General features: G+C 75.8%; 84 protein-coding genes. 41 read left to right on the forward strand and 43 right to left on the reverse strand.

Annotation, left to right across the window (positions count from 1 at the left end; genetic code table 11):
* Window positions 1-124: 124 nt before the first annotated feature.
* Window positions 125-502, reverse strand: a complete 378-nt coding sequence (locus ACI79D_RS18055; RefSeq protein WP_456919847.1) for a DUF4267 domain-containing protein — start codon at window positions 500-502, stop codon at window positions 125-127.
* 105 nt (window positions 503-607) lie between these two features.
* Here ACI79D_RS18055 and ACI79D_RS18060 point away from each other — a divergent pair, with 105 nt between their 5' ends.
* On the forward strand, window positions 608-1,372 hold the full coding sequence (locus ACI79D_RS18060) for an alpha/beta fold hydrolase (protein WP_456919848.1): 765 nt from the start codon (window positions 608-610) through the stop codon (window positions 1,370-1,372).
* Between the two features lie 14 nt (window positions 1,373-1,386).
* Here ACI79D_RS18060 and ACI79D_RS18065 read toward each other — a convergent pair whose 3' ends face one another.
* On the reverse strand, window positions 1,387-1,767 hold the full coding sequence (locus ACI79D_RS18065; protein ID WP_456919849.1) for a YybH family protein: 381 nt from the start codon (window positions 1,765-1,767) through the stop codon (window positions 1,387-1,389).
* Between the two features lie 148 nt (window positions 1,768-1,915).
* Between ACI79D_RS18065 and ACI79D_RS18070 the strand changes: the two genes are divergently transcribed.
* Window positions 1,916-2,797 (forward strand): SAM-dependent methyltransferase, encoded by an 882-nt coding sequence (locus ACI79D_RS18070; protein ID WP_456919850.1) that lies wholly within the window; start codon window positions 1,916-1,918, stop codon window positions 2,795-2,797.
* 87 nt (window positions 2,798-2,884) lie between these two features.
* On the opposite strand, the gene ACI79D_RS18075 is transcribed toward ACI79D_RS18070, so the two are convergent.
* Complete coding sequence (locus ACI79D_RS18075; protein WP_456919851.1) at window positions 2,885-3,361, reverse strand: hypothetical protein; 477 nt, start codon at window positions 3,359-3,361, stop codon at window positions 2,885-2,887.
* Between the two features lie 97 nt (window positions 3,362-3,458).
* A complete protein-coding gene (locus tag ACI79D_RS18080; protein ID WP_456919852.1) occupies window positions 3,459-4,916 on the reverse strand; it encodes an AAA family ATPase in 1,458 nt (485 codons plus the stop codon).
* 132 nt (window positions 4,917-5,048) lie between these two features.
* On the opposite strand from ACI79D_RS18080, the gene ACI79D_RS18085 reads away from it, so the two are divergent.
* The 3 genes from ACI79D_RS18085 to ACI79D_RS18095 are packed head-to-tail and all read left to right on the forward strand — an operon-like array spanning window position 5,049 to window position 11,313.
* The gene (locus ACI79D_RS18085) at window positions 5,049-7,604 is read left to right on the forward strand and encodes a glutamate--cysteine ligase (RefSeq protein ID WP_456919853.1); all 2,556 of its coding nucleotides are present in this window, start codon (window positions 5,049-5,051) and stop codon (window positions 7,602-7,604) included.
* The gene (locus tag ACI79D_RS18090; RefSeq protein WP_456919854.1) at window positions 7,604-9,394 is read left to right on the forward strand and encodes an N-acetylglutaminylglutamine amidotransferase; all 1,791 of its coding nucleotides are present in this window, start codon (window positions 7,604-7,606) and stop codon (window positions 9,392-9,394) included. The genes ACI79D_RS18085 and ACI79D_RS18090 overlap by 1 nt, the downstream gene beginning before the upstream one ends.
* A complete protein-coding gene (locus tag ACI79D_RS18095; RefSeq protein ID WP_456919855.1) occupies window positions 9,391-11,313 on the forward strand; it encodes a S9 family peptidase in 1,923 nt (640 codons plus the stop codon). The genes ACI79D_RS18090 and ACI79D_RS18095 overlap by 4 nt, the downstream gene beginning before the upstream one ends.
* 85 nt (window positions 11,314-11,398) lie before the next feature.
* Here ACI79D_RS18095 and ACI79D_RS18100 read toward each other — a convergent pair whose 3' ends face one another.
* Entirely contained in the window at window positions 11,399-12,478 is a 1,080-nt protein-coding gene (locus ACI79D_RS18100; RefSeq protein ID WP_456919856.1) for a DUF3048 domain-containing protein, read from the reverse strand.
* Window positions 12,479-12,557: 79 nt separating this feature from the next.
* Here ACI79D_RS18100 and ACI79D_RS18105 point away from each other — a divergent pair, with 79 nt between their 5' ends.
* Genes ACI79D_RS18105 through ACI79D_RS18115 form a run of 3 tightly spaced genes read left to right on the forward strand, consistent with a single transcriptional unit; the run spans window position 12,558 to window position 15,278 of the window.
* Window positions 12,558-12,980, forward strand: a complete 423-nt coding sequence (locus tag ACI79D_RS18105) for a DUF1810 domain-containing protein (protein ID WP_456919857.1) — start codon at window positions 12,558-12,560, stop codon at window positions 12,978-12,980.
* A 37-nt stretch (window positions 12,981-13,017) separates the two neighbouring features.
* The gene (locus ACI79D_RS18110) at window positions 13,018-14,055 is read left to right on the forward strand and encodes a glutathione S-transferase family protein (RefSeq protein ID WP_456919858.1); all 1,038 of its coding nucleotides are present in this window, start codon (window positions 13,018-13,020) and stop codon (window positions 14,053-14,055) included.
* A gap of 56 nt (window positions 14,056-14,111) precedes the next feature.
* Window positions 14,112-15,278: an alkaline phosphatase gene (locus ACI79D_RS18115; protein ID WP_456919859.1), complete on the forward strand. Its 1,167-nt coding sequence runs from the start codon at window positions 14,112-14,114 to the stop codon at window positions 15,276-15,278.
* Here the strand turns inward: ACI79D_RS18115 and ACI79D_RS18120 are convergent.
* Window positions 15,253-17,070 (reverse strand): ExeM/NucH family extracellular endonuclease, encoded by a 1,818-nt coding sequence (locus ACI79D_RS18120; RefSeq protein ID WP_456919860.1) that lies wholly within the window; start codon window positions 17,068-17,070, stop codon window positions 15,253-15,255. The two genes, ACI79D_RS18115 and ACI79D_RS18120, sit on opposite strands and share 26 nt — an antisense overlap.
* Before the next feature lie 117 nt (window positions 17,071-17,187).
* On the opposite strand from ACI79D_RS18120, the gene ACI79D_RS18125 reads away from it, so the two are divergent.
* On the forward strand, window positions 17,188-17,958 hold the full coding sequence (locus ACI79D_RS18125; protein ID WP_456919861.1) for a DUF6308 family protein: 771 nt from the start codon (window positions 17,188-17,190) through the stop codon (window positions 17,956-17,958).
* 3 nt (window positions 17,959-17,961) lie between these two features.
* Here the strand turns inward: ACI79D_RS18125 and ACI79D_RS18130 are convergent, their stop codons facing one another.
* The gene (locus ACI79D_RS18130) at window positions 17,962-18,702 is read right to left on the reverse strand and encodes an alanyl-tRNA editing protein (protein ID WP_456919862.1); all 741 of its coding nucleotides are present in this window, start codon (window positions 18,700-18,702) and stop codon (window positions 17,962-17,964) included.
* Window positions 18,703-18,898: 196 nt separating this feature from the next.
* On the opposite strand from ACI79D_RS18130, the gene ACI79D_RS18135 reads away from it, so the two are divergent.
* The 5 genes from ACI79D_RS18135 (at window position 18,899) to ACI79D_RS18155 (ending at window position 23,410) form a co-directional block, all read left to right on the forward strand.
* Window positions 18,899-20,467 carry an HNH endonuclease signature motif containing protein gene (locus tag ACI79D_RS18135; protein WP_456919863.1) on the forward strand — a complete coding sequence of 523 codons (1,569 nt, stop codon included), beginning with the start codon at window positions 18,899-18,901 and terminating at the stop codon, window positions 20,465-20,467.
* Between the two features lie 154 nt (window positions 20,468-20,621).
* A complete protein-coding gene (locus ACI79D_RS18140) occupies window positions 20,622-21,245 on the forward strand; it encodes an antibiotic biosynthesis monooxygenase (RefSeq protein ID WP_456919864.1) in 624 nt (207 codons plus the stop codon).
* A 79-nt stretch (window positions 21,246-21,324) separates the two neighbouring features.
* Window positions 21,325-21,945, forward strand: a complete 621-nt coding sequence (locus ACI79D_RS18145; RefSeq protein WP_456919865.1) for a hypothetical protein — start codon at window positions 21,325-21,327, stop codon at window positions 21,943-21,945.
* Window positions 21,946-22,043: 98 nt separating this feature from the next.
* Complete coding sequence (locus ACI79D_RS18150; RefSeq protein WP_456919866.1) at window positions 22,044-22,664, forward strand: antibiotic biosynthesis monooxygenase; 621 nt, start codon at window positions 22,044-22,046, stop codon at window positions 22,662-22,664.
* Between the two features lie 125 nt (window positions 22,665-22,789).
* Complete coding sequence (locus ACI79D_RS18155; RefSeq protein WP_456919867.1) at window positions 22,790-23,410, forward strand: antibiotic biosynthesis monooxygenase family protein; 621 nt, start codon at window positions 22,790-22,792, stop codon at window positions 23,408-23,410.
* 96 nt (window positions 23,411-23,506) lie between these two features.
* On the opposite strand, the gene ACI79D_RS18160 is transcribed toward ACI79D_RS18155, so the two are convergent.
* From ACI79D_RS18160 to ACI79D_RS18185, 6 genes are all read right to left on the reverse strand, one after another.
* Window positions 23,507-24,574: an acyl-CoA dehydrogenase family protein gene (locus ACI79D_RS18160; RefSeq protein ID WP_456919868.1), complete on the reverse strand. Its 1,068-nt coding sequence runs from the start codon at window positions 24,572-24,574 to the stop codon at window positions 23,507-23,509.
* Window positions 24,571-25,731, reverse strand: a complete 1,161-nt coding sequence (locus ACI79D_RS18165) for an acyl-CoA dehydrogenase family protein (RefSeq protein WP_456919869.1) — start codon at window positions 25,729-25,731, stop codon at window positions 24,571-24,573. Before ACI79D_RS18165 ends, ACI79D_RS18160 begins: the two co-directional genes overlap by 4 nt.
* 76 nt (window positions 25,732-25,807) lie before the next feature.
* A complete protein-coding gene (locus tag ACI79D_RS18170; RefSeq protein ID WP_456919870.1) occupies window positions 25,808-26,128 on the reverse strand; it encodes a hypothetical protein in 321 nt (106 codons plus the stop codon).
* Window positions 26,129-26,190: 62 nt separating this feature from the next.
* Window positions 26,191-28,482, reverse strand: a complete 2,292-nt coding sequence (locus tag ACI79D_RS18175) for a SpoIIE family protein phosphatase (protein ID WP_456919871.1) — start codon at window positions 28,480-28,482, stop codon at window positions 26,191-26,193.
* An 8-nt stretch (window positions 28,483-28,490) separates the two neighbouring features.
* Complete coding sequence (locus ACI79D_RS18180) at window positions 28,491-29,297, reverse strand: alpha/beta fold hydrolase (protein ID WP_456919872.1); 807 nt, start codon at window positions 29,295-29,297, stop codon at window positions 28,491-28,493.
* 150 nt (window positions 29,298-29,447) lie between these two features.
* Entirely contained in the window at window positions 29,448-29,603 is a 156-nt protein-coding gene (locus ACI79D_RS18185) for a hypothetical protein (protein WP_456919873.1), read from the reverse strand.
* Window positions 29,604-29,824: 221 nt separating this feature from the next.
* Between ACI79D_RS18185 and ACI79D_RS18190 the strand changes: the two genes are divergently transcribed.
* Entirely contained in the window at window positions 29,825-30,829 is a 1,005-nt protein-coding gene (locus tag ACI79D_RS18190; RefSeq protein WP_456919874.1) for an alpha/beta hydrolase, read from the forward strand.
* A gap of 132 nt (window positions 30,830-30,961) precedes the next feature.
* Complete coding sequence (locus tag ACI79D_RS18195; RefSeq protein WP_456919875.1) at window positions 30,962-33,259, forward strand: HelD family protein; 2,298 nt, start codon at window positions 30,962-30,964, stop codon at window positions 33,257-33,259.
* A 51-nt stretch (window positions 33,260-33,310) separates the two neighbouring features.
* Here ACI79D_RS18195 and ACI79D_RS18200 read toward each other — a convergent pair whose 3' ends face one another.
* The 4 genes from ACI79D_RS18200 to ACI79D_RS18215 form a co-directional block, all read right to left on the reverse strand.
* On the reverse strand, window positions 33,311-33,520 hold the full coding sequence (locus tag ACI79D_RS18200) for a hypothetical protein (protein ID WP_456919876.1): 210 nt from the start codon (window positions 33,518-33,520) through the stop codon (window positions 33,311-33,313).
* A gap of 104 nt (window positions 33,521-33,624) precedes the next feature.
* A complete protein-coding gene (locus ACI79D_RS18205) occupies window positions 33,625-34,860 on the reverse strand; it encodes a cytochrome P450 (RefSeq protein ID WP_456919877.1) in 1,236 nt (411 codons plus the stop codon).
* A 102-nt stretch (window positions 34,861-34,962) separates the two neighbouring features.
* Entirely contained in the window at window positions 34,963-36,576 is a 1,614-nt protein-coding gene (locus ACI79D_RS18210) for an SIR2 family protein (RefSeq protein WP_456919878.1), read from the reverse strand.
* A gap of 57 nt (window positions 36,577-36,633) precedes the next feature.
* Window positions 36,634-37,260: a hypothetical protein gene (locus ACI79D_RS18215; protein ID WP_456919879.1), complete on the reverse strand. Its 627-nt coding sequence runs from the start codon at window positions 37,258-37,260 to the stop codon at window positions 36,634-36,636.
* Window positions 37,261-37,378: 118 nt separating this feature from the next.
* On the opposite strand from ACI79D_RS18215, the gene ACI79D_RS18220 reads away from it, so the two are divergent.
* Both ACI79D_RS18220 and ACI79D_RS18225 read left to right on the forward strand, forming a co-directional pair.
* Window positions 37,379-38,242 carry a DUF1206 domain-containing protein gene (locus tag ACI79D_RS18220; RefSeq protein WP_456919880.1) on the forward strand — a complete coding sequence of 288 codons (864 nt, stop codon included), beginning with the start codon at window positions 37,379-37,381 and terminating at the stop codon, window positions 38,240-38,242.
* Window positions 38,243-38,381: 139 nt separating this feature from the next.
* Window positions 38,382-39,233, forward strand: a complete 852-nt coding sequence (locus tag ACI79D_RS18225) for a DUF1206 domain-containing protein (protein WP_456919881.1) — start codon at window positions 38,382-38,384, stop codon at window positions 39,231-39,233.
* A gap of 55 nt (window positions 39,234-39,288) precedes the next feature.
* Here ACI79D_RS18225 and ACI79D_RS18230 read toward each other — a convergent pair whose 3' ends face one another.
* Complete coding sequence (locus ACI79D_RS18230; protein ID WP_456919882.1) at window positions 39,289-40,500, reverse strand: acetyl-CoA C-acetyltransferase; 1,212 nt, start codon at window positions 40,498-40,500, stop codon at window positions 39,289-39,291.
* A 129-nt stretch (window positions 40,501-40,629) separates the two neighbouring features.
* A complete protein-coding gene (locus ACI79D_RS18235; RefSeq protein WP_456919883.1) occupies window positions 40,630-40,998 on the reverse strand; it encodes an STAS domain-containing protein in 369 nt (122 codons plus the stop codon).
* A 214-nt stretch (window positions 40,999-41,212) separates the two neighbouring features.
* Here ACI79D_RS18235 and ACI79D_RS18240 point away from each other — a divergent pair, with 214 nt between their 5' ends.
* Complete coding sequence (locus tag ACI79D_RS18240; protein WP_456919884.1) at window positions 41,213-41,503, forward strand: hypothetical protein; 291 nt, start codon at window positions 41,213-41,215, stop codon at window positions 41,501-41,503.
* Window positions 41,504-41,718: 215 nt separating this feature from the next.
* Window positions 41,719-42,084 carry a hypothetical protein gene (locus tag ACI79D_RS18245; protein WP_456919885.1) on the forward strand — a complete coding sequence of 122 codons (366 nt, stop codon included), beginning with the start codon at window positions 41,719-41,721 and terminating at the stop codon, window positions 42,082-42,084.
* 33 nt (window positions 42,085-42,117) lie between these two features.
* Here the strand turns inward: ACI79D_RS18245 and ACI79D_RS18250 are convergent, their stop codons facing one another.
* Window positions 42,118-45,138, reverse strand: coding sequence for a sacsin N-terminal ATP-binding-like domain-containing protein (locus ACI79D_RS18250; RefSeq protein ID WP_456919886.1), 3,021 nt, complete (start codon window positions 45,136-45,138; stop codon window positions 42,118-42,120).
* Between the two features lie 57 nt (window positions 45,139-45,195).
* Between ACI79D_RS18250 and ppk2 the strand changes: the two genes are divergently transcribed.
* The 4 genes from ppk2 to ACI79D_RS18270 all read left to right on the forward strand — a co-directional run bounded on the left by ppk2 (window position 45,196) and on the right by ACI79D_RS18270 (window position 49,631).
* Window positions 45,196-46,128 carry a polyphosphate kinase 2 gene (gene ppk2 / locus ACI79D_RS18255; protein WP_456919887.1) on the forward strand — a complete coding sequence of 311 codons (933 nt, stop codon included), beginning with the start codon at window positions 45,196-45,198 and terminating at the stop codon, window positions 46,126-46,128.
* Between the two features lie 67 nt (window positions 46,129-46,195).
* Window positions 46,196-46,936, forward strand: a complete 741-nt coding sequence (locus ACI79D_RS18260; protein ID WP_456919888.1) for an SDR family NAD(P)-dependent oxidoreductase — start codon at window positions 46,196-46,198, stop codon at window positions 46,934-46,936.
* A gap of 128 nt (window positions 46,937-47,064) precedes the next feature.
* Window positions 47,065-48,039, forward strand: a complete 975-nt coding sequence (locus tag ACI79D_RS18265; RefSeq protein ID WP_456919889.1) for an ABC transporter substrate-binding protein — start codon at window positions 47,065-47,067, stop codon at window positions 48,037-48,039.
* Entirely contained in the window at window positions 48,036-49,631 is a 1,596-nt protein-coding gene (locus tag ACI79D_RS18270) for an FAD-dependent monooxygenase (RefSeq protein ID WP_456919890.1), read from the forward strand. Before ACI79D_RS18265 ends, ACI79D_RS18270 begins: the two co-directional genes overlap by 4 nt.
* Window positions 49,632-49,710: 79 nt before the next feature.
* Here the strand turns inward: ACI79D_RS18270 and ACI79D_RS18275 are convergent, their stop codons facing one another.
* The 5 genes from ACI79D_RS18275 to ACI79D_RS18295 all read right to left on the reverse strand — a co-directional run bounded on the left by ACI79D_RS18275 (window position 49,711) and on the right by ACI79D_RS18295 (window position 54,654).
* Window positions 49,711-50,178, reverse strand: coding sequence for a MaoC family dehydratase (locus ACI79D_RS18275; RefSeq protein WP_456919891.1), 468 nt, complete (start codon window positions 50,176-50,178; stop codon window positions 49,711-49,713).
* Between the two features lie 33 nt (window positions 50,179-50,211).
* The gene (locus tag ACI79D_RS18280; protein WP_456919892.1) at window positions 50,212-51,825 is read right to left on the reverse strand and encodes an AMP-binding protein; all 1,614 of its coding nucleotides are present in this window, start codon (window positions 51,823-51,825) and stop codon (window positions 50,212-50,214) included.
* On the reverse strand, window positions 51,822-52,703 hold the full coding sequence (locus tag ACI79D_RS18285) for an amidohydrolase family protein (RefSeq protein ID WP_456919893.1): 882 nt from the start codon (window positions 52,701-52,703) through the stop codon (window positions 51,822-51,824). The genes ACI79D_RS18280 and ACI79D_RS18285 overlap by 4 nt, the downstream gene beginning before the upstream one ends.
* An 8-nt stretch (window positions 52,704-52,711) precedes the next feature.
* Window positions 52,712-53,623 carry an SDR family NAD(P)-dependent oxidoreductase gene (locus tag ACI79D_RS18290; protein WP_456919894.1) on the reverse strand — a complete coding sequence of 304 codons (912 nt, stop codon included), beginning with the start codon at window positions 53,621-53,623 and terminating at the stop codon, window positions 52,712-52,714.
* 140 nt (window positions 53,624-53,763) lie between these two features.
* On the reverse strand, window positions 53,764-54,654 hold the full coding sequence (locus tag ACI79D_RS18295; protein ID WP_456919895.1) for a PaaX family transcriptional regulator: 891 nt from the start codon (window positions 54,652-54,654) through the stop codon (window positions 53,764-53,766).
* Window positions 54,655-54,785: 131 nt separating this feature from the next.
* Between ACI79D_RS18295 and ACI79D_RS18300 the strand changes: the two genes are divergently transcribed.
* From ACI79D_RS18300 to ACI79D_RS18315, 4 genes are all read left to right on the forward strand, one after another.
* Complete coding sequence (locus tag ACI79D_RS18300; RefSeq protein WP_456919896.1) at window positions 54,786-56,297, forward strand: aldehyde dehydrogenase family protein; 1,512 nt, start codon at window positions 54,786-54,788, stop codon at window positions 56,295-56,297.
* Complete coding sequence (locus ACI79D_RS18305; RefSeq protein ID WP_456919897.1) at window positions 56,294-57,919, forward strand: GMC family oxidoreductase; 1,626 nt, start codon at window positions 56,294-56,296, stop codon at window positions 57,917-57,919. The genes ACI79D_RS18300 and ACI79D_RS18305 overlap by 4 nt, the downstream gene beginning before the upstream one ends.
* Before the next feature lie 108 nt (window positions 57,920-58,027).
* Window positions 58,028-58,663 carry a DUF1326 domain-containing protein gene (locus ACI79D_RS18310; protein WP_456919898.1) on the forward strand — a complete coding sequence of 212 codons (636 nt, stop codon included), beginning with the start codon at window positions 58,028-58,030 and terminating at the stop codon, window positions 58,661-58,663.
* A 10-nt stretch (window positions 58,664-58,673) separates the two neighbouring features.
* The gene (locus ACI79D_RS18315; RefSeq protein ID WP_456919899.1) at window positions 58,674-59,504 is read left to right on the forward strand and encodes a DUF2182 domain-containing protein; all 831 of its coding nucleotides are present in this window, start codon (window positions 58,674-58,676) and stop codon (window positions 59,502-59,504) included.
* 45 nt (window positions 59,505-59,549) lie between these two features.
* Here the strand turns inward: ACI79D_RS18315 and ACI79D_RS18320 are convergent, their stop codons facing one another.
* Window positions 59,550-60,878, reverse strand: coding sequence for an MFS transporter (locus ACI79D_RS18320; RefSeq protein WP_456919900.1), 1,329 nt, complete (start codon window positions 60,876-60,878; stop codon window positions 59,550-59,552).
* 96 nt (window positions 60,879-60,974) lie between these two features.
* Here ACI79D_RS18320 and ACI79D_RS18325 point away from each other — a divergent pair, with 96 nt between their 5' ends.
* The 3 genes from ACI79D_RS18325 (at window position 60,975) to ACI79D_RS18335 (ending at window position 64,421) form a co-directional block, all read left to right on the forward strand.
* Entirely contained in the window at window positions 60,975-61,973 is a 999-nt protein-coding gene (locus ACI79D_RS18325; RefSeq protein ID WP_456919901.1) for a GlxA family transcriptional regulator, read from the forward strand.
* Between the two features lie 214 nt (window positions 61,974-62,187).
* Complete coding sequence (locus tag ACI79D_RS18330; protein ID WP_456919902.1) at window positions 62,188-63,813, forward strand: DEAD/DEAH box helicase; 1,626 nt, start codon at window positions 62,188-62,190, stop codon at window positions 63,811-63,813.
* Window positions 63,814-63,917: 104 nt separating this feature from the next.
* On the forward strand, window positions 63,918-64,421 hold the full coding sequence (locus tag ACI79D_RS18335; protein WP_456919903.1) for a hypothetical protein: 504 nt from the start codon (window positions 63,918-63,920) through the stop codon (window positions 64,419-64,421).
* Window positions 64,422-64,496: 75 nt separating this feature from the next.
* Here the strand turns inward: ACI79D_RS18335 and ACI79D_RS18340 are convergent, their stop codons facing one another.
* Window positions 64,497-65,027: a helix-turn-helix domain-containing protein gene (locus ACI79D_RS18340; protein WP_456919904.1), complete on the reverse strand. Its 531-nt coding sequence runs from the start codon at window positions 65,025-65,027 to the stop codon at window positions 64,497-64,499.
* Window positions 65,028-65,082: 55 nt separating this feature from the next.
* Between ACI79D_RS18340 and ACI79D_RS18345 the strand changes: the two genes are divergently transcribed.
* From ACI79D_RS18345 to ACI79D_RS18355, 3 genes are all read left to right on the forward strand, one after another.
* Window positions 65,083-65,430, forward strand: a complete 348-nt coding sequence (locus ACI79D_RS18345) for a hypothetical protein (protein WP_456919905.1) — start codon at window positions 65,083-65,085, stop codon at window positions 65,428-65,430.
* Window positions 65,431-65,432: 2 nt separating this feature from the next.
* The gene (locus ACI79D_RS18350) at window positions 65,433-66,347 is read left to right on the forward strand and encodes an alpha/beta hydrolase family protein (protein ID WP_456919906.1); all 915 of its coding nucleotides are present in this window, start codon (window positions 65,433-65,435) and stop codon (window positions 66,345-66,347) included.
* Between the two features lie 153 nt (window positions 66,348-66,500).
* Complete coding sequence (locus ACI79D_RS18355; RefSeq protein WP_456919907.1) at window positions 66,501-66,986, forward strand: cupredoxin domain-containing protein; 486 nt, start codon at window positions 66,501-66,503, stop codon at window positions 66,984-66,986.
* A gap of 91 nt (window positions 66,987-67,077) precedes the next feature.
* Here ACI79D_RS18355 and ACI79D_RS18360 read toward each other — a convergent pair whose 3' ends face one another.
* The 6 genes from ACI79D_RS18360 to ACI79D_RS18385 form a co-directional block, all read right to left on the reverse strand.
* Window positions 67,078-68,085: a sugar phosphate isomerase/epimerase family protein gene (locus tag ACI79D_RS18360; protein ID WP_456919908.1), complete on the reverse strand. Its 1,008-nt coding sequence runs from the start codon at window positions 68,083-68,085 to the stop codon at window positions 67,078-67,080.
* A gap of 13 nt (window positions 68,086-68,098) precedes the next feature.
* Entirely contained in the window at window positions 68,099-69,283 is a 1,185-nt protein-coding gene (locus ACI79D_RS18365; protein WP_456919909.1) for a Gfo/Idh/MocA family protein, read from the reverse strand.
* Window positions 69,284-69,348: 65 nt separating this feature from the next.
* Entirely contained in the window at window positions 69,349-70,401 is a 1,053-nt protein-coding gene (locus ACI79D_RS18370; RefSeq protein ID WP_456919910.1) for a substrate-binding domain-containing protein, read from the reverse strand.
* A 125-nt stretch (window positions 70,402-70,526) separates the two neighbouring features.
* Window positions 70,527-71,717: an ABC transporter permease gene (locus tag ACI79D_RS18375; protein WP_456919911.1), complete on the reverse strand. Its 1,191-nt coding sequence runs from the start codon at window positions 71,715-71,717 to the stop codon at window positions 70,527-70,529.
* Complete coding sequence (locus ACI79D_RS18380) at window positions 71,714-73,279, reverse strand: sugar ABC transporter ATP-binding protein (protein ID WP_456919912.1); 1,566 nt, start codon at window positions 73,277-73,279, stop codon at window positions 71,714-71,716. The genes ACI79D_RS18375 and ACI79D_RS18380 overlap by 4 nt, the downstream gene beginning before the upstream one ends.
* Window positions 73,280-73,497: 218 nt before the next feature.
* Entirely contained in the window at window positions 73,498-74,661 is a 1,164-nt protein-coding gene (locus ACI79D_RS18385) for an ROK family protein (RefSeq protein WP_456919913.1), read from the reverse strand.
* Between the two features lie 399 nt (window positions 74,662-75,060).
* Here ACI79D_RS18385 and ACI79D_RS18390 point away from each other — a divergent pair, with 399 nt between their 5' ends.
* Window positions 75,061-75,504, forward strand: coding sequence for a hypothetical protein (locus ACI79D_RS18390; protein WP_456919914.1), 444 nt, complete (start codon window positions 75,061-75,063; stop codon window positions 75,502-75,504).
* Here ACI79D_RS18390 and ACI79D_RS18395 read toward each other — a convergent pair.
* Complete coding sequence (locus ACI79D_RS18395) at window positions 75,475-76,143, reverse strand: alpha/beta fold hydrolase (protein WP_456919915.1); 669 nt, start codon at window positions 76,141-76,143, stop codon at window positions 75,475-75,477. The genes ACI79D_RS18390 and ACI79D_RS18395 overlap by 30 nt on opposite strands.
* A 122-nt stretch (window positions 76,144-76,265) precedes the next feature.
* On the opposite strand from ACI79D_RS18395, the gene ACI79D_RS18400 reads away from it, so the two are divergent.
* Window positions 76,266-77,690, forward strand: a complete 1,425-nt coding sequence (locus ACI79D_RS18400) for an NAD(P)/FAD-dependent oxidoreductase (protein WP_456919916.1) — start codon at window positions 76,266-76,268, stop codon at window positions 77,688-77,690.
* A 63-nt stretch (window positions 77,691-77,753) separates the two neighbouring features.
* Here the strand turns inward: ACI79D_RS18400 and ACI79D_RS18405 are convergent, their stop codons facing one another.
* From ACI79D_RS18405 to ACI79D_RS18425, 5 genes are all read right to left on the reverse strand, one after another.
* Entirely contained in the window at window positions 77,754-78,434 is a 681-nt protein-coding gene (locus tag ACI79D_RS18405; RefSeq protein ID WP_456919917.1) for an alpha/beta hydrolase, read from the reverse strand.
* A gap of 7 nt (window positions 78,435-78,441) precedes the next feature.
* Window positions 78,442-79,725, reverse strand: coding sequence for an erythromycin esterase family protein (locus ACI79D_RS18410; RefSeq protein ID WP_456919918.1), 1,284 nt, complete (start codon window positions 79,723-79,725; stop codon window positions 78,442-78,444).
* 4 nt (window positions 79,726-79,729) lie between these two features.
* Window positions 79,730-80,494, reverse strand: coding sequence for an SDR family NAD(P)-dependent oxidoreductase (locus ACI79D_RS18415; protein ID WP_456919919.1), 765 nt, complete (start codon window positions 80,492-80,494; stop codon window positions 79,730-79,732).
* 64 nt (window positions 80,495-80,558) lie between these two features.
* A complete protein-coding gene (locus ACI79D_RS18420) occupies window positions 80,559-81,695 on the reverse strand; it encodes a carboxylate-amine ligase (protein WP_456919920.1) in 1,137 nt (378 codons plus the stop codon).
* Window positions 81,692-83,665 (reverse strand): alpha-amylase family protein, encoded by a 1,974-nt coding sequence (locus ACI79D_RS18425; RefSeq protein WP_456919921.1) that lies wholly within the window; start codon window positions 83,663-83,665, stop codon window positions 81,692-81,694. The genes ACI79D_RS18420 and ACI79D_RS18425 overlap by 4 nt, the downstream gene beginning before the upstream one ends.
* 104 nt (window positions 83,666-83,769) lie before the next feature.
* Between ACI79D_RS18425 and ACI79D_RS18430 the strand changes: the two genes are divergently transcribed.
* From ACI79D_RS18430 to ACI79D_RS18445, 4 genes are all read left to right on the forward strand, one after another.
* A complete protein-coding gene (locus tag ACI79D_RS18430) occupies window positions 83,770-84,726 on the forward strand; it encodes a S1C family serine protease (protein WP_456919922.1) in 957 nt (318 codons plus the stop codon).
* A 105-nt stretch (window positions 84,727-84,831) separates the two neighbouring features.
* Complete coding sequence (locus ACI79D_RS18435) at window positions 84,832-85,770, forward strand: GGDEF domain-containing protein (RefSeq protein WP_456919923.1); 939 nt, start codon at window positions 84,832-84,834, stop codon at window positions 85,768-85,770.
* A 72-nt stretch (window positions 85,771-85,842) separates the two neighbouring features.
* Window positions 85,843-87,240 (forward strand): FAD-dependent oxidoreductase, encoded by a 1,398-nt coding sequence (locus ACI79D_RS18440; RefSeq protein ID WP_456919924.1) that lies wholly within the window; start codon window positions 85,843-85,845, stop codon window positions 87,238-87,240.
* 103 nt (window positions 87,241-87,343) lie between these two features.
* Window positions 87,344-88,741: an FAD-dependent oxidoreductase gene (locus ACI79D_RS18445; RefSeq protein ID WP_456919925.1), complete on the forward strand. Its 1,398-nt coding sequence runs from the start codon at window positions 87,344-87,346 to the stop codon at window positions 88,739-88,741.
* 33 nt (window positions 88,742-88,774) lie between these two features.
* On the opposite strand, the gene ACI79D_RS18450 is transcribed toward ACI79D_RS18445, so the two are convergent.
* The 3 genes from ACI79D_RS18450 to ACI79D_RS18460 form a co-directional block, all read right to left on the reverse strand.
* Window positions 88,775-89,581, reverse strand: a complete 807-nt coding sequence (locus ACI79D_RS18450; RefSeq protein WP_456919926.1) for an SDR family oxidoreductase — start codon at window positions 89,579-89,581, stop codon at window positions 88,775-88,777.
* A gap of 75 nt (window positions 89,582-89,656) precedes the next feature.
* Entirely contained in the window at window positions 89,657-89,863 is a 207-nt protein-coding gene (locus ACI79D_RS18455; RefSeq protein ID WP_456919927.1) for a hypothetical protein, read from the reverse strand.
* Window positions 89,864-89,892: 29 nt separating this feature from the next.
* Window positions 89,893-90,864, reverse strand: coding sequence for a helix-turn-helix transcriptional regulator (locus ACI79D_RS18460; protein WP_456919928.1), 972 nt, complete (start codon window positions 90,862-90,864; stop codon window positions 89,893-89,895).
* Between the two features lie 91 nt (window positions 90,865-90,955).
* Between ACI79D_RS18460 and ACI79D_RS18465 the strand changes: the two genes are divergently transcribed.
* On the forward strand, window positions 90,956-91,480 hold the full coding sequence (locus ACI79D_RS18465; protein WP_456919929.1) for a DinB family protein: 525 nt from the start codon (window positions 90,956-90,958) through the stop codon (window positions 91,478-91,480).
* A gap of 70 nt (window positions 91,481-91,550) precedes the next feature.
* Here the strand turns inward: ACI79D_RS18465 and ACI79D_RS18470 are convergent.
* On the reverse strand, window positions 91,551-91,965 hold a 415-nt coding region (locus ACI79D_RS18470), incomplete at its 5' end, for a VWA domain-containing protein (protein WP_456919930.1).

Here is a 91,965-nt window from a genome sequence, read left to right on the forward strand (position 1 = left end):
GTGCTCTGCCCACGATGGTGGGCAGAGCACGACTCCCCGGGGGACGACACCCACCCGGCGGTGCCCCGTCGTGCGGAAGGCCGGTTCCGAGCGGCGCCGCAGCCCTGGTTGGCTCGGCGGCGGCTCAGTTCGCCATCGACCGGATGGCCAGCGCGGCCGCGCCGTAGGCCAGGGAGCTGATGATCGCCGCGACCGACGTCCGCGATCCGGCCTGGCGAGCCGCCGCCAGCGCGGTCAGGCTGTCGACCGCGTTCATGGCGGCCACCACGGCCAGCCCCCGGTCGACCTCCTCATCGCTGCGGGCGGTCAGCGCCAGCGCGGCGACGGCCAGCGTCCGGCTGCCGAACAGCCGCTGCAGCTGCAGTCCGGCCGGCGTGATCGGGACGCCGTACGAGCGGGCGACCGCGCGCGGTGCCACGACACTGACGAGCCCGAAGGCCGCCCCGGCCGCGCCGAGCGCCCTCGCCAGCGACTGCTTGGACGTGCCTGCGGTCGTTGCCACGGCGATCCCCCTGGAGGTCGGCCCCGACGGCTCGGCTCGCCGTCAGCCGCAGTCAACCAGCACCGACGTCCTCCCGCACCCGGCACGCGTTGCTAGCGTCGGGCCATGCCGGCCGCCGTGCCGCCCGAGGTCGCGCTGGAGCACCGGCCCACCACCTGGGGGGTCCTCCGCAGCCGCGTCGTCGGCACGCCCCGGGACGGCGTTCCGCAGGTGGTGGTCGTCCCGGGCCTGGCCGTGGCCAACTACCTGCAGCCGGCCGTGCGCGAGCTGGGCCGCTGGACCCGAGCGCACCTGGTCGAGCTGCCCGGCTTCTCCGGCAGCGGAGAACCGCCGCACCCGATGGACGTCCCGCAGTTCGCCGACGCCGTCGTCCAGTGGCTCGACGCGAGCGGCCTCGACCGGGTCGTGCTGGCCGGGCACTCCAGCGGCACCCAGGTGGCCGCCCGTGTCGCCGCGCGCCGGCCGCCGTCGGTGCGGGCGCTCGTGCTGGCCAGCCCGACGATGGACCCCCGCTTCCGGAGCACGCGCCGGATCCTGCTGGCCTGGCGCCGCAACCACGAACTGGAACCGAAGAGCCTCGACGAGCAGCACACCCCCGAACGACAGCGCGCAGGCCTGCGCCGGGTGCGGCACGCGCTGCGGGTCCACCTGGCCGACGCCCTCGAGGACGTCGTCCCGCAGGTGCCGGTCCCCGTCCTGGTGCTCCACGGGGACCAGGACCGGATCTGCACCCAGGCGTGGGCGCGGGAGCTGAGCGACCTGGCCCCCGACGGCCGGTTCCGCGCCGTGCCCGGGGCGCACAGCTTCGTGTGGACGGCGCCGGCGGCCTGGTCCGAGCCGATCGAGCGGCTGGCCCGCGAGACGACGTGATGCCGAGACCGCCGTCAGCTGCTCGGCGGCGGCTGGTCGGAGTTGAAGATGTCCCGCCACCACCGCCAGGAGCCGTCGGGCTGCCGCCGGTGGACGACGACGTACTTGCCGGACTCGACCACCGCACCCCTGGCCCTGATCTGGAACTGCCCCTCCTCGACGGCGAGGTCGTCGCGCTCCTCCACCAGCAGCGTGGTCAGCGACCCGCCGTCGACCCCCTGGTCGAGCACCTGCTTCCAGAAGTCGGTGATCGCGTCCGCGCCGTCCACCGCCGGCGCCCCCGGCGGCAGCAGCCGGGCGTCCGGCGCGTAGACCGACCCCATCATCGCGACGTCGCGCTTCTCGACACCCTGCACGAACGTGTCGTTCAGGACCTCGATGTCCCTGCGGCTCATGACGGCCTCCTCCACGCCGGAGATGTCCTCCCAGGCTGTGGGGCGCGCACGGGCGCGTCCAGGGTCCTAGGGCGTTGCCCGAGGCGTGCGGACGGCGGGAGGCTGGGCCCCCGTCCCCGCACCCGGGGGCCGCCGCGGAAGGCCGGCCATGGCTGCCGACGCACTGATGACCCGGGCGGTGGAGCTCGGCGTGGCCACCGACGCGCTGGCCGCACTCGCCGCCCACGTCCGCATCGAGACCGAGGGCCTGCCGGCCGACCCGGCGGTGCGCGCGGTGCTCGCCGACGTCGCCGCCGAGCTGCTCGGCGGGAACGCCGTCGCCCCGGTCCCCGCGGCCCAGGTCGTGGGGCTGGCCCGCACCTGGCTGCGGCAGGCCGTCGACCTGGTGGACGACCCCGGGCGGTCCGGAGGCTGGGACCGCGTCGACGAGCGGCTGCTGCAGAGCATCGGCCGGCTGTCGATGGGCATCGCCGGCGCCGTCCGGGCCGCCGAGCCGGCGCTGCCCGGGCTGGCCGAGGCGCTCGCCCGCCCCGGCTCGACGCTGCTCGACGTCGGCACCGGCACCGGGTGGCTGGCGATCGCGCTGGCGCAGGCCTATCCGCACCTGCACGTCACCGGGATCGACCTCTTCGAGCCGGCGCTCGACCTGGCCAAGGTCAACCGCGCCGATGCCGGGCTGACCGACCGGATCGACCTGCGCCTGCAGGACGCCGCGGCCCTCGACGAGACCGAGGCCTACGACGTGGTCTGGCTGCCCATGCCGTTCCTGCGGCGCGGCCTCGTCCCGGAGGTGCTGGAGGCCGCGTGCCGGGCGCTGCGTCCGGGCGGCTGGCTGCTGGCCGGCACGTTCGCCGGCGGCCCGGACCGGCTCGGGCAGCTGCTCACCGACCTGCGCACGGTGCGCAGCGGCGGGCACCCGTGGCAGCCGGCCGAGCTGCTGGACCTGCTCCGCGACGCCGGGCTGTCCGACGTCGCCGAGGTGCCGCGCAGCTGGGCCGCGCCGGTGCGCCTCTACGCCGGCCGGCACTGAGCCCACGGACGCTCGAGCTCTGCCCACCACGGTGGGCAGAGCACGACTGTCGCCGGACCGACCTGCTCCCGCCGGCGTCGCCCGGGATCAGGCGCTGCGCACGTCCGCGGTGTGCCACTGCGAGGGCCCCACGTCGAACGGGTAGGGCTGGTGCCCGGTGGCCCGCATCCGGCCCTCCGGCCGCGGCAGGCGGCGGTGCTCGCTACAGGTCGGCGGCCGCACCATCCCCGCCGGCGGCACCCTGGGCACGTTGCCGACGACCTCGTCGATGATCCCGTGGCGCTCCTCGTCGCCCGTGCCGCCGTCGGCGCAGCACAGGATCCAGCGGATCTCCTCCGGGCTGAGCCCGCGGTCGTGCAGCGCGAGGACCTGCTCGCGCCAGCGGATCGGGCCGTCCACCCCGCGGGCCGCGCCGGCCGACCCCGCCGCCAGGTGCGCGTCGAGCGCTATCTGACGGGACTCGAGCATCTTCTGCTCCAGCCCGAGGCGGTACTGCGTGAGCGCCGTGATGGCGCTGACCACCAGAGCGGCGATGGCGGCGACGCCAGTGATCCAGTCCGGCACAGGAGGACCCCCATGTCTCTCGAGGAACCGAGACGGAACATCCTCGTACCGCGACACGCCCGGCGCACAGGGTCCTGCGTCCCTGCTCAGGGCGCCGTCACACGGTGCGGGCGGCGCCGAGCAGGGTGCGGGTCATCGCGTTGCGGGTGTCGAGCAGCTCGTCGAGCGCGCTGGTCAGGTCGGCGGCGGACACGGACAGCGCGCCGCCCCCCGTGCGCTCGGCGGCGAACAGCGCGGCCCGGCGGATGAGCTCCTTGAGGAACGACGCCGTGACGCCGTCGGTGCGGTCCAGGACGTCGTCCAGGCCCGAGAGGTCCATCGCGAGGTCGCCGCGGTAGAGGTCGAACAGCGCGCGGCGGGCGTCGCGGTCGGGCAGCGTCAGCTCGACGGCCTGGTCGACCCGGCCGGGGCGGGCGGCCAGCGCCGGCTCGAGCAGGTCGGCCCGGTTGGTGGTGAGCAGGAAGACGACGTCGGCGTCCTCGGCGAGGCCGTCCATCTCGTTGAGCAGCTGGAACAGCAGCGGGTGGTGGCCGGGGTGCATGCCGCGGTCCTCGGCGATGAGGTCGACGTCCTCGACGACGATCATCGCCGGCTGCAGCGACCGGGCGACCGAGCACGCCTCGGCGATCAGGTGCAGCGCGCCGCCGGTGAGCTGGACGACGGTCGTCCCGGGCAGCCGGCCGATGAGGTACCGGACGGTGTGCGTCTTGCCGACGCCGGGCGGCCCGTAGAGCAGCAGGCCGCGCTTGAGGTGCTGCCCGGCGGCGAGCAGCCGCTCCTTGTGCCGGGCGACGTCGACGACCTGGCGCTCGATCTCGGCCATCGTCCCGGCGTCGAGCACCAGCTGCCCGGGCGCCAGCCGCGGCCGGCGGTGGAACTGGAGCAGCGTCTGCCCGTGCCCGAACACCTCCGTGCCGAAGGAGAGCACCTGGCCGCGGAAGACGTTCTCCCGCTCGGCGGCGGCCCCGATGTCCCGGACGGCGGCCCGCGCGGAGTCCGGGTCGGTGGACAGAGCCTGCACCGACACCCGGTCCACGCCCATCTCCGGCTCGGCGGCGCGCACCAGCACCGCGGTCCGGACGCCGCCCTCCGTGACGAGGTGCACCGCGCAGCGCAGGCACGGCCGTGTCGCGCCGTCCGGACCGCAGGGCAGGTTGACCGTCGCGGCGTTGCCCGGCCGCGGGCCGAACGGGTCGGCCGGCTGCCCGTCCATCGCCAGCAGCTCGGCCAGGCCGAAGGGGCGGTGCCGGAAGTTGACGATCCCGACCAGCTCGCTGGTCCGCCCGTCGGCGGCCAGCCAGGCGTCCAGCCCGGCCTGCACGTTGACGTGCTCGTAGCCGGGCCAGGTCTCCTCGACGACGTCCCCGCCCGCGGCGTCGCCCAGGTGCTCGCCGAGCAGCCCGGCGAGGGTGGCCCGGTCGTCGGCCCGCGCCGCGCGGGTCACCGCCCGCACGCCGCGGCGGGCGAGCTTGCCGAGGTCGGCCAGTTCCAGCGGCCGGTCGTCGACCGGCGCCGCGCCGTCCTGGGCCGCCGGTCCGTACGTCGTCCATTGCACCGCGGCAGCCTGGCAGGGCGACGACGCCGCGACCAGCGGTTCCCGGACGGCCCCGTGCCGGTGCCCGCCGGTTTCCCGAACGGGAACGCCGGGGACCCACCGATGCAACACGCGGCCGGTTAGCGTCCTCGGATGGCCGCAGAGCTGACGCTCGGCGCCGAGGAGGAGCTCCACCTCATCGACCTCGACCGGTGGGAGCTGTCGGCACGCGCGCCCCGGCTGCTCAGCCGGTTGCCCAGCTCGTCCTACGCCGCCGAGATCCAGCGGACCACCGTCGAGACCAACACCGCGGTGGTCACCACCCTGGCCGACCTGCGCGCGGAGCTGCTGCGGTTGCGCGAGCAGCTGGTCGCCGTCGCCGGCCGGGAGGGGCTCGGCGTCGCCGCCGTCGGGACGGCGCCCCGCTCCACCTTCGCCGACTTCGAGCTGACCGCCACCGGCCGCTACGGCCGCATGCACGAGCAGTACCGGCTGCTGGTCGACGAGCAGCTGATCTGCGGCACCCAGGTGCACGTCGGCGTCTCCGACCGCGACCTCGCCGTCGAGATCGCCCAGCGGGTCGCCCGCGACCTGCCCGTGCTGCTCGCCCTCTCCGCCAGCTCGCCGTTCTGGAACGGCTCCGACACCGGCTACAGCAGCATCCGCACGATCATCTGGCAGCGCTGGCCCACCGCCGGCGCGACCGGCCCGCTGGCCAGCGCCGCCGAGTACGACGCCCTGGTGGCCGACCTCATCGGCTCCGGGGTCATCGCCGACGCCAAGATGGCCTACTTCGACGTCCGGCCGTCGTCGCACGCGCCGACCCTGGAGCTGCGCGTCTGCGACGCCTGCCCGCTGGTGGACGACGCGGTCCTCATCGCCGGGCTGTTCCGGGCGATGGTCCGCGCCGCCGAGCTCGACGTGGCGGCCGGCCGCCCGCACGTGCCCGCCCCGGCGCCCCTGCACCGCGCCGCGATGTGGCAGGCGGCCCGCGGCGGCCTGACCCGCGAACTGCTCGACGGCGCCCCGCACCCGCGGCCGCGCCCGGCCGCCGACGTGGTGCGCGGCCTGCTCGCCCGGCTGCGGCCGCAGCTGGAGGAGCTCGGCGACTGGGAGACGGTCACCGAGCTGGCCGAGACCACCCTGGCCCGCGGCAACTCCGCCGACCGGCAGCGGGCGGCGTTCGCCGAGTCCGGCGACCTCACCGACGTCATGCGGCTGGTGGTCGCCGAGTCCCACGGCCCGGCAGGCGGCCCCGCGCCCGCAGGCCCGGCGCTGTGGCGGTACCGGTCCCGGGCCGGGGACGAGGCGATCGGCGCCGGCGCGGTCCCCCGGCCGGCCTACCGCGACGTGCTCGAGGTGGTCTCCGCGCTCCCGCCGGAGGAGGTCGCCCGGCGCGAGGCCGCCCGCGACGCCTGGCTCGCCGCGCAGGGCGTGACCTTCCGGGTGCAGGGCGAGGAGCGGCTGTTCGGCGTCGATCTGGTGCCGCGGATCGTCAACCGCCACGAGTGGCAGGAGCTGGCCGCCGGGCTGGTGCAGCGGGCCCGCGCCCTGGAGCTGTTCCTCCGCGACGTGTACGGCCCGCAACGGGTGCTCGCCGACGGGGTGCTGCCCCGTGAGGCCGTCCTCGACTGCCCCGGGTGGCGGCCCGAGGCCACCCGGCTGCCCCGCGACGCGGTCCGGGCCCCGGTGATGGGCTTCGACGTCGTCCGCACCGAGTACGGCGGCTGGCGGGTGCTGGAGGACAACCTGCGAGACCCCAGCGGCGCGGCCTACGCCGTGGCCGCCCGCCGGCTGCTCGACGCCGTCATGCCCGACCTGCCGCGGCCGGCCGGCCTGGCCCACCCGGCCGCCGTGTACGAGTCGCTGCGGGCGACCCTGCTCCGGCACGCCGAGCCCGGCACCGCGGCGGCGCTGCTCACCAGTGGCCCGGACAGCTCCGCCTGGTACGAGCACCGGAGACTGGCCGAGGGCGCCGGTCTGCTGCTGGTCACCGCCGACGACCTCGACACCGCCGAGGGCCGGGTGGTGCACCGGGGCAGCGGCTCGCCGATCGGCGCCCTGCACCTCCGGCTGGACGGCGAGCTGGCCGACCTCGCCGACACATCGGGCCGCCCGGTCGGGGCCGCGGTGCTCGACGTCGCGGCCGCCGGCGCGGTGGTGCTGGCCAACGCCCCCGGCAACGGCGTCGGCGACGACAAGGCCACGTACTGCTGGGTGCCCGAGCTGATCGGCTACTACCTCGACGAGCACCCGCTGCTGGAGTCGGTGCCCACCTACCGGCCGAGCGACGAGACCGAGCGGCGCGCCGTCCTCGAGCGGGTCGGCGAGCTGGTCACCAAACCCGTCGACGGCTTCGGCGGCTCCGGCGTGCTGATCGGCCCGGCGGCACCCGCGGCCGCCGTCGCCCGGCGGCGCGCGGAGATCGCCCTGCGGCCCGGCGGGTGGGTGGCCCAGGAGGTCGTCGCGCTCTCCTCCGCGCCGGCGCTGGACCCCGCCGGCCTGCACCCGCGGCACATCGACCTGCGGGCGTTCGTCCACCTCACCGGCACCGGGCCCGACGACGCCTCGGTGCCCCCGCTCGCGCTGACCCGGGTCGCCGCCCCCGGCAGCCTCGTCGTGAACAGCTCGCAGGGCGGCGGAGCGAAGGACACCTGGCTGATCACCGGGCCGACGCCGTCGGACCCGAGGGGGAAGGGGAACCGCTGATGTGCGGACTCGCCGGAGAACTGCGCCTCGACGGAGGGCGGGCCGACGTCGCCGTCCTCGACCGGATGACCGCCTGCCAGGCCCACCGCGGCCCGGACGGCGACGGGCTGTGGGCCCGCGGCCCGATCGGGCTCGGCCACCGCCGGCTGTCGATCATCGATCTCTCCGAGCGGGGCGCCCAGCCGATGGTCGACCCGCACCTGGGGCTGACCGTCGTCTTCAACGGGATCATCTACAACCACCGGCAGCTGCACGCCGACCTCGCCGCCCGCGGCCACCGCTTCTTCTCGACGTCGGACACCGAGGTGGTGCTCAAGGCCTACGCCGAGTGGGGCACCGCCTGCGTCGAGCACTTCCTCGGCATGTTCGCCTTCGCCGTGGTCGAGCACGCCACCGGCCGGCTGGTGCTGGCCCGCGACCGGCTCGGCATCAAGCCGCTCTACGTCGACGCCCGGCCCGACCGCGTGCGGTTCGCCTCCACCGTGCAGGCGCTGCTGGCCGGCGGCGGCGTCGACACCGCGATCGACCGGACCGCGCTGGCGCACTACATGACCTTCCACTCCGTCGTCCCGGCGCCGCGGACGATCCTGGCCGGGGTGCGCAAGCTGCCGCCGGCCACCGTGCGGGTCGTCGAGCCCGACGGCACCAGCCGGGACACCGTCTACTGGCGGCCGCTGTTCACCCGCGACCCCGACCGGGCCGGCTGGACCTCCCGGGACTGGGAGGAGGCGCTGCTCGCCGCCCTGCGCACCGCCGTCGAGCGGCGCATGGTCTCCGACGTGCCGGTCGGCGTGCTGCTGTCCGGCGGCATCGACTCCAGCCTCGTCGTCGCGCTGCTGGCCGAGCAGGGGCAGACCGGGCTGGCCACGTTCAGCATCGGCTTCGAGTCCGCCGGCGGGGAGTCCGGCGACGAGTTCGAGTACTCGTCGCTGGTGGCGCAGCGGTTCGCCACCGACCACCACCGCATCGCCATCGACAACTCGCGGCTGCTGCCGGGCATCGACGCCGCCGTCGCCGCGATGAGCGAGCCGATGGTCAGCCACGACTGCGTCGCCTTCTACCTGCTCGCGCAGGACGTGTCGCAGCACGTCAAGGTCGTGCAGTCCGGGCAGGGCGCCGACGAGGTGCTCGGCGGCTACGACTGGTACCCGCCGCTGTCCGGGGTGCCCCGCGCCGACGCCGTCGAGGCCTACTCCCGGGTGTTCTTCGACCGCCGCTGGGCGGCGATGGGCGAGCTGCTCGAGCCGGAGTGGCTGGTCGACTCCGACGCCCCGACCGCGTTCATCAGCGAGCAGTTCGGGCAGCCCGGCGCGGAGACCGCGGTGGACGCCGCGCTGCGCAACGACACCACGGTCATGCTGGTCGACGACCCGGTGAAGCGGGTCGACAACATGACGATGGCCTGGGGCCTGGAGGCGCGGGTGCCCTTCCTCGACCACGAGCTGGTCGAGCTGGCCGGGCGGATCCCACCGGAGCTCAAGCTCGCCGACGGCGGCAAGGGCGTGCTCAAGCGGGCCGCGCGCGGGATGGTCCCGGACGAGGTCATCGACCGGACCAAGGGATACTTCCCGGTGCCGGCCATCCGGCAGCTCGACGGCCCCTACCTGGAACGGGTCCGCGAGGCGCTGACCGACCCGGCCGCCAAGCGGCGTGGCCTGTTCCGGCCGGACACTGTGGAGCGCATGCTGCGGGAGCCGAACGTCACCCGGACGACCCTCGGCTCCAACGCGCTGTGGCAGGTGGCGCTGCTGGAGATGTGGCTGCAGAAGGTGGAGGACACAGCACGGTGACGACCCACGTGGACGCGAGCCCGACGACCGTCGAGGCCGCGGCCGCGCTCGCCGACGACCTCGTCGACGCCTGGGGCAGCTGGGGCCCGAACATGACCCCCGACGCCCGCTGCGTCGCGTTCATCAGCGACCGGTCGGGCACGCCTCAGGTGTGGATCCAGGACGTCGTCCTCGACGGCCCGATCCCGCCGGCCCGGCACATCCGGCTCTCCGACGACCCGGTGGTCAAGGTCCGGTGGGCGGCCGACAGCGGCTGGCTGACCTGCGAGGTGGCCACCGACGGCGGCGTCCGGACGGCGGTCTGGGTGGTGCGGCCCGACGGCACCGACGCGCGGCGCGTGGCCGGGGACGCCGAGACCCACGCGGAGCTGGGCCCGTGGACGCGCAGCGGGCACCGCTTCGTCGTCACCTTCCCGGGAGCCGGGCCCGACGTGCCGACCCGCTCCTACCTGGCCGACCCGGCGACCGGGCGGATGGACCCCCTCGCCGAGGGCGACCTGATCCACGTGCTGGACGTGTCGCTGGAGGAGCGGTTCATCGTCATCCGCGACGGCCAGCGCGGCCAGCAGTACGTCTCCGTCGTCGACCGGCTCACCGACGAGGACTTCAGCGCGCTGCCCCACGGCGCGACCGGCTCGACCGAGGTGGCGCTCATCCGGCCCGCGCCGGAGGACCACCGCGGCCCGGTCTACGTCTACCTCGCCTCCGACGTCGGGCTGCCCCGGCGGCAGCTCATCGGGCTGCCGTTCGGGCCCAACGGCTGGCGCGGGGAGGCCCGCTGCCTGGCGGCCCGCGACGACGCGGAGCTGGAGGGCATCGACGCCGACGACGCCGGCCGGCTGCTGCTGCTGGTGTGGAACGTCGCCGGCCGCAGCGAGCTGGAGCTGATGGACACCGCCACGGGCGGGCGCACGCCGATCACCGGCCTGCCCGGCCTGGTCGCCGCCGACCCGGTGCTCAGCCGCGACGGCTCGAGCGTGGTGCTCGGCGTCCAGGGCCCCACCCGCCCCCGCGAGCTGTGGCACCTGGACACCACCACGCACGCCTGGACCCGGGTCACCTCCGCGCCGCCGCTGCCCAAGCGACGGCTGGTCGTGCCGACGCTGGAGACCTTCGCCGGCCGGGACGGGCTGCCGCTGACCGGCTGGCTGTACCGCGCCCCGAGCCGGCTCAAGGCCCCCGGACCGGTGGCGCTGTACCTGCACGGCGGTCCGGAGGGCCAGGAGCGGCCCACCTTCGAGCCCGAGCACCAGGCGCTGGCCGCGGCGGGGATCACGGTGTTCGCGCCCAACATCCGCGGCTCCTCGGGGTTCGGCCGGGAGTTCGTGCACGCCGACGACGTGCACCTGCGGTACGACGCCTTCGCCGACGTGCTCGCCGCGGCCGACCACGTCGTGGCGGCCGGGATCGCCGAGAGCGACCGGATCGCGGTGACCGGCCGGTCCTACGGCGGGTACCTGACGCTGGCCTCGCTGGCCTTCTCACCCGGGGTGTTCGCCGCGGGCGTCGACGTCTGCGGCATGTCCGACCTGGTGTCGTTCTACCGGGACAGCGAGCCGTGGATCGCCGCGGCGGCGGTGAGCAAGTACGGCCACCCCGAGCGCGACCGCGCGCTGCTCGAGGACATCTCGCCCCTGGCCTCGGCCCACCGGATCGACGCCCCGCTGCTGGTCATCCACGGCGAGCACGACACGAACGTGCCGATCGGCGAGGCGCACCAGGTCGTCGCGACGCTGCGCGCGCTGGACCGGCCGGTGGAGTACCTGGAGCTCAAGGCCGAGGGGCACGTCTTCCGGCGGGCCGACTCCCGCAAGCTGATCGTGCGGACGACGCTGGACTTCCTGGTCGGCTCCCTGGACGGGCCGCGCCCGGCCGCCGTGGCCGCCGCGCCGCCGTCGGAGGGGCTACCGGCGGAGTAGCACCCGGTGCCGTTGCGGGCGTTCCTCGTGCACTGCCGGTCCTGCAGGACCCGCGATCCACGAGGAGCGCCCGCAATGGCGGTCCTCAGCCGACGGTCACCGACCCCGTCGCGTTCGGCACCAGCTCGACCCAGGTCCGGCCGGGCGCGAGCCGGACCGGCTGGCCGTCGGGGCCGGTGAGCCGCACCGGCTCGTCCGCCGACCCCTTCGACCAGGTGACCGGCACCGAGCGGCCGCCGGAGGCGACCAGCGCCTCTCCCCCGCCGACCATGACCGTCTCCGGCACGGGGTTGCGGGCGCTGTCCTTGTACTTCGTGTCGACGACGTCCACGCGCAGGACGACGACGTTGGTCGCCCGCAGCGGGGTGCCGTCGGCCTCGACCGCCGGCGTGCCGCCCTCGGCCCGCACCCAGGCGCCGTCCGGCTGGCTCCAGGTCCAGCGCGGCGTGCTGATCCGGGACAGCGCGAGGTCCAGGGTGGCCGCCGGGGTGCCGTCGGTCAGCGCCGTGGGCTGCTCGTCCCCGGTGGCGAGGTCGAACTGCGGCGGCGGCGCGGCCTGGTGGTCGGCGTCGGCCTGGGCGAGCAGCGCGGCCGGGTCGACGTAGGTGTTGTGCGGCGCGACGCGGTCGCTCACCCGGGTGAAGCCGGCGCCCGTCCCGGGGTCGACGACCTGCAGGCCGGCGTCACGGGTGGCCTGGACGAACGGCTTCTGGCCACCGGAGAAGGCCAGCAGCCCGTGCAGCGGCGCGACGATGTTGGGGTCCATCGGCCGCACCGAGCGCACCGGGCCGATCGACGGCGGCAGGGTGGAGTGGTAGACGGCGACGTAGCGGGCGATGCCGCCCTCGACGACCTCCTCCCACACCAGGTCGGCGGCGTTCAGGCCGCTCTGCGGGCGGGCGTCGGCGGAGTTCTCCACCTTGATCGCCAGCGCGGGGCGGTCGACGTCGGCGCCGGCGCTGTCCACCCCGGTGAGGGGCCACAGCACGGGCGGGGGTGGCGGGGGCGTGGTCGCGGTCGGCGCCGCCGAGGCGGCCGGCTCCGCGGGGGTCTGCGCGCCGCAGGCGACCGTCGTCCCCAGGACCGCACCGGCCAGCAGGGCCGTCCCGAGCCGGCGGCGTCCTCGATCCCGTGCGCGCCCGGCACGGCTTCCTCCGATGTTCACCCGTACGTCATCGGCAGGCCGGCGCCCCGGGTGCACCGGGCGTGGTTGGCGCGGGCCCGCGGCGGACACGGGAGACGGCGTGAGCGATCCCTTCGACCTCGAGCGGTTCGTGCAGGCCCAGGACCGCGGGACCTACGAGCAGGCGCTGGCCGAGCTGCGGGCGGGCGCGAAGCGCAGCCACTGGATGTGGTTCGTCTTCCCGCAGGTCGCCGGCCTCGGCCGCAGCGCGACCGCACAGCGCTACGCGGTCTCCGGGCTGCCGGAGGCCCAGGCCTACCTCGACCACCCGGTGCTCGGCGCGCGGCTGGTCGAGTGCGCGCAGGCGCTGCTGGACCTGGGCACCGACGACGCCGTCCGGGTGTTCGGGCCGGTCGACGCGGGAAAGCTGCGCTCGTCGATGACGCTGTTCGAGCGGGCCGAGCCCGAGGTCGCCGTCTTCGGCCAGGTGCTGGACCGGTTCTTCGGCGGCGAGCGCGACGAGGCGACACTCACCCGGCTCTGACGGGCGCGCCGCCGTCGCGTCGATCAAGCTGGGGGGCGTGAGTGCGGACAGCAGCGGATCGGGCTACGTGACCGGCGGCGAGTACAACCGGGACTCGGCCTACATCAGCGACCGGATCACCGCCGACGGCTCCGGCGGCTGGCCGGTCGAGCCCGGCCGCTACCGGCTGGTCGTGGCGCGGGCCTGCCCGTGGGCGAACCGCGCGGTGATCGTGCGCCGCCTGCTCGGCCTGGAGGACGCGATCTCCATGGCCCTGTGCGGGCCGACCCACGACGAGCGGTCGTGGACCTTCGACCTCTACCCCGACGGCCGCGACCCGGTGCTGGGCTACGAGCGGCTGCAGGAGGCCTTCCTGGCCCGCTTCCCCGACTACGACCGCGGGATCACGGTGCCCACGATCGTCGACGTCCCCAGCGGGCAGGTGGTCACCAACGACTTCGCCCAGATGACGCTGGACCTGTCCACCGAGTGGACGAAGTACCACCGGCAGGGCGCCCCCGACCTCTACCCCGAGCACCTGCGCGAGGAGATGGACGAGGTGATGCGGCGGGTCTACACCGAGGTCAACAACGGGGTGTACCGCTGTGGGTTCGCCGGCTCCCAATCGGCGTACGACGAGGCCTACGACCGGCTGTGGACGGCGCTGGACTGGCTGGAGGAGCGGCTGGCCGACCGGCGCTACCTGATGGGCGGGTCGATCACCGAGGCCGACGTCCGGCTGTTCACCACGCTGGCCCGCTTCGACGCCGTCTACCACGGCCACTTCAAGGCCAACCGGCAGAAGCTGACCGAGATGCCGGTGCTGTGGGCCTACGCGCGCGACCTGTTCCAGACCCCGGGGTTCGGCGACACGATCGACTTCCCCCAGATCAAGGAGCACTACTACGTCGTCCACGCCGACATCAACCCGACCCAGGTCATCCCGCAGGGGCCGGACACGTCGAACTGGCTGACCCCGCACGGCCGGGAGGAGCTCGGCGGGTCGCCGTTCGGCGACGGCACGCCGCCCGGGCCGCCGCCGGAGGACGAGACGGTCCCCGCCGACCACGGCCCCGGGGGCATCGGCCACCGCTGAGCCGGTCGGGCTCCGGGGCGGCGCGGCCGGGGCGAGTGCGGGAGGGAGTGGACCGCATGAGCCGGCACCGGTGGTCGGCCCGCGCCGCGGCGCTCGGCAGCGCCGTCCTCCTGGCGGCGTGCACGGTGGGCACCGCCGGCACGGTCGCCGACCACTCCAGCGCAGGCCCGACGTCGCCGGTCCGCGGCGCGCTCCCGCCGCGCAGCGTGGTCCTCGTCGTCGGGGACGGCATGGGCGCCGCCCAGCGCGAGGCCGGCCGGCTGGACCAGGAGGGCGCCCACGGGCGGCCGGCCATGGACTCCCTCGCCGTGGCCGGCGAGCAGACCACCGCCCCCGACGACCCCACGACCGCCGTGACCGACTCCGCGGCCGCGGCCACGGCGTGGGCCACCGGCGTCCGGACGCGCAACGGCGCGATCAGCCTGGACCCGCAGGGCAACCCGCTGACCCCGCTCGGCACCGAGGCCGCGGACGCCGGGATCGCGACGGGGGTGGTGACCACCGCGGAGGTCACCGATGCCACCCCGGCCGCGTTCTTCGCCACCACGCCCGACCGGGACGCGCAGGAGGACATCGCCGGCCAGTACCTGGAGGACGGCGGCCCCGCGGTGGTCCTGGGCGGCGGCGCGGACCGCTGGTCCGGGGGCCTGCTCGACGCCGCCCGCGGGCGGGGCTACGCGACGGTGACCGACGGCGCCGGGCTCGCGGCCGCGGGCGGCGACCGGGTGCTCGGCCTGTTCGCCCGCGGCCCGCTGTACGGCGGCCCCTCCGGCGTGTCGCTGGCGGAGCTGACCCGCGCCGCGCTGGCCCGGCTCTCCGCCGACCCGGACGGGTTCTTCCTCCTCGTCGAGGAGGAGGGCGTGGACGCGACGGGCCACGACAACGCCGGCGCCGGCCTGCTCGCGGCCCTGCGCGCGCTGGACGACGCCGTCCAGGTGGTCCGGGACCACGTCGCCGCGCACCCCGACACGCTGCTGGTCGTGGCCGGCGACCACGAGACCGGCGGCCTGTCCGTCGAGGTGGGCGGCTCCGTCCCGGTCGGAGACGACGGCCCGTTCCCCGTGGCCGGCAGCGACCGGGCCTTCGTGCTGCGCTGGGCGACCGACGGCCACACCGGCGCGCCGACTCCCGTGACCGCCGAGGGCCCGGGCAGCGACCGACTGGCGGGCAGCTACCCGAACACCCACCTGCACGGGGTCATGCGGGAGGTGCTGCTCGGCTGAGGCAGGCCGGGCCGGCGGCGAGGCCGGCGGCGCCCGCGTCGACCCCCAGCACGAGCGGGTCGTGGTCGCTGGAGCGGTACGGGTCGGGCGCGTAGAGGGCCGGGTCGCCGTCGTACTGGTAGGCCGACGACTCGACCGCGTTGACCGGCCAGTGCGCCAGCCCGGTGACCCGCGCCGCCAGCGACGGCGTGGCCAGCGCGTGGTCCAGCGACCCGGAGCGGCCGTCGAACACGTAGCTGTACCGGTCCGGGTCGAACCGCTCGCCGAGCTCGGTCAGGCCGGCCGCGCGCAGCGCCTCGACCGGGTCCTCCTGGGTGTAGGCGTTGAGGTCGCCGAGGACGACGACGTCCGGGTCGGTCGCGGCGAGGTCCGCCACGAAGCCGGCCAGCGAGCGGGCCTGCCGGACCCGGTCGCCGTTCCACGCGCCCTGGCCGTCGCCGGTGTCGGCGTTGTCCCCGGTGGCCCCGTCGGCCGACCCCTTGGACTTGAAGTGGTTGGCGACGACGGTGAGCACCTCGCCGCCCGCCGCGAAGGTCTGCGCGACCGGTTCGCGGGCGTTGCCCCAGACCGCCTCGTCCACCAGTCCGACCGGGTCGCCGACCGGCCGGACGGCGGCGGTGCGGTAGACGATCGCGTTGCGGATGGCGTCCCGCTCGACGCCGTACAGCGCGGCCGGCAGCGGCACGAACGCCCACTCCTCGCCGATGCGCCCGGTGAGCCGCCCGGTCAGGTCGGCCAGCGCCCGGTCGGCGTCGCCGGGGCTGAAGCCGGTGGTGTCGGTGTCCTCGACCTCGAGCAGGGTCACCACGTCGGCGTCCAGCCCGGCGATGGCCGACACGACCTTCGCGGCCTGCTCCTCGAACTCCGCGTCGGTGCGGGCCCCGCGGGCGTCGGGGCCGCTGCGGGTGAGGAAGTAGTTGAGCACGTTGAACGAGCCGATCCGCAGGGCGCCGCCGACGTCGTCCGGTGCGGCCGGGCGGGTGTCCTGCGGGGCGAGGAGGCCCTCGGCCGTGCCGTCGGCGGGCTGCAGCCGCCACTGGCCGAAGCCCCAGCCGAGGACCACCGGCTCGGTGAACCGGACCCCGTCGCCCACCCGCACCGGCGTCGTCGGCGACAGGTACGGGCGGGTCGTGACGCTCACCCGCGCGCTGACGCCGTCGTCCAGGACGACGCTCCGCCGCGCGTCGTAGGCGGCCACCGCCTGCGCGGCCGGGCCGGGTCGCGCCACCTCGGTGGGCTGCACCAGCACCCCGCCCTCGGACAGGGTGAGCTCGCCGAAGGCGACCAGGTCGAACACGTCGCTCACGGTCAGCTCGTCGGCCGGCTCGACCAGCACGCCCTCCAGCCGCTCGCGGGCCGCGTCGCCGGCGGGCAGGTCGAGGACGGCCGGCGCCGGGAGTGGGCTGCCGGTGGCGCAGACGGTGACGTCCGAGCGGGCTGCGATCTGCGTCTGACCCTGGAACTCCTGTGCCTCGCCGCTGACCGCGACGGTGTCGCCGAGGGCCACCGGCACGGGGCTGAACACGAAGACCCCGTCGGAGGTCGCGTCGTCGCCGTCCGACGCCTGGACGTAGAACCCCGAGAACCCGGGCAGGTCGGCGACGACGACGCCGCGGACGGTGACCTGCCGCCCGGCCAGCGGCGTGGCCGCGCCGGTCCCCTGGACCTGGCCGATCTCGTGCGTAGGGTCGGTCGCGCAGTCGGCGGCGACCGCCTGCGCGGCCGGCAGTCCGGCGAGGACGAGGACCAGGGCGCCGAGGACGGCGCGCCGGCGGGCGGGGGACGGGGGCACGCGACGCTCCTTCGGTCGGGGGGAGCGACTCCGGGCGCACGGACGACGGTAGGCCAGTCGCCCGCGACTCGCCGCGCCCTGCTGTGCGACGGAGGCCGCGTCCACCAGGCTGGGGCGGTGCCCGACGGGAGTCTTCCCCTCCGCCTGCCGAGCGCCGGCCCCGAGCCGCTGACGGTCGAGACCGCGGTGGCGGCGGTGCTCGGCTACGCCCGCGGACGCCGGCCGCTGTGGTTCCGCTCCCTCGGCCGCCCGGAGGGCCGGTGGCTGCGCGTCCTGGCCTTCAACTACGAGCGCTTCGACGGCCGGACCCGCGGCACGGGCCCGCTCGGCGACGACGACGTCCTGACCGCCGAGGGGCTGCACGGCCGGCTCGACCCGGCCGGGTGGGCCGCCGTCCGCGCCGCGATGGACGACGTGGCCCCGCTCGCGGACGCCGTGACGCAGCGGGCCGCCGGCCGCGCCTTCTGGGAGCTGCCGGCCGACGAGCTGTCGGTGCTCGCCGAGCCCGGGACGGTGGGCGCGGCGCTGCGCGAGATCGGCGAGCGGGTGGCCGGGCCGTCGCGCGACCACCTCGGCGCGGCGCTGCACCACCGGCGTCCGGAGCTGTTCCCGCTGGTCGACGCGACGACCCGCCGGCAGCTGCTCCCCCACCTCGAGGAGGGCGACAGCGGGGTCGAGGCGGTCGTGCACCGGGAGCTGGTCGCCGGCGCCGCGGCCTTCGCCGTCCTCGAGACGACGGTGTCGGAGCTGCTGGTGGCCACAGGTGGGGTCCCGCTCACCCGGCTGCGGCTGCACGACGTCCTGGTGTGGCTGGCCGGCAGCCTGCGGCTGACCCACGCCGTCGTCCTGGGCCGGGAGACCCCCGAGTGGGCCGCGTACCGGGCCTGAGCCTCAGACGACGCGGATGCGCAGCCGGCGGAACCCGCGGCCCTTGTTCTCCATCTTGGTGACCTCGACCCGGCCCACCATCGACGTGCTCGCCACGTGCGTGCCGCCGTCGGCCTGGGTGTCCAGGCCGACGATGTCGACGATCCGCACCACCTCGATGTCGGGCGGGAGCAGGTTGGTGGCGGTGCGGATGATGTCGGGGATCGCGAACGCCTCGTCGCGCGGCAGGGTCTTGACCTCGATCGGCCGGTCGGCGGCGATCTCGGCGTTGACCGCCTCGGCCACCCGGTCCTTGAAGTCCGGCGGCACCTCGGCCAGGTCGAAGTCCATCCGGGCGGTCAGCGGCTCCATGTTGCCGCCGGTGACCAGCGCGCCGAAGTCGCGGAAGACCACGCCGGTGAGCACGTGCAGCCCGGAGTGGGTGCGCATCAGCTGCGTGCGCCGCTCGTCGTCGAGGGCACCGCGGACCGCGGTGCCGGCCGGCGGGACCGGGTCGCCCTCGACGGGGATCAGGTAGAGCTCGTCGCCCTTGCGGGTGCCGGCGATCCGGGTGCGGACGCCGCCCCACAGCAACACCCCCTCGTCCGGCGGCTGCCCGCCCCCGCCGGGGTAGAAGGCGCTGCGGTCGAGGACGATCCCCTGCTCCGGGTCGGCCGCCACCACCGTGGCGTCCCACTCCCGGACGGTCGCGTCGGCCAGGTCGAGGCGGTGGGTGTGTCCGTGTCGGTCGGAGGCGCTGGTCACCCCGCGCATGCTGCTCCAGGCGGGCGGACGGCGGTGCGGACGGGCTCGCGGCTCCGGCGACCGACCCGTCCCACGCCCGGGTCCGGAACTCCCTGTCTGCGCGGCGCGCCTGACAGGGGGGTCCTCAGCGGTTCTCGCTCCTTCGGACCTGTCGTACGGCGTCGGAAGTGTCGTACCCGCAGGTCAGGATGGGGTCGTGCTCGACACCCAGCCGCCGCGGCCCCCGGACCCCGGGGTGCCGGTCGACGTGCGGCCGGGCGACCTGGGCGGGCCGGGTAGCGAGCTGGAGCACGTGGCCGACATCTGGGCCGCCGACGCCGCCGCCGCCCGGGCCGCCGCGGAGCTGGCCGTGTGGATCGCCCAGCTGGCCCGCCGGCGGCGGATCGACCGGCAGCAGGCCGACGTCGAGGTCGGCCCGGCCGGGCGCCCGGGCCGGGACACCCTCGACCGGCGCCCGCCGTGCCTGGCCGACGTGTCGGAGACGTTCGTGCCCGAGCTGGCGCTCATCCGCGGCTGCACCGAGGCCGAGGCCGCCGCCCTGGCGGTGGAGTCCCTGGTGCTGGTCGAGCGCCTGCCCGAGGTGTGGAGCGCGCTCTACGCCGGGCGGATCGACCGCCGCCGCGCGGCGGTGCTGGCCGACCTGCTCGGCGAGGTCATCCCCGAGGTGGCCGCCCGGGTGCTGGCGGTCGTGCTGCCCGGCGCCGGCGCGCGCCCCGCCCCGGCGCTGCGCGAGCGCACCCGCCGGGTGCTCGCCCGCATCGACGCCGACGCCCTCGACCGCCGCCGCCGCGCCGCCGCCGCCCGCGCGCAGGTCCGCGTCCAGGCCATGGACGAGGGGCTGAGTGCCTTCATCGCCGAGATGCCCACGCCCGCCGCGCACGCCTGCGCCGACGCCGTCGCCCGCTACGCCGACCTGCTGCGCGCCGGCGGCGACGACCGCCCGATCGGCGTGCTGCGCGCGCAGGTCACCCGGGACCTGATCCTGCGCCCCTGGGACACCACCCGCCCGCCGGTCACCGCGCACCTGACCATCCACGCCGCCCGGCCCGCCCTCGACCCCGCCGCCGAGCACCAGCCCGCCGCCGAGATCAACGGCGCGGTGGTCACCGCCGCCCAGTGCCGGGAACTGCTGGCCCAGCTGGACATGCTCGGCCTGCGCCCGGCACCCCGCGGCGGCAGCACCACCGTGGCCGTGCACGACCCGGCCGACGGCGCGCTGCTGGCGGTGGCCACCCGCGCCCAGCTGGCCCGCGCCGCCGGCGCTCCCCGCCGCCACCGACGCCGACGAGGTCCCGACAGAGAAGTCGACACGGCGACAAGCCCACGAAGCGACTCCGCGACACCTCGACCAGCCGACACGGCGACCGACGCCCCACCCGACGGTCCCGGGCTGCGGCCACCCCCACCGACGCCCCGCTACCGGCCCACCGCCGCCCAGCGCCGCTTCATCCGCGCCCGCGACCGCCGCTGCCGCTGGCCCGGCTGCCGCCGACCCCCGGCCCGCCACGACCTGGACCACGTCCGCCCGCACGCCGACGGCGGCCCCACCGCCTGCACCAACTTGTGTTGCCTGTGCCGCACCCACCACCGGATCAAGACCTTCGCCCGGCACTGGCACGTCGACCTGCTCCCCGACGGCCGGCTGCTCGTGCGCACCCCCACCGGCCTGACCCGGATCAGCACCCCACCCGGCTGCTCCCTCGACCCCGAACCCGACCCACCCTGGCTCGACGAGACCGCCCCACCCGACCCCCGAGCCGGCTGACCACGGGGCTGAACGGTGCGTCCGGCGCGGCGCAGGCCCCTTCCCTCCCCCGTCCCGCGCGAGGACGCTGGGTCGCGCGGCGATGCCGCAGGGGCACCGCCGTTCCCGCCGGGCCGCCGTCCCGGCGGAGTCGTTCCCGGAGAGGAGTGGTGGCATGTACGCCCGCTCGACCACCATCCAGGGCAACCCGCAGGCCATGGACGAGGGGATCGCCTACGTCCGCAACGAGGTGATGCCCCTGGTCCAGGGGATGGACGGCTGCATCGGCCTGTCGATGCTGGCCGATCGGGAGTCCGGCCGCGCCGTCGTGACGACCGCGTGGCGGGACGCCGACTCCATGCACGCCAGTGCCGAGGGCGTCCGCTCCTCGCGGGAGCGCGCCGGGCAGATCTTCGGCGGGCAGCCCGACGTCCACGAGTGGGAGATCGGGGTCCTGCACCGGGCGCACGAGGCACCCGAGGGCGCCTGGACGCGGGTCACCTGGGTCCGCTGCGAGCCCGACCAGATGGACCGCACCCTCGACGCCTACAAGATGGTCTTCCTGCCGCGGATGGAGGAGGAGTACCGGGGCTTCTGCAGCATGAGCGTCCTGGTCAGCCGCGCCGAGGGGATGGGCGTCTCCGCCGTGACCTTCGAGAGCCGCGAGGCGATGGAGGGCGCACGGGAGTACGCCCGCGCCATGCGGGACGACTTCGTGGCGCGCACGAACGCGGCCATCACCGACGTCCAGGAGTACGAACTGGTGCTGGCCCACCTGCGGGTCCCCGAGACCGCCTGACCCGGGCTCCGGACGGTGCCCGGCCACATCGGGGCGGGCACCGTCCGGAGCGCTTCCCGCCCCCGGAAGGAGCAGCGGCGTGTTCGCGCGTGCGACCACCATCCGCGGCAACCCGCAGGCCGTCGACAACGGGATCGCCTACCTGCGTGAGCAGGTGATGCCGGTCCTCGACCGGACCGACGGCTGCCTCGGCCTGTCGATGCTCGCCGACCGCGACACCGGCCGGTGCATCGCCACGACCGCGTGGGAGGCGGAGGCGGCGCTGCACGCCAGCGACGACGGCCTCCGGCCCCTGCGCATCCACCTCGCCGAGGTGCTCGGCGGCTCACTGGCCGTGCACCGGTGGCAGATCGCCGTCCTGCACCGGGAGCACCAGGCCCCCGACGGTGCCTGCACCCGGGTCACCTGGGCCCGCACCGACCCGACGAACCTGGACCGGGTCGTCGACGCCTACCGGCTGACCCTGCTCCCCCACCTCGAGGAGGTGGACGGGTTCTGCAGCGCGAGCCTCATGGTGGACCGGCAGGAGGGCCGCACCGCCGGCGCGGTCACCTACGTCGACCGGGAGACCGTCGAGCGCTCCCGCACCGACGCGACGACGGTCCGCGAGGAGTTCGCTGCGGCCGTGGGCAGCCAGATCGTCGACGTCGCGGAGTTCGAACTGGTCCTCGCCCACCTGCGGGTGCCCGAGACCGCCTGAGCGGGGACCGACGTCGTTGCCACCCCCCTCCCCGGCGAGGAGGCTCTGCAACGCGGCGATGCCGCAGGGGCACCGCCGCCTCCCGGGAGGAGAGTGGCATGTACGCCCGAACGACCACCGTGCGCGGCAACCCCGGGGCGATCGACGAGGCGACCGCCTACATGCGGGACGAGACGATGCCGCAGGTCCAGCAGATGGAGGGCTTCGTCGGCCTGTCCATGCTCGCCGACCGCGACTCCGGCCGGTGCATCGTGACGACCGCCTGGCAGACCGAGGAGGCGATGCGGGATTCGATGGACCGCGTCGGCCCGCTGCGGTCGCGTCTCGGCACGATCCTCGGCGGACAACCGGAGGTGCAGACCTGGGAGATCGCCGTCCTGCACCGCGATCACCAGGCGCCCGACGGCGCCTGCACCCGCGTGACCTGGAGCCGCACCGACCCGGCGAACGTGGAGCGGGTCGTCGACGCCTACAAGCTGAGCCTGCTGCCCCGGCTGGAGGACATGGACGGGTTCTGCAGCGCCAGCCTGATGATGGACCGGCGGGAGGGCCGCGGCGCCGGCGCGGTGACCTACGCCGACCGGGCGACCCTGGAGCGGTCCCGCACGAACGCGACGGCGGTGCGCGAGGAGTTCGCCGCCGCGATGGGCGCGCAGATCCTCGAGGTGGCCGAGTTCGAGCTGGTCCTGCACCACCTGCGGGTGCCCGAGACCGTCTGACGAAGGACCCCGTCCTCCTCGGGTACCGGGGCCCGAGGTCCGTAGCCACCCTCTCGCCCGGCGAGCAGGCTCGGGTGTGCGGCGATGCCGCAGGGGCGTCGCCGCGCACCGAGAGGAGTGGTGGCATGTACGCCCGAACGACCACCATCCGCGGCAACCCCGGGGCGATCGACGACGCGACCGCCTACCTGCGCGACGAGGTGATGCCCGCGGTCCAGGCGATGGACGGCTTCGTCGGGATCTCACTGCTCACCGACCGCGACACCGGCCGCTGCATCGTCACGACCGCCTGGCAGACCGAGGAGGCGATGCGCGCCACGATGGACCGGGTGGGCCCGCTGCGCGACCGGGCCGCTCAGATCCTCGGCGGGCAGCCCGAGGTGCGCGGCTGGGAGATCGCGGTCCTCCACCGGGTCCGGGAGGCACCGGCCGGCGCCCGGGTGCGGGTCACCTGGCCGCGCATCGAGCCGGCCCGGGTCGACGAACTCCTCGAGACCTACCGCATGGGGGTGCTGCCCCGGCTGGAGGACATGGAGGGCTTCTGCAGCGCCAGCATGCTGCTGGACCGCCGGGAGGGGCTGGGGGCCGGGGCGGTCACGTTCGCCGACCGTGCGGCCCTCGACCGCAGCCGGGACCCCGCCGCCGCCATCCGGGAGCGCACCGCCCGGGAGATGGGGATGGAGTTCCTCGACGTCGCGGAGTTCGAGTTGGCGCTGGCGCACCTGCGGGTGCCCGAGACCGTCTGAGAAGGCGGACCCCCTGCCCCCGCCGCTCGCAGGCTCGCGACGGGACCCGGCAGGGGCCGCCGTGGGGCGGGGACCGCCGGCCCCCGCCCCGCGGCTTCAGAGAACCCGGGTCAGCGCCGGCCAGAGGTCGTCGCCGCCGGCGAGCAGCCTCCTGCCGAGCACCTCGGCCCAGGTGCGCTCGCTGCCCGCCTCGTCCCGCCACGACCAGCACCGCCGGGTGAGGTGGTGCAGCCGGTGCTCCTGCGTGAACCCGATCGCGCCGTGCACCTGGTGGGCCAGCCGGGCCACGACCTCGACCGCGGCGCCGGCCCGCACCTTCGCCGCCGCGGCCGCGAGGACGACGTCCTCCCCGCGCGCCAGCCGCTGGACGGCGGCGTCCACCAGCGCGCCGACCGCGGTGACCTCGCCGGCCATCTCCGCGAGCTCCATCTGGATGGCCTGGAACCGCGCCAGCGGCCGGCCGAACTGCTGCCGCTCGCCCGCATAGCGCACCGTCGCCGCGAGGACCTCCTCCAGCGCCGCGGCCAGCTGCACCGACCGCGCCAGCGCGTACCGGGCCCGCACCTCGTCGGCGCGCGCCGGGCTGAGCAGCGCACCGGCGGCCGGCGCCTCGGCGAGCACGAGCGACCCGCGGGGCTCACCGGCCAGGTTGCGCGCCTCGCTGGTGTCCAGCCCGGCCACGTCGACCAGCGCGAGGACCGCGCCCTCGATCCCCCGCGGCGCGGCGGCGAGGACGGCCACGTGCCGCGCCACGCCGGACCACGCCACGTCGGTCGCGGTGCCGGTCAGCGCCCAGCGCCCCGGCCCGTCGCCGTCGTCCACCGGCTCGGCGAGCACCGCGCCCTCGGTGGCGACCGTCAGCGGCTCCTCGACCGGCGGCAGGTCGAGGTCGGCGGCGAGCAGCGTGGGCCCGGCGACCAGCAGCTGCTCGGCGACCGGCACCGCCGCGGCACCGGCGGCCAGCGTCCGGACGACGGCCACCGCGTCGGCGAGCTCGCCACCCGAGCCCCCGGCCTCCTCGGGGAGCCCCACGCCGGTCAGCCCGGTGGCGACCAGGTCGGCCCACAGCCCGGCGTCCCACGACTGCTCGGCGGTGAGCGTGAACGGCTCGTGCGCGGCGAGGATGTCCCGGACGGTCTCGACCACCAGGTCCTGGTCACTCATCGGAGTCCGAGCCCCCTCGCCACGATCCCCCGCAATATCTCGTTCGTCCCGCCGCGCAGCGTGTAGCCCGGCGCGTGCAGCTGCGCCTCGGCCAGTGCCCGCCCGAGCGGGTCCGGCGAGTCCAGCGACGCGGGCACGTCGACCACCCGCCGCACCTCGTCGATCACGTCGGCCTCGAACGTGGTCCCGACGTCCTTGACCAGTGCCGCGGGGATGTCGGGCAGCTCGCCGCGGTCCAGCGCCGCGGCGATGCGCATCGACAACTGGCGCAGCGCCAGCAGCCGCGCCGACAACCGGCCCAGCGCGGCCAGCTGCGCCGGGTCCCCGGAGTCGCGGGCGCGGCGGGCGAACTCGGCGACCAGCGGGTAGGTCGACAGGAACCGCTCCGGCCCGCTGCGCTCGAACGCCAGCTCCGCGGTGACCTGGTGCCAGCCCGCGCCCTCCTCGCCGAGCAGCATGTCCCCGGGGACGACGACGTCGTCGAACACCACCTCGTTGAAGTGGTGGCCGCCGTCGAGGATGCGGATCGGGTTGACCGTGATGCCGGGCAGCGACAGGTCGACCAGCAGCTGGGAGAGCCCCGCGTGCCGGTTCGCCGGGTCCGCGGGCGAGGTGCGCACCAGCACGATCCCGTAGTGGGAGGCGTGCGCGTTCGACGTCCACACCTTGGCGCCGGTGACCACCCAGTCCCCGTCGCCGTTGCGGGTCGCCCGGGTGCGGATGGAGGCGAGGTCGGAACCGGAGTCCGGCTCGCTCATGCCGATGACGAAGTAGCACTCCCCCGCGGCGATGCGCGGCAGGATCGCCTGCCGCTGCGCCTCGGTGCCGTAGCGCAGCAGGTTCGGCCCGGACTGCCGGTCGGCGATCCAGTGCGCGGCGACCGGCGCCCCGGCGGCGAGCAGCTCCTCGGTGACGGCGTAGCGCTCCATCGCCGTCCGTTCGTGCCCGCCGTAGCGCTTCGGCCAGGTCATCCCCAGCCACCCGCGCTCGCCCAGCTTGCGGGAGAACGCCGGGTCGACGCCGGACAGCCAGGTGTCGACGTGCGTGCTGAACGTGCCGGCGGCCAGCTCGGCGGCGAGGAACTCGCGCACCTCCGCCCGCACCCGCTCGGCGGCCTCGGACGGTGGCGCCGGCGCCAGGGTCAACGAGCTGGTCATCCGGTGCGACTCCCCACGTCGGTGTGGCCGTGCACCCCGGTTCTACAGGGAGCCGCCGGGACAGGGGCGCGCCGGGTCAGCGCTCGGGGTCGTCGTCCGCCTCGGTCCCGCGGGTGAGCTGTCGCAGCTCCGAGACGACGTCCCCGGCGACCGTCGCCAGGGAGGTCACCGCGCCGGACACCAGCCGCCGCACGCCCGAGCCGTCCAGGCCGAGCAGCGAGCCGAACCCGGCGGCGACGTCCACGCCGGGGAAGGTCGCCGCCGCCCCGCGCCCGTTCCCTTCGGCCAGCTCCGGTGACCAGCGCATCGCGTCGCCGGACATGGTGATGTCGCCGGTGGCGCCGTCGATCGACTCGATGACCGGGTTGGTGGTCCCAGGGTTGGGGGAACGCTCCATCGCCGCCTCCCGCGCCGCGCGTGGTGCTCTGCGCCGATGGTCGCGCGCACGGAGCCGCCGCGCTAGGGCGTGTCGACCCCGGGCGCCCGGGTGATCGCGAGCAGCGCCACGTCGTCGGCCCGGACGCCACCGGCCAGCTCCGCCAGCAGCCGGTCGCAGAACTCGTCGAGGTCGTCGGTCGCCACCCGCACCGAGGTGTCCCGCAGCGCGGCCAGGCCCACGTCGACGTCGGCGTCCCGGCTCTCCACCAGCCCGTCGGTGTAGAGCAGCAGCGTGGCCCCCGGTGCCAGCACCCCGGTCCACTCCCGCGTCGGTGCCGGGGACGGCGGGGCACCGAGCATCCGGGTGGGCTCGACGTCGAGCAGCGCGGCGTCCCCGCCCGCGACGACCAGCGGCGGCAGGTGCCCCGCGGAGGCCACCTGCAGCCGGCCGCTGCCGGGGTCGAGCGTGCCGAACATCGCCGTCGCCATCCGCTGCAGCCCCAGCATCGACCACGCGGACTGCAGCCGGTCGACGACCGCGCTGGGGGTCGCGCCGTCGGCCAGCAGCGCCCGGTGGACGCTGCGCAGCTGGCCCATGACCGCCGCCGCGGTGATGTCGTGGCCCACCACGTCCCCCACCGCCAGCGCCACCCGGTCGCCCGGCAGCGGGACGACGTCGTAGAAGTCGCCGCCGACGTCGGCCCCTCGGCTGGCCGCGAGGTAGCGGACCGCGACCCGCAGCCCGGGCACCGGCGGCGGGGCGGGCGGCAGCAGGTTGGCCTGCAGGGTGTGCGAGGTCCGCGCCTCGAGCTCGAAGCGCTGCCCCTTGTCGACGACCTGGGAGACCTGGAGTGCGAGCTGTTCGGCGACCTCGACGTCGGCCGGGGTGAGCGGTCCGCGCCCCCGGTCGGTGCCCAGCGTCAGCACGCCGAGCGGGCGGCCCTCCGCCGCGGTCAGCGGCACGCAGACCAGGTCGACCAGCTGCAGCGCCCGGGCGATCTCCAGGTGCCGCTCGTCGGTGGCGACCTCCGCCAGCCAGGCGTCGGTGATCTCGCGGACCCACACCGTGCGCCCCTGCTCCATCGCCTGCACGCTCGGGTGGGTGGGACTGCGCGCCGGCAGGTGCCGCTCCTGCAGCTCGTGGGCCAGCCGGCGCCGGCCCGGGTCGGCGTGCCGGGCCGCCGGGCGGCTCAGGCCGTGCTCGGTCACCAGGTCGATCACGCACAGGTCGGCCAGCCGCGGCACCGCCAGCTCGGCCAGCCGCTCGGCGGTCTCCGTCACGTCCCGGGCCGAGGCCATCAGCCGCGCGGCGTCGAGGAGGAACGCCGACCGCTCGGCCTGCCGCGCGGTCTCCTCGTGCAGCCACACCCGCTCCAGGGCCTGCCCGGCCTGCCGGCCGACGGTCGCCAGCAGGTCGAGGTCGGCCTGCGGCAGCGCGCCCCGCTGCCCCGGCTCGGTCAGGTCGACGAGCTCGCTGTCCCCGGCCGCGCCCAGCAGCAGCACCAGCGCCCCCAGGTGACGGCTGTCGGCGTTGACCGAGACGACGACCAGCGACTCCTGGCCGGCCTCCTCCATCGCGGCGGCCAGGCCGGGCCACACCGACCGCAGGCCGGCCCCCAGCGGCACCGTGTGGACCCCGCCCTCGCGGACCAGCTCGGCGCCCCCGACCGCGGCCGCCTCCATCTCCCGCAGCAGCTGCGGGGGGATGCCCTCGGCGGCGACCAGCTCGATGGGCGGGACGGACCGTCCCGGGCGCGCCGCGCCCCGCCGCTCGGTGGCCAGCCACAGCCCGGCGCCGCCGGCTCTGACGGCCGACCGGCTGCGGGAGACCACGACGCGCGCCACCTCCCGCGCCGAGGTGGCCGCCGCCAGCTCCGACACGGTCTGGTGCAGCGTCGCCGACCGCGCCTCGGACTCCGCCGCCGCGCGCTGGGCCGCCAGCAGCGCACGCTCGTACCGTCGCCGGGACGTCGCCTCGAACACCGTCGCCCGCACCAGCAGCGGCGCACCCGAGGCGTCGCGCACCTCGACGGCGTTGACCAGGCACGGCAGCAGCGAGCCGTCGGCGCGGGCGACGTCGAGCGCCACCTCCCGCACCGCGCCCTGCATGCGCAGCAGCGGCGCCATGTGTGTCTCGTAGAAGACCCGGCCGCCGATGCTGAGCAGCTCCTGGAACCGGGTGCCGAGCAGGTCCCCGGCGTCCCGGCCGGTCCACTCGCAGAACGTGCGGTTGACCTTGACCACGCGGCCGTCGGGCAGCGCCGAGAAGTAGCCGCACGGCGCGTTCTCGTACAGGTCGGCCGGGTCCTCCTCGAGCAACCGCTGGAGCACGGCCGGGTCGTCCGGCCGCCGACCGCCCACGGGCTGTTCCACGACAGGCCTCACCCGCCGAGGCCGGAGAGGAAGGCCCGGATGGCGGCGGTGGTCTCCTCGGGGGCGCTCAGGTGCGGGCAGTGCCCCGTCGCGGCCAGCTGGGTGAACACGCTGCCGGGGACCTGCCGGTGCACGAACCGGCCCACCGCCTCCGGCGCGATCGCGTCGGCGCTGCACTGCAGCACCAGCGTCGGCACGTCCACACCGGGCAGGTCGGCGCGGTTGTCGGAGAGGAACGTGACCCGGGCGAACCGGCGGGCGATGTCGGGATCGGTGCGGCAGAAGCTGTTGGCCAGCTCCTCGGTCAGCTCCGGCCGGTCGGGGTTGCCCATGACCACCGGGGCCATCGCGCGCGCCCAGCCGAGGTGGTTGCTGTCCAGCGCCTCGAGCAGGCCTACGACGTCGGCCCGGGAGAAGCCGCCGGTGTAGTCGCCGTCGTCGACGTACCGGGGGTTGGGACCGATCATCACGTGGGCGCCGAGCAGCCCCGGTGCCAGCCGGCCGGCGAGGACGCCGATCATGGCGCTCACCGAGTGCCCGACGAACACCACGTCCGCCAGGCCGAGCTCCCGGCACAGCTCGACGACGTCGGCGGCGTACCCCCGCAGCGAGCCGTACTTGACCGGGTCGTACGCGGAGAGGTCCGAGCGCCCGGCCCCGACGTGGTCGAAGAGGACGACGCGGTGGTCGGTCTCGAACTGCGGCGCGACGAACCGCCACATCTCCTGGTCGCACCCGAAGCCGTGCGCGAAGACCATCGGCCGCGCGCCGGCGGCCCCGGTCACGCGGACCCGGTTCCGCATGATCACGCCCACGGAACGACCGTATACGGACGGCGCCCCGGCTGTCCCCCGTCTCCTCGCGCCGTCCACGCGCCCAGGCGTGTCCGCCCCCGGTCGGCCGGCCGGCGGCCCCGTCCAGGGCGCCGCGACGGGCCCGCGACGGGCGGGGAGGGTCAGGTCCTCTCAGTAGCGGGAGGTGCCGCAGTCCGCGCAGCGCTTGCGCGGCGGCTTCGTCTCCCGGTGGCAGTTCGGGCAGGTCCAGGTCGTGCGGTCCGGACGCGGGCGGCTGCGGGAGCCGGAGGCGCGGCGGGCCGAGCGGTCAGCGGTGGGTGCGGTCATGGCTTCCTCCTGGGGTGTGCACGACCGACGGTAGGGAGTGGACATGACGTCGAGATGACCTCCGAGTTGCCGTCGCGGTCACCGACTGTGATCTGGTCCAGAGTCCTTGGTCCCGGCAGGCGCAGCGCCGCACGGCGCCCGGTCCGAGCCCGCGGGGGTTGGCCGACCGGTGCACCCGGCACCACGATGGGGCCGCCGTCCGCCCGCGCCCTGGAGGTCCCGTGACACTGACGTCGCCGTCCGCCCGCCCCGACACCGAGATCGGCCCGCCGCCCCCGTTCGACCCGGAGTGCGCGGTCGCGCTGGAGCAGTTCGCGGCGTTCACCTCGACCCCGCTCACCGCGGACCTCATCCCGGCGCTGCGGGAGAATCCGCTCACCCCGCGGCCGACCGACGACGAGCTCCGCCGGGGCGGCGCGTTCACCCTCGAGGAGCGGTCGGTACCCGGCCCGGAGGGTGCGCCGGAGGTCTCGCTGCTGATCTGCCGGCCCACCGCCGCCACCGGCCCGACCGCGGCGATCTACTTCACGCACGGCGGCGGGATGATCATCGGGGACAACCGCTCCGGCGTCCTCGGCGCGCTCGAGCACGCCGAGGAGCTCGGGATGGCCGTCGTCTCGGTCGACTACCGGCTGGCACCCGAGACGCCGCACCCCGGCCCGGTGGAGGACTGCTACGCCGGCCTGGTCTGGACCGCCGAACACGCCGCCGAGCTCGGCATCGACCCGGCGCGGATCGTCGTCGGCGGCGTCAGCGCCGGCGGTGGGCTGGCCGCGGCGCTGGCCCTGATGGCCCGCGACCGGGGTGGCCCGCCGCTGCTCGGGCAGCTGCTGCTGTGCCCCATGCTCGACGACCGCAACGACACCGTCTCGGCCCACCAGATGGCCGGTCGCGGCGTGTGGGACCGCACCGCCAACGACACCGGCTGGACGGCGCTGCTCGGCGACGCCCGCGGCGGCCCCGACGTCTCCCCCTACGCAGCGCCCGCACGGGCCGCCGACCTGTCCGGCCTCCCGCCGACGTTCCTCGACGTCGGCTCCGCGGAGACCTTCCGCGACGAGGACGTCGAGTACGCCACCCGCATCTGGCAGGCCGGCGGGATCGCCGAGCTGCACGTGTGGCCGGGCGGGTTCCACGGATTCGACGGGTTCGCCCCCGACGCGACCATCTCGAAGGAGGCGCGCGCAGCACGCACCCGCTGGCTGCGCCGGCTACTGGGCAGCTGACCGCGGCACGACGCACCCGAGGACCCGGGCCGGGCGCAGGGGTCCTCGGGTGCGTCGGCGGCGCGGATCGGGAATGTCGGGGCACCATGGGCGATTGCTCCTTCGCCGAGATCCCCGACAGAGAGACGCGCAGTGCCGACGACGCAGCCCGATGTCGTTCCCCATCCCGAGCTCGACACCGAACAGCAGTACGTGGCCGACCTCTACGGCCGCCTCGACGCCGCCCGCGACCTCGCCTCGCAGCGGCTGAGGCAGGCCATCTCCTGGCCGGCGGTCGACCCGCAGGCGTTGCAGGAACGCGACGCCACCGTGCGGTTCCAGACCGAGCGGGTCACCGCCCTCGACGCCGCCGAGGCCGGGTTGTGCGTCGGCCGGATCGACCGCACCGACGACGGCCCGCTCTACATCGGCCGGATCGGGCTGGCCGCCGACGACGCCGGCGGCGATCCCGCGCTGGTCGACTGGCGGGCACCCGCGGCCCGGCCCTTCTACACCGCCACCCCGGTGCACCCGCTCGGGGTGTCCCGCCGCCGGCACATCCGCACCCGCGGGCGCCGCGTCGTCCGGCTGGACGACGAGGTGCTCACCGACGGGGTCGCCGGCTCTGGGCTGACCGGCGAGGCGGCGCTCATGGCCGCGCTCGACACCGCGCGCACCGGCCGGATGACCGACATCGTCCGCACCATCCAGGCCGAGCAGGACCGCATCATCCGCGCCGACGACCGGGGTGTCCTGGTCGTCCAGGGCGGGCCGGGCACCGGCAAGACCGCCGTCGCCCTGCACCGCGCGGCCTACCTGCTCTACACCCACCGCGAGCGGCTGGCCCGGCGCGGCCTGCTGGTCGTCGGGCCCACGCCGACGTTCCTGCGCTACATCGCCGACGTGCTGCCCTCGCTCGGCGAGACCGGGGTGCTCCTGGCCGGGCTGGGCCAGCTGCGCCCGGGCCTGGACGCGCGCGGGACCGAGTCGCCGGAGACCGCGGCGGTCAAGGGCCGGCTGGAGATGGTCGAGGTCCTCGAGCGCGCCGTCGCCGCCCGGCAGGTGGTGCCGAACTCCCCCGTCGAGGTGGTCGTCGACGGTTTCGCGCTGCGGCTGCGCCCGATCGACGTGAAGCGTGCGCAGACCGGGGCGCGCAAGGCCGACCGGTTGCACAACCTGGCCCGGCCGGAGTTCGCCCGCCGCATCGTCGACACGCTCACCAAGCGCTACGCCGAGCGCATCGGCACCGACGTGCAGGGCGGGGGCAGCCTGCTCGACCGCGAGGACGTCGCCGCGCTGCGCCGCGAGGTCGCCGCCGAGCCCGCCGTCCGGCTGCTCGTCGACGACCTGTGGCCGGTGCTGACCCCCGAACGGCTGCTCACCGAGCTGTACGCCGACCCGGCCCGGATCGCCGCCGCCACGCCCGGCTGGGACGACGCGACCCGCGCGCTCCTGCACCGGCCGCGCAGCGCCGCCTGGACCCCGGCCGACGTCCCCCTCCTGGACGAGGCCGAGGAGCTGCTCGGCTTCGACGACAGCGCGCAGCGGGCCCGCGAGGAGCGCGACCGCCGCCGCCGGCTGGCGCAGGCGCAGGAGACCCTCGACGTGCTGCACGGCTCGCGCTCGATCGACCTCGAGGACGAGCACCTGGAGGCCGAGGTGCTCAGCGCCGGTGACCTGATCGGCGCCGAGGAGCTGGCCGAGCGGCAGCGCGCGGTCGACACCCGCACGACCGCCGAGCGGGCCGCCGCCGACCGCACCTGGACCTTCGGGCACGTCGTCGTCGACGAGGCGCAGGAGCTCTCGCCGATGGCCTGGCGGCTGCTGGTCCGCCGCTGCCCCACCCGCTCGATGACCGCCGTCGGCGACCTGGCCCAGACCGGCTCACTGGCCGGTGCCGCCGCCTGGGACGAGACGCTGCGCCCGCACGTCGGCGACGCCTGGCGGCTGGAGGAACTGACCGTCAACTACCGCACGCCGGCCGAGATCATGGCGGTGGCCGCCGACGTGCTCGCCGCCGCCGGCAACGGCGCCACCGCGCCCCGCTCGGTGCGGCCGGGTACCGCCGCGCCGTGGGCCGAGGTGACCGGCCAGGAGAAGCTGACCGGCCGGGTCGCCGAGCTCACCGCGCAGCTGGCGGAGCACGAGGGCACCACCGCGGTGATCGTCCCGGCGAGCCGGGTCGACGAGGTCACCGACGCGGTCGCGGAGCGGGTGGCGGGCGTCTCCAGCGGTCCGGACGCCGACTCCTCGACGGGCCCGGTGGTGATCACGCCGACCGAGGCCAAGGGGCTGGAGTTCGACAACGTGCTCGTCGTGGACCCCGCGGGCGTCCTCGACGAGGGGGTGCGCGGGCACAACGACCTCTACGTCGCCCTCACCCGGGCCACCCAGCGGCTCGCCGTCCTCTCCCCCGGCGCGCTGCCCGCCGAGCTCGCCCGCCTGGCGTAGTCCTCGGAGGGGCAGAAATGGCCATTTCTGCCCCTCCCGGGTCGGGTGGGCTCAGGGGTGGCCGGCGTGGCGGTGCCGGGTCAGCGCGTCGAGGCCCTCCTTGACGCCGCAGAGGGTCGCGGCCGCCACCAGCAGCAGCGCGCCGAGGCCGACGAGGGCCGGACCGGTCATGGAGGCCATGTCGATCTCGGCCCACACCACGCCGCCGACCAGCGCGAGCAGCCCCACGACACCCACCGCCGCAGCCCAGACCTTGCACATTCGCGCCTCCCCCAGCCCGACCGGCTCTGATCTGACCACGGGCCGCCGGCGGCCGGGAGTCGCCCCCGGCGTGGCCGCTTCGGAGCGCGACCACGCCGCTGCGGTCACGCCGAGCCCCGCACGCGCAGCACGACGCCCGACGCCGGCCGCGCCGGGATCCGCCGCAGCGAGATGGTGAGGTCCTGCTCGGGGACGTCGGCCCGCAGCCGGGCCAGCCGGACGGCGAGCGCCGCCAGCACGGCGACCACGACCTGCTCCCCGGGGCAGCGGTGGTTGGTGCGGGGGTCCCCCGCACCCTGCGGCACCAGCTCGAAGGCGCCGATCTCCCGGTCGAGGAAGCGCTCGGGCCGGAAGGCGTAGGGGTCGCCCCACAGGTCGGGGTCGTGGTCCTGCCCGTAGAGGTCCAGCAGCACCATCGCGTGGCGCGGGATCCGCTCGCCGTCCCACTCGACCTCGCGCGGCGCGCGCCCGCCGATGAACGGCGCGAAGGGGTAGAACCGGCGGACCTCGTGCGCCCACGCCTCGGCGAACGCCGGGTGGTCCGACGCCAGCCGCTCGCGGTACTGCGGCCACCGGACGAGCGCGTGCCCGGAGAACGCGAGGAACCAGCTGATCGCCACGGTGGGCCGGACGACGTTGAGCAGCTCGACGGCGGCCAGGTGCGGGTCCAGCTGCTCGCCGTCGGCGTCCCGGTGCCGCGCGACGACGTCGACCACCGACCCCGCGGGCACCGTCGTCCCGCCGCCGCGCACCTCCTCGACGAGCCGGGACAGCCGGGCCTCCTGCCGCCCGCGGGAGCGCCGGGCCCGCCAGTGGCGGGGACCGCCGGTGGCGAAGCCGTCGACCATCGCGGTGAGGTCCCGCGCCACCCCGGGCACCTCGTCGTCGGCCAGCGGGATGCCCGCCCAGTCGTGGACGGCGCGGGTGAGCACGACCCGCGCCTCGTCGAAGAGCACGATCTCCTCCCGCGCGGCCCAGCCGGGCACGGCGGCGTCCCACGCGGCGGTGACCCGCTCCACCAGCGGCGCGGTGCGCTGCGGGTCCATCAGCAGGGCCACGAACATCGCCTTGCGCACCCGGTGCTCGTGCCCGTCGAGGGTGTGCACGGCGCCCTTGCCGAAGAGGGTGCCCTGCACCGGTTCCGGGATGGCGTGCGCGCGCCGGACGTGGTCCTCGTCGTAGAGGAAGCGGGCCGCGTCGGGGCCCTCGATGCCGAACGCCGGCAGGCCTCCGAGCCGGGTGGCGACGGTGCGCCGGCCCAGCGTCCGCCGCTTGTCGGGCAGCCAGGCGTATCCCTGGGTCAGCAGCTGGACGCTGTTGTCGAGGCGGGGGCGGCGCATGGCAGCACCCGTGCCCAGCCGCGACGGTGGGTAACCAGGCGGTCCGCCCCGTCCAGAGGCTCGCCGCGAGCCTGCGCGCGGTGGGGAGGACGGGGTCCTTCCTCAGCCGGGCCGCTGCTCCTGGACCCGGTCGTCCTGGCGGTGGGTGGCCTCGTCGGGCGGCGGGCGGTCGTCGCCGGCCCGGGAGCCCAGCCGGCGCAGCAGGGCGGCGACCTCCGCGGCGGCCGTGCTGCGGAACCCCGCCGGCAGCACCTGCTCGACGCGGCCCAGCGCCTCGGCCAGTGCCCGCTCCTCCTCGTCGAGCATCCCGCGGTAGGCGGGGTCGAGCAGGTAGCCGGTGGGCGGGGTGGACAGGCAGCCGATCAGGTCGAGCACGACCTCCAGCAGGCGGGCCGCCTCGGCCGGCCGGGTGTCGGCCGGCGCCATCGCGACGGTCTCCACGTCCTGCTCCCACAGCCGCGCCCGCGCCCGGTCCTCGCGGAGGGTGAGGACGGTGCCGTTGCGCCGGCGGGGGGCCGCGCCGGGCGCCTGGATCGCACTGCGCACCTGGTGGGCGATGCGGATCAGGTCGTCGTCCTGCATCGAGGTCCCGACGAACAGCACGTGCCGGGTGAGCAGCATCGAGTGCAGCACGCCGGCCAGCGCGGCCCGCGTGTCGCCGAACTGCAGGTACTCCTCGCGGGTCAGGACGACGCTCTCCGGATGGGCGGCGTCGCCGTGCAGCTTGAGCAGCCACGGCCGGCCGGGCTCGGGGTCGTCGAAGGGCAGCACCGCCACCGACCGTCCGATGTCACGGGCCGCGGTCTCGACCAGCGGGTCGTAGTTGGTGGTGACGAACTCCTGCACGGGCAGGTCGGCGAGCAGCGCGTGGGCGAGCGCGTAGTGGCCGGGACCGAAGCGCTCCTTGACGAAGCACTCCAGTTGCCCGCGGCCCAGCTCGCGGGCCAGCAGCGCGGCGGCGTCCTGGGCGGGCAGCCGGGCCAGACCAGCGCGCAGCCCGGCGCCCAGCCCGGACCGCTCGGCCAGCTCGTCGAGCAGCTGCTCCCAGGTCGGCAGGCCCGCCGCGGCGCTCACCCCGGCGCCCACGAACGCGGCCAGCTGCCCGCGCCGGGCCCGCTCGCCCAGCTGCCCGGCCAGGTCGCGCAGGTGCTCGGGGAGGTCCCAGCCGCCGTCCTCGCCGCGGCGCACCCGCTGCGCGGCGGCCAGGTCGCTGGGCCCGCGCAGCACCAGCGCGACGTCGAAGCCGTGCTCGGTGGCCGCCTCGCGCAGCACCGGCAGCAGCCGCTGCAGGAGCTCGCCGCGGCGGCCGGCGGCTCCACCCCAGCCGGTGCCCAGCGCCGGCAGCGCCACCAGCCGGCGGGCGCGCCCGTGCACCGGCTCGGCCACCTCCCGCCGGGCGACGGCGGCCAGCGCCGCACGGGCGCCGTCGAGCAGCCACGGCAGGGCGTCGTCCCCCTCGTCCCCGTCGCCGGCGACGGTGTCGACCAGCCAGAGGCGGGGGTGACGGTCGTCGCAGGGGACCTCCAGCACCCGCTCGTCGCCGTGCCACCGCAGGTCCAGGCAGACCCCCTCGCCGTCCTCGTCGGCGACCAGCTGGGCGGGCAGCAGCTCCCGCCACCCCGCGGTGACCCGCAGCGCCCGGTCGGTCGGCACGAGGACGTCGTCGCACACCAGGTGGCGCAGATCGGCGCCGACCACGAAGACGTGTCCGGTCACGCAACGGGGGTTCCCGGCGCCGTCCCCCCGTAACCGGAACGGTGCCGACCGTCGGGGTCAGCCGAGGGAGCCGCAGCCCCCCGCGCCGCAGGCGCACCCCGCGCAGCCGGCGGGCCGGGCCGGTGCCGGCGGCCGCTGGGCCACCGTGCGCAGGTTGGCGGCGCCGACGAGCAGGAACACCCCGAGCAGGCCGACGGCGAGGGCGGCGACGACGGTGGCGCCGTCCGCGGCCCGGCCCCAGCCGGCGACGACGCCGGTCACGACGAGCAGGCCGGTCACCAGCGCCCACCAGACCAGGGCGGCCGAGCCGCTGCGGCGCGCCGCGCCGCCCCGGCGCAGGAGCACCAGCGCGCCGGCCAGCAACCCGGCCGGGACGCCGGCCAGCAGCACCCAGCCGGAGGCGGACGCCGAGAGCAGCGCCACGACCAGTGCGGCCGGCCCGGCGGCAATGGCGACGGAGGCCGGGCCCCGCGACCGGCGCCCGGCGAGGAGCACCCCACCGCGGACGGCGGCCAGCGCGCCCGCCACACCGAGCAGCAGCCGCGCACCGGCGGCGTCCCAGAACACGGCCACGACGGCCACGACGAGCAGGGCTCCCCCGCCGGCGAGCCACCGCGGCCAGGACCGGCGGGCCTCCTCCGGGGTCGTCCGCTCCGCCGTCAACACCGCTGCGCCGTTCGCCACGGCAGCCAGTGTCCCTCACCGAGGCCCTCCGGCCGCGGCCCGCTCCCGAGCGTCCCGGGCGACCGAGCGCGAGCCGTGTCACGCTGCCCTGCGCAGGAACGCCGATGACGGGGACGGGATGACGACGGAGACCGAGCAGGCGGACGGGGACGCCGTCCCGGTGGTGCAGCGGGCGGCGCGCAGCACCGCCCTGCGGCACGTGGCCCGGCTCGGGCTGGTCGGGTACGCGCTGGTGCACCTCCTCGTCGCATGGCTGGCCCTGCAGCTGGCCTGGCACGCCGGGCGGTCCCGCGGCGCCGGCGACCCCGTCGACCAGAGCGGGGCGATGGCGCTGCTCGCGGAGTCACCGGTCGGCCGGGGACTGCTGTGGGCCCTCACGGTCGGCCTGGCCGGCCTGTGCGCGTGGCAGGCGGTGGAGGTGCTGCGGCACCGCACCACGCCGCCCGACCCGGGGCCGGAGCGTCGTGCCGCCCTGGTGCAGCTCGGCAAGACCCTCGGCACCGCGGTGGTCTACGGCTTCCTCGCCGTCTCGGCCGCCCGCACGGCCCTCGGCGACGGGCAGCGGCCGGAGGAGGGTGCGCGGGCGGTGCGCGGCGTCCTGTCCTGGCCCGGCGGCCAGGCGCTGGTCGTCGCCGCCGGCCTGGTCGTCATCGGGATCGGCGCCTACCAGGTCCGCAAGGGGCTGCGCTCGGACTTCCTCGGCGAGATCGACCTCAGCACCGTCTCCCCCGCCCTGTGCACGCTCACGCACCGGTTCAGCCAGGTCGGCTTCGTCCTGAAGGGCGTGGCCTTCGTGCTGGTCGGCGCGGTGGTCGCGTGGGCGGCGGCCACCTTCGACCCCGCCGCGGCGACCGGTCTGGACGGCGCGCTGCGGACCGTCGCCGCCGAGCCGTACGGGGCCTGGGTGCTCACCGTCCTCGCGGCGGGGCTGGCCTCGTTCGCGGTGTACTGCCTGGCCCGCGCCCGGCACCCCCTCGGCTGACTCGGGGCCGTGGTGCCGGTCGCCGGCCACCTGCTCGCACAGCCGCGCCGCCGGACGCGTCGCCGTCCCGACCGGCGGCGCGGCCGCTCCTGTGCCACGCTGGGCTTTCCCACCACGTGGGACGACGGGAGGAGTCGGGATGAGCAGCGGGCGCGGGTCCGTCGGGTCGGCCGCGGGCGCCGCGGGCCGGGTCGGCAACAGCGACGCACTGGAGCACCTGGCCCGGGTCGGGCTGATCGCCTACGGCGTCGTCCACGTGCTGCTCGCGTGGCTGGCGCTGCAACTGGCCTGGGGCGGCGGCGGGCAGGAGGCCTCCCAGTCCGGTGCCATGGCCACCCTCTCCGAGTCGCCGGTCGGGAAGCCGCTGCTGTGGGTGATCGCCCTCGGCATGATCGCGCTGGCCGCCTGGCAGGCGGCGGAGATCCTGCGCTGGCGCAGCGGGCTCTCGGCGTCCGGCGACGCGCGGAAGAAGGCGGTCAAGAAGATCGTCAAGTCGGCGTCGAAGGTCGTCGTCTACCTCGCGCTGGCGGTGCTCGCGCTGCGCTTCGCCACCGGCGGCGGGCAGTCCAGTGCCGGGCAGCAACAGCAGCAGACCGCCGGCGTCTTCGGGTGGCCCGGCGGCCGCTGGCTGGTCGGCATCGTCGGCCTCGTGGTGGTCGGCGTCGGCGTCTACCACGTCTACAAGGGCCTCTCGAAGCGCTTCCTCAAGCAGATCGACCTCACGCAGGCACCGCCGAAGACGAAGGCCCTGGTCGAGAAGCTGGGGATGGTGGGCTTCCCGGCGAAGGGGGTCGCGCTGGGCCTGGTCGGCGCGCTGCTGGTCTACGCCGCGGTCACCTTCGACCCGTCCAAGGCCGGCGGTCTCGACGGCGCCCTGCGGACCATCCTCGACGCGCCCTTCGGCCAGTGGCTGCTCACGCTGGTCGCGCTCGGCATCGCCGCGTTCGGCGCGTTTTGCTTCGTCCGCGCCCGCTACCCCGAGCGCACCTGAGAGGCGACCCCGTCGTCCCCACCGCTGGCCGGGGTGGGGACGACGGGGTCGTTGCTCACACGCGCTCGAACAGTGCGGCGAGGCCCTGCCCGCCGCCGATGCACATGGTCTCCAGGCCGTACCGGGCGCCCCGGCGGGCCATCTCGCGGGTGAGCGTGGCCAGGATGCGGCCGCCGGTGGCGCCCACCGGGTGGCCCAGCGAGATGCCCGAGCCGTTGACGTTCATCCGGTCGAAGTCGCTGGGCGTGAAGCCCCACTCGCGGGTCACCGCGAGCACCTGGGACGCGAAGGCCTCGTTGAGCTCGATCAGGTCGACGTCCTTGAGCGCGACCCCGGCCAGGTCCAGGGCCTTGGCCGTCGCCGGCACCGGGCCGATGCCCATCGTCTTCGGCGGGACGCCGCCCACGCCCCACGACACCAGCCGGGCCAGCGGCCGCAGCCCCAGCTCGGCGGCCTTCTCCGGGGAGGTGACCACGCAGACCGCGGCGCCGTCGTTCTGGCCGCTGGCGTTGCCGGCGGTGACCGTGGCCTCGGGGTCGTCCTTGCCCAGGATCGGCCGGAGCTTGGCCAGGGTCTCCACGCTCGAGTCGGGACGGATGTGCTCGTCGCGGTCGACGACGGTCTCGCTCTTCCGGCTCTTGACGGTCACCGGGACGATCTCGTCGGCGAACCGCCCCTCCTCCGTCGCGGCCGCGGCGCGCTGGTGGCTGCGGACGGCGTACTCGTCCTGCTCCTCGCGCGAGATCTTGTACTCCCGGCGCACGTTCTCCGCCGTCTCGAGCATGCCGCCGGGCACCGGGTGGTTCTGGCCGCCGGCGGTGACCCGGCCGCGGGCCAGCCCGTCCTGGAGCATCACGCCGGGCCCGGCCTTGACGCCCCAGCGCATGGCGGTCGTGTAGAAGGGCGCGTTGCTCATCGACTCCGCGCCGCCGGCGAGGACGACGTCGGAGGCGCCCGACTGGACCTGCATCGCGGCGTAGACCACCGCCTGCAGGCCCGAGCCGCAGCGCCGGTCGATCTGCAGACCGCTCGCGGTGACCGGCAGGCCGGCGTCCAGGGCGGCCACCCGGCCGAGCGCGGGGGCGTCCATCGTCGGGTAGCAGTGGCCGAGCAGGACGTCGTCCACCGACTCCGGCGGCAGCCCGGTGCGCTCCATCACCGCGCGGATGACCGTCGCGGCCAGGTCCTGCACGGGTACGTCGCGGAGTGAGCCGCCGAAGCCGCCCACAGGGGTCCGCAGGGGCTCGCAGATGACCGCATCACGCACGGGGGTCCTCCTCGTCAGTCCACGTCAGCGCACACGAGTGTGCGCCAGCCGGGCCGCCGTGACCGCAGCGGCCTCCCGCTGACCGGAAGCCCGGCCCAGGTCAGGACGGGGAGGACGGCGTCGAGGGACTCAGGCGGCGCTGCCGGCTCCGGGCTCGACCTGCTCCACGGCCAGCAGCTCCCACAGGCCGGTGATCTGGAGGGGGCGCGTGACGGCCCGGTTGGAGGCCAGGACGCGCAGCCGGACGCCGTCCTCCTCGGCGCGGCGGTGCGCGGCGGCGAGCACGCACAGTCCGGCGGAGTCGAGGAAGGTCACCGCGTCGAGGTCGATGGTGATCTCCCGCGCGCCCGCGGCGAAGGCCTCGTCGACGGTGGTGCGCAGGGACGGCGCGGACGAGGAGTCGACCTCGCCGCTGACGGTGAGACGGACCGAGGTGTCGGTGGCGGCCACGCCGACGGAGATCAGCTCATCGCCGGGTGGGATCTGGGTAGCGGTCACGGTTGCGCCTCTCGAGGAGAGCGAACCCGTCCGAGGCCCTCGGCAGCGGGGCCGAGGTGCGGCGAGGAGTCCGGCACTGGGTGCGACGGCTGACTGTTGAACCGCTACCCCCGACGGTAGGGACCCGACGGCCCGGAAGCAAGGGCCCCCGGCCGCGACGACCACGGTGTGCCCGGGACCGGGCACGCTCCGCGACGCAGGGATACTGGGAGACGTGTCCAAGCGGCTGGTGGTGTGGGGCGGGATCTGGCTGGCCGTGACAGTCGTGGCCTTCCTGACGCTGGACCCGATCCTCGCCGCCTTCGTCGCGATCCTGGGCCTGTCGCTGTGGGGGGTGGCCCTGCTCGCCTCCGACTGGGAGCGGCACCCCTCCTTCGAGCAGCGGGAGCTCGTCCGGTCCCGTCGTCGCGCCGAGCACCGGGAGAAGGGCAAGGAGGCGCGGGCCCGCGACCGCGCCCGCTGGGAGGCCCACCAACAGCGCAAGGCCCGCCGCTCGCAGAGCTGAGCCCGGGAAGGCCCCAGGCGGGCCCCGGGCGAAAACCGGTCGACGCCGCGGAACGGCGTCCCTACCGTCGTCGGCATGCGGTCCTGAGTGCGCCTGAGCGTCCCCCTGCCGCGGGTCGAGCCGCTGCTCCCCGCCGTCCGCGCCCCGTCCCGACCGGGGCGCCGCCCGTCCCCTCTCCCGGCTGCGCCCAGCCCTGCCCTCCTCCGGAGGCCCCCGTGTCACGACCCTCCCGCCCGCTGGACGGCACGCCCGCCGCCGCCCGCGCCGCCCTGCCCGATCCGGAGGCGGCCGCCTTCGACCGCCTCACGCACGCCGTCCTCGCCAAGCCGGGCGCCGCACTCGGCGCGGTGCTGCGTGCCCAGCTGCCCGGCACCGAGGGCGTCCGCTGGCTGCACTCGGTGGGCCTGCCGCCCACCGCCCGGGCGGCCGACCTCACCGCCGAGCAGTGGCTGTCGCTGTACCGCTGCTGGAGCAGCACCGGGGCCGTCCCGGTGGCGGGCGTCCCCGGCGGCCGCGCCGGCCGGCCGTCGGCGCACGGCCACGCTCCCGGCGCGCACGCGATCCCGCGCTGGGGCGCCTGAGAGACCCGCTACCGAGGGAGGCGCGGTCGGCTGTCAGTTGCCGACCGCGTCCTCGGCGGCGAGGTCCGCCGCCCGGTCGGGGTGGGCGAACGCCTCGGCCAGCGCCTGGCGCAGCGACCAGGCGCCCGCCCGCCAGGCCAGCGCCCGGCCGAGCGCCGCGGGCGTGCCGTCGACGTGGTCGGCGTCCTCGCCCGGCCACCAGGGCACCGTCCGGCCTCCGGCCCGCAGCGGCTCGTGGACGGCGACCTCCCCGGCCAGCTCGGCTGCCCCGAGCCGGGCCGCGGCCAGGCGCGCCCCCGGGACGTCGGCCCACCGCAGCCGCCGCGCGGGGCGGCTGTCCACCCGCGCCCGCACCACCTCCGAGGCCAGCGGCAGGTCCAGCAGGTCGGCCACCGGGCCCGGCGCTCCCCCGGCCGGGACGAGTGCGCGGTCGACCAGTGGCTGCAACCAGGGTGCGTCCAGGACGACGGCCTCCTCGGCGGGCACCACGCGGTCGGTCGCCACGCGCACCCGGTCCGGCGGTTCGACGTCCACCCCGTCCAGCGCCCGGGCCAGCCGCGCGTGGACCGTGCGCAGCGTCGCCGGCGGCACCGTGCGCCGCGGGTCGCCGAGCCGGTCGAGGAGGTCGAGTGCGCTGTCGACGTCGGCCAGCACGTCGGCCACGGTCGCCGGCGGGCGCAGCAGGTCGAGCAGGACCGGGTCGGCCCGCGCCGGTTCGTACAGTCCCTGCAACTCCGCGCCGTCGGGGTGCCGCAGCCGGTCCGGACGGCGGCCGTCGAGCACCGGGTGGCTGCCCAGCCACCAGCGCAGGTAGCCCGGCACCGCCACCCCGTCGAGCAGCACGTCCGCCCACGCCGCGGCGGGCAGCCCGGCCAGCAGCCGCAGCGCGCCGGGCCAGTCGACGACCAGCTCGAGGTCGCGGACGGCGGTCACCGCGGGCCATCGCGGGGGCGGTGCGCCGGGCGGCAGCCGGTCGAGCACCGCGTCGGCCCAGTCCGCGGCGCCGTCGACGTCGAGGTCGTCGGGGTCCTCCGCCGTGGTGAGCGCGAACCCGTCCAGCACACCGACCGCCCGCAGCACGGCGGGGTCGGCGTCCACCGCGGGGTCGAGCAGGCCCAGCGCCCCCGGCTCGAGCACGGCGGCGAACGGCGAGCCGGACAGCACCAGCTCACCGGCCGGCGCCCACCCGCCGTCGGCGTCGGGCAGGGCCAGCTCGGCCAGCCACGGCAGCTCGCCGGGCGCGGTGCCGGCCGCGGCGACGAGGGCGAGCACCGCCGCGGCCAGCGCCTCGGGCCCGGCGCCGTCGTCCCAGCCGTCCTCCACCGCGTCCACCGAGCGCTCGACCGCCGCGCGCACCTCGGGGTCGGCCAGCACGCCCGCCGCCGTCGCGGGCCGGGCGCCCAATCGCTCCAGCAGCCGCCGGGCCGCGGGCGGGGCGACGGCCGCGGGCTCGGCCACCCGGAGGCCCAGCGGGCCGAGCCGCTGCACCGGCAGGCCGGCGTCGGGCAGCAGCACCCCGGCCGGGCCGTGCGCGGTGCGGCCGTCGGCCAGCGGCACCGGCAGCGCGGCCATCTCCTCGCGGTCGGCGCCGTCCAGGGCGGCGTACAGCCGGGCCCACCACGACGCCGGGCGGTCGACCCCGCGCACCGCCTCCACCGCCTCGGCCGTGCCCACCCGCCGTACGCCCAGCGCGGCGAGGGCGGGGACGTCGCTCCGCCGGGACCAGTCCGCCGGCAGCAGCCCGGGCACCACGCCGGCGAGCGCCGCGACCCGCTCGTCGGTCGCCTCGGCCAGCACCGCGGCGCGACCGGGCGGCTGCCGCTCACGCTCCGCCCCGGCGACCGGCAGCCAGGCGGTGGCGCGCAGCCGGTCGAGGGCGGCGGTGCCCAGCGCGGCGTCGAGCTCCGCGCCGGCCAGCCCGATGCGGGGCACCAGCGCGAGCACCGCCGCGTCCGGCGGCAGGCCCGCGAGCAGGTCCGCGTAGGCGTCGGCGGCGACGTCGACCAGCGCGTCGGTGACCGGGCCGGGCAGCACGTGCCGGCGGTCGGGGCCCAGCGGGAAGGGCGCGACCAGCCGGGCGGGCAGGGTGAGCGGCTCGTCGCCGGGGGTCGGCGCGTGCACCCGCTGCGGCAGCGGCAGCGGCACCGGGCGCCCGTCGCCGTCCAGCGGCACCGCCCAGGTCACCGCGTAGCCGCGCCGTCCGCGCTCCTCCACCGGCCGGTCGGCGACCAGCTCGGCCGGCAGCTCGCCGGTGCGCCGCGCCAGCCGCCAGGTCGTCGTCCGGGCGCCGTCGGTGAGGTCGGCCTCGGAGTCGCGGTGCCGGACGGCGAGGGACCGGACCGCGCCGTCGAGGACGACGTCGACCGCCGCGAGTCCGGGCAGCGCCAGCAGCAGCTCGGCCTCGAGCTCCTCGAGCGCGGCGCGGACGGCGGCCCGCGTCCCGGCGCGCAGCGGCAGCACCACCTCGGTGGCGAACCCCTCGGGCGGGCCGCCGTCGGCCGGCCAGGGCAGCCGCAGCACCGGCACCCCGCCCTCGCGGCGGGTCAGCTCCTCGGCCAGCGCGGGGACGGCGGCGACCTCGGCGCGGGTGCGCGCGGCGCTGAACGACACCCCGCCGGAGGTGGACAGCAGCGCCGGCTCGTCGCTGACGGCCAGCACCGCGGCGAAGCCGACCCCGAACCTGCCGATCGTCTGCACCGGCGGCCCGCCCTCGACCACGGAGCGGCCGACGGTGTCGCCCTCGTCGCGCTTGGCCGAGGCGCGCAGCGTGGCCAGCGCCGAGACGCCGGCCGCGTCCAGCGGCGCCCCGGTGTTGGCCGCGCGCAGCACGTCTCCCCCGTCGCCGTCGAGCTCCAGCCGCAGCCGCCCGGGCACCCCCGCCCGCAGCGCGGCGTCGGCGGCGTTCTGGGCCAGCTCGACCAGCAGCCGGTCGCGGTAGCCGCCGCGGACGAGGTCCTCCTCCGCGTTGGCGTCCTCGCGGAAGCGGGCCGGGGAGTCGGCCCAGGCGGCGAGCACCCGCCGCCGCAGCTCCGCGGTCTCGAAGGGGTCGGACACGCCGGTCAGCATGGCAGCGGGGCATGGCTGCGGCCTGCCCGTGGGTACACCGTGCCCGTGAGCGAGATCGACGTCTCCCGGTACCGGTTGCAGGCCCTCCCCGGGGACGACTCCGACGAGGACTGGGACGACGACGGCGAGCTCTTCGGCCCCGACGGGCAGCGGGTGGAGACCTGGCGCGAGGACTACCCGTACGACGAGAAGCTCCCGCGGCGGGAGTACGAGCGGGAGAAGCGCCGCCTGCAGATCCAGCTGCTGCGGCTGCAGGGCTGGGTCAAGGACACCGGGCAGAAGCTCGTCGTCCTCTTCGAGGGCCGGGACGCCGCCGGCAAGGGCGGCACCATCAAGCGGTTCACCGAGCACCTCAACCCGCGCGGGGCGTCGGTGGTCGCGCTGGACAAGCCGTCGGAGCGCGAGCAGACCCAGTGGTACTTCCAGCGCTACGTGCAGTACCTGCCGGCGGCCGGCGAGATCGTGCTGTTCGACCGCTCCTGGTACAACCGCGCCGGCGTCGAGCGGGTGATGGGCTACGCCGACCAGGAGCAGTACGAGCAGTTCATGCGGCAGTGCCCGGAGTTCGAGCGGATGCTCGTCGACAGCGGCGTCCACCTGGTCAAGTTCTGGTTCTCGGTGTCCCGGCGCGAGCAGCGCACCCGGTTCATCGTCCGCGCCATCGACCCGGTGCGGCAGTGGAAGCTCTCCCCCACCGACCTCGCCTCGCTGGACAAGTGGGACGACTACACCTCGGCCAAGGAGGCGATGTTCGCCGCGACCGACACCGACGTCGCGCCCTGGACGGTCATCAGGAGCAACGACAAGAAGCGGGCCCGGCTGGAGGCCATGCGCCACGTGCTGTCCCTGCTGCCCTACACGGACAAGGACGAGGCAGCGGTCGGCACGCCCGACCCCAACATCGTCGTGGCGGCGGCCGACGTCCTGGAGTCCGACCGCGAGGCGCTGCAGCGCGAGGACCTCGTACCGGCGAGCTGAGGCCGCTCCGGGAGGATCCTGCCCGGTCACGGGCACCCCGCCCGCCGGAGAGGGAGGAACCCCGCGCATGCCCAGCTCGCCCGGGTCCGGTCGGGACGGCGGGACCACCGCCGTGGTCACGGGAGGCGCGCGCGGCATCGGCCGGGCGCTGGCCGAGCGGCTGTCCGCCGACGGCCACCGGGTCACCGTCCTCGACGTCCTGGCGCCCGAGGACGGCGCGACGAGCGACTTCCTCGCCTGCGACGTCAGCGAGCCCGACCAGCTGGAGACGGCCATGGCCACGGTCGCCGGGCGCACCGGCGGCATCGACGTCCTGGTCAACAACGCGGGGCTGATCTCGCCCCGCCGGCCCTACCTGGAGTCCGGCAAGGACGAGTTGCTGCGCTACCTCACGGTCAACGCCGTCGGCTGCGCGCTGGCCACCCAGGCGGCACACCCGTGGCTGGTGGCCAGCGACCGCGGCTGCGTGGTGAACGTGGCCTCGCGGACCTTCTTCACCGGCAGCCCCGGCCAGCTGGCGTACGTGGCGAGCAAGGGCGCGGTCATCGGGATGACCCGGGTGCTCGCCCGTGAGCTCGGGCCGCACGAGGTGACGGTCAACGCGGTGATGCCCGGGCAGGTCGCCACCCCCGGCACCGAGCAGTACAACACCGAGGAGGACTTCGACCGCACGATGGCGCAGCAGGCCATCCGCCGCCGGGTCCGGCCCGAGGACCTCGCCGGCCTGGTCTCGTACCTCTGCGGCCCGGACGCCCGCATGGTCACCGGCCAGACCCTCATCTGCGACGGCGGCGGCCACCTGCACTGACCCCCGACTGTTCGACGCTGCGGAACTTCTCCCGACGTGGCGTCCGTGATGCGGAACTCCAGCTACCGTCGAGACCAGTCGGGTGGCGTCGGTCACGGATGTCGCCACCCCGTCCGAGAGGAGACCCCGTGTCCGCCCGGTTCCGTCCCGCCGCCGCCGCGCTCAGCGCAGCGGCGCTGCTCCTCGCCGGATGTGGAGGGGACTCCGAGTCCGCCTCCGCACCCGCCGGCGAGGGCGGCCTCACCACGATCACCGTCGCCGACACCGCCGGCGCCCCGCTGAACTTCCTCACCTACGGCCAGCAGCAGGGCTTCTTCGAGGACGCCGGCCTGGACCTGGAGGTCTCCGCCTCCGCCGGCGGGGCGACCGTGATCCCGCAGCTGCTCGGCGGCGACCTCGACGTCGCCGGCTCCAACATCGTCTCGGTCCTCGTGGCCGCCGAGCAGGGACTGCCGGTGCGCATGGTCGCCGGCGGCACCAGCACGTCGGAGGACCCGGAGCAGGACTTCTCCGCCCTCATGGTGGCCCCCGACAGCACGGTCACCGACATCTCCCAGCTGGAGGGTCAGCGGATCGCGGTCAACACGCTGCGCAACATCAACGACGTCGTCGTCGGCGCGATGCTGGAGAACGCCGGGCTGGCCCCCGACAGCGTCGAGTTCGTCGAGCTGCCCTTCCCCGACATGGCGCCGGCCGTGCTCGGTGGCGACGTCGCCGCCGCCGTGGTCATCGAGCCGTTCGTCACCTCGGCCGAGCAGCAGGGCCTCAAGATCGTGGGGCACCCGTACTCCGAGCTGCGGCCGGGGCTGCAGATCGGCACCTACGTGATGAGCGCCCAGGCGGTGCAGGAGAACCCCGAGGTGGCCGAGGCCTTCCTCCAGGGCGTGCAGGACACCGCCGACGCCATCGAGCAGGACCCGGAGTCGTTCCGCGCGGCGCTGCCCGAGATCAGCGACATCTCCCCCGAGCTGGCCTCGCAGGTGCGGATCAACACCTGGCAGGGCGCCACCGACCGGGAGTCGGTGGAGCTCATCCAGGACCGGATGGTCAGCTACGGCCTGATCGAGGCGCCGGTCGACCTGGACGAGGTCGTCGTCGGATGACCGCGCAGACCGTACAGACCGTGCAGACGCAGGTCGCCATCGTCGGCGGCGGGCCGGTCGGGACCGGGCTGGCCATCGCCCTGGGGCAGCGCGGCATCCGCTGCGCCGTCATCGAGCGCCGGCCCGAGCCGCAGCCGGTGCCCAAGGGCCAGAACCTGACCCAGCGGACCATGGAGCACATGCGGGCCTGGGGCGTCGAGGACCGCGTGCGCGCGGGCCGGCGCATCCCCACCGAGTACGGCATCGGGGGCATGACCGCCTACGGCTCGCTGCTCGGCCCGTACGCCTACGACTGGCACCGCCGGGCCGCCGTCCGCCGCTTCTACGCCGCCGACAACGAGCGCCTCCCCCAGTACGCCACCGAGCAGGCGCTGCGCGAGCGCGTCGCCGAGGTGCCGGGCGTCTCGCTGCACTACGGCTGGAAGGCCGAGGAGGTCACCCAGGACGACGGGGGCGTGCGCATCCGCGCCACCGACGGCTCCGGCGGGGTGCTCGAGGTCGAGGCCGAGTACGCGGTGGGCTGCGACGGCGCCCGGTCGCTGGTCCGCGAGGCGGCCGGCATCCCGCAGACCCGCTCCGACCACGACCAGCTCATGGTGCTGCTCGTCTTCCGCTCCCGGCAGCTCGACGGGCTGCTCGAGCGCTACCGGGGCCGGTCGTACTTCAACGTGCTCAACCCGGAGCTGCAGGGCTACTGGCAGTTCCTCGGCCGCGTCGACGCCACGGAGACCTGGTTCTTCCACGCGCCGGTCGACCGGGCGACCACCGACGCGAACACCGACTTCCGCCCGCTGGTCTTCGGCACGGTCGGCGCGGAGTTCGACATCGAGTTCCAGCACGTCGGTTTCTGGGACCTGCGCTTCGCCCTCGCCGACTCCTACCGCGCCGGCCGGCTGTTCATCGCCGGGGACGCCGCGCACAGCCACCCGCCCTACGGCGGCTTCGGGATCAACACCGGGTTCGAGGACGCCGCGAACCTCGCGTGGAAGCTCCAGGCCGCGCTCGAGGGCTGGGCCGGCGAGCAGCTGCTGGACTCCTACGACGCCGAGCGGCGGCCGGTCTTCGCCTCCACCCGGGACGACTTCATCAACAAGTCCATCGAGGTCGACCGCGACTTCCTCGCCGCGCACGACCCCGAGAAGGACCTCGAGGCCTTCGAGGCCGCCTGGGACGAGCGGGCCTCCGGCTCCCCCGAGGAGGTCGACGCGTTCGAGCCCAACTACGAGGGCTCGCCCGTCGTCGCCGGGGACGGGACCGGGACGCCCAGCGCCCTGGGCCGGCACGAGACGCGGGCCCGGCCCGGGCACCACCTGGCCGCCCAGCCCGAGGGCGCCGACGTCGACCTGTTCGACCACCTGACCGGCGGTGCGTTCGTGCTGCTGCGCGCCGGGACCGGGGGCGAGGAGCTGGTGGCGGCCGCCGAGCGGGCGTCGGTCCCGCTGCGCGTGGTGGACGTCGGCGCCGACGTCCGGGCCGCCTACGGCGCGGACCTGGTGCTGGTGCGCCCCGACCAGTACGTCGCCTGGGTCGGCGACGCCGTCGAGGACGCCGACGGCGTGCTCGCCACGGTCACCGGGCGCGCCGCGGGCTGACCTCGAGCCCCGACGCACGAACGAGCGAGGCCCCCTGACCGACAGGTCAGGGGGCCTCGCTCGTGGAACGGGTGTGCGGTCAGACGAAGTGGCGCAGCACGATCACGGCGACCAGCGCCGGCTTGGCCGAGCCCTCGACCTCGAACGTGGCGGTCTGCAACACCTGGATGACGCCCTCACCGACCTCGGTCACCGAGTCGATGACGGCCTTGGCGCGCAGCTTGGCGCCGACCGGGACCGGCGACGGGAAGCGGACCTTCTCGGTGCCGTAGTTCACGGTCAGCTTGAAGCCGGTGTACTCCATCAGCTCCGGCGCCAGCCGCGGCCACAGCGACAGCGTCAGGTAGCCGTGGGCGATCGGGCCGCCGAAGGGGCTCTCCTTCTTGGCCCGCTCGACGTCGACGTGGATCCACTGGTGGTCGCCGGTCGCGTCGGCGAACTGGTTGACCATCTCCTGGGTGATCTCCACCCAGTCGGTCGGGCCGAGCTCCTGGCCGACCAGGCTCTTGACGCCCTCGACGCCGTCGACGGTGATGGGGGTGGCCATGGGTCCTCCTCGTGTTGGGACTGGTTGTCCGGTCTAGCCGGCGGACCCGGCGACGCGCCGGGCCCAGGTCAGGTCTGCCTTGCCCGAGGGGCTGCGCTTCAACTCGTCGACGACGACCAGTTCGCGGGGCCGCTTGTGGTCGGCCAGCCGCTCCCCGACGTAGGCGCGGGCCTCCTCGCTGGTGAGCTGCGCCCCGGGCTGCAGGGCCACGACGGCGACGATCCGCGACCCCCAGCGGGGATCGGGCGCGCCGACGACCATGGCGTCCCGGACGGCGGGGTGGGTGAGCAGCAACTGCTCGACCTCCTCGGCGAACACCTTCTCGCCGCCGGTGTTGATCACCCGGCTGCCGCGGCCGTGGAAGACGACGGTGCCGTCGGCCTCGAGGCTGGCCATGTCGCCGGGGACGACCCACCGCCGCCCGCCGATCTCGCGGAAGGTGCCCGCGGTCGCCGCGTCGTCCCCCTGGTAGCGGATGTGCTGGTCCACCGGCGCGGCCAGCAGCCCGATCTCGCCCGAGCCCGGCTCGACCGGCCGCCCCGCGTCGTCGATGACCGCCGCACCCGGGAAGAGCCGGAAGCGGGCGGTCTCGGTCGGCTCGCCGCGCCGCGTCTCGACGACGGCGTAGGGACCGCCCTCCGAGGAGGCGACCAGGTCGCGACAGACCATGTCGGCGTGCCGGAGCAGCCGCTCCTTGACGTCGGCGCTCCAGGTCACGCCGACGCTGATCATCCGCTCCAGGCTGGACAGGTCGTAGGGCCGGCCGGCCGCCTCGGCGGCGTCGAGCGCGTCGGCCAGCGGCCGGGCGAAGACGTCGCCGACGATCGACACGGTGTCCACCCGCTCCCGCTGCACCGTGGCCGCCAGCTCGTCGGGGTCGTAGGACCGCGACGGCAGGTAGACGACCCGGCCGCCGGCCAGCAGCGCGCCGAAGGTGGTGTACATGCCGGTCGCGTGCATCAGCGGCGGCGCCGGCAGGCAGACCATCGCGTCCCGGTCCAGACCGAGCCGCTCCAGCGTGGCCCGCAGCTCCTCGAGGGTCTGCGGGAACGGCTCCCCGAGCAGAAGGAACCCGTTGGCGCTGCAGGTGCCGAACAGCCCGGAGTGCCGGGAGAGCACGCCCTTGGGCCGGCCGGTCGTGCCGCCGGTGTACATCAGCCAGAGGTCGTTGCCGCGCTCGATGCGCGGCGCCGGCTCCGCGCCGGCCACCGCCCGCTCGTAGTCGTCGGCCCACTCCGGGACGTCGTCCGCCCCGCCCACCTGCACCAGGGCACGCAGCCGCGGCAGGGCCGGGCGGGCCTCGCCGAACCGCTCGGCCAGCGAGGCGTCGAAGACGACCGCCTCGGCCCCGGCGTCCTCGAGCAGCGCGACGATCTCGTCCCGCCGGTACCGGTAGTTGACGTTCAGCGGCACCGCGCGCAGCTTGAGGATCGCGTAGACGCTCTCCAGGTACTCGATGCCGTTGTAGAGCGCGACCGCCACCCGGGACTCCGGGCCGATCCCCCGGGCGGCGAGGTGCCCGGCGAGGCGGGCGGCCCGCTCGTCGAGCTCGGCCCAGGTGCGGGTGCGCTCCCCGTGGCTGACCGCCAGCCGGTCGCGACGGAGGTCCCCGACCGTCTCCAGGACGGTCGCGAAGCTCTCGTTCACGCCCCGGACCCGTCCAGCCCGAACAGCCGGGCGGCGTTCTCCTTGAGGATCTTCGGCCGCACCTCGTCCTTGATCGCGATGCCGTCGAAGTCCTTCATCCACCGCTCGGGGGTGATGACCGGGAAGTCCGACCCGAAGAGCACCTTGTTCTTCAGCAGCGAGTTGGCGTACTGCACCAGCTGCGGCGGGAAGTACTTCGGCGACCAGCCGGACAGGTCGATGTAGACCTGCGGCTTGTGCGTGGCCACCGACAGCGCCTCGTCCTGCCAGGGGAAGGACGGGTGGGCCAGGATGATCTTCATGTCCGGGAAGTCGACGGCCACGTCGTCGACGTGCATCGGGTTGGAGTACTTCAGCCGGATGCCGCCGCCGGCGCGCTGACCGGCACCGACGCCGGTCTGGCCGGTGTGGAACAGCGCGACCAGGTTGTGCTCGGCGATGACCTCGTAGAGCGGGTAGGCCATCCGGTCGTTCGGGAAGAACGCCTGGGTGTTCGGGTGGAACTTGAAGCCCTTGACCCCGTACTCGGTGACCAGCTTCCGGGCCGCCCGGACGCCGGCCGCGCCGCGGGCCGGGTCGATGCTGCCGAAGGGGATGATGACGTCGCTGTGCTCGGCGGCGAGCTCGGCGACCTCCTCGTTGGTCGGCACCGGCTCCTCGCCGGTCTGCGAGACGCTGTCCACGCCGAAGGCGACCGCGGCCATCTTGCGCTCGCGGTAGTAGTCGGCCAGCTCCGGCAGCGAGTACTGCGGCATCTTCCCGATGCCGAAGTACTCCCCCATGTCCTCGGCGTCCGCGGTGTGCGCGGCGCCGTGGACGGACTTGTGCACGTGGGTGTGCACGTCGATGGCGACGATGCCGTCCAGGTCGATCCCCATGCCGGTCGTCACTTCCCCTCGGGGACGCCGGGGATGGTGTCCGGCTTGAAGGCCTGCAGGTGCGGCGCGAACGCGGTCGGGAAGGCCTCGGCGATCGCGTCGGCGGTCCAGCCGCCGTCCCGCAGCTCGGTGACGACCTCGCTCGGGTGCGACCAGATGGAGATGCGGTCGCCGCCGGCGCCGATGGCCTGGCCGGTGACGCCGGCGGCCTCGTCGGAGGCGAGGAAGACCACGAGCCCGGCGACGTCGTCGGGGGTGCCCAGGCCGCTGGCGCGGACCTCGGCGGGGATCGGCTCGCCGCGGTCGGCCTTCTCCACCAGCTCCGCGAAGCCCGGGATGGTGGCGACCATCCGGGTCAGCGCCACCGGGATGACCGCGTTGACCGTGCTGCCGCTGCGCTCGAGCTCGGCGGCCCAGGTGCGCACCAGGCCCACGATGCCGGCCTTGGAGGCGGTGTAGCCGGTCTGCCCGAAGCTGGCCCGCTGGCCGGCCGGGGAGCCGATGAGGATGAGCCGGCCGTTGCCGCCCTGCTCCTTGAACTGCCGGGCGGCGGCGCGGCCGCAGGTGAAGGTGCCGCGCAGGTGGGTCTGCACGACGACGTCGAAGTCGGCGTCCTCCATCTTCAGCAGCGACCGGTCCCGCAGGACGCCGGCGTTGGTGACCATGATGTCGAGCCGGCCGAACTCCTCGACCGCCTTGGCGACGATCGCGTCGGCCGCCTCGGTCGAGCCGATGGCCGAGCCCTCGGCGACCGCGCTGCCGCCCGCGGCCTGGATGGCCTTGACGGTCTCCTCGGCGAGCTCGACGTCGAGGTCGTTGACCACGACGGCGGCACCGGCCGCGGCGAGCGCCTTGGCGTAGGCCTGGCCGAGGCCGCGACCGGCCCCGGTGACGACGGCGACCTTGCCGTTCAGCTGCATGGGAGTCCTCTCGAACGAGTACGGGGATGGGGGGACGTGGCCCGCGCCACGTCGACCACTGCCCGCGAAGTTATTCACTTTCGTGTCGGACGTCAACGCACGTGCGTCGACAACGGACCGCGGCGCGACAGGTCCGCAGGTCAGCGCGGCGCGTCGCCGGCGGGGTCGAGGCGCTCGACCAGCCCCGCGGCGATCGCGGCGGCGCCCGCCTCGTAGCGGGCGCGCAGCCGCAGCGCCACGTGCTCGGCGCGCACGGCGGGCCAGTCGGCCGGCAGGTACTCGATGGGCAGCCCCGGGTCGGCGCGGGCCAGCAGGGTCCACTCCCCGTGCAGCCACACCTGGCGGGCGAGGTCGTCGGGCGCGTCGGGCAGCGGGTCGGGCCGGTCCCACCGCTCGAGGAAGCGCACGTACCCCCGGGCGATGCCCGCCACGTCCCACGCGTCGTCCATGAGGTCGGTGACCTGGCTGGGCGCGGCCACCTGCGCGCGGAAGACCTTCAGCGAGTCGAGAACGTCGACCGTGCGCAGCAGCGCCTCGACGTCGACCCGCCGCGGCGCCACCCACAGGCCGTTCTGCAGCATGCCGAAGCCGGCCCACTGCAGCCGCGAGCGCAGCAGGTGCCGGTCGGCCCGCCGGCTCTCCGGCAGGGAGAAGCCGAGCAGCGTCCACTGCCCGTCCCACGTGCGGTTGACCGGCGACCGCCAGGCCCGCTCACCGCCCTGGGCGAGCTCGGCCCGCGCGCCCGGGGACGGCGAGAGCAGCACCCGCTTGCCCCGCCGGTGCCCCTGCAGCGTCCCGCGGCGGAGCATCCGGCTGACCGTGGAGCGGGCGGCGTGCTCACCGACGCCGGTCCGGGCCAGCACCTCGACCAGCCCCGGCGTCGGGACGGCGACGCCCGGGTCGGTCAGGTGCACGCCGCAGAACATGAGCACGTGGGTCTGCGGGCGCACCTGGGGCGGGCCGGCGTTCCCGAGGACCTCCGCGGCCTCCTCCAGCACCCCGCCACCGGGGAGGGCGTCGGCGGCGGTCACGGCCCCGCGCTCCCCGCCGGCGGTGCGGTCGCGCTCGTCATGGCCGACAACGATACGCAGATCGTTGACGCGCGCCAGAGGTCTGCCTCCGTGGAGGCAGCGCACAGCTCCGCTGGGTAGCGTGCGTGGCCATGTCGCTCGCCGCGCGCCAGGACGTCCCCGCGGGCTCCGGGGCGCCGACCTTCGAGTCCACCGACCCGGCGTCCGGCGCCGTCGTCGGGGTCTTCCCCGTGCAGGACGCCGCGGACGTGCGTGCCGCGGTCGAGCGGGCCGGCACCGCGGCCGCCGCGTGGGCCGGCCTCGGGTTCGACGGCCGCCGCCGGCGGCTGGCCGCCTACCGCGGCTACCTGGCCCGGCGCCTGCACGAGCTGGCCGACCTGGTGCACCGCGAGAACGGCAAGCCGCACGCCGACGCGATCCTCGAGATCAGCCTCGCGATCGACCACCTGGCCTGGGCCGGCGCGCACGCGCGCACGGTCCTGCGCCCGCGGCGGGTCAACCCCGGCCTGCTCGCCGCCAACCACGCCGCGTACCTGGAGTACCAGCCGCTCGGGGTCGTCGGCGTCATCGGTCCGTGGAACTACCCGGTCTTCACGCCGATGGGCTCCATCGCCTACGCGCTGGCGGCCGGCAACGCCGTCGTCTTCAAGCCCTCGGAGCACACCCCCGCGGTCGGCACCTGGCTGGCCGCCGCCTGGCGGGCCGCCGTGCCGGACGCCGCCGACGCCCTCCAGGTCGTCACCGGCGACGGCGGGACCGGCGCGGCGCTGTGCCAGGCAGGCGTCGGCAAGCTCGCGTTCACCGGGTCGGCCCCCACCGGGCGGAGGGTGATGGCCGCCTGCGCCGAGACCCTCACGCCGGTGCTCATGGAGCTCGGCGGCAAGGACGCGATGATCGTCGACGACGACGCCGACGTGGCCGCCGCCGCCGACGCCGCGGTCTGGGGCGCGATGAGCAACGCCGGGCAGACCTGCATCGGCATCGAGCGGGTCTACGCCACCGAGCGCGTCTACGACGCCTTCGTCGCCGAGGTGACCGAGCGCGTGCGCGGCCTGCGCCCGGGGTCGGACGACGCCGCCGACTACGGGCCGATGACCATGCCGTCCCAGGCCGACGTGGTGCGCCGGCACGTGGACGACGCCGTCGCCGCCGGCGGGCGGGTGGTGGCCGGCGGCACCGTGGAGGGCCGGTACGTGGCGCCGACGGTGCTGCTCGACGTCCCGGAGACCTCGGCGGCGGTGCGCGAGGAGACCTTCGGCCCGACGCTCACGGTCACGCGGGTGCGCGACGCCGAGGAGGCGCTGGCGCGCACCAACGCCAACCCGCACGGCCTGGCCGGCGCGGTCTTCTCCCGATCGAAGGAGCGGGCGATGGACCTGGCCCGGCGGATGCGCAGCGGGATGACCTCGGTGAACTCGGTGCTCACCTTCGCCGCGGTGCCCGCGCTGCCCTTCGGCGGCGTCGGCGAGAGCGGCTTCGGCCGCATCCACGGCCCGGACGGGCTCAAGGAGTTCACCCGGGCCAAGGCGATCACCCGGCAGCGGGTGCCGCTCCCCGTCGACCTGATGAGCTTCCGCCGGCCGGCCGCCGCCGCCGACGCGCTGGCCCGGGTCATGGGCCTGGTGCACGGGCGGCACCGGTGACCGTGCAGCAGGACGGCGCCGAGGAGTTCGACGTCGTCGTGGTGGGCGCGGGGTCGGCCGGCTGCGCGCTGGCCGCCCGGCTGACCGAGGACCCGTCTCGGCGGGTGCTGCTGCTCGAGGCCGGCGGCTCCGACGACGCGCTGGAGGTGCAGATCCCGGCGGCGCTGTACAAGAACTGGCGGACCCGGCGGGACTGGAACTACACCACCGAGCCGCAGCCGGCCCTGGACGGCCGGCGGCTGTTCTGGCCGCGGGGCAAGCTCGTCGGCGGGTCCTCGTCGATCAACGCGATGATCTACGTGCGCGGCGGGTCGTGCGACTACGACGAGTGGGCCGCGCTCACCGGCGACGAGTCGTGGTCCTACGAGCACGTGCTGCCGCTGTTCCGGCGGATGGAGGACAACGCCCGCGGCGCCGACCGCTTCCACGGCGTCGGCGGCCCGCTGCGGGTGGAGGACCCGCGCTCGCCGCACCCGTGGTCGCGGGCCGCCGTCCAGGCCGCGATCGCCGCCGGCCACCCGCGCAACGACGACTTCAACGGCGCCACCCAGGAGGGCGCCGGGCTCTACCAGCTCACCCAGCGGCGCGGCCGGCGCTGGTCGGCCGCCGACGCCTACCTGCGGCCCGCGCTGAGCCGCCCCGGCCTCACCGTGCGGACCGGCGCGCTGGCCACCCGGGTGCTGGTCTCCGGCGGGCGGGCCATGGGCGTCGAGTACCGCCGCGGCGGGCGGGTGCACACCGCGCACGCCGCCGCCGAGGTCGTGCTGGCCGGCGGGGCGGTCAACTCACCGCAGCTGCTGCTGCTCTCGGGCATCGGCCCGGGTGCGCACCTGCGCGAGGTCGGCGTCGACGTCGTCCACGACCTGCCCGGCGTGGGGGCCGGCCTGCAGGACCACCCGCTGGTCCCGGTGGTCTGGCACACCCGGTCGGGGCGGTCGCTGTTCCGCGCCGAGTCGCCGTCGGGGTACGCGCAGTGGTTCGCCGCCCGGCGCGGCCCGCTGACGTCCAACCTCGCCGAGGCGGGGCTGTTCACCCGCTCCCGGCCCGACCTGCCCGCCCCGGACCTGCAGTTCCACTTCCTGCCGGTCAAGTACTGGCGGCAGGCGGAGGTCGACCCCGACGTCGACGCCTTCACCGCCGCCGCCGTGCTGGTGCGGGTGCACTCGCGGGGCTCGGTGCGGCTGCGCTCGGCCGACCCGACGTGGGCCCCGGCGATCGACCCCGGCTACCTCACCGACGAGCGCGACCTCGACGCCCTCGCCCGCGGGGTCGAGGTCGCCCGCGAGATCGCCGCGACCGGCCCGCTGTCCGCCGTCCTCGGGGAGGAGTGGTCGCCGGGCGGCACGGTGCACTCCCCCGACCGGCTGCGCCGGGCGGTGCGCGACACCCTCGAGTCGCTGTACCACCCGGTGTCCTCCTGCCGCATGGGCACCGACGACGCCGCGGTGGTCGACGCGCAGCTGCGGGTGCACGGCCTCGACGGGCTGCGGGTGGCCGACGCCTCGGTGATGCCGACGCTGGTGCGGGGCAACACCAACGCCCCGACGATGCTGGTCGCGGAGCGCGCGGCCGACCTGGTCACCGGCCGCACCGTCGACCCCGCCCTCGCCGGCACCGCCTGACCGGCGGCCGGTCCCTGCCCGGCAGGGACCGGCGACCCTGCCCCCGGCGGGCCCGCGGTGCTGCGATGACCGTGCCCGCATCCCTGGCGCGCTAGGGGGAGGACTCCCGTGACCGCGACCGCCGAAGCCACCCAGACCACCACCTACACCCTCGAGGGCCGACTCCTGGAGGTGTGCACGTGCGACGCGATCTGTCCCTGCTGGGTGGGTGAGAACCCCGACGGGGGCGTCTGCGACTCGTCGCTGGCCTGGTACGTCGACTCGGGCACGGTGCGCGGGGTCGACGTGTCCGACCGGGCACTGGCGTCGGTGACCCACATCCCGGGCAACGTCCTGGCCGGCAACTGGCGGGTCGCCCTCTACGTGGACGAGCGCTGCACCGACGAGCAGCAGCAGGCGCTGCTCGACGTGTTCACCGGGCAGCTCGGCGGCCCGATCGCCGACCTCGCCGCGCTGATCGGCGAGGTCGTCTCGGTGCAGAAGGCCCCGCTGACCTTCACCGTGGAGAAGGGCGCGGGCACGCTGCGGATCGGGGACGTCGTCGAGGCCCAGCTCGCGCCGTTCCAGGGCGCCACCGGCCGGACGACGACGCTGAACGAGACGGTGTTCAGCACGATCCCCGGCTCCCCCGCCTTCCCCGGCAAGGCCACCGTCTACCGGCAAGCCGGGCGCATGCTGGGCCGGCCCGACATCGACATCTCCGGCAAGAACGCCATCCAGGGCCACTTCCGCTTCACCGGCTGAGCGGCCCGGCGTGACGACGGCGTCCCGGGCGGCGCCCCCGACGCGCCGGCCGCGCGACCCCGCGCCGCTGCTGTGGGGCGTCGCCGGCGCCTGCTGGGCGGTCACGTTCGCCCTGGTCCTCACCGGGGCGGCCGGGCACGGCCACGCAACGGCGGACGGCGCCGCCCCGTGGGGTGTGCGGGTGGCCGCGGCGCTGGCCGCCTGGACGGTGATGCTCGGCGCGATGATGCTGCCCACGCTGGTGCCGCTGGCCCGCCTGTTCGCGGCGGTCAGCGCGCGGGGGCCGCACCCGCGGGCCGCCCGGACCGGCCTGTACGCCGGCTACCTGGCCACCTGGACCGCCGCCGCGCTGCCGGCGCTCCTCGCCGCCTGGGCGGTGGACCGGCTGGTCACGGCCTGGCCGTGGCTCGCCGCCCGCGACGGGCTGGTCCTCGGCGCGGCACTCCTCCTCGCCGGGGGCTACCAGTTCAGCCGGCTCAAGGACGCCTGCCTGACCACCTGCCGGTCACCGGCGTCCTTCCTCTGGCAGCACTACCGCCGCGGGACCCGGGCCGCGGCGGCCCTCGGCGTCCGGGCCGGGCTGTGGTGCCTGGGCTGCTGCTGGGCGCTGATGCTGCTGCTGACCGCCACCGGCGTCGCCAGCCTCGGCTGGATGCTCGCCCTCACCGCCGTGATGGTCGCCGAGAAGACCGCCCGCTGGGGCGCGCGGCTGGTCCGCCCGGTCGGGTTCGCGCTGCTGCTGTGCGGCGTCGCGGTCTGCTCCTCCGCGCTGTTCTCCCCCGCCGCGCCGGCCTGCCACCACGGGGTCTGCGCGGCACCGCTCATCAGCACCCCACGCTGAGGCCCCGAGGGCAGAAATGGCCATTTCTGCCCTCCGACGGCGGCCTCAGCCGTGCGCCTGGCCGGCCGCCGCCTGGGTGGGCGACGGCGGCAGCCCGACGTCGGACGCCGCCGGGCGGGAGCGCCGGATCGAGATGGACAGCGCCGCGGCCACCAGGCACAGCGCACCGGCGGCGAACCAGGCCAGGTCGTAGGAGCCGGTCACGTCCCGGATGACGCCGCCGCCGAACGCGGCGACCGCCGCCCCGACCTGGTGCGAGGCGAACACCCAGCCGAACACCACCGGCGCCCGCGGCCCGAAGTGCTCCCGGCACAGCGCCAGGGTCGGGGGCACCGTGGCCACCCAGTCCAGGCCGTAGAACACGATGAACGCGATCATGCTGGCGTGCAGGTCCGGCCCGAAGAGGGTCGGCAGCAGGAACAGCGACAGCCCCCGCAGCCCGTAGTAGGCCAGCAGCAGCACCCGCGGGTCGGCCCGGTCGGTGAGCCAGCCCGAGAAGACCGTGCCGGCGATGTCGAAGATGCCGACGACGGCGAGCAGCCCCGCCGCGGTCGTCACCGGCATCCCGTGGTCGTGCGCGGCCGGGATGAAGTGCGGCTGCACCAGCCCGTTGGTGGACAGCCCGCAGATGAAGAACCCGCCGGCGAGCAGCCAGAACGGCCGGGTGCGGGCGCCCTCGACCAGGCCCCGCACCGCCGAGCGGGCGGCGCCGCTGCGCACCGGGACGACGTCGTCGTCCGGCGTCCCGCCGTAGGGGGCCACCCCGAGGTCGCGCGGCCGGTCGCGCATCAGCCATGCCACCAGCGGAACGACGGCCAGCGCCGCCGCCGCCGTCCCGAGCGAGGCCGCCCGCCAGCCCCAGGTCTGCTCGGCCCAGGCGACCAGCGGCAGGAAGACCAGCTGACCGGTCGCGCTGCCCGCGGTGAGGACGCCGGAGACCAGCCCGCGCCGGGCCACGAACCAGCGGCCGGTCACCGTGGCCACCAGCGCCAGCGCCATCGACCCGGTGCCGAGGCCGACCAGCACGCCCCACAGCAGGACCAGCTGCCAGCTGGCGGTCATGAAGACGGTCAGCCCGCTGCCGGTCGCCGTGAGCAGCAGCGCGGCGACGACGACCCGCCGGATGCCGAACCGCTCCATCAGCGCCGCGGCGAAGGGCGCGGTGAGCCCGAACAGGGCCATGTTGACCGCGACGGCGGCCGAGATGGTCGTCACCGACCAGCCGAACTCCGCGCGCAGCGGGTCGATGAGCACCCCCGGCACGGCCCGGAACGCCGCGGCGCCCACCAGCGCCAGGAAGGTCACCGCCGCGACCCACCAGGCGGGGTGGATGCGGTGGGTGGCGGCGGTGCGGGGGTGGTCGGTCGTCGTCACGGCGCCGAGCATGACCGACGGCGGCGACCGACCGACAGTGGCCCGGAGGCCAACATGTGCAACGATCCGGCCATGTCCTCAGGCCCGAGTCCGGCCATGCTTCTAGGCCCGAGCCGGCACGAGGTCGCGGTCCTCGCGGTGGACCGCGTCGTCGGCTTCGAACTCGGGCTGCCCTACCGGCTGCTCGGGCTGGCCGAGGCCGACGACGGCTCGCCGCTCTACGACGTGCGGATCGCCACGCTCGACGGGCAACCGGTCCGGACGGCAGACGGGTTCTCGGTCCAGCCCGACCACGACGGCTCGGTGCTGCGGACCGCGGGCACGGTGATCGTCCCCGGGATCATGGGCGGCCCGGCGGTGCACGAGGGCCGCATCCCGCCGGAGCTGCGCGAGGCCCTGCGTGCAGCCGCCGGTCACGCCCGGATGGTGTCGATCTGCACCGGGTCGTCGGTGCTCGCCGCCGCAGGCCTCCTCGACGGCCGGCCGGCCGCCACCCACTGGCGCGACGTCGACGCCTTCCGCCGCAACTTCCCCGCCGTGCACCTCGACCCGGACGTGCTCTTCGTCGACGACGGTGACGTGCTCACCTCCGCCGGTGTCGCCGCGGGCATCGACCTGCTGCTGCACCTGGTGCGCCGCGACCACGGCAGCGAGGTCGCCAACCGGGTCGCCCGGCGCAACGTCGTCGCGCCGTGGCGGGAGGGTGGCCAGTCGCAGTTCGTCGAACGACCGCTGCCGGAGGCCGGCGAGGCGGGCACCGCCGCCACCCGTGCCTGGGCCACCGAGCGGCTGGGCGAGCCGCTCACCCTGGCCGACCTGGCGGCGCACGCGCGGATGAGCGTGCGCACCTTCACCCGCCGGTTCCGGGAGGAGACCGGCGTGTCCCCGCTGCGCTGGCTGGCCGGGCAGCGGCTGGCCCTGGCCCGGCACCTGCTGGAGTCCACCGACGCGCCGATCGACCGGGTCGCCGCCGACGCGGGGTTCGGCACGCCGGCCTCGCTGCGCCAGCACCTGCGGGCCAGCATCGGCGTCGCCCCGGGCACCTACCGGCGCACGTACCGCGGCGCGGGTGTGACCGGACACTCCACGGGGTGACGGCACAGACGCGGTCCGCATCTGGTTGAGTACGACGTACCGGCGCCGCCCTCCGCTCATCCGGAGCTGCAGGACCCGACGTCGGACCGAGGCAGCGCCACCGAGGCGCGCCCGGTCGTCGGACGTCCCGCGGACGACGCGAGCTCGCCCTGCTCCGCGCAGGTGCGCCGCGCCCGGGATCGACGGCGGCCATCCCGACCGTCAGGAAGACCGAATGACCTCGCACGACCCGTCCACCCCTGCCCGCGACAGCGCCGGCCGTCGCCGCCGCGGCAGCCGCGGCCGCGGCCGCTCCGGCGCCGCCCGTCCGGCCGCCCCCGCCGCCGAGCCGACCCGATCCGCGCCGGCCGCCGCCTCCGTGGACCTCGCCCCGGTGGACGTCGCCCCGGCCGTCGTCCCCGCCGGCGCCCCCGCCACCGTCGTGGCCACCGACACCACCTTCGCCGCGCTCGGCGTCCCCGCGCCGCTGGTCGAGGTGCTCGCCGCCAGCGGCATCACCGCCCCGTTCCCGATCCAGGTGGCCACGCTGCCGGACTCGCTGTCCGGGCGTGACGTCCTCGGCCGGGGCCGCACCGGCTCGGGCAAGACGCTCGCCTTCAGCCTGCCGCTGGTGGCCCGGCTGGCCGCCTCGGACAGCCGCCGCCAGGCCCGGCGGCCGCGCGCGCTGGTGCTGGTGCCGACCCGCGAGCTGGCCAACCAGGTGCTGGCCACCGTCGACCCGCTCGCCCGCGCCCTGGGCATGAAGGCGACCACCGTGTTCGGCGGGGTCGGCCAGAACCCGCAGGTGCAGGCGCTGGCCGCCGGCGTCGACATCGTCATCGCCTGCCCGGGCCGGCTCGAGGACCTCATCGGCCAGGGCCACGCGGACCTCTCCGCCGTGGAGATCACGATCCTCGACGAGGCCGACCACATGGCCGACCTGGGCTTCCTGCCCGGCGTCAAGCGGATCATGGACCGGACGCCGAAGACCGGCCAGCGGCTGCTGTTCTCGGCCACGCTGGACAACGGCGTCGACGTCCTGGTCAAGCGCTACCTCTCGAACCCGGTCACCCACTCGGTCGACCCGGCCGTGGCGCCGGTCGCGACGATGACCCACCACGTCCTGCGGGTCGAGGCCGCGGACAAGGCCGCCGTGGTCCGCGAGCTCGCCTCCGGGCTCGGCCGCAGCGTGCTGTTCACCCGCACCAAGCACCAGGCCAAGAAGCTCGCCAAGCAGCTGACCGCGTCCGGCGTCCCGGCCGTGGACCTGCACGGCAACCTCAGCCAGAACGCCCGCGAGCGCAACCTCGAGGCCTTCAGCAACGGCAGCACCCGGGTGCTGTGCGCGACCGACATCGCCGCCCGCGGCATCCACGTGGACGACGTCGCGCTCGTCGTCCACGTCGACCCGCCGGCCGAGCACAAGGCCTACCTGCACCGCTCGGGCCGCACCGCGCGGGCCGGCGCCGGCGGCACGGTCGTGACCGTCGCGACGCCGGACCAGGCCGGCGAGGTGCGCACCCTCGCCCGGCAGGCCGGTATCACCCCGACGGTCAGCTCGGTGCGCCCCGGCGCGCCGGAGATCGCCGCGCTGACCGGCCCGCCCGCCCCGCACGTCGAGCCCGCCCCGGCACCGGCTCCCCAGCCGCAGGGCCAGGGCGGCGGCCGGCGGCGCCGGTCCGGGGGTGCGGGCGCCGGTTCGACCGGGGCTCCGACGGGTGCTGGGGCCCCGACGTCCGGCGGACGGGGCGGTACGGGTCGGCCCGCGGGTCCGGCCCGCACCCGGGCCGAGCTGGCCGCGCGCGCCGGCAGCCACTCCGCCGCGTCGTTCAGCGGCCGGTCCCGGCGCGGGGGCCGCTGACCGCCGTCCACTCCGATTGACGCCCGGGGTGGTGGGCACGGCACGTGTCGTCCAGGGTTGGTCGAACCCCTGACCGCCCGACCCGACCTGCGAGGTACCCCACCATGGCTCTGCCCATCACCCTGTCCGAGATCGGCCCCCGCATCTCGGCCGGCGCGTTCATCCTCAACAGCGGCCTGGGCAAGCGCGGCGCCGACGAGGCCACCGCCGCCGGCCTGCACGGGTTCGCGTCGGGCACCTACCCGTTCCTGAAGAACATCCCGCCGCAGCAGTTCGTGAAGGGCCTGGCCTACGCCGAGATCGCCGTCGGGACCGCGCTGCTGACCCCGTTCGTGCCGACGGCGCTGGCCGGCGCCGTGCTCACCGGCTTCTCGGGCGGCCTGCTGGGGCTGTACCTCAACACCCCGGGGATGCGGAAGCCCGGCAGCCTGGCCCCGACCCAGGAGGGCCTGGCCGTCGCCAAGGACGTCTGGCTGCTCGGCATCGGCGTCGGCCTCCTCACCCGCGGCACGATCGACCGCAAGCCGCGGCAGGTCCGCAAGGCCGCCAAGACCCTCGCCAAGGCGAACCGGAAGGCCGCCCGCGCCGCCCGGCGCGAGGCCGCCTGAGGGAGGACCCCGCCCTCCCCCGCTCGGGCCGGTGCCCGGGCGGGGGCGGGAGCGGCCACTCCCCGGGGCGCGTCGTCACCCGGGCAGGAAGACCTGGGTGACGACCCGCCGCCGGCGCGCGCCGGCCGGCTCGTTGGCCATCCGGGCGGTCAGGGCCGCCCGCAGCTCGGTCACCAGCTCGGCGAACTCCTCGTCGCTGAGCCACAGCGCCACTTGCCGGTACCCGACCCCGTCGGCGGCGGGGTCGAGCCGACCGCCGTCGGCGCGGTCGGCGTACCGGTCGAAGTCGGCCAGCAGCGCGGCGACGAAGGTCGCGAACGCCCGCCGGTGCTCGTCGGCCGGCATGGCGGCCGCGGTCGCGCCGTCCACCGAGGCCGCCTCGGTCACCAGCCGGTAGCTGCGCTCCGTCGCGCCGCGCACCCGCCGCTCCCCCGCCACCGCGAGCACGCCCGCCTCGGCCAGCACCCCGACGTGCCGGTACAGCGTCGCCGGCGGGACGTCGGCCAGCTCGGCGCGCAGGTCGGCGGTGGTCAGGACCCGCTCCCCCAGGAACGCCTGCACGATCCGGAGCCGGACGGGGTGCAGCAGCAGGTCTGCGGTCGCCACGGCCACCACCATTCTCGTTTTTGACAACGGTATCGATTTCGGGAATGGTAGCGCCATGGCGACCGTGACGACCACTCCGCAGACCCTCCGCATCACCCTCACGACGGCCGAGAAGGTCCTCGGCCTGCTCGGCGACCTGGAGGTGCCGCGCGCGTCGGTGACGTCGGCCGAGGTGGTCCCCGACGGGCTGGCCGGCGCCCGCGGGCTGCGCGCTCCCGGCCTCGGCCTCCCCGGCGTCCGCAAGATCGGCACCTGGCGCGCGCGCGAGGAGAAGTCGCTGGTGTCGGTCCGCCGGGGCCAGCCGGCCGTCCGCGTCCGGCTGGCCGGCCAGCGGTACGACGCGCTGCTGGTGGGTGCCGACGACGCCGCCGCGCTGGCCGCCGACCTCGCCCCGGGCCGCTGAGCGTGCGCGACCTGCCCATCCGGGTCCCCGGCGAGCCCGCACTGGCGGGCACGCTCACCCTCCCCGGGACCCCGCTCCCGGCACCGGCGGTGCTCCTCGCCTCCGGGTCCGGCCCGCTCGACCGGGATTCCAACCACCGGCGTGCCCGGTTCGACGTCACCCGACAGCTCGCACACGCCCTCGCGGCGGGTGGCCTGGCCTCGCTGCGCTACGACAAGCGTGGCGTCGGCGAGACCCCCGGCGACTGGCGCTCGGCCGGCCTGCACGACAACGTCGACGACCTCGCCCGAGCGCTCCACGCCCTCGCCGCTCGGCCCGAGGTCGACGCCAGCCGGGTGCTCGTCGCCGGGCACAGCGAGGGCGCCCTCCTGGCCGCCGCGCTGGCCGCACGGGGAGAGCCGGTCGCCGGCGTCGTCCTGCTGTCGACGAGCGCCACCCCCGGCGAGGAACTGCTGCGCTGGCAGGCCCGGCAGCTCGCACCCACGCTGCCCGCACCGGTGCGCGGGTTGCTGCGCCTGCTGCGCACCGACCTGGAGGCGAAGGTCGCCGCCAACCACGCGCGGATCAAGGCCACCACGACCGACGTCGCCCGGGTCGGCGGCGTCCGCGTCAACGCCCGCTGGACGCGCGAGTTCATGGCGCACGACCCCCGGGCCGACCTCGCCCGGCTGACCGTCCCGGTGCTGGCGGTGACCGGCGAGAAGGACCTCCAGGTCCCCGCCGCGGACCTCGACGCCCTCGCCGCGACCGTGCCCGGCCCGGTGGAGGTGCACCGCGTGCCCGACCTGACCCACACGCTGCGCCGCCAGCCAGGCCGCGCCTCGCTGCGGGCCTACCGCGAGGAGCTGCGCCGCCCGGTCGACCCCGAGGTGCTCGCGACCGTCGTGGCCTGGTGCCGGCAGGTTCCCGCGTCGTGAACCGGCCCCGGCCCGCTCCCTGGCGACGGCCTGTCGGCTCCCTGTGAACCCCCTGTGAAGGGGTACCGGCGAGGTCCTTCAAGGTTGCAGTATCTCCGGCCACAGCGGTACCCGCCGACGGGGCGAGGTCACCGCCGGCCCCGAGGAGGTCCCGTGCTCAGCCTGACCGGCTCCACCCGCCCCGCCCGCCGCACCGCGGCCGCCGTCCTCGCCCTCGGTCTCGGCGTCGGCCTCACTGCCTGCGGCGGGGGCGAGGACGACGCCGGCGGCGCTGCCGGCGGCACGTCCAGCAGCGCCGCCGACACCGGCTCCAGCGCGGCCGCGGCGCCGTCGTCCGCGGAGGCCCCGGCCGCCGAGAGCGAGACCGTCACGGTGAACGCCGTCGACTTCGACTTCGAGCTGTCCGAGGACTCCTTCGCGGCCGGCACGTACACCTTCGAGGTCACCAACACCGGCAACATGCCGCACGACTTCGTCGTCGAGCGGGACGGCGAGGACGTCGCCGGCACCGAGGTCCTCCAGCCGGGCGGCACGGCGACCCTCGAGGTGACCCTCGAGGAGGGCGACTACGTCTTCTACTGCGGCGTCGGCCAGCACCGGGCCAACGGCATGGAGGTGCCCGTCTCGGTCTCCGCCTGACCGCCCACCGCCGGGGCGCAGCCGCCTGCCGGCGGTCCGACCCCGGGACGGTGGGCGGCGGGCCCCCGACCGCCGCCCACCGTCCCGGCTCTCAGTTCCCGCTGGCGAAGGCCGCGTCGAAGGCGGCCGCGGGCGGGTCGAACGCCAGCCGGCGGACGAACTGCAGGGCCTCGGGGGCGCCGACCAGGCGGTCCATGCCGGCGTCCTCCCACTCGACCGAGATCGGCCCGTCGTAGCCGATCGTGTTCAGCATCCGGAAGCAGGCCTCCCACGGGACGTCGCCGTGCCCGGTGGAGACGAAGTCCCAGCCGCGCCGCGGGTCGGCCCAGGGCAGGTGCGACCCCATCCGGCCGTTGCGGCCGTTGCCGACCTGCTTCTTCGCGTCCTTGCAGTCGACGTGGTAGATCCGGTCCTTGAAGTCCCAGATGAACGACACCGGGTCCAGGTCCTGCCACACGAAGTGCGACGGGTCCCAGTTCAGGCCGAAGGCCTCCCGGTGGCCGATGGCCTCCATCGTGCGGACCGTCGTCCAGTAGTCGTAGGCGATCTCCGACGGGTGCACCTCGTGGGCGAAGCGCACACCGACCTCGTCGAACACGTCGAGGATCGGGTTCCAGCGGTCGGCGAAGTCGCGGTAGCCGTCCTCGATCATCGAATCGGGCACCGGCGGGAACATCGCGACGGTCTTCCAGATCTTCGACCCGGTGAACCCGACGACGGTCTTCACGCCGAGCTTCGCCGCCGCGCGGGCGGTCGTCTTCATCTCCTCGGCCGCCCGCTGCCGGACGCCCTCAGGGTCGCCGTCGCCCCACACGCGCGGGTGCACCATGCCGCGGTGCCGCTCGTCGATCGGGTCGTCGCAGACGGCCTGGCCGTTGAGGTGGTTGGAGATGGCGAAGACCTGCAGGTTGTGGCGCTTGAGCAGGTCGAGCTTCTCCTGCACGTAGGAGTCGTCGTTCGCGGCGCGCTCGACGTCGAGGTGGTCGCCCCAGCAGGCGATCTCCAGGCCGTCGTAGCCCCACTCCGAGGCGAGCCGAGCCACCTCCTCGAACGGCAGGTCGGCCCACTGGCCGGTGAACAGGGTGACGGGACGGGGCATAGCAGGTCCTCCTTCAGGCGGGGATGGGGGTCCAGACGGAGTCCGCGGCCGCGCTGCGCTCGACGGCGTCGAGCACCCGCTGCACCTGCAGCCCGTCGGCGAAGGACGGCGTGGGGTCCTCGCCCTTGGCGATCGAGGCGACCAGGTCGACCACCTGGTGGGTGAAGCCGTGCTCGTAGCCCAGGCCGTGGCCGGCCGGCCACCACGCGGCGACGTAGGGGTGCTCGGGCTCGGTGACGATGATGCGGCGGAAGCCGGCGGTCGCGGCCGGCTCGGCGCCGTCGAAGAACTCGAGCACGTTCATGTCCTCGAAGTCGAAGGCCAGGCTGCCGGCCGAGCCGTTGACCTCGATGCGGATGGCGTTCTTCCGGCCCAGCGCGAACCGGGTGGCCTCGAAGCTGGCCAGCGCGCCGCCGGAGAACCGGCCGAGGAAGACCGCCGCGTCGTCCACGGTGACCTCGCCGGTCTCCTCGCCGCCGACGCCGCTGAGGCTGCCGCTGGACACCGGCAGCGGCCGCTGCTTGACGAAGGTCTCCAGCAGGGCGCTGACCCCGGTGAGCCGCTCGCCGGTGATGTACTGCGTGAGGTCGACGATGTGCGCGCCGATGTCGCCCAGCGCCCCGGAGCCGGCCTTGTCCTTCTCCAGCCGCCACGACATCGGCGCGGCCGGGTCGGCGATCCAGTCCTGCAGGTACTGCGCGCGCACGTGCCGGATCTGCCCGATCCGGCCCTCGGCGACCAGCTGCCGGGCCAGCCCGATGGCCGGCACCCGGCGGTAGGTGAAGCCGACCATCGAGCGGACGCCGCGGGCGGCGGCCCGCGCGGCGGCCTCGGCCATCGCCTCGGCCTCGGCGACGGTGTTGGCCAGCGGCTTCTCGCAGAGGACGTGCTTGCCGGCCTCGAGAGCGGCGATGGCGATCTCGGCGTGGGTGTCGCCGGGCGTGCAGACGTCGACCAGGTCCACGTCAGGACGCTCGAGCACCCGGCGCCAGTCGGTCTCGGTGCTCGACCAGCCCAGCCGCCCTGCGGCGTCGGCGACCCGGGCGGGGTCCCGGCCGGCGAGCACGGTCAGCTCCGGTCGCAGGGGCAGCTCGAAGAAGTGGGGGGCGGTGCGCCAGGCCTGGGAGTGGGCGGCGCCCATGAAGGCGTAGCCGATCAGGGCCACGCGCAGAGGGGGTGTGCCGAGGGTGGAGGTCATGCGGTCGCTCCGGGGGGAGAGCGGGGTCGCCGGAGCACCGGGCTCCGGCGACCCCGCGGCAGCGGTCAGGACTCGAAGGCGGCGTCGATGTACTGGTCGACGTTCTCGGCGGTGACGACCGGCGCGTCGAGCACGATCCGCTGCGGCACCCCCTGGGAGGTGAGGTCGGACAGGCTCTTGCCCTGCCCCAGGAGCCGGGCGAGCGCGATCCCGTCCGCGGCCTGGGTGTGCGGGTAGATGACGGTCGCCTGGAGCACCGACTCGCCGGACTGGATCTCGCGCATCGCGTTCGCCGAGCCGGCGCCACCGACCATGAAGAACTCGCTGCGGCCGGCGTTGGTGATGGCGGCCAGGACGCCGACGCCCTGGTCGTCGTCGTGGTTCCAGATGGCGTCGATCTGCGGCGCGGCCTGGAGCAGGTTGGCCGCGGCCTCCTCGCCGCCCTCGACGGTGAAGTCCGCCGCCACCCGGTTGTCGACGTTGAGCCCGCACTCGGCCAGCGCGTCGGCGAAGCCCTGGCTGCGGTCCTGCGTCAGCGGCAGCGAGTCGATGCCGGCGATCTCCGCGACGACCGCGTCGGGCTGGTCGCCCAGCTGCTCACAGATGTACTGGCCGGCCGAGACGCCCATGCCGTAGTTGTCGCCCAGGACGGTGGCCTGGGCGGCGAACGGGCTGTTGAACTCGCGGTCGACGTTGATGACCGGGATGCCGGCCTCCATGGCCCGCAGCGCGACGGGGGTCAGGGCGGCGCCGTCGAAGGGCAGCAGCACGATCGCGTCGACGCCCTCGTTGATGAACGTCTCCACCTGGCTGATCTGGGTGCTGACGTCGTTGGTGCCCTCGGCGATGCTCAGCTCGACGTCCTCGTAGCGATCGGCCTCGGCCTGGGCGGCCTGGCTGATACCCGCCATCCAGCCGTGGTCGGCGGCCGGCGCGGAGAAGCCGATGCGGACCGTCTCACCGGCCTCGTCGTTGGGGCTGGCCGCGTTGTTGCCGCCGTCCTCGCCGGAGCTCTCCGGGGTGTTGCTGGTGCAGCCGGCCACGAGGGCGCCGGCACCGACCAGGGCGATCGCGGTGTAGGACAGGCGGCGGAAGGGACGCTGCCTCGCTGCAGACATGTGCTCTCCTCGGATGGGCCTCCCTGGCTGCTCTGGCCAGGTGGTCTGTCGGGTGCTGGTGCGCCCAACGGGCCGAGAGCCCGGTGGGGTGGTGCGGACCGGCGACGCGCCTCGGGGCGCACCGGTCACGTCTGGGGTCGGTCGGGCGCCGTTCCAGGGCCGGCCCCGCCGGGACCGCCGTCGGTGGTGGTCCCGCCGGACACCGCGCCGGACGGCGCTCCGGCCACCGCGGGGGCGCCGGCCGCAGGTCTGCCCGCGGTCGGGCGGCGGAAGCTGAAGCCGCCGGTGGCCAGGCGCTGCTGCAGCAGGACGGCGGCCACGATGATCACGCCCTTGGCGACCGCCTGCGCCGAGCTGGACAGGTTGTTCAGCACGAAGACGTTGTTCAGCGTGGTGAAGATCAGCACGCCCAGGACGGTGCCGACGATGGTGCCGCGGCCGCCGATGAGCAGCGTGCCGCCGATGACCACCGCGGCGATCGCGTCGAGCTCGTAGAGGGTGCCGTGCGTCGAGCTGCCGGTCGTCGTCCGGGCCATGAGCATCACCGCGGCGATGCCGCAGGTGAGGCCGGAGAGGACGTAGAGCTTGACCGTGTGCCGCTGCACGCGGATGCCGGCCAGCCGGGCGGCCTCGGCGTTGCCGCCGACGGCGAAGGTGCGCCGGCCGAACGTGGTGCGGTTGAGCAGCACCCAGCCGGCGACGGCGACCAGCGCGAAGATGATCACCAGGGTCGGGACGCCGAGGACGTCGCCGGAGAAGAAGTCCAGGAAGTCGCGGTTCTGGACGATCTGCGTCCGCCGGTTGGCGATGATCTCCGCCAGGCCGCGGGCGGCCGCCAGCATGGCGAGGGTGGCGATGAAGGCGGCGAGCTTGCCGTAGGCGATGACCACGCCGTTGACCAGCCCGGCGACCGAGCCGACGACGAGCGCGGTGAAGACCATGACGATCCAGTGGACGTCCTCGGCCATCTGCTGGGTGGCCAGCGTGGTGGCCCACACCGAGGACAGCGCGACCAGGGCGCCGACCGACAGGTCGATGCCGCCGCCGATGATCACGAACGTCATCCCGATGCTGACGACGCCGATGACGGCGGCGGCGCGCAGGATCGTCAGGGTGTTGTCGACGCTGGCGAACCGGTCACCGGCAGTGATGACACCGACGATGCAGAGGATCACCAGGGCCACGACCAGACCGAGGTTGCGGCCGACCGGGCCGGACATGAAGCCCGGCCCCTTCCCGCCGTTCCGCTCGGGCGCCGCCGGGCCCGCGGCCGTGCTCGCCGCTCCCCCCGTCGTCGCGGTGGTGCTGCCGCTCATGCCACGTCCCCTTCGTGCTGGGTTGTTCCGGTGAGGGGGGCGCCCCGGTGGCCGATCCCCTCCATGACCAGGTCGAGCACGCGGTGCTCGTCGAGCGCGTCGGCCGGTTCCTCGGCGAGCACCCTGCCCTCGGCGACGACCAGGACGCGGTCGGCCAGCCCGAGGACCTCCGGGATCTCGCTGGAGACGACCACGACCGCGACGCCGCGGTCGGCCAGGTCGCGCACCAGCGCGTAGATCTCCGACCGGGCGCCGACGTCCACGCCGCGGGTGGGCTCGTCGAGCAGCAGCACGCGGCAGTCGCGCAGCAGCCAGCGGGCCAGGACGACCTTCTGCTGGTTGCCGCCGGACAGGGTGCGGACCTCGCGGTCGACGTCGGCGGGACGCACGTCCAGCGACTCGACCTGGTGCCGCGCGGCGTCCTTCTCCGACGCCCCGGACAGGAAGCCGGCGCGGGCGAAGCGCGCCAGGCTGGAGATGCTGATGTTGCGGTAGACCGACTCGCCCAGCAGCAGGGCCTGGCTCTTGCGCTCCTCCGGGGCCAGCCCCACTCCGGCGGCCACCGCGCCCCCGACGTCCCCGGGACGCAGCCGGCGACCGGCGACGCGGACGGTGCCGGTGGTGGCGTGCCGCGCGCCGAAGACGGTCTCGAGGATCTCCGACCGGCCGGAGCCGACCAGGCCGGCCAGACCCACGATCTCGCCGGGGCGGACGCGGAACGACACGTCGCTGAACGAGTCGCGCAGGCCCAGCCCCTCGACCTCCAGCAGCGGCGCCTCGTCGGTGTGCGGCAGCGCCCGCCGCTCCGGGAAGACGTACTCGATGGTGCGGCCGGTCATCAGCGTGATGACCTCGCGGGTCGGCGTCTCGCGGGCCGGGAGCCCGGTGGCGACGGTGCGGCCGTCCTTGAGCACGGTGATCCGGTCGCCGATCGTGCGGATCTCCTCGAGCCGGTGGGAGATGTAGACGACGGCGACGTCGGAGGCCTGCAGCTCGCGGATGACCGCGAACAGCCGCTCGACCTCCTCGTTGTCGAGGACGGCGGACGGCTCGTCCATGACGATCAGCTTCGCGTCCTGGGACAGCGCCCGGGCCATGCTGACCATCTGCTGGGACGCGGCCGACAGCGACCCGACCTCCGCCGTCGGCCGGATCTCCGGGTGACCGAGGCGGGTGAGCAGCTCACCGGCGGCCTGGTTGGCCTCGGCGGGCCGGGTGATGCCCAGCCGGGAGAACTCCCGCCCGAGGAAGACGTTGTCGGCGACGGTCAGCCCGGCCACCAGGTCCAGCTCCTGGTAGATGGTCGCGATGCCCAGCGACATGGCGGCCTGCGGCGTGGCCAGGTCGACCGGCTGCCCGCGCCAGGAGATGCGCCCGGCGTCGGGCTGGTGCGCGCCGGCCAGGACCTTGATCAGCGTGGACTTGCCGGCGCCGTTCTGGCCGAGGAGGCAGTGCACCTCCCCCGCGCGGACGTCGAGGTCGACGCCGTCGAGCGCCCGGACCCCCGGGAAGGTCTTGACGATCCCGCGCATCTCCAGCAGCGGGGCCGTCACGACCGACACCCGCTGAGTGTCGGAGGAAGGACCGAGGACACGGCGTCACCACCCGGACTTTTGCTCAACGCTGATCATTAGTGGGGTCAGCGAGGAACGTATGTCCCGGCCGCGAGTGTGGTCAAGGCCACGTCACGGGTGTTTCCGAACCGAGACGTTCCGCCGGCGCACCCCAGCCACGGAGGGTGCGCGACACGCCTCCGGGCGGCGGGAGGGGCCAGGTGGCCCTAGCGGGCCAGGGCCTCGACGGACTCGTCGTCGAGGTATCCCTCGATGGCCATCAGCGCCGCCCCGACCCGGCCGGAGAGATCGGGGGCCTCGCTGACGGTGATCTCCAGCGTCCGTGCCGCCAGCGGCATCGACCGGCGGTAGACGGCCTCGCGGATGCCCGCCAGCAGCGGGACGCCGGCCCGGGCCACGCCGCCGGTCACCACGATGCGGTGCGGGTTGAAGAAGTTGACCAGCGCCGCGAGCACGGTGCCGATGGTGCGGCCGGCGTCCCGGACCAGCTCCAGCGCCGGGCCGTTCCCCTGGGTGGCCAGCCCGACCAGCTCCCGCGTCGTGGTCACCGGCAGCCCCGCCGCGACGGCGTCGCGCAGCAGCGCCCCGCCGCCGGCGATCGCCTCCAGGCAGTTCTCCTGGCCGCAGCGGCAGACGACCGTGTGCCCGTGGGACCGGGCGATCTGGATGTGCCCGATGTCGCCGGCGCTGCCCTGGGCGCCGCGGTAGACGCGGCCGTCGACGATCACGCCGCAGCCGATGCCGGTGCCGACCTTGACGACGAGCACGTCCTGGACCGAGCCCCCGACCCCCATCTCCCCGAGGGCCATCACGTTGACGTCGTTGTCCACGAACACCGGGCACTCGTAGCGGCCGAAGGCGCTGGGGATCGGGTAGTCGTGCCAGCCCGGCATGATCGGCGGGTGCGAGGGCCGCCCGGTCGAGTGCTCCACCGGGCCCGGGACGCCCACCCCGACGGCGCAGACGTCGGCCGGTGTCAGGCCCGCCTCGGCGAGCACCTTCTCCGCCAGCCGGTCCACCTCGGCGAGCACGGGGCCGGGACCCTCGGCGACGTCGATGTCGTGGCCGGCGGTGGCGAGGATCTGCGCGGACAGGTCGGTGACGGCGACGTCCACGCTCGTGACGCCGAGGTCGACGGCGAGCACGCACCCGGCCCGGCTGTTGAACTGCAGCAGGGTCGGCGGCCGCCCGCCCGTGCTCCCGCCGCGCCCGCCCTCCTCCAGGAGGTTGGCGGCGATCAGCTGGTCGACCCGGGCGCTGACGGTGTTCCGGGACGCGCCGGTGAGCACGACGAGCTCGGCGCGGCTGCGCGCCCGGCCGGTCCGCACGTGACGCAGCAGCGCTCCGGCGGAGGCAGAGGTGTGCGCCATGTGGTCATCGTGACACGGACCCGCACGTTCTCCCTGCGCCCGGAGCCGCGGCTCCGGACGGACCCGGCGGACGCTCGTGGCCGACTGTTCACCGACCGGCCTCCCGCGGTTCCCCGGACGCGGCCGATCCTGGGGGCGTCCCTCCACCGGCTGGGAGTGCCCGTGTCCGAGATCCTGCTCGCCGTTCTCGCCGAGGCGGTTGCGGCCGCTCTGATCGCCCTGCTGGTCGCCGGCGTCCGGCGCGTGCTGCGCACCCCCGCGACCTGAGCCCGCGCCGCGGGGTCGGGACGGTTGCCCGCGGGCCGGACGGCGAGTAGGCAAGAGCCCTCCACGCCGCGCCGCCGGGACGGAGCACGCAGGCCCGGCCGGTGGCCGACCCGCACGCCGGGAGGGACCGGGATGACCGAGACCAGGCAGCCGCGGAGCACCACGGAGCGGGAGCGGACGGGGAAGTCCGGCCGCACCGCCACGGCCGTCCCCGCGCCGAGGACCGCCGAGCCGGCTCCCCAGGTACAGGCGCCGCGCACCCTCACCGTCCGCCTGCCGCTGGTCACCATCACCGTCGGCCCGCTGCCGGCCGCCCCCGCACCCACGGCCGCGCCGCCGGCGGCACCGCGGGACCGCGGGACGTTCCAGAAGGTCGTCTTCTACGGCGGCGTCGCGGCCGCGGGCGCGATGGGCGCGCTCGAGTGGCCGGTGGCGCTGGCGGTGGCCGCCGGCACCTGGGTCGCCCAGCACACGGCACCGGTCGCCGCCCGGATCCCCGGCCGGCCGGCGTCGCGGCCGATGGCCCAGGGAGAGCCGGCCGGCCCGTCACCCGACCCGGACGCCGCCGGCGGCTGACCCGTCCACCGCCTCGCGCAGCACGGCCGCGACCTCCCGCGGGTGGGTCTGCACCGTCATGTGCGCCGCGCCCGGCACCTCGACCAGCCGGCCGAGCGGCGCCGCGGCGGCCACGGCGGCGGCCCAGGCGTGCGGGCACAGCCGGTCGCGGGTGCCGCGGACGACGGTCACCGGCACGTGGGTGCCGCGCAGCCGGACGTCGATCCGGTCCGGCGCGGCTGCCCGCCACAGCTGCCGCATGGCCCGCGGGCCGGTGTGCCACCACTGGGCGAGGACCAGCGGCACCTGCCACCACGGCTCGCCCAGCGCCGTCCCGAGCCACCGCCGGGCCAGCACCGGGGCCGACCGCAGCCGGGGGTCGGTGGTGGGCCCGAGCAGCACGAGCCCGGCCACGCGCGGGTCGGCCGCCGCGGCGGCCACGACCTGGCAGCTCTGCGAGTGACCGACGAGCACCACCGGTCCGGTCCCGAGCCGGTCCCGCAGCCGGGCGGCCAGGTCGTCCAGCGGTGGGACCGGCGCGGCGCGGCCCATGCCGGGCAGGACGACCACCTCGCCGGGCAGCAGCCGGCGCAACCGCGCCGAGGACCGGGCGTCGAGACCCAGCCCGGGGACGAGCACCGGCCGGGCCGTGGGGATCACCACCCCAACGGTCTACCTGCCCGCCGCGTGAGGCGCCGCTCGACGGGTAGGGCCAGACTGTGGCCTGCATCCCTCGGGGCCGCACACGGTTCCGAGACGGCGGGATGGGAGACTCATTCGTCATGACGACATCACCTGCGACCGAACCCGTCGGCACTCCCCCGTCCGACCGTCCCAGGGTCGTCATCATCGGCTCGGGATTCGGTGGCCTGTTCGCCGCCCGGGCGCTGCGGAACGCGCCGGTCGACGTCACCCTGGTCGCCAAGACCAGCCACCACCTGTTCCAGCCGCTGCTCTACCAGGTCGCCACCGGCATCCTCAGCGAGGGCGAGATCGCCCCGCCCACCCGCGAGATCCTGCGGGGGCAGAAGAACGCCCGCGTGGCGCTCGGCGAGGTCACCGACATCGACCTGGCCAACCGCACCGTCACCTCGACCATCCTCGGCCGCCGCACCGTGCACCACTACGACGAGCTGATCGTCGCCGCCGGGGCCGGGCAGTCCTACTTCGGCAACGACCAGTTCGCCGAGTTCGCGCCCGGCATGAAGAGCATCGACGACGCCCTCGAGCTGCGCGGGCGGATCTTCGGCGCCTTCGAGCTGGCCGAGCTGGCCACCGACCCGGCCGAGGTCGACCGGCTGCTCACGTTCGTCGTCGTCGGCGCCGGCCCGACCGGGGTGGAGATGGCCGGGCAGATCGCCGAGCTGGCGCACCGGACCCTGCACCGGGACTTCCGCAACATCGACCCGACCCGGTCGCGGGTGATCCTGCTCGACGCCGCCCCCGCCGTCCTGCCGTCGTTCGGGGAGAAGCTCGGCGACCGCGCCCGCCGCCAGCTCAACCGGATCGGCGTGGAGGTCCAGCTGGGCGCGATGGTCACCATCGTCGATGCCAACGGCCTGGAGGTCAAGGACGCCGACGGGCAGACCCGGCGCATCCAGGCGGCCACCAAGATATGGGCGGCCGGCGTCCAGGCCTCCCCGCTGGGCCGGATGCTCGGTGAGCAGTCCGGCGCCGAGGTGGACCGCGCCGGCCGGGTCTCGGTCCAGCCGGACCTCACCCTGCCCGGCCACCCCGAGGTGCACGTCGTCGGCGACATGATGAGCCTGGACCGGCTGCCGGGTGTCGCGCAGGTCGCCATCCAGGGCGGCCGGTACGCCGCCGACCAGATCAAGCGCAAGCTCGCCGGCCGCGAGCCCAAGGGCCCGTTCCGCTACACGGACAAGGGGTCGATGGCGACCATCTCCCGGTTCTCCGCGGTCGCCGACATCGGCAAGCTGAAGTTCCAGGGCTTCATCGCCTGGGTGCTGTGGCTGGTCGTCCACCTGATGTACATCGTCGGGTTCAAGAACCGGCTCACCACGGTGCTGCACTGGATGGTCAGCTTCCTCGGCCGCGGGCGGGCCGAGCGGGTCGCCACCCAGCAGCAGGTCTACGGCCGGCTGGCACTGGAGCACCTGGGGCCTGGGTTCTCGGTGTCCAAGACCGGCGGCCCCAAGGACGACGCCGCGCCCGACGTGGACGTCACCGAGCGCAAGTCCGCCTGAAGGAGGACCCCGTCCTCCCCACCCCTCGCAGGCTCGGGGCGGGACCCGGGACGGGGCCCCAGGTCAGGGAGCGTCGTCCAGCCAGTGGTCGAGCGCGGCGGAGACGAGGTCGGGTGTCACCACGTGCCCGCCGGCGAACTCCTCGTAGGTGACGTCGTAGCCGGAGTCGGCGAGCAGCCGGGACACCCGCCGTCCGCACCGGTCGACGGGGAGCACGCGGTCGGCGGTGCCGTGGGAGATCCAGATGCGCGGCCGGCCGGCGCGGCCGGGCGGGGCGACGAAGCCCGGCGAGAAGGCCAGGACGGCGTCGACGACGTCCCCGTTGGCCAGTCCGAGGGACAGCGCGTAGGACGCCCCGTCGGAGAACCCGCCGACGGCGACCCGGCTCACCGGCTGGGCGGCGAAGACGCGCTCGAGGGCGGCGTCGAGCAGCGCGACGTCCCGGCCCAGTCCCCCGGCGATGAGGTCCCACGTGCGGCCCACCGACGTGGTCGCCAGCACGAGCACGCCCCGGCGCACGGCGACGTCACCGACCGCCGCGAGGCTCTGCGCAGAGGTGCCCCCGGCGCCGTGGCAGAACACCAGCAGGGGGCGCGGGCCGGGCGCGCGGTCCGGCACGGCCAGCAGCGCCTCGGCCCGTGTGTCCAGGCCGAGCGAGACCGTCCCGGCCGGGAACGGCTTCCCGGGCGCCGCGGCCGACGGCCGGCTCTGCAGGCGCCCGTCCGCCGCCGGCCGCAGGTCCACCGGCGCCTCAGACGACGTGCGCCAGGGGCGGCACGTGCTCCTCGGGCCGCTCGAGGTGCAGCGGCTGCAGCGGACGGGTGTCGTCGAGGTAGAGGAACGCGTCGTACCGCTCCCCCACCACCGTGGGCACGTAGTTCCCCCAGCGCTCCCGCTCGGGCCGGTAGACCACCCCGATCGCGCGGTGGTCGAGCCGCCGATCCAGCCAGGCCGGCCGCGGCCCGCGGGGGACGACGAACAGCGCGTCGCGCCCGACCTCGTCGTGCAGCACCGCCTCCAGGCTGCCGGGGCGGGCCTCGGGCACGGGCATGCGCTGCATCTGCGCGCCCCACTCCGACCCTGCGACCACCCCGCCCGCGTGGCCGCCGAGGCCCACGAGGACGACGTCGTCCCGGCCGTGCCGCTCGCGCAGCAGCTGCCCGACGTTGACCATCCCGGAGTCGGCCATGTCGGTGGCCCGGGCGTCGCCGACGTGCGTGTTGTGCTCCCAGACGACCGCCTTGTCCCCGGCATGGGCGAGCAGCCGGTCGAGGGTGTCGGCCATGTGCACGTCGCGGACGTTCCACGACTCGGCCGAGCCCCGCACCATCGCGCGGTAGTAGCGCTCGGCGTCGACGACCACGGCGGCGTTCTGCTCGGCCGAGAAGCGCATCTCGGGGTCGCCGTCGAACGACACCTCCCCGCGCCGCTCGCACAGGTGGTGCAGCAGGTCGACGACGGCATGCTCACAGGAGGTCGGCGCGAATCGGCTGGCGAAGGCGTACTCGGCGCCGTCCTCCCCGAACGGCTCGAAGCAGCGCAGCGCGCGGACCGCCGTCTCCACGTGCTCGGGCTCGTTCTCCCGCAACCAGGCGACCAGCTCCTGCATGGAGTCCCAGAGGCTGTAGACGTCCAGGCCGTAGAAGCCGACCCGCTGGTCGTCAGGGCGCTCGGCGTTGACCTCGCGCAGCCAGCGGCAGAAGTCGACGACGTCGTCGTTGGCCCACAGCCAGGTGGGCCAGCGGGAGAAGGCGTCGAGCGCGTCGTGCGGGTCGGCGTCGGCCCCGGGGCGGAGCTTGACGCTGCGGTTGACCCGGTAGCAGTCGGGCCAGTCGCCCTCGACCGCGACGAAGCCGAAGCCGCGCTCGGTGACCAGCCGGCGCGTCAGCGCCGCCCGCCAGGCGTAGTACTCGTGCGTGCCGTGGCTGGCCTCGCCGATCGCGACGACGCGGGCGTCCCCGACCCGCTCCAGCAGCGGGTCGAGGTCGACCGGTCCCCGCAGCGGGAGGGCGAGGTCGCGGACGCCGGAGGTCACGGTGCTACTCCGCGCTCCCGGGCTCGGCCATCTGCCGGTGCGCCTTGCTCTTGAGCCGGTCGGGGATGACGGCGTTGGCGGCGCCCTGCACCTTGGTCATGAGCGAGCCCGCGACGACCTTGTCCTCCCCCTTCATCAGCGCCTCGAAGCCCTGCTCGGCGACCTGCGCCGGGTCGTCCTTCTTGCCGGCGCCGATCTTGGTGTCCTGCATCTCGGCGCGGTCGAAGAACTCCGTGTCGGTGGGCCCGGGCATCAGCGAGGTCACCGTGACCCCGGTGTCCTTCAGCTCTTCCACCAGCGCCTCGGCGAACGACTGGATGAACGACTTGGACGCGTTGTAGATCGCCTGGAACGACCCGGGCATCGTCGAGGCGATGGACGAGGTGAACAGCACCCGCCCCTCGTTGCGCGCCACCATGTCCCGCAGCACCAGCTTGGCCAGCCGCACCGTCGAGGTGACGTTGAGGTCGATGATCTCGAGCTCCTCGTCGAGCTCGTTCTCGACGAACGGGCCGCCCTGCCCGACCCCGGCGTTGAGCGCGGCCGCCGCGAGCGGGCGCCCGGTCGCCTGGACGGCGGCCCAGACGGCGTCCACCCCGGCGGCGGTGCGCAGGTCGGCGCGGACCTCCTGCACCGTCGTCCCGCCCTCGCGCAGCTGCGCGGCGGCCGTGGTCAGCTCGGTGTCCTCGGCGTTGACGACGAGGTCGAAGCCGGCGCCGGCGAACTGGCGGGCGAGTTCCAGCCCGATCCCGCTTGAGGCACCGGTCACGAGAGCGAGGGGGCGCGGTTCGGTCATGGGACTCCCCTACCCGGGTCGCCGCAGGTCACGCGCGTCAGCCGTCGCCGACCGCGCTGTCCCTGACCAGCTCGGCGGCCACCGCCCGCAGGTCCCCGGTGGCCTCCCACGTCCGTCGCTGGCGGGCCGCCGACGTCCCCCGCCGCTCCAGGCGGACCAGCAGCCGGTCGACCTCGTCCTCCTCGTCGTGGGCGCGGAGGTCGTCGGCGAGCTCGGCCAGCAGCCGGTCGACGGCGGCGCGCGCCGGCACCGGCTCGCCGCGGACCGGGTCGTAGAGCTCGCCACCGAGGCCGTCCTTCGCCGCCCGCCAGCGCGCCGCGCGCAGCAGCTCGGGCCGCACCTCGGGCACCGGCTCGCCGTGCTCGGCACGGGTGGCGAGCACCCGCACCAGGGAGCGGGCCAGCGCCGCGTGCAGGACGACGTCGTCGAGGGCGGTGCACACGTCGGCGAGCCGGAACTCGACCGTGGGGTAGCGGCTCGAGGGGCGCAGGTCCCAGTAGAGGTGCCGGGCGTCGCCGATGACGCCACCGCGCACCAGGGCGTCGACGACCGCCCGGTAGCGGTCGGCGCTGCCCAGGTGCTCGGGCGGCCCGGCGTTGGGCCAGCGCGACCACCACGGCGTGCGGAAGCTCTCGTAGCCGGTGTCGACGCCGTCGTGGAAGGGCGAGCTGCCGGTCATCGCCAGCAGCACCGGCAGGTACGGCCGCGCGCGGTCCAGCACGGCCACCGCCGTCTCCAGGTCCGGGACGCCCACGTGCACGTGGCAGCCGCAGATGTCCTGCTGGCGGGCGAGGACCGCCCAGCGGGCCACCATGTCGTCGTACCGCCGGTCGGGGGTCATGGGCTGGTCGCGCCAGGAGCCGAAGGGGTGGGTGGAGGCGGCCAGCACCGCCACCCCGCCGCGGGCGGCCGCGGCCGCGGCCTCCCTGCGCGTGGCGACCAGCGCGGCGCGCAGCCCGGCGAGGGTGGTGCACACGCCGGTCGCCGTCTCCAGCTGGGTCGTCGTGATCTCGGCGTGCACGTGCGCCCCGGCCTCGCCGGCGAGCGCGGCCGCGGCGACCTCCGGCGCCGGGGTGAGCGCGAGGGTGTCCGGGTCGACGAGGTGGAACTCCTCCTCCACGCCCAGCGTGGCCCCGGCCGGCACCGGGCCCGGCGAGCCGGCCGGTGCGGTCACGGTTCGGCGAACCAGGCGAAGCCGAGGCCGGGGACGAGCAGGCGGCCGTCGCGGACCTCCAGCGGGCCGTCGCTGCCGTGCACCAGCGGGAAGGTGCCGAAGCCGGTGACGGTGTCGGCGTCGACCTCCTGCGGCTCCGGGCTGACGTTGGCCAGCCCGACGAACGTGCCGCTGCGCGGGTGCCGCCGCGACCACGCCAGCACCGCGTCGCCGCCGGCGTCCAGCAGCACCGACTCGACGCCCCCGCGCAGCGCGAGGACCGACCGGCGCACCTCCCCCAGCCGGCGGATCCGCGCGAAGACGCGGCCCTCGACCGTGGTGGGGTCGTTCCGGCGGCCCGCGGCGGGCCAGTCCATGGGCGGCCGGTGCATCCAGCGGTTGTCCGGTGCCCGCTCGGGGTCGGCCAGGTAGCCGGGGTCGTTGCGCAGGGCCAGCTCGTCGCCCATGTAGAGCAGCGGGATCCCGCCGAAGCCGTAGACCACCGAGTACAGCAGCACCAGCCTGCGGATCCCGGCCTCCAGGCCCTCGTCGTCCCCGTCGGCCAGCGCCTGCTCGATGCCGCACAGCGAGGCGGCGGACCCGGAGATGCGCGCGTCGCCGGTGGCCTCGTTCTCCTGGAACAGCGCCCCGCGGGCGAACGAGCCGGGGAAGCGGCCGGCGTAGAAGTCGTTGAGGAAGCGCCGGTGGGCGAACCCGTCCAGGCCGACGGCGGCGGCGTCCTCGTCGGTGACCGCCCAGCCGATGTCGTCGTGGCCGCGCACGTAGGTGACCCACGTGGACGACGGCGGGATCGGCCGCATCCGACCCAGCGCGGCCCGGGCCAGCCGCACGTCCTGCGTGGCCAGGCTGCTCCACAGCAGCACCATGAGCGAGTTGTGGTAGGCCAGCTCGCACTCGGGCCGGAACCGGTCGTGCCCGCCGAGGTAGGGCACCAGGTCGTCGGGCGACACGATCGCCTCGGCCTTGAAGACGACGCCGGGGGCGGCCAGCCGGGTCAGCGCGTGCAGCAGCTGCAGCAGCGAGTGGCCCTCCGGCAGGTTCTGGCAGGAGGTGCCCAGTCGCTTCCACATGAACGGGACGGCGTCCATGCGGAAGACGTCGACACCGCGGTTGGCCAGCCAGGTGATCTCGCCGAGCATCGCCAGGGTGACCTCGGGGTTGGCGTAGTCGAGGTCCCACTGGTAGGGCCAGAACGTCGTCCAGACCCAGCCGCCGGCACCGCCGCGGGCCTCGGGCACCCAGCTGAACGAGCCCGGCGCCCGGTCGGGGAAGACCTCCGGGATGGTGGCGTCGTAGGCGTCGGGCAGGGTGCGGTCGGGGAAGGCGGTGTAGAAGCCGGCGTACGCCGGGTCGCCGGCCAGCCAGCCCTGCGCCCACGGGTGCTCGCGGGCGGTGTGGTTGAGGACCAGGTCGATGCACAGGCTCATGTCCCGCTCGTGCAGGGCGGCCGCGACCCGCTCCAGGTCGGCCATCGTGCCCAGCCGCGGGTCGACGGCGCGGTAGTCGGCCACCGCGTACCCACCGTCGTTCTCGCCGGGGCGGGGCCGCAGCAGCGGCATCAGGTGCAGGTAGGTGGTGCCCAGCTCGGCGAGGTGGTCGAGGTGGTCGGGCAGCCGGTCGAGGGTGCCGCAGAAGCGGTCGACGTAGCAGACGTAGCCCTGCACCCGCGCCCGCTGGAACCACGCCGGGTCGATCTCGCGGCGGCGGTCGATGCGGCGCAGTTCCTCGGGCCGCTCGGCCGCGGCGGCCAGGACCACCCGCAGCGCCCGCTCGAACAGCTCGTCGGCGGCGTCCCCGTAGAGCTCGGCGAGGGGCTCACCGACGTCGAAGACCGCGAGGTCGGCCCGGGCGAGGAACGCGTCGCCCTCGGCCTCCCCCAGCGCGGCGACCGCCTCCTTCGCCACCCGCGGCCGCAGGGCCGCCCACGACCGTGCCGCCGCAGCTCTGCGGTCGGCCGCCGAGATCGTCATCGGCCCAGTATCGGGGCGGTGTTCGCCCACGGCATGACGCCCGCCACACCGGCCCCCGGAGGAGTTCACTGAGACGTGTAAGCGTGTAATCGAGGAGGTCCGCCATGAGCCTGCTCCCGGGTCCGTCCGCCGAGGGCGTCACGGACGGCGCCGCGCTGGACGCCTACTCCCGCGTGGTCACCGCCGTCGCCGCCGAGCTGACCCCGCACGTGGCCGCGCTGCAGGTCACCAGCGGCGGGGCGGGGTCGGCGGTCGTCGTCCCCGGCGACGGGCTGATGCTGACCAACGCCCACGTGGTCGGGCGGTCCCACCGCGGCCGAGCCGTCTTCAGCGACGGCAGCGAGGCCGACGTCGACGTCGTCGGCGCCGACCCGTTGTCGGACCTCGCGGTGGTCCGCGCCCGGTCGGCGACGCCGCCGCCGGCCCAGCTCGGGGACGCCGCCGCGCTGCGCGTGGGCCAGCTCGTCGTCGCGGTGGGCAACCCGCTCGGCCTGGCCGGCTCGGTCACCGCCGGGGTGGTCAGCGGCCTGGGCCGGTCCCTGCCCACCCGCGACGGCCGGACGGCGCGGGTGGTGGAGGACGTCATCCAGACCGACGCCGCGCTCAACCCGGGCAACTCCGGCGGGGCGTTGGCCGACTCCGCCGGCCGGGTCGTGGGCGTCAACACCGCCGTCGCCGGCTGGGGCCTCGGGCTCGCGGTGCCGATCAACGACACCACCCGGCGGATCGTGGCCGCGCTGACCCGCGACGGCCGCGTGCGCCGGGCCTTCCTCGGGCTGGTGAGCACCCCGGCTCCCCTGCCGGCACCGCTCGCCGAGCGCACCGGTCGCCGGCGGGGGCTGCGGGTCGTCGACGTCGTCCCGGGCTCGCCGGCCGACCGGGCCGGGCTCAAGGCCGGCGACCTGGTGCTCGAGGCCGGACGGCGGCCGGTGGCGGAGGCGCAGAGCCTGCAGCGGCTGCTGTTCGACGAGGCGATCGGCCAGGCCCTGCCGGTGACGGTGTACCGGCGCGGCGCCATGGTCGACGTCATCACGGTGCCCACCGAGCTCACCGGCGGGTGACCTGCTCCTCCCCCGATGGGGGGGCCTGTCGTCACGCTGCGCTCCAGACCGTCACCGGTCCGGTCGATCCTGTCCGCGACCAGCACGGACACGACGGGGGTACAGGTGGGCGAGGACCGGCCGACGGGGATCGCGCTGCTCGCGTTGCTGTACGCGGTCAGCGGGGCCCTGTGCGTCGTGGGCGCGCTCAACCCCATGTCGCCGGACACCCCCGTGGGCCTCGCCTGGGTACTGGCCGGCGTCGGCCTGCTCGGCGGTGCGCTGCTGTGGTGGCGCCGGGCCGGGCTCAGTGCGCGGTCGGTGCACGCCGCGGTCGGGCTGATGTCGACGCTGGTCGCCGTCCTCGCGTGGCAGTCGGCCACCGCGGTCGGCATCGTCGGCCTCGGCCCGTGCATGGTCGCGGTGGGGCTGTTCTGCGCCCACTACCTCGGCTCCCGCGCCGCCCGCCTGCACGTCGGCTACCTGGTCGCCGCGACCACCGCCGGGGCGATCGCCGCGGTGCCCGGCGGCTTCGCCGTGCCGTGGCTGACGATGGTGGTGACGGTGGGAACCGTCGCCGAGGCGCAGGTCCGCATCGCCGCCCAGCTGCACCGCGCCGCCGGGACCGACCCGCTCACCGGGCTGGCCAACCGGCGCGCCTGGGAGGCCGACGCCACCCGCAGCCTCGCCCACGCCCAGCGCACCGGCGAGCCCCTGACGGTGGCGGTGATCGACCTCGACGGCTTCAAGGCCGTCAACGACCACCAGGGCCACGGCGCCGGCGACGCCCTCCTGCAGTCCCTCGCGCGGGCGTGGAGCTCCGAGCTGCGGATGGCCGACCTGCTCGGTCGCCAGGGCGGCGACGAGTTCGTCCTGTGCCTGCCGAACACCGACACGTCCCACGCCGGGGAGCTGCTGACCCGGCTGCGGGCCAGCCACACCGCGTCCTGGTCCGCGGGGACCGCCACCGCCCGGCCCGGCGACACGCTCTCCGACCTGGTCATGCGGGCCGACGCCGAGCTGTACCGGAACAAGCGCCACCGCCGGGCCCGACGAAGCGCGTAGGCGGGCCGTCCGGCTCTGGCCGCGGCCGCAGTCCCGGGAGCACGGTGGCGGCGTCCCCGAGGGGAGGTCGACATGGGGTCGGTCGTGGTGTGCGGCGGCGGGATCGTCGGGCTGACCGCCGCGATGATGCTGGCGCGCGATGGGCACGAGGTCACCGTGCTGGAGGCCGACCCGGACGGCGCACCGACGACGGCCGCCGCGGCCTGGACGTCGTGGCAGCGCAGGGGGGTCGCGCAGTTCCGGCAGCCGCACAACCTGTTCGCCCGCTTCCGGGAGGTCGTCGACGCCGAGCTCCCGGGGCTCACCGACCGGCTCGCCGCGGCCGGGTGCCCGTGGGTGGACTACCTCCAGGCGATGCCGCCGTCCGTCACCGACCGCACACCGCGCCCTGGGGACGACCGCGTCCGCTTCGTCACCGGGCGCAGGCCGGTCACCGAGTCCGTCGTCGCGGCCGCGGCGGTGGAGGTGCCCGGCCTGACGGTGCGCCGCGGCGTCCGGGTGTCGGGGCTGCTCCCCGCGCCGTCGGCACTGCCGGGGGTGCCGCACGTCCGCGGCGTGCGGACGACGACCGGCGAGGAGATCCCGGCCGACCTCGTCGTGGACGCGACCGGCCGGCGCACCCGCAGCGGCGACTGGCTGGCCGAGCTGCACGCCCGGGAACCGGAGGTGGAGAGCGAGGACAGCGGGTTCGTCTACTACACGCGGTACTTCACCGGCCCGGAGCCGCCGCGGCTCAGGGGCCGGGCGCTCGCCCCGCTCGGCAGCTTCTCGGTCCTCACCCTGATCGCCGACAACGACACGTGGTCGGTGACCGTCTTCGGCCCGAGCGCCGACACCGCCCTCAAGGCGGTGCGCCACCCCGACGCGTTCGCCCGCGTCGTGGGGGCCTGCCCGCTGCAGGCCCACTGGCTGGACGGCCGGCCGATCACCGACGTGCTCGCCATGGCCGGCGTGCTGGACTGCGCGCACCGGTACGTCGTCGACGGGGAGCCGGTCGTCACCGGGTTCGTCCCGGTCGGGGACGCCTGGGCCTGCACCAACCCCTCCGCCGGCCGGGGCATCTCGATCGGCGCGGTCCACGCCCAGGTGCTCCGCCGGGCCGTGGCCGCGCACCTCGACGCTCCCGGCCGGCTGGCGAGGGAGTTCGCCGAGGCCACCGAGCGCGACGTGGCGCCCTTCTACCGCGACCAGTTGACCGCCGACCGGGCGCGCCTCGCGGAGATGGAGGCCATCCGGTCCGGCACCGAGCCCCCGGCGCCGAACCCCGCGCAGGCCCGGTTCCTCGCCGCGGCCATGCGCGACGCCGACGTCTTCCGCGCCCTGGTCGAGACGGTGACCTGCCTGGCGCGGCCGGCCGAGGTGCTCGCCCGCCCCGGGATGCGCGAGCGAATCGAGGCCGCCGCGGACGGCGCCCCGCCCCCGACATCCGGCCCCGACCGGCGGCAGCTGCTCGACCTGCTCGCCGGGTGACCCCGGGGCCGGCCGTCGACCCGCCCGACCGGGTCCTCGTGCCCTGTCCGCTGCCCTGCTCGCGGGCGGAGGGTGTCCCCGTCTGCTGCTCGGGGAGGTCGACATGGCGGCCATCGTGGTGTGCGGCGGCGGGGTCATCGGGCTGTGTGCGGGGCTGATGCTGGCCGACGACGGGCACGACGTGACCGTCCTGGAGGCCGACCCCCGCGACCCGCCGGACACCCCCGTCGGGGCGTGGGACGACTGGCGCCGCACGGGCGTGGCCCAGTTCCGCCAGCCGCACACGCTCTTCCCGCGGTTCCGCGTGGTCGCCGAGGAGGAGTTGCCCGGTCTGGTGGACCGGCTCTCCGACGGCGGGTGCGCCTGGGGGGACTACACCGACCCGCTCCCCCCGGGCATCGCCGACCGCACCCCGCGCCCCGGGGACGACCGGCTGCGCTTCGTCACCGGCCGGCGGCCGGTCACGGAGGCCGTCGTCGCCACGATGGCGGCCGAGCACCCCCGGGTCACCGTGCGCCGCGGCGTCCGGGCCACCGGGCTGGTGCCCGGTGCGGCCGCGGTCACCGGTGTCCCGCACGTCTGCGGCGTCCGCACCGACGACGGCGGCCCGGTCCCCGCCGACCTGGTGGTCGACGCGACCGGCCGCAGGACGCGCGGCAGCGAGTGGCTGGCCGAGCTGGGTGCCCGGCCGCCGCAGGTGGAGCGCGACACGGGCGGCTTCGTCTACTACACGCGCTACTACACGGGGCCGCGACAGCCGCAGCGGATCGGCCCCCAGCTGACCCCGATGGGGAGCATCTCGGTCATCACGCTGGTCGGCGACAACGACACCTGGTCGGTGACCGTGTTCGGCCCGACCCACGACACCCCCCTCAAGGCGCTGCGCGACCCGGAGGTGTTCACCCGGGTGGTGGCCGCCTGCCCGCGCCAGGCGCACTGGCTGGACGGCCAGCCGATCACCGAGGTGCTGGCGATGGCCGGCGTCCTCGACTGCTACCGCCGGCTGGTCGTCGACGGGGAGCCGGTGGTGACCGGCTACGTCCCGGTCGGGGACGCCTGGGCCTGCACCAACCCCTCGGCCGGCCGCGGCATCTCGGTGGGGATGGTCCACGCCCAGACGTTGCGCGCCACGGCCCGCGAGCACCTCTCCGACCCGGCCGCGTTCGGGCGGGCCTTCGACGAGGCCACCGAGCGGGACGTGACACCGTTCTTCCGGAACCAGCTCGCCGCCGACCGCGTGCGGATCGCCGAGATGAACGCGATCCGCGAGGGTCGCGAGCCCCCGGCGCCGGACCCGGTGCGGGCGCAGTTGCTCGCCGCGGCGGTCCACGATCCCGAGGCCTACCGGGCGCTGCTCGAGATGATCACCTGCCTGGCCCTGCCCGAGCAGGTGCTGGCCCGGCCGGGGATGCGGGAGCGGCTCGCGCAGTACGCCGACCAGCCGGTGCCGGTCGCGCCCGGCCCCGACCGCCGGCAGCTGCTCGACCTGCTCGCCGGGTGACGGACCCCCCGTCCCCCGCCGGGGGGCCGCCCGTCAGGGGCGTCGCCAGTCGTCGGACTCGAGGTGGGAGCCGGCCATCGGGCCCATCTGCAGCATGCCGCCGTCCACCGGCCAGGACGCGCCGGTGACGTAGGCGGCCGCCGGGGAGGCGAGGAAGGCCACGACCGCGGCGACCTCGCGGGCGTCCCCGGGACGGCGCAGCGGGACGCCCGGGCGCTCGTGCCCGGGAGCGGTCGGGTCCTCGTCCTCCTGGCCGGTCATCGGCGTGGCGATCTCACCGGGGGCGACGGCGTTCACCGTGATGCCGTGCTCGGCGAGCTCGATCGCCGCGACCCGGGTGAGCAGCCCCAGGCCCCCCTTGGCCGCGCAGTAGGCGGCCGCCCCGACCCGCGGCTGGTGCTCGTGGACGCTGGTGATGTTGACGATCCGCCCGCCGCGGCCGGCGGCGACCATGCGCCGCGCCGCCTTCTGCAGGCACAGGAAGGCGCCGTCGAGGTCGGTGGCCAGCACCTCCCGCCAGGTGGCGAAGTCGGTGTCGAGGATGGTGCTCATGTGGCCGGTGCCGGCGTCGTTGACCAGGACGTCGACGCCGCCGAGGGCCTCGGCGAGGTCGTCGACGACGTCCGCGGCCTCCGGCAGCCGGGTGAGGTCCAGCTGCCGGACCTCGGCCCGCCGACCCAGCCCGCGGACCTCTTCGGCGGTGCTCTCCGCCCCGTCGCGGTCGCGGTGCCAGGTGATCCCGACGTCGCAGCCGGACTCGGCGAGGGCGACGGCGGTCGCCTTCCCGATGCCGGAGTCCGAGCCGGTGACGAGCGCGATGCGGGGCGAGGTCTGGGTCATGGGCCGACGCTAGGGCGCGCCACCGGACGCCGCAGGGCCGTGCGCTCGCGGCGGGCCCCTGCAGGCGGGCCGTCCTCAGGCCGCGGCGTCGAGGGGCTGCACCCCGGCGGCGTCGAGGCGCTCGTCGAGCAGCGCGTCGACCGCGGCCACCGCCTCGGCCACGCGCCGGTCGTTCTCCCCGGACGGGCAGTGCGCCCGGGCGCTGCGGGCCACGCCGAGCGCGATGTAGGCGACGGCGATCTCCAGGTCGAGGGTGTCGATGCTGGTGACGGTGCGGGTCATGGTGACCTCCTCTCCTGATGACCCGCACGCTAGGCCGGGGGTACGACGGTTCCGGCCCGCGCGAAGCGGTCCGCCCAGTCGCGCAGCAGGTCGGCGAAGTCCGGCGGGGAGAGCACGGCGAACTCGGCGCCGAGCGAGCCCAGGGCGAAGGCCGGCCAGTCCAGCGAGTCGGTCTCCATCCGCACCCGGCTGCGGCCGGCCCCGTCCGCCTCGACGGTGGCCCACCGCCCGATGCGCTGGCGTACCCGCTCCGGCGGCGCCTCGACCAGGGCCTCCACCGTCCGCGTCCCGGTCGCCGCCCCCAGCCCCGCGCGGACGAAGGCGACGGCGTCCTCGGCCGGCAGCCGCCGCGGGGCGAACCGCGCACCGGTGGGCCGCGGCCGCTCCAGCCGGTCGAGCCGGAAGCTGCGCCAGTCCCCGCCGGTGAGGTCGTAGGCGACGAGGTACCAGCGGCGGCCCAGCGCCACCAGGCGGTGCGGGTCGACCTCCCGCTCGGTCGCCGTCCCGTCGGCGGCGGTGTACCCGAACGCCAGGCGCTCGGTGTCCCGGCAGGCCTGTGCGACGGCGGTCAGGGTCAGCGGCTCGACGACGTCGCGCGTGCCCGTCCACGGCGCCGGTTCGGTGACCGCGCGCAGCGCCTCCACCCGCCGGCGCAGCCGTGGCGGCATCACCTGCACCACCTTGGCCAGCGCCCGCACCGACGACTCCGCCGTCCCCGCGACCGCGCTCTGCGCCGCCGCCTGCAGGCCGACGGCGAGCGCGACCGCCTCCTCGTCGTCGAGCACCAGCGGCGGCAGGGCCGCACCGGGCGCGAGCTGGTAACCGCCGTCGACCCCGCGCTGCGCCTCGACCGGGTAGCCGAGGTCGCGGAGCCGGTCGACGTCCCGGCGCAGCGTGCGGATCGACACCTCCAGCCGCTCGGCGAGGTCGGCGCCGGCCCAGTACCGGCGCTGCTGCAACAGGGACAGCAGGCGGAGCGTGCGCGCACCCGGATCGGTCACGTCTCCGATCCTGCCGACATTGAGGTCAGGATCTGGCACTTGCGGCCCCTAGCGTTGGTCCTGACCGGTTCCACCGACGAGGAGGACGACGATGACCAGCGCGACGAGCACCCTGACCGGCGAGCGGGCCGACCTGCTGGAGGCCCTGGCCGCGCAGCGCTACTTCCTGCGGTTCACCGTGCAGGGGCTCACCGACGAGCAGGCCCGGCAGCGGACGACGGCCAGCGAGCTGACCCTCGGCGGGCTGGTCAAGCACGTGGCGCACACCGAGGCGACGTGGGCCCGGTTCATCCTGGAGGGCCCCGGCGTCATGGCCGGCCCGGACGACCCCGAGCAGATGGCGAAGTGGGCCGAGGAGTTCCGGATGGGCCCGGACGAGACGCTCGAGGGGATCCTCGCCCACTACGAGGAGGTGGCCCGCCGCACCGACGACCTGGTGCGCACGCTGCCCGACCTGGACGCCTCGCACCCGCTGCCCGAGGCGCCGTGGTTCCCGCCGGGGGCCCGCCGGTCGGCCCGCCGGGTGTTCGTGCACATCATCGCCGAGACCGCCCAGCACTCCGGGCACGCCGACATCCTGCGGGAGTCCCTCGACGGCCAGAAGACGATGGGGTGACCGACGTGGTCATGGCGCCGCGACCACTCCGCCGGCACCCGGCGCGGTTCCGGCCCCATGATCATCGGGGTCAGTCGTCGCGGACGGCGGCGACGACCTCCTCCAGCGCGGCCAGGCTGTGCCCGCTGACGAACGCGTCGCACAGCGGCAGCGCGGCGGCCATCCCCCCGACCAGCGGGGCGTAGCCGGGCGCGGCCTTGCGGGGGTTGACCCAGACGATCCGGGCGGCCAGCCGGCGCAGCCGCCGCATCGCCTCGGCGACGTCGTCGGGGTCGTCGGTGGCCCAGCCGTCGGAGAGCACGACGACGACCGCGCCGCGGGCCAGGCCCCGGCGGCCGTGCGTGGCGACGAACCCGCCGATGCCCGCGGCCAGCCGGGTGCCGCCGGCCCAGTCGGAGTCGGGGGGGGGGGGGGGGGGGGGGGGGGGGGGGGGGGGGGGGGGGGGGGGGGGGGGGGGGGGGGGGGGGGGGGGGGGGGGGGGGGGG

The sequence above is a fragment of the Geodermatophilus sp. SYSU D00708 genome, assembly GCF_054050115.1.

Excerpts from the sequence above, each read along its gene's own strand:
- ACI79D_RS18060 (WP_456919848.1), top strand. The coding sequence starts at position 608 with ATGCCGGCCGCCGTGCCGCCCGAGGTCGCGCTGGAGCACCGGCCCACC.
- ACI79D_RS18065 (WP_456919849.1), bottom strand. The coding sequence starts at position 1,767 with ATGAGCCGCAGGGACATCGAGGTCCTGAACGACACGTTCGTGCAGGGT.
- ACI79D_RS18070 (WP_456919850.1), top strand. The coding sequence starts at position 1,916 with ATGGCTGCCGACGCACTGATGACCCGGGCGGTGGAGCTCGGCGTGGCC.
- ACI79D_RS18085 (WP_456919853.1), top strand. The coding sequence starts at position 5,049 with ATGGCCGCAGAGCTGACGCTCGGCGCCGAGGAGGAGCTCCACCTCATC.
- ACI79D_RS18090 (WP_456919854.1), top strand. The coding sequence starts at position 7,604 with ATGTGCGGACTCGCCGGAGAACTGCGCCTCGACGGAGGGCGGGCCGAC.
- ACI79D_RS18115 (WP_456919859.1), top strand. The coding sequence starts at position 14,112 with ATGAGCCGGCACCGGTGGTCGGCCCGCGCCGCGGCGCTCGGCAGCGCC.
- ACI79D_RS18140 (WP_456919864.1), top strand. The coding sequence starts at position 20,622 with ATGTACGCCCGCTCGACCACCATCCAGGGCAACCCGCAGGCCATGGAC.
- ACI79D_RS18150 (WP_456919866.1), top strand. The coding sequence starts at position 22,044 with ATGTACGCCCGAACGACCACCGTGCGCGGCAACCCCGGGGCGATCGAC.
- ACI79D_RS18155 (WP_456919867.1), top strand. The coding sequence starts at position 22,790 with ATGTACGCCCGAACGACCACCATCCGCGGCAACCCCGGGGCGATCGAC.
- ACI79D_RS18160 (WP_456919868.1), bottom strand. The coding sequence starts at position 24,574 with ATGAGTGACCAGGACCTGGTGGTCGAGACCGTCCGGGACATCCTCGCC.
- ACI79D_RS18165 (WP_456919869.1), bottom strand. The coding sequence starts at position 25,731 with ATGACCAGCTCGTTGACCCTGGCGCCGGCGCCACCGTCCGAGGCCGCC.
- ACI79D_RS18170 (WP_456919870.1), bottom strand. The coding sequence starts at position 26,128 with ATGGAGCGTTCCCCCAACCCTGGGACCACCAACCCGGTCATCGAGTCG.
- ACI79D_RS18185 (WP_456919873.1), bottom strand. The coding sequence starts at position 29,603 with ATGACCGCACCCACCGCTGACCGCTCGGCCCGCCGCGCCTCCGGCTCC.
- ACI79D_RS18200 (WP_456919876.1), bottom strand. The coding sequence starts at position 33,520 with ATGTGCAAGGTCTGGGCTGCGGCGGTGGGTGTCGTGGGGCTGCTCGCG.
- ACI79D_RS18205 (WP_456919877.1), bottom strand. The coding sequence starts at position 34,860 with ATGCGCCGCCCCCGCCTCGACAACAGCGTCCAGCTGCTGACCCAGGGA.
- ACI79D_RS18220 (WP_456919880.1), top strand. The coding sequence starts at position 37,379 with ATGACGACGGAGACCGAGCAGGCGGACGGGGACGCCGTCCCGGTGGTG.
- ACI79D_RS18225 (WP_456919881.1), top strand. The coding sequence starts at position 38,382 with ATGAGCAGCGGGCGCGGGTCCGTCGGGTCGGCCGCGGGCGCCGCGGGC.
- ACI79D_RS18260 (WP_456919888.1), top strand. The coding sequence starts at position 46,196 with ATGCCCAGCTCGCCCGGGTCCGGTCGGGACGGCGGGACCACCGCCGTG.
- ACI79D_RS18270 (WP_456919890.1), top strand. The coding sequence starts at position 48,036 with ATGACCGCGCAGACCGTACAGACCGTGCAGACGCAGGTCGCCATCGTC.
- ACI79D_RS18275 (WP_456919891.1), bottom strand. The coding sequence starts at position 50,178 with ATGGCCACCCCCATCACCGTCGACGGCGTCGAGGGCGTCAAGAGCCTG.
- ACI79D_RS18285 (WP_456919893.1), bottom strand. The coding sequence starts at position 52,703 with ATGGGGATCGACCTGGACGGCATCGTCGCCATCGACGTGCACACCCAC.
- ACI79D_RS18290 (WP_456919894.1), bottom strand. The coding sequence starts at position 53,623 with ATGCAGCTGAACGGCAAGGTCGCCGTCGTCACCGGGGCCGGTCGCGGC.
- ACI79D_RS18300 (WP_456919896.1), top strand. The coding sequence starts at position 54,786 with ATGTCGCTCGCCGCGCGCCAGGACGTCCCCGCGGGCTCCGGGGCGCCG.
- ACI79D_RS18325 (WP_456919901.1), top strand. The coding sequence starts at position 60,975 with ATGCTTCTAGGCCCGAGCCGGCACGAGGTCGCGGTCCTCGCGGTGGAC.
- ACI79D_RS18330 (WP_456919902.1), top strand. The coding sequence starts at position 62,188 with ATGACCTCGCACGACCCGTCCACCCCTGCCCGCGACAGCGCCGGCCGT.
- ACI79D_RS18335 (WP_456919903.1), top strand. The coding sequence starts at position 63,918 with ATGGCTCTGCCCATCACCCTGTCCGAGATCGGCCCCCGCATCTCGGCC.
- ACI79D_RS18345 (WP_456919905.1), top strand. The coding sequence starts at position 65,083 with ATGGCGACCGTGACGACCACTCCGCAGACCCTCCGCATCACCCTCACG.
- ACI79D_RS18360 (WP_456919908.1), bottom strand. The coding sequence starts at position 68,085 with ATGCCCCGTCCCGTCACCCTGTTCACCGGCCAGTGGGCCGACCTGCCG.
- ACI79D_RS18365 (WP_456919909.1), bottom strand. The coding sequence starts at position 69,283 with ATGACCTCCACCCTCGGCACACCCCCTCTGCGCGTGGCCCTGATCGGC.
- ACI79D_RS18370 (WP_456919910.1), bottom strand. The coding sequence starts at position 70,401 with ATGTCTGCAGCGAGGCAGCGTCCCTTCCGCCGCCTGTCCTACACCGCG.
- ACI79D_RS18375 (WP_456919911.1), bottom strand. The coding sequence starts at position 71,717 with ATGAGCGGCAGCACCACCGCGACGACGGGGGGAGCGGCGAGCACGGCC.
- ACI79D_RS18385 (WP_456919913.1), bottom strand. The coding sequence starts at position 74,661 with ATGGCGCACACCTCTGCCTCCGCCGGAGCGCTGCTGCGTCACGTGCGG.
- ACI79D_RS18390 (WP_456919914.1), top strand. The coding sequence starts at position 75,061 with ATGACCGAGACCAGGCAGCCGCGGAGCACCACGGAGCGGGAGCGGACG.
- ACI79D_RS18400 (WP_456919916.1), top strand. The coding sequence starts at position 76,266 with ATGACGACATCACCTGCGACCGAACCCGTCGGCACTCCCCCGTCCGAC.
- ACI79D_RS18425 (WP_456919921.1), bottom strand. The coding sequence starts at position 83,665 with ATGACGATCTCGGCGGCCGACCGCAGAGCTGCGGCGGCACGGTCGTGG.
- ACI79D_RS18430 (WP_456919922.1), top strand. The coding sequence starts at position 83,770 with ATGAGCCTGCTCCCGGGTCCGTCCGCCGAGGGCGTCACGGACGGCGCC.
- ACI79D_RS18440 (WP_456919924.1), top strand. The coding sequence starts at position 85,843 with ATGGGGTCGGTCGTGGTGTGCGGCGGCGGGATCGTCGGGCTGACCGCC.
- ACI79D_RS18445 (WP_456919925.1), top strand. The coding sequence starts at position 87,344 with ATGGCGGCCATCGTGGTGTGCGGCGGCGGGGTCATCGGGCTGTGTGCG.
- ACI79D_RS18450 (WP_456919926.1), bottom strand. The coding sequence starts at position 89,581 with ATGACCCAGACCTCGCCCCGCATCGCGCTCGTCACCGGCTCGGACTCC.
- ACI79D_RS18455 (WP_456919927.1), bottom strand. The coding sequence starts at position 89,863 with ATGACCCGCACCGTCACCAGCATCGACACCCTCGACCTGGAGATCGCC.
- ACI79D_RS18465 (WP_456919929.1), top strand. The coding sequence starts at position 90,956 with ATGACCAGCGCGACGAGCACCCTGACCGGCGAGCGGGCCGACCTGCTG.